This window comes from Litchfieldia alkalitelluris, from assembly GCF_002153425.1.
Taxonomy (GTDB): Bacteria; Bacillota; Bacilli; order Bacillales; family Salisediminibacteriaceae; genus Evansella; species Evansella alkalicola.
Window position 1 is genome coordinate 2053687 of sequence record NZ_KZ119600.1, and the last position, 115343, is coordinate 2169029.

Consider the following 115343-nt stretch of genomic DNA (forward strand, 5'->3'; position numbering starts at 1 on the left):
GCATAGCAATAAGGTTAAAGATCGTTAAATGAAATAACTGTAATGGAATAACCGTCACGAAGGTCGAAGTGTCTTATAGTTGGAATATCATGATAATATGAAATAGGGTGATCCAAATGTCAGTACAATCTCCTCTTGATAATGAGCGAAAAAACATTGAAGAAAATGAAAAAATCTATAGTGGTCAATATGATGATTGGGATGATGAACTAGATGTTTATAGTCTCCCGCCTAGAAGTGAGGTACATCATTCAGGGAAATTAAAAAAAGATACATCAAGTGAAATAAGTCGTTCAAAAGCAAAACAAAAAAAGCAAGAAAAGCAAGAAAAGCAATTTCCACTCGTTAAAGTATTATTAGTACTGTTTATAAGTCTAGTAACAATTATGATCACATACCCAATCTGGAGTGATATGCTATTTTAGACGTATAACTAGTCCACTCTGCATATAATATATAAATTTTATATATATTGATGCGGAGGTTTTGAGGGTGGAGAATAAATATCAAAAAAATGTGAAATCTTACGATACTATTGTACTAGATGCACTAATTGAAGCTAAGATGAAAGAAGTAAAAGCGGAGAAAGATGTAACGAAATGGGGCTATTTCTTCCTTTCTGTCTTATTGGCAGGTGTCGTTTACTTAGTAGTTAAATTAAGCACAGGTGTAGCAGTTGGTTCTTACTTGACCTTTTTATTGTCAGATATCTTCTTATTAATTTGGCTAGGATTACTTTTCATTGGCTTTCACTTTTTTACCATGAAGTCGAAGTACTTCGAGAAGAAAGAAAAAGATTTTGATGAGTTAAAAGAAGATATTATAGATCGGGCCAGTGATATATGGAATTCCCCTGAACTAGAGAGGAAAAAACTGCTTCAATACCAAGAATTAAAAGAAAAGTATGACATCAACCTATATCACAAATAGTAAAAGCCCCAACAGGAGGGCTTTTATTTTTTTTGGCCGATGACCAAGGCGATTGCGCTTTTCTTATTTCTAACTATTTTATGACATATTCTATGATGCGTTGTGAGCGTTTCCACAGTTAGATTATAATTAAGTATAGAATGGGAGAGGGGGTAAGAAATGGAAAGAAAACTCATCATTATTACAGGTCATTTTGGCAGCGGGAAAACTGAATTAGCAATGTTCTATGCAAGTAAAATAGTAAAAACCTCTAAACGGCCTGTTGCTCTTTGTGACCTAGATGTTATAAACCCATATTTTAGGTCAAGGGACTATGGAAAAGAGTTATCTGTTGAAGGTGTACGTCTCATAGCTCCAAAAGGTGAATTGTTAAAAGCGGACTTGCCAATCGTTACTGGGGAGGTAGCTGGAGTAATCGAAAATGATCATTCTCATGTCATTATTGATGTAGGGGGAGATAAGGATGGTGCTTTATCCCTTGGACAATTTTCACATTTGATTAAAAATAGACCGTACGAATTTTGGTTTGTCTTAAATGCTAATCGCCCTTATGTTAGTACAAAGTTAGGGATAATTAATACGATAAATGAAATAGAAAATGCTTCTCGCTTGAAAGTAACAGGAATTATTAATAACACGCATTTGGGAGAAGACGATTATGGTCCTGAAGAGGTAGTGAAAGGGGAATCACTAGCCCTTCAAGCATCAATGGATCTTGGAATCCCATTCCTATTCTCTCTCATTTCCAATGAAGTAAGAAAGAGATGGGGAAGAAATGAATACACCACTAGTTTTAAAGATGTAGAGTATTTTGACCGAAAGCTTTTAGCTCCTTGGAGTAAATAGGAGGGGAGAGGGGATATCATGAGAGTTGTTTTTAACGAAGATTATTGTAAAGGCTGTAACTTATGTGTTGCATTTTGCCCGCAAGCTATTATTCATTTAGCAAATAGACTAAACCAAAAAGGATACCGCCCTGCAGAAGTGATTGAGCAAGAGAAATGTACTAGTTGTGCTGCTTGCGCAAGAATGTGTCCTGACACTGTTATCACAGTTTATCGTCCAGAGAGAAAGAAAGAAAAAGTGTCTTAAAAGGGGAGATGTCAAGTGGGAAAAGTATTAATGAAGGGAAATGAAGTGATTGGGGAATCCGCTATCAAAGCAGGCTGCCATTACTTCTTTGGCTACCCAATTACACCACAGAGTGAGCTTGTAGCATATATGGCTAAACGCTTACCTGAAGTGGGGGGATTATTTTTACAGGCAGAAAGTGAAGTTTCCGCAATAAATATGGTATATGGGGCTGCATCAGCGGGTGTAAGGGTTATGACATCCTCATCAAGCCCAGGCTTTAGTTTGAAGCAGGAAGGGATCTCCTTTTTAGCAGCTGCTAATTTGCCTGCTGTTATCGTAAATATTGCTCGTGGAGGACCAGGACTTGGTAACATTCAACCGGCACAATCAGACTATTTCCAGGTGACCAAGGGAGGGGGACATGGCGATTACTATACTCCTGTACTTGCACCAAGTACATTACAGGAGATCGTTGACTTAACACAGGAAGCATTTAGAATCGCTGATCAGTATCGTACACCAGTAATTCTGTTAGGTGATGGGGTGCTCGGTCAAATGATGGAGCCAGTGGAATTTAAGGAGACTAGTGAAGAGATGCATCTATTTGAAAAAGACTGGGCAACTACTGGAACAGTAGGAGATGGTCCACCTAAGACGATCACCTCATTAGATCTAAATGATGTCTCCCTTGAGGAACGAAACCGTAAGCTTCAGGAAAAGTATGAAACGATCAAGGATCAAGAGGTTAGGGTTGAATCCTATAAAATGGACGATGCTATTTATGGAATCGTAGCTTATGGTACAGTAGCACGTATTGTAAAAAGTGCCGTTGATCGTGCTCGCGAAGCTGGTATGAAGGTTGGACTCATACGCCCTATTAGTCTATGGCCATTCCCTTCTAGTTACATTAGGAAGCTTTCGGAACAGTTACAATTAAATAAACTATTAACAGTGGAAATGAGTGCAGGACAAATGGTAGAGGATGTAAGACTATCAGTGGAAGGTATAGTTCCTGTACATTTTTATGGACGAAATGGTGGCGTCATTCCAACTGTAGATGAGATATATCAGGAAATACTGAAGTTGAAGTATGGGGTGATGGTATGAAGGCTGTATTTGAAAGGACTAGTGGTTTAATAGATAGGGAGACGCACTATTGTCCAGGATGCACCCATGGTATCATTCATCGTCTCGTGGGAGAAGTACTAGAGGAGTTAGATGCATTAGAACAGACTGTTGGGGTAGCCTCAGTAGGGTGCTCTGTTTTATCCTACCATTATTTTAATTGTGACATGACACAGGCCGCCCATGGAAGAGCTCCTGCAGTCGCTACTGGCCTAAAAAGGGTACTACCTAAAGAACGACTTATTTTTACTTATCAAGGTGATGGGGATCTTGCTTCCATTGGGATGGGGGAAATCGTCCATGCGGCAGCAAGGGGAGAAAATATTACTGTTATTTTTGTCAATAATGCGATATATGGGATGACAGGTGGACAAATGGCACCAACGTCCCTCCTTGGACAAAAGACAGCTACAACGCCAGAAGGAAGAGCGGCACAAACACAAGGATTACCAATTCGAGTATCAGAAATGCTTGCTACTCTTGATGGCGCATCATATATAGAACGAGTATCTACACATGATGTACCCCATGTAATCAAAGCTAAAAAAGCAATTAAAAAAGCTTTTCAAAATCAAAAGGACGAGAAAGGGTTTTCTATGGTGGAAATATTATCTACTTGTCCTACGAATTGGGGACTGAATCCGGAAGAGTCAATGCAATGGGTGAAGGACGAAATGGTACCTTACTATCCACTAGGTGTATACAAGGATCATTCCTATAAAGGAGATGGTGTCTGATGAAAGAGGAGATCATCATTGCTGGATTCGGTGGGCAAGGAGTTATGTCCATGGGTCAAATATTGACTTATGCTGGTATGAAAGAAGGGAAAGAAGTCTCCTGGCTTCCGTCCTATGGACCAGAACAGCGTGGAGGAACTGCTAATGTCTCTGTCGTAATTAGCGATAAGACGGTAGGGTCCCCAATCATAGATAGCCCTTCAACTGTAATTGTATTAAACAACCCTTCCTTTGAAAAGTTCGAGCCACTTGTTAAAGCTGGAGGAAAGCTGTTTATTAACAGTGATCTCGTTACTAAGAAGAGTGAAAGAATTGATATTGAAGTTATCGACATTAAAGCCACATCGATAGCAGATAAAGTAGGTAACCCACGCGTAGCTGGATCAGTAATTCTTGGTGCATATATTGAAAAAACTGGTATAATTACTAGGGATAGTTTAATTACTGCATTAATACAAGTATTAGGAGTAGGAAAAAATCATTTGATTTCAGTAAATGAAGCTGCTTTTGATGCAGGTAAAAATATCCTCCTTGAAAACGTATAAGCATAATGAGAATGTACATTCATTGAGTTGAAGGAGCGTGTTGTTATGGGTCATGAAGTAAAATCAGATATTGAAATTGCTCAAAACGCAAAGATGGTTCCAATTAAAGAATTAGTAAATGAATTAAATATAACAGAAAATGAATGGGAGCCATATGGCCATTATAAGGCAAAGCTTTCCCTATCCTTAATGGAACGACTGGAGAAGGAAGAAGACGGAAAAGTTATTCTCGTTACGGCAATTAACCCGACTCCAGCTGGTGAAGGAAAATCCACAGTAACTGTAGGACTAGGGCAGGCACTTAATAAAATTGGCAAAAATGCAATCATCGCACTTAGAGAACCTTCTTTGGGCCCAACGATGGGAATTAAGGGTGGGGCAGCAGGAGGCGGTTTTTCGCAAGTAGTTCCAATGGAAGATATTAATCTTCATTTTACAGGGGACATTCATGCCATTACGACAGCTCACAATGCACTGGCTGCAATGATAGATAATCATATTCATAGGGGCAATGAACTAAAGATTGATGTCCGTAAAATTGTTTGGAAACGTGTTTTAGATATGAATGATCGCTCATTAAGGAACATTGTCATAGGACTAGGTGGTTCTTTACATGGGGTTCCCCGTGAAGATGGGTTTGATATTACTGTAGCATCTGAAGTGATGGCCATATTATGTTTATCAAAAAATCTTGCTGATTTAAAAGAGAGAATTTCTAAAATAGTAGTAGCATATAACCTAGACGGAGAGCCTGTTACTGTGAGGAATCTAGGTGCAGAAGGAGCAATGACGCTACTACTAAAGGAGGCCATAAAGCCTAATTTAGTTCAGACATTAGAGAACACGCCTGCTTTAATCCACGGCGGTCCATTTGCAAATATTGCCCATGGTTGTAATAGTGTTATTGCGACAAAGCTAGCTACGAAGTTAGGTGACTACGTTGTTACTGAAGCTGGATTTGGAGCAGATTTAGGAGCAGAGAAATTTTTAAACATAAAAACAAGAGCTGGAGAAATAAAACCTGACTTAGTAGTAGTAGTTGCAACTATTCGAGCATTAAAAATGCACGGTGGTGTGCCAAAGAATAAGTTAGATGAAGAGAATGTGGAAGCCCTTCAATCTGGTTTAGGAAACCTTGAAAAGCATGTGGAAACGATGAAGGAATTCGGCTTACCACATGTTGTAGCAATTAATCGTTTTATTCATGACACGGATGAGGAAATACAAACTTTAACGTCGTGGTGTGAAGCACAAGGGGTTAAGGTTGAATTAGCAGATGTATGGGCAAAAGGGGGAGAAGGAGGCACCTCCTTGGCAGAGCGGGTAGTTAAAGAAATTGAACAGTCTTCAAATAACTTCAAGCCATTGTATGAATTAAATCAGTCCCTAAAAGAAAAAATTGAAACAATTGCGAAGAAAGTCTATGGGGCAAAGGATGTTGAGTTTTCCGCAAACGCCCTTAAACAAATGGAATCCTTAAAGGAAAATGGTTGGGACAATCTACCCGTTTGTATGGCGAAGTCGCAATATTCCCTTTCAGATGACCCCAAAAAACTAGGGCGTCCAAAAGACTTTGTGATACATGTACGTGAATTGAAGCCATCTATTGGAGCAGGATTTATCGTTGTCCTAACTGGTAATGTCATGACAATGCCAGGACTTCCGAAAGAGCCTGCTGCATTGAAAATGGATGTAGATGGAGATGGCCGTGGAGTTGGGTTGTTTTAAATTGGTTGATTAACGGGGAAAGGTGTGTAAAAGGTTAATACCTTCTACACACCTTTTTTTCATAAAGACTACCATGGATTCAGTCTGAGAAAATGTGAAATATATTAAATCCTAAACATATAATGAAGGACAAAAACTTTTTCTAGATTAAAGGGGTAGACAATATGAGAAGAATAACTATATTAGTTCTTCTTAGCATCATAGGTCTTCATATTTTCTCAACTAAATTCAATGAAATATTTTTCCCGTTTTCAAGTCTTTACATGATGGAATCTTTGGTCTTTGAACCATTTTCCTGGTTTTTCGCACTGATTGGGTTTATGATAAGTTTCCTTAGTTTTGCTAAAATGATTTTCAAATTACAATTTCCCTTATTAAAAAGGACAGATCGTATAGAAAAAATTGTTTATTTAATTGTGATTGTTATTTCTATTCTCTTGTATAGAGTACCTGCATTAGTCGTTTTATTAGTCAGTATCATTTATGCATCTATGGATATGAATGATCACTCCAAGAAGATAAAAAGATACTTAAGTAAGGAAAAAGTATAAGAAAATTTCCATATATCAGTTACATAATTTTACAGACAGGGACTTTTTAACTATACTAAAGCTTAGAGTATGTCGAAGTAGGTGAAAACATGGAAGGTAAGTATAATATAAAAGCGGTCTCCACTATGCTTGGAATACAATCCGGTACACTTCGGGCTTGGGAAAGGCGATATAAGATCATTGAACCAAAAAGGAATCATGTTGGGCATCGCCTCTATACAGAAGAGCAGGTTTCAATTTTAAAATGGCTTTTAAATAAAGTGAATAATGGTTTTACAATTGGACAAGCTGTCGGCCTGTTAGAACAAGAGGGTGTTGAGAATATATCAACGACAGAATCTGGAGATGACCAAGTGGTTAACCTTTGTCAAGATTTGTTAACCTCTCTTTTAAACTTTGATGAAGGACAATGTAATCAAGTATTAGACCGTGCCTTTGGCCTATTTTCAATTGATAAAGTAGTGTCGGATGTTATTGGTAAAGTGTTAGTGCAAATTGGAGACAAATGGTACAATCAAGAAATTACTATCGCAGAAGAACATTTTGCTAGTTCCTATTTACGGTCTAGATTAGGTACGGTCATTCAGTCGATACCGAACATAGGATATATGCCAAAGTGTGTTTGCGTGTGTACGCCTGGTGAATTACACGAACTTGGCCTTTTAATGTTCTCAATACATTTAAAGCAAAAAGGTTATGATGTTATTTTCTTAGGAAGTGGGATTCCGAAAGATGATATTGAAAAAGTACTTCTAAAGGTAAAACCAAAAGTTCTTTTCCTATCTTGTACTCAGCATGAGAAAGTGGCTAGTACATTAGAGCTTGCAAGTGCAGTTAAAGATTCCAATCCAGATATACAAATAGGTTTAGGTGGTAGAGGAATGGATGCTATATCAGTGTTAGAAAAGGTAAACCATAAAGATTTGTATGTTGGAAAAACAACTGAAGAATGGGATTTGTGGTTAAGGAAGCTAACAGAGTAATTTATCTAGGTATCTGGTCGAACCAAAAACATGCTCTGAACATAGTTTAAAAGTATAACATGTTTTGGAATTACTGAGGAGGACCGACCATGCGCCTGGAGCGGTTAACATCTGATAAAATAAAAATATTTTTAACCTTTGATGACCTCCGTGAGAGGGGCATATCAAAAGACGAGATATGGATGGACATTCCAAAGGTTCATGATCTATTTCGTGATATGATTTCAGAAGCCAGTGATGAGTTGGGATTCGATGCAGAAGGTCCAGTCATTGTAGAAGTCTTTTCATTGCCGTCTCAAGGGTTAGTTGTAATAGTTACAATAACAGAGGATGATGAAGATACTTTTGATGATTCTTTTATCGAGCTTCAAATTACAATGGATGTTAATGAATCATTTATCTTTAAGTTTGATTCAATTGAAGCTGTTATCCAATTGGCAAAAGAGTGTGATCGGCTACGTATAGAAAACGGTACACTCTATTATCATGATGATAGTTATTATCTGAAACTTCAGGAGACAGATGCTGCCCCATTGAAGATGGAGAACTTTATTCCCCTTATAGTTGAATTTGGTGAAAGTGCAACGATTACCACCTATAAGTTAGAAGAATACGGAAAAACAATTATTCCATATAAGGCATTAAAAATGCTCAATGTGTATTTTAATTAAGGAAGCTCCTAATATAATTAGGAGTTTTTTATATAGATTGATGGTACAAGAATTAATAAACAATAGTGGAAATATACAATTAGATTATTTATAGTAGTAAGTAGGAATGTATGAATTATAAAAATACGCTTACATTGCACAGAGGTGAAAGTAATGGTTGGAAATGATAAAGTAGGTCGCAATGTTAAAAGAGAAGAACCAAAACAACGGAAGCAGGATGTACTGGAGTCCACCAGATTTATAATAAAAAAGGCTTTGGATAGATTAGGCTATCCGGAAGAAGTTTACGAGCTAATGAAAGAACCATTGAGAATGATGACAGTAAGAATACCTGTCAGAATGGACGATGGATCTATTAAAATTTTTACTGGTTATCGGGCACAGCATAATGATGCAGTTGGCCCAACAAAAGGTGGAGTACGGTTTCACCCAGATGTCAGCGAATTAGAAGTGAAAGCGTTATCGATATGGATGAGTCTAAAGGCAGGAATAGTTGACCTTCCGTATGGTGGGGGAAAAGGTGGAATCGTTTGTGATCCGAGGGAAATGTCTTTTCCAGAACTTGAGCGTCTAAGTCGCGGATACGTTCGTGCAATAAGTCAGATCGTCGGACCGACAAAAGACATTCCAGCCCCTGATGTTTTTACAAACTCACAAATAATGGCTTGGATGATGGATGAATACAGTAGAATGAAAGAGTTTGATTCTCCTGGTTTTATTACTGGAAAACCTATTGTATTAGGGGGATCACATGGTAGAGAGTCTGCGACAGCTAAAGGAGTAACTATTTGTATACGAGAAGCAGCTAAGAAGAAGGGAATTAACCTCGAAGGTGCTCGTATTGTCATTCAAGGTTTCGGAAACGCAGGGAGTTTCTTAGCTAAATTTATGCACGATGCAGGAGCAAAAGTAGTTGGTATTTCAGACGTGTACGGGGGACTCCACGACCCAGAAGGTCTAGATATTGACTATTTATTGGATCGTAGAGATAGCTTTGGAACAGTTACTAAATTATTTAAAAATACGATTCCTAATCATGAATTACTAGAACTTGATTGTGATATTTTAGTACCAGCAGCTATTGAGAACCAAATTACTGAAGAAAATGCAAATAAGATTAAAGCAGAAATTATCGTGGAAGCAGCTAATGGACCAACTACAATTGAAGCAACAGAAGTTCTTAATGAACGGGGCATACTCCTTGTACCTGATGTTCTTGCTTCTTCTGGCGGAGTAACAGTAAGTTATTTTGAATGGGTACAGAATAATCAAGGATTTTATTGGACGGAAGAAGAAGTTGAGGAACGTCTAGAAAAGGTGATGGTATCTGCCTTTGAAAATATATATAAGGTAGCTTCACAACGAGGGGTTGATATGCGTTTAGCTGCCTATATGGTAGGTGTAAGAAAAATGGCCGAAGCAAGCCGCTTCAGAGGCTGGATATAATAGTTAAAAACGATCCTTTCCAATATTGGGAGGGATTTTTTTTGAAAAAAGACATTTCCTGTATCATAATAAAACAGAACTTAATTTATCGAAGAGGTGTAAGTATTGATGAAACAAGAGAAGGTTATCATTATTGGAGCAGGTCCATGCGGTTTAGCTGCGGGGATTGCACTCCAAAACATTGGGATAGATCCCTTAATTATTGAAAAAGGTAATATAGTTAATGCATTATATCATTATCCAACACATCAACAATTTTTTAGTACAAGTGAAAAGCTTTCAATCGGCGATATTCCTTTTTATAGTGCAGAAAGAAAACCAAAACGAAATGAAGCGCTTGTTTATTATCGTCAAGTAGTGAAGGAAAAACAGCTACGTATTCATGCTTATGAACGTGTAAATCGGGTAGAAAAGAACGAAAAAGGTGAGTTTCATGTACATTCAACGTCTACAAGTGAAAATCACTATAAAGCAAGTTATGTCATTGTTGCAACAGGATATTATGACTCCCCAAATCTACTTGGGGTTCAAGGAGAAAATCAACCACATGTTTTACATTATTTCAAAGAAGCCCATCCTTATTTTGATCAAGATGTCGCAGTAATTGGTGGGAAAAACTCTGCTGTAGATGCTGCCCTAGAGCTTGAAAAGGCAGGAGCTAGGGTCTCTGTTTTTTATCGGGGAAATGACTATTCAAGTAGTATAAAGCCATGGATTTTACCAGAGTTTGAATCATTAATTAAACATGGTCATATTAATATGTTCTTCAACTCAAATATTATTAAAGTCAATCCTTCGACTATCCTAGTTTCAAATAATGGAAAGGAAGAGGAGCATAAAGCAGACTTTGTTTTTGCAATGACTGGATACCACCCAGATCATTCCTTCATAGAAAACATGGGGGTGAAGATTGACCCTCATTCAGGTAGACCAAGTTTTAATGATGCATCAATGGAGACGAATGTTGATAACATATTTATTGCAGGGGTTATTGCAGCAGGAAATAATGCAAACGAAATTTTTATTGAGAATGGACGTCATCATGGTGAGAAAATAGCTAATACGATCAAAACGAAAGAACTGAGAAGTTAATTAGTTTAAGTGGAGGAATGGTAAGGAATGAAAAAGGTAGCAGTATTAACTACTGGGGGAACGATAGCAAGTAAGCATAATGAAGAGGGGAGACTTAGCTCTGGCGCTATGACGGGAGAAGAATTGAGTGATGTACTCAACTTACCAGAGGATATTGATATAGATATTTATTCTGTTTTACAAAAACCAAGTATGCATATTAGCTTTTCAGATTTAGATGTGATTAGGCAAAAAATTGAGGAGTTATTTAGCCAAGACTCAGTCAGTGGAGTGGTCGTCACTCATGGTACAGATACACTTGAGGAGACAGCATATTTTCTTGATTTGACTATTGCTGACAAAAGGCCTGTAGTTGTAACAGGATCACAACGTTCTTCGGAGCAATTAGGCAGTGATGCTTTCATTAACTTGCGACATGCCATATATTCTGCGTGTGACGCTCAATTACATCATTGTGGTACTGTTGTTATCTTTAATGAAAGGGTATTTGCAGCTAGATATGTAAAAAAAGAGCATGCTTCAAATATTCAAGGATTTAACTCCTTTGGATTTGGATATTTAGGGATTATTGATAATGATGATCTTTTTTTATACCAAAGGCCGATTAGAACAGACAAGCTGTTACCCATTAAAAAAGAGATCCCTGAAGTAGATATTGTGAAATGTTATCTTGATGCTGACGATAAATTTATTAAGGCTAGTATTAAAGCAGATGTCCAAGGGATGATATTAGAAGGTGTTGGACGGGGCCAAGTATCACCAAAGATGATGGAGGCAATAAAAGAAGCTGTGAATCAAGGTATTCATATTGTAATAACTACTGCAGCTGAAGAAGGCGAGGTATATCCAACTTATGATTATGAAGGCAGCACCTATGATCTAAGTCAAGCGGGGGTTATCCTAGGGAAAGATTATGATAGTAAAAAAGCGAGAATCAAACTAATGTCACTGATAAGGGCGGAAAAGGACATTAAAACAGGATTTTATCGTTGATCTCCTCTCTTTTTGCAAAATATTACAAATAATGGTTGCTAATAGCCTATATTTTTCATACCATTAAATAAATAGTAAAGCGTTAACTGTTGAGAGAGGTGGTGAGTTCCAGATGATACCTTATATAACTGCGGGACTCGCTCCAGCACTAGGACTACTGTGCTTTTTTTATTTAAAGGATGAGTATGAACAGGAACCATTGTCTTCTGTTATACGTTGTTTTTTATTTGGAGCATTGTTAGTTTTTCCAATTATGTTTATACAGTTTGCCTTTCAGGAAGAAGGGTATTTTCAATCCATATATATGCAAGCTTTTATTCAAACAGCATTTATAGAAGAGATTTTAAAGTGGCTAATCGTAATGTTGGCTGTTTTCCACCATGTTCATTTTAATCAAAGGTATGATGGAATTGTTTATGCCACCGCTGTAGCGTTAGGATTTGCTTCAGCTGAGAATATATTATACTTAATATCAAATGGTGTGGAAACTGCATTTTTTCGTGCGATATTTCCAGTGAGTAGCCACGCCCTATTTGGGGTTGTTATGGGGTATTATATAGGGCTCGCTAAGTTTAATCCGAAAAGACGTAATACAATACTTATTTACTCGTTTATATTTCCTTTTTTGTTACACAGTGTATACAATCTGATTTTATTAACACAGCAAAGCTGGCTTTTTTACCTCGTCCCATTTATGATCTTTTTATGGGTGTTGGGACTAAGGAAAGTTAAAAAAGCCAATTTAAAACAAGGTGCATATTTCCAAAAAAATATCGCATCTTAAGCAAGATCAAATTTTATAAGGAGTGATTTCTGTTGTCGAAAGCACGCTATAAAATTACGATCCGATGTGGTAGTTGCGGCGAGAAATATATTCTCCGAGGTCGTCAAAACCAGGAAGGCGGTTACGATACAGGATTTAAAAAATGTGTATGTGGAAACGAAAAGAAGCTAAATGTTGATGTAGTACCAGAATAGCCTGTTTAGTAAAACTGACTGCTTATAAGGAGCTCTTCCTTAAGCAGGCAGTTTTTTTGTGTTAAAAAGCTATGGAAGATTGAAATTGGATTGTTTGTATAAAATGGGCTGTTTAGATAAAACTATCCATATTGACGATAGGAGTGCTAGCAATATACAAGGAGGATGTGTCACATGACAAACAACAAGAATAGGAGAAAAGAGCTGTGCATTATCATCTCATTCATTATTGCATCACTTACGATATTGCCATTTGGAGCAGAGGCTTTTTCTGATCAAGTCATTCAAAAAGGTGCAACAGGTGATGACGTGATTGAACTTCAAGCTAGGCTTCAATATAACGGTTTTTATGATGGAGAGATTAATGGAGTTTTTGGATGGAGCACATACTGGGCAGTCCGAAACTTTCAAGAAGAATTTGAGTTAGAAGTAGCCGATGGATTAGTTGGTGAAAAAACAAAGGAAATGCTAGAAAGAGCAACGGATTATGACAAAGAATGGGTTCACCGCATGATAAGAGAAGGCAGAAAGTTTACTTATTATGGAGGTACTCCAAAGGAAATTCAAAAGGGTCCGAAAGGTAGTAGAGACTCTAAACAAACAGACCAAAAAGAACAGGACCAACAAAGAAACCAAGGTGAAGAACCTGCACAAGAACCGGGTCAACCTACTGAACAACCTGGACAAGGAGAACAACCTGCACCTGAACAAGGCACAGAAGGTGGACAAGGAGAACAACCTACACCTGAACAAGGCACAGAAGGTGGACAGGAGGAACAACCTGCACCTGATCAAGAAGAAGAGGAAGGTGGGGACCCAACTCCAGAAGAGGAACCAGTAGGACAAGAAGATGATGATGTTGATGTAGAAAGTGCGATAAACGTTCCTGAAGGATTTTCTGATAATGATATTCAACTGCTGTCGCAAGCGGTTCACGGTGAAGCTCGTGGTGAACCATATGCAGGGCAAGTAGCCGTTGCAGCAGTAATATTAAGCAGAGTAAATAGTCCAAAATTCCCTAACTCTATTTCGGGAGTAATTTTTGAGCCGAGGGCATTCACAGCAGTCGCAGATGGACAAATTTATTTAGAGCCTAATGAAACATCAAGAAAAGCAGCATTAGATGCAATTAATGGTCAAGACCCAAGTGGTGGAGCCCTCTACTTTTTCAACCCAGATACGGCAACTTCAGCATGGATATGGTCAAGGCCACAAATTAAGCAAATAGGTAAACATATTTTTTGTAAATAAGGGACGGAGGTGTTTTATTTGATACGATCAATTATTATTGGTGTTTTGGCTGTAGCTTTAGTAGGAACTGGCTATTGGGGTTATACGGAGCACCAAGAAAAAAACGCAGTTCTCGTAAGAGCAGAAAATAATTATCAAAGGGCATTTCATGATTTATCTTATCATGTCGATTTATTACATGACGAGATTGGTTCTACATTAGCTATGAATTCAAAAGAAAGACTTTCACCCTCATTAGCAGAGGTATGGAGGATTACTTCACAAGCTCAAGACGATTTAGGACAACTTCCATTAGGATTAATGGAATTTAGTGAAACTGAAGAATATTTATATAAAATTGGTGAATTTTCCTATAGAAATGCAATAAGGGACCTAGAGCAAGAACCATTGTCTGATGAAGAATATGAAACACTACAAGCACTATATGAACAATCAGGAGAAATTCAAGGTGAATTAAGAAACGTCCAATCTAAGGTTTTAAAGGAAAATTTAAGATGGATGGATGTAGAGTTGGCGCTAGCTTCAGAAGAAGAACCACTTGATAATGGTATTATCAATGGTTTTGAAATCATTGATGAGAAGGTAGGAGGATTTTCTGAGGTTGATTTTGGACCTGGTTTAGCAGAATTAACAACATCTAGCGAAGACATAGCAGAAAGAATTGCAAATGAAGAAGATATTAGTGAGCAAGAAGCTATTCAAAAAGCAATTGATTTTATGGAACAGAATAACAACTATGACTTGAATAATGCAAATATCACACTATCTGGTGAAGGGTTAGATTATGAAGCGTATAGTATTACCATACCTGATACTCAACATGGTACGAATATAGTAATGGACATTACGAAAAAGGGCGGCCATACTGTATGGATGCTAAATGAAAGGGATATTGACCAGCAGTCAATCAGCCTAAATGAGGCATCTGAAAATGCTAAAGCATTTTTAGAAAAGAATGGTTTTGGTGACATGCAGCTAGTTGACAGTAAACAATATGATAATATAGGTGTTTTCAACTTTGCTGGATTAATGGATAACGTACGGGTTTATGCCGATTCAGTTGTTCTCGAAGTGGCCTTAGATGAAGGTGACGTTATAGGTTATGAAGGCTTTGCCTATATAGAAAATCATGATGAAAGGGAAGCATTTGAACAGGAAATTACGAGAGAAGAAGCAGAGGAACGTTTAAATCCAAACTTAGAAGTTATGGAGCATCACTTAGCCATTATTCAGAATCAATTAGAAGAAGAGGTTCTGTGCCATGAATTTTATGGGGTGATTAACCAGGATACATTCCGCATTTTCATCAATGCTGAAAATGGTAGGGAAGAGCATGTGGAAAAACTTGCAAATGCAGAGCCTGTTTATAGAGGCGACTAAAAATATTTTGCCCTTGATTCCTTAAGTGGATCAAGGGCTTTTTCACTTAAATTTTTAAAATACAGGATTTCTCCTTTTTTTCCCGAACAATATTCATTAAAATATTAGGGGAGGGAGGAGTAGATTTGATGAAAGTCAGTAACACTATCTATTTAGAAATAATGGATTCAATGGAAAAGAAAAAACGATTTCGTAGTAAAATACATGATTTAATTGGGCAACAAATATTTATTGATTATCCTATCGATGAAGAGACTTTAAAAACACGTAGTTTTATAGAAGGGGACAAATTTAAGGTTTGGTTCCTTGGGAAGGACGAAGCTGTTTATTCCTTTAAAACAGAAGTGATCGGAAAAGTTGAACGAAAGTTCCCAATGCTAATATTAAAGGATCCTGGAAAAGACGAATACAAAAGGATACAAAGAAGACAATATGTCAGGATAGATACATTTATTGATGTGGCAATCCAACCAATAGAACAAATTTTTCAGCCATTTACATCGACATCTATAGATATAAGTGCTGGAGGAATGGCAGTATCCTTACCTGACAATCATCCTATGACTGAAAAAGATGAAGTAGTTCTTTGGTTTCCTTTAAATCTTCAGTCTAGTGATATGATCTATATAAAGGTGAAAGCAAAATTAGTTCGGATTATATTATCTGAAGGAAGATTGAAAGGCTCATTTCAATTTATTGAATTAGATGAAAAAATGAGACAGAAGATTGTTAGATACTGTTTTGAGAAACAGCTTAGCTTACGTAAAAAAGAAAGGGGAGCCATGCTTTAAATAGTTGATGGATAGGAATGATCAGATTCTTCTGAAAGAATAGACCTGAATCGTAAAAATATGATAAGATATACGAAGATATAAGACTTAAATAGAATAGGATGACAGTCAACATGAACATGAATATCGCAATTGACGGACCTGCTGGGGCAGGTAAGAGTACAGTGGCTAAACTTGTTGCTGACCGTTTATCATATGTGTATATTGATACAGGCGCAATGTATAGAGCTCTTACATATATGGCTTTACAAAATGAAGTAAGTGTAGATGACGGTGAAGCATTAAAAAAATTATTAAGTGATTTGAAAATAGAATTAGTCAATAAAAATGGAAAACAACTCATTTATGTAAATGAGAAAGATGTGAGTGAGGAAATTCGCCATTCAGAAGTTACCAATAAAGTATCCTATGTAGCCAAACACTCTGATATTCGTAAAGAGATGGTGTATAAGCAGCAACAGTTAGCTTCTGGTGGAGGTACAGTGATGGATGGAAGAGATATTGGCACAGCAGTTTTACCAGATGCTGAATTAAAGTTGTTTCTAAATGCTTCAGTAGATGAGCGTGCTAGAAGACGTCATGAAGAAATGATTTCAAAAGGTTTTGACTCAAACATAGATGTTTTAAAAGAAGAAATTAGAAAAAGGGATCAAATGGATTCTGAGCGTGAAGTTGCCCCATTAAAAAAAGCTGATGATGCTATTGAAATTGATTCAACGTCTATGAGTATAAATGAAGTGGTAGTTTTAATTTTAAGCTTTGTTGAGGAACGAAAGGGAATGATGAAGTGAATTTATATCGCGTAGGTAGGTTTTTATGTGCAGTATTTCTTCGTATTTTTTATAGAGTAAAAGTGCTAGGTAAGGAAAATATTCCAAAGGACGGAGGGGTTTTATTATGTAGTAATCATATACATCTTCTTGACCCTCCACTAGTAGGATCCTTTATAAAACGGCAAGTATGTTATATGGCGAAGGCGGAGCTTTTTGAAACACCTATATTAAAACATATAATTCGTAGACTTGGAGCTTTCCCTATACGACGTGGAATGAGTGATCGTCAAGCGTTAAGAACAGGCTTAAACTTGTTAAAAGAGGGAAATATGGTCGGTATTTTCCCAGAGGGAACAAGAAGCAAGACACAGGAGCTTGGCAAAGGCTTAGCTGGAGTTGGTTTCTTCGCACTAAGGTCAAATGCTAAAGTTGTTCCATGTGCAATCATTGGTACATACAAAATTTTTTCAAGAGTCACGTTAGTTTATGGAAGCCCTATTGATATGAATCCCCTAAGAGAAAATAAAGCTTCGGCAGAAGAAGCAACAGAAAAAATTATGGAAGGGATTCAAGAGCTTCTTAACGAATATCAATAAATAGTATCGTAACTCCCATATGTTTGTGGGAGAAAACATAAATTTTAAAGCTAAGGAACCCTGTATTAATGGGTTAGGGAGGGTATAGTCAATGGTAGAAGGTATGAACAACGAAATGACTGAATTTAAAGAATTACAAGTTGGTGATGTTGTAACTGGAACGATCACCAAGGTGGAAGAAAAACAAGCATTTGTAAATGTGGGGAATAAAATGGATGGGCTAATTCCAATTAGTGAAATATCCAGTTTACACATTGAAAAAGTTAGTGATGTTCTTGAAGAAGGACAAGAATTAGAGTTAAAAGTTATTAAGACAACGGAAGATGAATTAGTATTATCGAAAAGAGCTGTTGCAGCAGAAAAAGCTTGGGAAGACATGGAAAAGAAAAAAGAGTCTGGAGAAACCTTTGAAGCGGAGGTCGCTGAAGTTGTAAAAGGCGGGCTTGTTGTAGATGTTGGTGTTAGGGGATTCATCCCTGCTTCTTTAGTAGAGCGACATTTTGTAGAGGATTTTTCCGATTATAAAGGGAAAAAATTAAAGTTAAAAGTTGTGGAAATGGATAAGGAAAAAAACAAGTTAATACTATCGCAGCGTGCGGTGCTTGACGAGGAAGCTACGGAGAAAAAGCTTAATACATTACGTTCGATTGAACAAGGGGAAATACTAGAAGGAACCGTTCAACGGTTAACAGACTTCGGTGCTTTTGTTGATATTGGTGGTGTAGATGGCTTAGTACATATTTCTCAAATGGCACACCATCACGTGGACAGCCCATCAGAGGTAGTAAGCGAAGGGGATGTCATAAAAGTAAAAGTGTTATCAGTAGATCCTGATAACGAAAGGATTTCCTTATCCATTAAAGAAACATTACCTGGTCCTTGGCAAGCTCTAGAAGGTAAAGTGAAGCAAGGTGACATTGTGGAAGGGACTGTTAAGCGATTAGTCTCCTTTGGTGCATTTATTGAAATTGCACCTGGAGTGGAGGGATTAGTTCATATCTCTCAAATTGCGAATAGGCATATTGGTACACCAGGGGAGGTTTTAAAAGAAGGTGAATCAGTTGATGTAAAGGTATTAGATGTTAACATAGCTGAGAAACGTGTCTCCCTAAGTATTCGAGCAATTGAAGAAGAACAACAAGCTAAATATGAGAACGAAGTTAAGAAAGAATATCAAAAAGAAGAGGATCAAGCTGGATTCTCCCTTGGTGATGTTATTGGTGATCAGCTTAAGAAATACAAAAATTAAGGATCTGTAGGTGATTTGTGAATGAGTCGTGCGAAACGCAAGCTCGAACATATTGAACATGCTTTAAGTACCGGTCAAACAGGAAACGCCGGTTTTGACGACATTCGCTTTGTTCACCGTAGTCTACCTGATGTTAATGTATCTGATATATCATTATCAACATTTATCGGCGAACTGGAAATCAGTTCGCCGATTTTTATCAATGCAATGACTGGTGGCGGCGGTAAAGCGACAGAAGGAATAAATCAACAACTGGCTGAAATAGCAGCAGAGGTAAAAATACCAATAGCTTCAGGTTCACAAATGTCAGCCATAAAAAATGAATCTGAGAAACCTTCCTATGAAATCATTCGAAAGACTAACCCTAATGGGGTTGTGTTTGCAAACGTAGGAAGTGAAGCAACTGCGGAACAGGCTGAAGCTTGTGTGGATATGCTTGAGGCAGATGCATTGCAAGTTCATTTAAATGTCATTCAAGAGCTAGTTATGCCCGAAGGTGATCGCGAATTTAAGGGGGCCCTAAACCGAATCGAAAAAATAGTCTCGAAAGTCCCAGTCCCAGTTATTGTGAAGGAAGTCGGTTATGGAATGGGGAAGGAAACAGCAGCAAAATTAAATTCCATCGGAGTCCCTATTATTGATGTGGGGGGATTTGGCGGAACAAATTTCTCAAAAATTGAAAATAGTAGGCGTGAACAAAGCTACAGCTTTTTTAACGAATGGGGAATTCCTACTGCAGTGTCCATTGCAGAGGTAAACGCCCAGGTTTCACATGAAAATAGAGGCGTAACTATATTAGGTAGTGGTGGGATAAAAACAGCCTCACACATAGCTAAATCCATCGCCTTAGGGGCTAATGCTGCAGGTATGGCTGGAACTGTCCTTAAATGGCTTCAATTGGAAGGTTTAGAGCGTACAATTGACCGTCTCTATGATGTACTAGAAGAATTGAGAATGATCATGACAGCCGTAGGAGCAAGTAATATTGGCGCTTTACAGAAAGCACCAATAATATTATTAGGTGAAACGAAAGATTGGCTAGATACTAGAAATATTTCTACAAACTATTATTCAAATAGAAACTTATGAGTTCAAGAGGGTGTCCAATAGGGCATCCTTTTTTTCTGCTAACTTAAATGGATCTTTGACCTTTGATGCTAGGGATTTTTCATAATATTTAAGTATTTTTAACTGTTTAAATGTCCATGATGATATAAAGACTTCGTTCAAGATATGAAAGGGGTGAAATAATGGATGGTTTCTGGTTTTACTGGTTTTCCTGGATGGTAGTTATAGCAATCTATTTTTTTGATGACAATAAAAAGCGGAGATTCACTTATGTTGCTATTGTTTTACTATTTATCATTAGTTCTTCTCTAATAGTACCCTTCTTTTCATTTGAAACTAGAGGAACTATTTTTGTCATGGCTCTACTTGCGTTTTTATTCTTAAAACAATCACAAAAATCCCATTTGATTTATTATAATTTTATAAGCACGATTCTAGCAGGTATATATTTAGGGATTCATTATTTCGTTTTTTTTGAACCTGTATGGTTATATGTTTCTCCACTGATTATGATTAGTTTTCTTTCCTTCATTGCTACAATCATTCTTGTAAAAAGAACTATTTTTAGGCTGGGTGTAATTATAAATGGCATTGTTCAAGGGGAGCTTATCCTGATGTTGTTATTATTACACAATGACCATGCATACTTGGATTATCTAATTATAGGTGATTATGGATTTTTAGATATTACATCTATCACACTCCTTTTTACTATTGTTTGGGAGGGAATAGAAAGATCTGCTCTGAACTTAAGCAATAGATGGCAACAAAACAAACATCTCATTCACTCGAAGCAGAAGAAGCTGAATGCGTAATAATAAAAAATTCGTTTTAAAAGAGCATCCGTTTTGATATAATGTTGTAGCAATCCTTCCCTATAAAGTTTAGGGAAGGTTTTCAATTTGTATGGATATAATAGTATAATGTGTAAAATAAGAAAGGTAAGGGAAATTAGTTGCTTAAATAAATACAACTTAAATGTAATATAGAAAATGAAAGGTGAGGAAGTTTCTTGGCAAAACCAGTATTAGCTATCGTAGGAAGGCCAAATGTAGGAAAATCAACAATTTTTAATCGAATAGTAGGTGAAAGAGTCTCAATCGTTGAAGATAAACCAGGAGTTACTCGTGACAGAATTTACAGTTCTGCAGATTGGTTAAATCACGAGTTTCATATTATTGATACAGGTGGTATTGAAATTAACGACGAACCACTAATGGCTCAAATGCGTTACCAGGCAGAACTAGCTATTGACGAAGCGGATGTCATTTGTTTTATTGTAAATGGACGGGAAGGTATTACAGCTGCAGATGAAGAAGTTGCACAAATCTTATTTCGTTCAAAAAAACCTATTGTTTTAGGTGTAAATAAAATGGACGATCCATCTATGCATCACCGTTTATATGAATTTTACAGTCTTGGTATCGGAGAGCCTTTCCCAATTTCAGGCTCACATGGTATTGGCTTAGGTGATTTTCTTGATGAAGCAGCTAAGCATTTTCCTATAGATGAGGGGGACATCTATGATGAGGATACCATCCGTATCAGCTTAATTGGTCGTCCAAATGTAGGGAAATCCTCTCTAGTGAATGCCCTTTTAGGAGAAGAGCGGGTTATCGTTAGTGATATTCCTGGTACTACAAGGGATGCCATTGATACACCGTTTACGAAAGATGATCAAGATTATGTTGTAATTGATACAGCAGGTATGAGGAAAAAAGGGAAGGTTTATGAAAGTACTGAGAAGTATTCCGTTCTTCGTTCATTAAGGGCAATTGAGAGATCAGATGTTGTCTTGATGGTACTGAATGCAGAGGAAGGAATTATAGAACAGGATAAAAAAATTGCAGGATATGCCCATGAAGCAGGACGAGCAGTGGTTATTGTCGTAAATAAGTGGGATGCTATTGAAAAAGACGATAAGACAATGCAAGAATTTGAACAAAAAATAAGAGACCATTTTCTGTTTTTAGACTATGCGCCTATTGTATTTTTGTCAGCTAAAACAAAAAGAAGGATTCAAAACCTACTTCCTGAAGTGAATGAAGTTAGTGAAAATCATAATATGAGAGTCCAAACCCATGTATTAAATGATATTATAGTTGATGCAGTAACAATGAATCCGACCCCAACTGATCATGGTGGAAGACGTCTAAGGATCAGTTATGGAACTCAAGTTGCAGTAGCGCCACCTACTTTTGTTTTATTTGTAAATGACCCAGAGTTGTTACATTTCTCTTATCGTAGGTATCTAGAGAACAAAATTAGAGCAACATTTAACTTTAAAGGTACTCCTATTCGAATTCTAGCAAGGAAGAAAAACGATTAGATTGTAGTAATAAATATGATTGTACAGGAGGTGAAATAATGACTGCGATTATCTCTATTCTGTTGTCTTATTTACTAGGGGCAATTAGCTTTAGTTATGTTATCGGAAAAAAACTGAAACAAGTTGATATTCGTCAACATGGAAGTGGTAATGCAGGTGCTACGAATACGTTGAGGGTATTAGGTGTTGGCCCTGCAGTCGTAGTATTACTCTTAGATTGTGCGAAAGGAATTGCAGCTGTGTTTTTAGGTTTATGGTTGACTGATGGTAACACGACTATAGCTGCTGCAAGCGGACTTGCTGCAATATTAGGTCATAACTGGCCAGTGTACTACGGTTTTAGGGGAGGTAAAGGGGTAGCTACAACAATTGGTGTACTAGCTACACTTATCTTTGCAGCTGCACTAATTTCTGGTGTTATCGCAATTATTGCGATTCTTATTACTAGATATGTATCTTTAGGCTCAATACTGTTTGTATTAGGGTCATCCATTATTACATTCTTTTTTGGTGATTATTTTGGCTACGCGTCCTCATATATTTATTTTGTTTTAATTATTGCTGTTTTAACCATATGGAGACATCGAGCTAACATTGAGAGACTAATGAAGGGGAATGAAAGTAAACTAGGCTCAAAATAAATAAACAAAGAGGGGGATCATTATGGCTAGTGTTGCTGTATTAGGTTCTGGGAGTTGGGGGACTGCCCTTTCCATTGTATTAGCGGATAATGGACACGATGTAAGACTTTGGGGAAGATCGGAAAAACAGGTAGAAGAAATTAATATGGAGCATCAAAATAGTCATTATTTAAAGGATATTACTTTACCTAAATCAATTGTTGCATATACAGATATGGAAAAGGCAATGTCTGATGTTGATGCCGTACTTCTTGTTGTACCTACTAAGGCAATGCGAACGGTACTGAAACAAGTAGTTAAATATATTCAAAAACCAATCCCGTTTATACACGCAAGTAAAGGAATTGAGCCAGAAACATATTTACGTGTATCTGAGATAATTGAGGACGAAGTGTCGGCCGAATTTCGTTCCTCAGTGGTTGTAATTTCTGGACCTAGTCATGCTGAAGAAGTTAGTCTACGTCAACCAACAACAATTACCAGTTCTTCATTAGATGTGACTGCAGCAAAGTATGTGCAGGATCTCTTTATGAACAACCATTTCAGGGTGTATACGAATCCAGATTTAATTGGTGTGGAAATAGGTGGAGCATTAAAAAATATCATTGCTATTGGTGCAGGAATGACTCATGGCTTAGGATATGGGGATAATGCAAAAGCAGCACTAATGACTCGTGGGCTAGCAGAAATTGGGAGACTCGGTGTTAAACTAGGTGCTAACCCACTTACCTTTGCTGGTCTTTCTGGACTTGGAGATTTAATCGTTACATGTACTAGTATACATAGTCGAAATTGGCGTGCTGGAAATATGCTAGGTAAAGGTAAAAGCATGGATACGGTTTTAAGTGAAATGGGGATGGTAGTGGAAGGTATTCGTACGACCAAAGCTGCTTACCAATTAGCTAAAGAGACAAAAGTGGAAATGCCGATCACAAATGCACTTTATGAAGTATTGTTTCATGATAAATCCCCAGAAGAAGCTGTGAAAAAACTAATGGGAAGGGTCAAAAAGCATGAAGTTGAAGAGCTTAAAATAGAAGGCTTTCACTTCAATTAATAAATTATGGACTAATCATTCACATAAGGCCCACCTCGCTCATATGATATGTTGACATCTCGCATGAGGAGGGCTTTTTAGTGGAAGAAAATAAAAATATTTTTGATCAGGTACAGAAAAAAACCAATGTAAAACAGGAAGATTTATTTAAATTAGCTAATTCTGTAAATACTTCTGATTTACAAAATGAAGATAACGTACGCCAGCTTATTCATCAAGTAGCACAGGTCGCTAATGTACCTGTATCAAAAGAAAAAGAAGATGAATTAGTAAAAGCTATCACTGGTAATAATGTACCTATGGATTTTTCAAGCTTGGCAAAAATGTTTAAACAAGATAAGGATAAATAGGCGTTTATTTTATCGAACCCCTTTTCTCAAGCATATACTAAAAATTGAACCTAGCAAAAAATAGGGCTGTTATATAGGTAGTGTTTAGTTCGAAGGCTGAAGTATGGTGCCCCCCTGCTTCAGCTTTTTTTTATTTATCCTGAATTAATTGAAATCGCTACAGGCTACTCCCTTTCACGCAAGGTACAAGTGCGACATCTGCTCAACATTCGCAGTGTCTTCTTTGCCGCGGGCGGCTGGTAAGCCTCCTGATATGAATGCGTTTTTTGAATTCAAAGTGTGTTTAAATATACAGCGTTAGTATTACTGTGCTATAATAATTCGGGATAATTACTATAGGTATGATGTAAAATGAGGTGAGCTTGTGTTTAACGATCCATTAATGAATATGTGGATATCTTTTTTCGCAATGGGATTAATGTTTGTTTCTGTCATTACAACAATCATTACAAAAGAAAAGTTAACTGGTATACTAAGATATTTATTATTAACATTTAGTTTTATTTGTATGATGGTTGCAGGTATCATCATATTCTTGATTGTATTTGCAGGGCCAACAGCTGCGTAACTACATAATGATTTTAGAATTAATTAGGAACAAACGTCTGATGATTATAAAAGAACAATATACTTAAGGTAGGGATTCTTATGCGTTTATTAAAGACAGGCATTATATCATTGTTTACTTTCCTATTATTAACTGGCTGTCTTTATCCTGATGAACGGCGCATAGAAAATAGTGTTCCGTATAGTGACCAATTACAGGCTGTAGAGAATGCTGTTCTTCAATATCGCCAGGATTATGGTGCTGTGCCAGTTAAAACAAGAGAAGAGGATACGCCTATTTTTAGAAGATATCCAATTAATTTTACTCAATTAGTTCCAGGTTATCTTCAGTCTGCCCCAGGTAATTCCTTCGAAAATGGGGGAGTCTTTCAATATGTACTCATTCACCCTGAGAGAATGCCAGAAGTAAAATTAATTGATTTAAGGGTGTCTAGAGAGATACAAAATTTTCATCAACGTATTCTAGAGTATCGTCGTACTAATAACTTTGCACCAGTAAATGAGGCTATAGGAGACGGAATTTTAAGTATAGATTTCAAAGCATTGAACTATGATAATGAACCGGCAGTATCAAGCCCATTTCATTCAGATCATAAACTACCACTTCTTATGCAGACGGACGGAGAAATAATCGTAGACTACTCCATGGATATTATGCATTATATAAACGAATATGGCATGGGGGAGTATGTAGAAGGTGATGATCTAAGATGGTTACTAGTTGATCATTCTCCATTTGTACCAGTTAATTCACTGCCTCAGACAATGAAAGATGGGGAAATTGTATTTATGTCTGGTAGCGAATCTATTGAATAAATAATTGTACGTACTCTATGAAAGTTAAAAAATTGAATATATTTTTACGTTCTAAATGGCTTTCCTTCTCAATATACATACAAGAGAAAGGGAGGCTTTTTTATATTGCGGAGTAATACCCCTTTAAATAAGGAAAAAGGGAATACTTATTTTTTCTATAATGGGGAAGTGGTAATTATATTAATTTATTCTTGCTATGAAGAAAATTTAAATTGCAAAGTAATAGAAAAATAGCTAAACCTTGTCATATTTGGTGGACAACATCATAAATATATATTGTATTTTAATCGAAATGTACAAGGACGTTATGGAGAAAATGTTTATATTTTGAATTTGACCGGGAGGGGATTTTGTGGAAAAAATCGATATTTTCAAAGATATTGCAGAGAGAACAGGCGGTGATATTTATTTAGGTGTTGTTGGCTCTGTAAGAACTGGTAAGTCCACTTTTATCAAAAAATTCATGGAGCTTGCAGTAATTCCGAATATTGAAAATGAAGCAGATCGAGTAAGAGCTCAGGATGAACTTCCTCAAAGCGCGGCTGGAAAGCAAATCATGACTACGGAACCAAAATTTGTTCCTAATCAAGCTATTTCCATCCATGTTGATGAGGGTCTAGACGTAAATGTAAGGGTTGTAGACAGTGTTGGTTACGCTGTACCAGGTGCAAAAGGATATGAGGATGAGAATGGGCCGCGCATGATCAATACACCGTGGTATGAAGATCCAATCCCTTTTCATGAAGCGGCTGAAATTGGAACTAGGAAAGTAATTCAAGAGCATTCTACTTTAGGTGTAGTAATTACAACAGATGGCTCTATTGGTGAAATTCCTCGTGAAGATTATGTAGAATCAGAAGAGAGGGTCATTGAGGAGTTAAAGGAAGTAGGTAAACCTTTTATCGTACTTGTAAATAGCGTTCACCCACAGCACCCTGATACAGAACAATTAAGGGCTGGTCTACAAGAAAAGCACGATGTACCTGCTTTAGCAATGAATATTGAAGGAATGACAGAACACGATATCAATTCTGTACTTCGTGAAGTATTATTTGAATTCCCAGTGCATGAAGTAAATGTAAATTTACCAAGCTGGGTTATGGTGTTAAAAGAAGAGCATTGGCTCCGTGAAAATTATGAAGCAGCTGTTAGGGAAACAGTAAAAGATATTAAGCGTCTTCGTGATGTTGACAGAGTGGTTGGTCACTTCTATGAATATGAGTTTATTGAGCAAGCTAAATTGGCTGGTATCGAAATGGGGCAAGGAGTTGCAGAAATAGACCTGCATGCGCCAGACGACTTGTATGATCAAATTCTGAAGGAGGTTGTGGGAGTTGAGATTCGCGGTAAGGATCACCTGCTAGAATTAATGCAGGACTTCGCCCATGCGAAAGCTGAATTTGATCAAGTGGCTGATGCATTAACGATGGTTAAACAAACTGGTTACGGTATCGCTGCCCCATCTATTACTGATATGAGCCTTGATGAGCCTGAAATCATTCGCCAAGGATCAAGATTCGGTGTTAGACTTAAAGCAGTAGCACCTTCCATCCATATGATCAAGGTAGACGTTGAATCAGAGTTTGCTCCAATTATTGGAACAGAAAAGCAAAGTGAAGAACTTGTTCGCTATTTAATGCAGGACTTTGAAGAAAATCCATTATCAATATGGAACTCTGATATATTTGGACGCTCTTTGAATTCAATCGTTAGGGAGGGTATTTCTGCAAAGCTATCACTCATGCCTGAAAACGCTCGATATAAATTAAAAGAGACTCTCGAAAGAATTATTAACGAAGGATCTGGTGGATTGATTGCAATCATCCTTTAATCCTCCTAAATTTAAAAACAGGCTGACCTGAATAATATATCAGGTCAGTTTTTTCTTTGTCTACCCTGAAAATAGGTTTTGTTGGAATAAACTACGGATTAAAAGGGCAACTCGAGGATTTTGTCGAAAAATATATTGTTTATATTTTTTACATAAAGAGAAAATTATTTTAAAATAAACAAATGGAAAAGTGCATTTAATTATTACTAAGTTGTGTGAGTTTCATCATTATTTTATAAAAATTTCTTCAAGCCACACATGTTTAAAATAACCTTTATTTGGCAATAAATGGTAAAATACACTGCTTTTTCTGGTAAATGAGGTAAAAAAGTCTTAAAAATCCAAGGAAATCCGCAAAAATTGTTGAATTATTTCTCAGTTTCGTATAACATAAGCCTTGTTATCCCATGATTTAAGGATTACAAGTATAAAATGCTTAAAATTGTGAAAGAAAAGGAATAACAGACTTTATTAATGGGAGGAGGTGAATGGTATGAATAAGACAGAACTTATCAATGCAGTTGCAGAGAAAACAGATCTTTCTAAGAAAGATGCAACAAGTGCTGTTGATGCAGTCTTTGATGTCATCACTGGTTCTCTTCAAAAAGGTGAAAAAGTACAATTGATCGGATTCGGTAACTTTGAAGTGCGTGAGCGTGCTGCCCGTAAAGGTCGCAATCCACAAACTGGAGAAGAAATCGAAATTCCAGCAAGTAACGTACCAGCTTTCAAACCTGGTAAAGCCCTTAAAGATGCTGTTAAATAACATACATACAGGGCACTAAAGATAGAGAGAAAAGGACCGCCTTTATAGTGCGGTCCTTTTTTCTACGTATGTTGATTTAAAAATACCATTTGTTTTGAATACTGATAGCGTTTGCTTGTGTTTTAGAGTCTTTCCATGCTAGAATTTTAACGAATTATTGACGATTTTGAATGGAGGACATACCAGTGAATAATGTTGATCACAAAAAAATTGAACAAGCAGTAACCATGATACTAGAAGCAATTGGAGAAGATCCTAATAGAGAAGGCCTTTTAGATACACCAAAGAGAGTTGCGAAAATGTATGGGGAAGTATTTGAAGGATTGAATCAAGATCCTAAGGAACATTTTGCAACTGTTTTTGGAGAAGACCATGAAGAACTTGTGTTAGTAAAGGATATTCCATTTTACTCCATGTGTGAGCATCACCTAGTACCTTTCTTTGGTAAAGCCCATATTGGCTATATTCCAAGGGGAGGCAAAGTCACAGGCCTAAGTAAGCTCGCCCGTGCTGTGGAAGCCGTTACTCGAAGACCACAGCTTCAGGAACGTATTACGTCAACCATTGCTGACTCCATTGTAGAAACATTAGAGCCACTAGGAGTAATTGTGGTTGTAGAGGCAGAACACATGTGCATGACAATGCGTGGTGTGAAGAAACCAGGATCGCAAACTGTTACATCGGCAGTTCGGGGAGCTTTTGAGAAAAATGCAGCAGCTAGATCAGAGGTATTAACTTTAATAAAAGGATAATAGACTGAAGAATAATTAATCAGGTTAGAGGGACTTGGATGTTGGAAGGGGGTTCTCATATGGCACAGTCGAATGAATATATCGTTATAAAAGCAAAAGAAGATGGTGTGAATGTAATTGGGTTAACAAGGGGCTCTGATACTAGGTTTCACCATTCGGAAAAACTAGATAAAGATGAGATTATGATAGCTCAGTTTACTGAACACACTTCTGCAATCAAAATTCGGGGAAAAGTAAAAGTTCAAACTGCACATGGCGAAATGAGTAGTGAAGATTAAAAAGCGGAACACCTCCGCTTTCTTTTTGGTTTTTATAATTTCATTATTTTCATCACATAGGAAGACTTTCCCTATAGTGAATCCAAGCAACAACCTTATCCGAAGGTAGCAATTATGTTATACTTACCATATATTTTATTTCAAAAATGTTATGTTTGTTCAACGAGATTTGAAGTGGGGGACCTTTCTATGACATCAATTTATAATCCAGACAAAGAATTGAATAATATAATCGAGAAGTTTTACGATTACATAAAGCATCCTTTTATTCAAAAGTACATAGATGTTCCTGTAATTGATAAAGATAAAGTCTCTTTACTTTACTATATGCTAAAGGCAAAAGAAGTCTCACCTTCCTATCTTCGTCAATGTATGATCACTACTACACTCGTGCAATCAGCTTTAGATACGCATGAAGGTGTGAGTGTAAAGACAAATCTCTCTGAAACCATGAATAAAAGAAGGCAGCTTACGGTGCTGGCTGGTGATTATTACAGTAGTTTGTATTACTTTTTCCTCGCAAAAGAGAATGATATTTCCCTAATACGTGTATTAGCTCAATCAATTCAGGAAATCAATGAGGCAAAAATGAATGTATATAAGAGTAAAGAAAAATATGGCGCTACTTCATTGGAGGATGTAAGGTCAATAGACTCTTCTTTATTCAAAAATGTTGCTACTTTACTTGAAATGCCTGAATGGGCGAAAGCTCATGTGGAATTACTCTTTTTTAAGCGACTACTTGTAGAACGAAAACATTTTTTTGAAAGAGGGAAAAAAGGGCATGTTGCTCAATTATTACTTGATCAATTAAAGGTAGAAGGGGACTTAAATAGAGACCTAATTGAACAGTTTGATCTGAACATAGAAAAAACGAAAGATAAGCTAATTAAAATAGCACATGAAAGTAATCCATTAAGGACCTACTTGATGTCTCGAATACAAGATTTAATTCAAGAAAACCGCTATGACGAACATTATGTGGTAGAGGAAGGATAAGTAATATGGGTGAATCAAAGGAAGAACGCGTACATCAAGTATTTGAATCAATATATGATAATTACGACAAGATGAATTCTATTATTAGTTTTCAACGTCATATTGCTTGGCGCAAAGATACAATGAAGCGGATGAATGTTGCAAAAGGTTCTGTTGCACTTGATGTTTGCTGCGGGACTGCTGATTGGACCATAGCCCTTTCAGATGGTGTTGGTGATGGTGGACAAGTTATTGGCCTAGATTTTAGCAAAAATATGCTTTCTGTTGGGGAACAAAAAGTAAAGGAAAAGGACATCACCAATGTTAAACTAATTCATGGTAATGCAATGGAACTCCCTTTTGAAGATAATAGTTTTGACTATGTAACGATAGGTTTTGGGCTGAGAAATGTCCCGGACTACATGAAAGCATTGGAAGAAATGAAAAGAGTGATTAAGCCGAGCGGCCTCGTCGTATGTCTAGAAACCTCTCAACCAACGATGTTTGGATTTAAGCAATTATACTGGCTTTATTTTAAATATATCATGCCTTTCTTCGGAAAAGTATTTGCGAAGAGCTATAAAGAATATTCTTGGCTTCAAGAGTCTACACAGCAGTTTCCTGGTAAAAAAGAATTGAAAAACATGTTTTACGAAGCAGGGTTTACAAAAGTGACATATAAGTCCTATTCTGGTGGTGTTGCAGCTGCCCATTTTGCTACAAAAGACTCTTAGACTTTTAAGCTATTTTTATATTGTCAGCACAAGTGAGGATTGAACTATGAAAAAAATAAAAATTATACTAGAAATGATTAAGTTTGAACATACAATTTTTGCACTACCTTTCGCTTTTTTAGGAGCCGTACTTGGGAGTCTGTTAATAAATGATGCTTGGCCAACTATCAGTGATTGGGTATGGATTACCCTAGCAATGGTAGGGGCGCGAAGTGCAGCAATGTCCTTAAATAGGGTGATCGATGCCCAAATTGATAAGGCTAATCCAAGAACTGCTGATAGGGCAATTCCTGCAGGGTTAATTTCAAAATTTGAAACAATAGTTTTTATTATTCTATCTTTTGGACTTTTATTTTTTGCATCATATCAATTAAATATGTTGGCTGTTTACCTTCTACCAGTCGCTGTTTTATTCTTAGTCTTATATTCATATACAAAACGGTTTACGTGGTTATGTCATGTGTTTCTTGGCTTCACAATTGCAATAGCTCCATTAGGAGGTTGGGTTGGTGCTACAGGAACATTAACCTGGGAAGCTTTCTTATTGTTTATCGCAGTGGCGTTTTGGACCGCTGGCTTTGATATTATCTACGCAACACAAGATGCAGACTATGACCGTGACGTAAAACTATACTCCATACCTAGTTATTTTGGTATTGCTAAGGCGTTAATTATTGCTAGAAGCTTTCATATCGTAAGCTTTATCGCATTAATTACGATCTTTTTTATAACTCCTTTAAGTTGGATATACCTTTTAGGTGTTTTAATTGTTGGTGGGATAATGATTTATGAGCATTCTTTAGTCTCCCCGTCTGATCTATCAAAAGTGGATGTAGCATTCTTTAAAATGAATGGCATCATTAGCATCGTTATGTTGGTATTTACTATAGGGGATTTATTAATATGAGTACAAATAAGAAAGTTTTTACAGTGGGAATAACTGGTGCAAGTGGATCAATCTATGGTATTCGGTTTGTACAAGCATTATTAAAGGCAGGGCATCAAGTCCACCTTCTTATGACAGGTGCTGCGTGGCAGGTCTTCTACTATGAACTGAATTTAGATGTGGAAGATAAAGAGAAATGTCTCCGAGAAGTTTTTGGGGATTATGATAAACTTTTTTATCATACACAACAAGATTTCTCCGCACCTATTGCCAGTGGATCTGCAAAAAATGATGGAATGATTATCATTCCATGTTCTATGGGGACTTTAGCAAAAATTTCTCACGGTATTTCAGGAAACCTATTAGAACGAACAGCGGATGTCATGTTGAAGGAAAAGCGTAGGCTGATCATTGTGCCAAGGGAAACCCCGCTACATTCCATACATTTAGAAAATATGAAACGCCTAAGTGATCAAGGGGCACAGATTGTGCCAGCAATGCCTGGATTTTATCATCAACCCACAACAATGGACGACTTAATAAACTTTGTGGTGGGAAAAGTACTAGATCAACTAGACGTGGAACATGACCTTTTTAAGCGCTGGGGGGAGTAGACTTGAGTCTTGTTATTGGAGAAATTTCATATACGAATATTTTACCAATCTTTTATTATATTAATCGAGATAAACTCGTGGAACAAGGTTGCGAATTCGTACCAAAAGTACCAGCAAAGCTTAACGCTGGAATGGCAGATGGAACAGTTCACTTAGGAGGAATTTCCTCATTCGCGTATGGGGAGCATAGCGATGAGTATCTTTTATTACCAGATCTTTCAGTTTCTTCACCAAAAGAGGTTGGCTCCATCTTTTTATTTTCTAAAGTACCTATAACTCAATTAGACGGAAAATCAATTGGATTAACGTCTACCTCGGCTACATCTGTAAACCTTTTAAAAGTTATATTAAATAAATTTTACGAAATTGACGTTAGCTATGAAACGATGGCTCCAGACTTTCAAGAAATGCTATCAAGACATGATGCATGCCTTTTAATTGGAGATGATGCCATTGTGAATAGTTGGCACCTTCCAATGAATATACACCAATATGATTTAGGCGCACTTTGGAACTATTTTACTGGGTTCCCCATGACTTATGCTGTCTTTGCTGTGAGTGAAAATGCTTGGAAAAGAGAAGACGCTTTATTAGGAGATGTGTATGAACAATTTCAAACAAGTAAACAGTTGTGCATTAACAATCAATTTACTGATATGATTAAGTCTATAAAAACTCAAATGGGTGGTACTCAAACATTTTGGGAGCAATACTTTCATGGTTTGAATTATGATTTATCTGATCGTCACTTGGAGGGCTTGTATCATTATTTTGATCATGCTTATGATTTAAATCTCCTATCTAAAAAAGTTGATAAAATTTCATTATGGAATCCTACTGAACACTGTCATTCTGTATAACAAGGTGGAAGAACATGAAACTGACCGATATTTATTTACATTTGAGAAACGATATAAATAAAATTGAAAAAGAAATTGAACGGAATATTGATGCGGATCATCCCGTTCTACAAATGGCTTCCTCCCACTTATTAAAGGCAGGTGGCAAGAGGATTCGCCCAGTGTTTGTACTGTTATCTGCACAGTTTGGAGATTATGATTTAAACGAAGTGAAGAACATTGCGGTTCCATTAGAGATGATTCATATGGCTTCGTTAGTTCATGATGATGTCATCGATGATGCTGAGCTTAGGCGAGGAAAGAAGACAATCAAATCTCAATGGGATAACCGTGTAGCCATGTATACTGGAGATTATATTTTTGCAAGGGCGATAGAAATAGCTACACATTGTAAGGAACCAGCTGTTAATAGTGTACTAGCAGATGCTATGGTAGAGATGGTTCTTGGTGAAGTGGAGCAAATCAAAGATCAATTCGATCCAAATCAAAACTTAAGAATGTACTTAAGAAGAATAAAAAGAAAAACTGCCTTGTTGATTGAAGTAAGTTGCCAGTTAGGAGCACTTGCTGCAAATGCTCGCCTAGAATACCAAAAAGCGTTATCTAAATATGGCTATTACGTTGGAATGGCATTCCAAATTACAGATGATATTCTTGATTTTGTTGGGACAGAAAAAGAGTTAGGGAAACCAGCAGGAAGTGACTTGATTCAAGGAAATGTTACGTTACCTGCTATGTATGCAATGGAAAAGGACCCTGAGTTGAAAAAAATGATAATAGAGCTATTAGAAACAAATAAAGGTGATATATCAATTATTATCGAAAAAATAAAAGAGTCAGGTGCTATAAAATATTCTAAAAAAATGTCAGATCGCTATTTATCTAAAGCAAATCAAGCTTTGACTGATTTGCCAGACGGACATCCAAAAGCAGCCCTGAAGCAGATTGCTAATTATATAGGAGATAGGAAATTTTAATTTTAGAATACAAAAAACTCTCATCATGAATGAGAGTTTTTTTAGGTTCACTCCTGTTCTATGCCACGAATATTATTTCTCTTCTTATTAATTGTGATTGTTGTGAATTTTTGCTATAATCAAAAAGGTTTGATGCTATAATAATTTATTACATAGGGGGCTTATTTATGGAACGAACTTTTTTGATGGTAAAACCTGATGGAGTACAGCGAAATCTTGTAGGGGAAATTGTTTCCCGTTTTGAACAAAAGGGCTACACTTTAGTGGGGGCTAAAATGTTAGCGGTTTCAAAGGAGTTGGCAGAAACGCACTATGGTGAACATAAAGAGCGTCCGTTTTTTGGTGAGTTAGTAGGATTTATCACATCTAGTCCTGTTTTCGCAATGGTATGGGAAGGGGAAAATGTCATCAGTGAAGCAAGAAAGATGATGGGAGCAACTAACCCACAAGAAGCTACTCCTGGAACTATTAGGGGAGATTATGGAATTCAAGTTTCTAAAAATGTCATTCATGGTTCAGACTCAGTAGAAAGTGCAGCAAGAGAAATTGATTTATTCTTTAATGAGGATGAACTTGTGTCATTCAAAAAAACAAATTCTGAATGGGTTTAATTAGACGAAACTGTCGGTAATGCGGCAGTTTTTTTTCATTTTATCGGATTCTTGGTTTTTTTTCTGTTAAAATAGAAACTAGAAAATACATTAATAAGGGGTAGAAGTAGTTGGGAGATTACGAGAATTTTATTCAGCAAATAAAAAGCAAAACTAGTATTGATTTATCTTTATATAAAGAAGGCCAAATGAAACGAAGACTTACTTCGCTCCGTGATAAGCGTGGGTACAAAAGTTTCTCTAATTATTTTAGTGCCATGATTAATGACCAAACATTATTTGATGAATTTTTACAACGGATGACTATTAATGTTTCAGAGTTTTTCCGTAATCCTAAAAGGTGGGAAGTACTAGAGAAGGATATCTTGCCGAGACTACTCGAAAATAAAACTGGGAAACTAAAGGTATGGAGTGCAGCATGCTCTACTGGAGAAGAGCCTTATACCATAACAATGTTATTACGGAAGTATTTGGATTATATTCACATGGATATTCTAGCATCTGATTTGGATCAAGTTATTTTAGAGCGTGCTAAAATTGGATTATATGGGGAGAGGGCATTAAAGGATGTTCCACCTGGATATGTTCAAAAGTATTTTGAGAAAGAAAATGCAGGCTTCAAAGTGCTAGAAGAACTAAAAAGACCCATTCGGTTTAAACAGCATGATTTACTGTCTAGCTCCTTTGAAACAGGGTTTGACCTTATTGTATGTCGTAATGTAATGATTTACTTTACAGAAGAAGCAAAGGAACAATTATATATGAAATTTTGTCAGGCGTTAAAGCCTGGAGGTGTTTTGTTTGTTGGCAGTACTGAACAAATATTTCACCCACATAAATATGGTCTAGAATCAGAAGAAACTTTCTTTTATCGTAAAATGGACTAATATTTTTTTGCTTTACTTAAGAAATGTAGATATTACTTTTGAGGGCTTATGTGTTTAAAATTGCGCGGTGGAGAATAATAAAATGTTGGGTTAATCAATCTATTTAAGTTGATTAGCCCTTTTATATTCATACTCATTTGAATGACAACTGTTAGACGTCTACTATATTATATAATAGAGGCTACCGGAAAATAGACATAATAGAATACAAATGATACAAAATTTTGTTTGCATGGAGGTATACTCTGAAATATACTGTCGAGTAAATGAGCCTAATTGAAAAGAATTAAGAATAAACTCTTGCAAAATATTAGAAAATCATCGACAATGGTTAATAACATTAATTTAGTACATAAAAGCGATAAAGAATAGAGAAAGCTGAGGTAGATACAATGAGGTTTTTAACAGCAGGGGAATCCCACGGTCCAGAACTAACGGCAGTTATTGAAGGAGTACCAAGTCAGTTACCACTTACGGAGGAGGATATTAATATCCATCTTGCTCGTAGACAAAAGGGGTACGGTCGAGGTAGAAGAATGCAGATTGAAAAGGATCGGGTAAGATTTACTAGTGGCGTACGCCATGGGAAAACTACTGGTGCACCTATTACGATGATCGTTGAAAATAAAGATTGGAAGCATTGGGATAAAATTATGGGTGCAGCTCCCCTTGAAGAAGATGAAGAAAAAGAAGTGAAGCGTCAAATAACTAGACCTCGTCCAGGTCATGCTGATTTAAATGGAGCAATAAAGTATCGTCACAGAGATATGAGGAATGTTTTAGAAAGATCATCTGCAAGGGAAACAACTGTACGTGTGGCAGTTGGGGCAGTAGCACAAGTCATTCTTAAACAATTTAATATTGAGCTATGTGGCCATGTTTTAGAAATTGGTAATGTTAAAAGTGTGGAGCACTCTTTTGGCACGATAACGGAATTAAAAGAGAAATCAGAGGCTTCTGAGGTAAGATGTTTAGATGCTGATGCAAGTGAAAAAATGAAGCATGCGATAGATGATGCCAAGAAAAACGGAGATTCGATTGGTGGAATAGTTGAAGTGGTGGCAGTCAATTTACCAGTTGGTCTAGGAAGTCATGTTCACTATGATAAAAAACTTGATGCCAAAATCGCACAATCAGTGATGAGTATCAACGCATTTAAAGGTGTAGAGATAGGTGTTGGTTTTGAAGCAGCGAGAATGCTTGGCAGCCAGGTACATGATGAAATTATTTATGAAGAAGGAAAAGGTTTTCTACGAAGAACGAATCGCCTAGGCGGCTTTGAAGGTGGTATGACAAATGCCATGCCGGTAGTTGTGCGAGGAGCTATGAAGCCGATTCCAACACTGTATAAACCACTTCAAAGCGTAGATATTGATACGAAGGAACCATTTTCTGCAAGTATCGAACGTTCTGACAGCTGTGCAGTTCCTGCTGCAGCAGTAGTATGTGAAGCAGCAGTTGCTTGGGAGCTTGCAAATGCATTTCTTGATAAATTCGGCTCAGATACTCTAGAGGATATAACAGACCACTTTAATTTGTACCAAGAAAAAGTGAGGAATTTCTAATGGACAATAAGGTTCTTTACGTAGAGTCGAGTAAACATACGTATCCGATTATTGTAGAACCTGAGAGTCTGTCGTCGTTATATTCAAAGATAGAAGAGCACTCGGATTCAAAAGCGTCCCGTTTTTTTATCATTACTGATGATACGGTGGCACCATTGTATTTAGATATAGCTGTTTCTTCCTTTCCTATTAAAGATAAAGTGGATACTTATGTCATTCCAACAGGAGAAGCTTCGAAATCCCTAAGCATGTATGAGAAAGTAATGACCGCTGCACTGGAAAATAAACTAGACCGAAAATCATTAATTATCGCCCTTGGTGGTGGCGTTGTTGGTGATCTAGCAGGTTTTATTGCGGCAACTTATATGAGAGGAATACCTTTTGTACAGGTACCTACAACGCTCCTAGCTCATGATAGTAGTGTAGGAGGAAAAGTTGGTATTAATCATCCTTTAGGTAAAAATATGATAGGTGCCTTTCATCCACCTTCATTAGTGATCTATGATCCTAAGGCATTAATGTCCCTTCCTGAAAAAGAATGGCGTTCCGGTTTTGCAGAGGTTATTAAACATGGTTTTATCGCCGATGAGTCATTTTTAACATGGTTACAGGACAAAATAGTATCCTTTCAAAACATTTCTATGGATGTGCTTACTGAGTTATTAATTCGTTCTATTAAAGTGAAGGTAGCTGTAGTAGAGCAAGACGAGGAAGAAAAAGGCATTCGTGCTTACCTAAACTTTGGTCATACATTAGGTCATGCAATAGAAGGGGAAGCGGGTTATGGCCAATTAACACACGGTGAAGCTGTCGCTATTGGGATGGAATTTGCTGTGAGGTTTAGCGAAAAGTACTATGGTCACCAATTAGAAGCTGATAAGTACTTTAATTATATGAAGGATCTTGGCTATTCATTAGATATACCAAGTGATATGGATATAAATCAACTTATCCATCGCATCAAACTTGATAAAAAATCACATAGCAGTAAAATACATTTTGTGCTGTTACAAAAAATAGGTAGTCCTAAACTTGTGGAGGTTAATGAAAACCTACTGAAAGCTGAATTAACAGGGAAAGGCGGGGTGTAATTGGTGAGAGGGGTAAGAGGAGCTACTACAGTAGAGAAAAACGAGAAGAGTGAAATACTAGAAGCAACATATGAACTTTTTGATACTATGCAGAAACAAAATAGTTATAATCCTGAAGATATTTCACATGTAATAATATCTATGACCCAGGATTTAAATGCAGCTTTTCCGGCGGTAGCGATGAGGCAGTTAAAAGATTACGATCTAGTACCTGTTATGTGTACCCAGGAAGTTCCAGTTCCAGGAAGCCTAGAAAAGTGTATTCGAGTGATGGTAACGATTAATACAAGCAAAGGGCAAGGGGAAATCAATCATGTATATTTAAATGAGGCAATACGATTACGCCCAGATTTATCCTTGACAAATAAGGTGGATTCACGGTAGTATTACTACAATACCTTGCGAATATTAAGAATTATTAGATTTTATTTGCTGAGAGTAAAGGAAGAGCTTAGGGAAATTAGTTGAGTACAGTATTACAAAAAAATGAGCAGAGTTTAGTTTAGATGAGTTTGAGTTGAGGAGAGCGGAGTAGAGTTAGGAATCGACGACAGGATACGTCTGCCCTCTACACAGAAGCAGACGTATTTTTTTAATTTTATTAAATCCTTTCAGAAAGAAAAATTTTTAGCTGGTCTATGAAATAAATGGCCTAAATCCAATGAAAATTTTTTTCATACTGAAAGGACTCATTGCAAAACCCCATCCCCTCCTTGATTCAATCACGAACTACCTGCCAAACAGAGGTGAAGAAAGTGATTGAACCATCCGTTCATACATTTTTACAACATGCAAAATCCCATGACACCATTCCCATGTGGGCAACCGTTATTGCGGATACAAAAACACCCATTCAATTATTTCAATTATTTAACGATGAGGCAGCATTCATATTAGAAAGTAAGGACCCATTATCTCCATGGTCCTCCTATTCCTTTATTGGATTATCTCCTAAATATGTTCTCTTGGAACGTAACAGAGAATTTATCTTAGAGGATAATAAAGGACAAAAATTATTAAGTAGAAGTAATTTCAAAGACGCATGGACATCGAGTATGGACTATCAAAATGTGGCAGAACAATTCCCGATGAATATTCCATTTCCTGGTGGGGCAGTTGGTTACTTTAGCTTTGAATCTTATTCCCTATATGAACCTAAGCTTCGTAATGATAATTCTAATGAACCAGAAGTACACCTTGTTTTTTGTGAGACGATCCTTGTTTTTGATCATGTGAAGGAGGAATTGATTGTACTTCAACTGCAAGAAGTAGATCAAGATGATCAGGAATCCAGCTTTGATCAAGGAAAAAGTAAAATACAAACCATTATTAAAAAGTTAGGAGAAGGCAGAACAGAGATACACAAAGTTTTAGCATCAGAAGAGCTCTTCGATAAAGAGGAGGACATCTTTAGAGATGTTGTAAGTAATGTCTCTAAAACAAACTTCATTGAAAATGTGAAGAAAGTAAAAGAATATATTCGTGCTGGAGATACATTCCAGACCGTGATTTCACAGCGATTTGAAGTGCCTGTGAAATCCTCAGGGTTAGATTTGTACCGAGTTTTAAGAAAAGTTAACCCATCTCCATATTTATATTATTTAAGACTTGGAGAACAAGAAATTATTGGTAGTTCACCAGAAAGACTTATCAAAATTGACGAAACAAAGGAATTGGAAATACACCCTATTGCAGGGACGAGGCCGAGGGGAAAGACGAAGGAACAAGATGAAAAACTTGCACATGAACTCCTTCATGATGAAAAGGAGCGAGCAGAGCATTTAATGCTAGTTGATCTTGCTAGAAACGATATAGGAAGAGTCAGTGACTATGGGGCAGTGAAGGCCCTCGACATGATGACTGTGACTTATTTTTCCCACGTGATGCATTTAATTACGAAGGTAACAGGAAGACTTAGGGAAAACGTACACCCATTTGAAGCTTTGTTTTCTGCTCATCCAGCTGGGACAGTATCAGGTGCACCGAAAGTTCGTGCTGTAGAGATCATTCAAGAAATTGAGAATGATAGAAGAGGAGTTTATGCTGGCGCAATCGCTTACTGTGGATATAATCAAGCCATCGATTCATGTATTGCTATAAGAACGATTATTTTAAAAAATGGTGTGGCATCTGTCCAAGCAGGGGCAGGTATCGTTCAAGATTCTGTTCCAGAGCTAGAGTGGGAAGAAACTCGAAACAAAGCAAAAGCGTTATTATATGCAATTAAGCTGTCGGAGCAGCGCTATCATATGGAGGGGGTATTGAAATGAGTAATGTAATAGAAAGACTTCTTACGAATGAAACACTAACGGAAAAAGAAGCGGAAGAGCTTTTGAATTCTCTCTTAAAGGGAGACCTCCATGATGAGCAAGTAGCGGCTATTTTGTCTATCCTTCGATTTCGTGGAGAGACTGTGGAGGAAATTGTAGGGTTTGCAAGGGGTATGAAGAATAATGCCATGAAGGTGGAAACGAAGATCCCTGTCTTAGATACTTGCGGTACTGGAGGAGATGGAATAGGCACCTTCAATATATCTACAGCTGTTGCTATTCTATTAAGCTCATTAAATATACCTATTGCAAAACATGGAAATAGAAGTGTTTCTTCAAAGACAGGAAGTGCCGATGTACTAGAGGCCTTAGGAATTCCAATCCAAACGAATGCGGTGGAGGCAAGAAAATATTTAGAAAACTTTAACCTATGTTTTTTGTTTGCCCCAATTTATCATTCTGCAATGAAGCAAGTTGCAACTGCCAGAAAAAAGCTAGGAATAAAAACTATATTTAATATACTAGGGCCTCTCACTAACCCTGCTGGGGCAAAAAGACAGCTCATAGGTGTTTATAACAAAAACCAGGCATTGAAAATGGCCACAGCTTCTTCAAGTCTAGGTATAGAACGTGCCATGTTTGTTACTGGTGAAGATGGACTTGACGAAATAACTGTAACAGGAAAAACGTATGTATCTGAAGTGAACCAAGGAAAGGTTACGCAATATGAAATTACACCAGAAGAGCTTGGTTTAGAACGTGGGAAAATTGAGCCAATTTTAGTTAAATCATCACTAGAAAGTGCGCATGTAATTGAACGTGCATTCTCTGGTAAAGGACCGAAAGAGGCTGAAAATATTATTCTATTAAATGCAGGTGCTGCAATGTACGTATATGGGAAGACAAAGACTTTAAAGGAGGGTGTCAGTGAAGCAAGGAAAGGGCTCGGGGAGCCTGTGCTGAAACAGTTGGCAATGTTAAGGAATATAAAGGAGGTCCTTGCCCAATGACAATTTTAGATAAGATCGTTGTACAAAAAAAGAGGGAGGTTCAAAGCCTCCCTAACACTTTTCATGAAAAGGAATATAAAAAAAATTCACTATATGATGCAATAGCTGTACCTGTTAATCCATTGGGGATCATTGCTGAGGTGAAAAAGGCGAGCCCTTCGAAAGGGATTTTAGTGGAAGAATTTGATCCATTAAGTATCGCCAAGACGTATGAACAACTTCCAGTAGAAGCAATATCAGTTTTAACTGATCAGCAATTTTTCCAAGGGCATCCAGATTATTTAACAAAAATCAAAGAAAATGTTAATCTACCAATTTTGAGAAAGGATTTTATTATTCATGAGAAGCAAGTGAAGGAATCTAAAGAAATGGGAGCGGATGCAATCTTATTAATCGCTGCTATCTTAGAAGGTTCTCAGCTTAAGGAATATTATGAAATGGCGCACTCAATGGACCTAGACGTATTAATCGAAGTCCATCATGAGCAGGAGCTTGAAAAAGTGCTTAGTGTAGTAAATCCTAGATTAATAGGGGTTAATAATCGCAATTTAAATACATTTGAAACATCTTTGGATACGACAAAAAAGCTTGCACCATACATTCCAAAGGAGACATTATTCATTAGTGAAAGTGGCGTGAAGACAAGTGAAGATGTAAATTTCCTTCGCCATCATACCCACATTAATGGCCTTCTTGTAGGAGAAGCATTTATGGTGGAGAGTGATAAGCGAAGTATGCTAAGAGGATGGTTTGAGACTGGGGTGGAAACAAGTGAATACTCTACTTAAATTTTGTGGCATGACAAATTATGAGGATTACAGTAAAGCTGTAGATTCTGGGGTGGATTACATTGGGTTTATTTTTGCGAAGAGTAAACGAAGAGTTAATCCTCATGATGTGCATAAATGGGTAAAAGGAAAGCCAAAGAAAAGGCATCAAAAGCTAGTGGGGGTTTTCGTTAATGAAACAATAGAAACGATTGTGGAAGTCATTCATGCCTGTCCAATCCAAGTCGTTCAATTGCATGGATTAGAAACGGCAAAATATATAACTGAGTTAAAGTCATCACTGCCAGCAATGAAGATATTTAAAACAGTACATCATAAGCAGAGTGGTCATCGAGAATTAAAGGATTTTAAAGGTTACGTAGATGGATATATTATTGATACAAAAACAGAAGATATGTGGGGAGGAAGCGGCATAGCCTTTAACTGGGAAAGTGTTCCTCTTTATACGGCAGAAGCAATGGAACAAGGCATACCATGTTTCATAGCAGGTGGCGTAAAGGTGAGTAATATTAAAGAATTAATGAACTATGAACCCGCAGGTATTGATGTGTCTTCTGGAATTGAAGAAATGGGAATGAAGGACGAAAGGAAGATGAAACAAATGGTGGAACTTACAAAAGAGAAATATCAAGCACCAGATAGTTTGGGGAGATTTGGAAAATTTGGAGGAAAGTATGTCCCTGAAACGTTAATGCATGCATTGGAGGAGTTGGAGGATGCCTTTGAAGCTGCAATTGCAGATGAAAAGTTTTTCGAGGAACTTCATAGAGAATGGGAACGTTATTCAGGACGTCCTACGCCCCTAACTGAGGCGGGGCGACTATCTAGTTATTTAGGTGGAGCGAACATTTATCTAAAACGTGAGGATCTTAATCATACGGGTGCACATAAAATTAACAATGCAATTGCTCAAGCACTTCTAGCAAAAAGAATGGGGAAAAACCAAATTATCGCAGAAACAGGCGCAGGGCAGCATGGTGTGGCTTCTGCAACAGTAGCTGCTAGATTTGGACTTACTTGTAAAGTCTTTATGGGTGAAGAGGATATGAAGCGTCAGGAGTTAAATGTTTTTAGAATGAGGCTTCTTGGTGCAGAAGTGATTCCAGTTATTAGTGGTGGCAAAACTTTAAAGGATGCTACGAATGAAGCCATTAGGCACTGGGTATCCCACGTAGAGGATACCTTTTATTTAATTGGCTCCGCTGTAGGACCACACCCTTATCCAAAAATGGTTAGGGAATTCCAGTCAGTTATTGGTAGGGAAAGTAAAGAGCAATTTATTAAAGAAGTTGGGAAGCTTCCAGATGAAATCATAGCTTGTGTCGGTGGTGGTAGTAACGCAATTGGCATGTTCTATCCCTTCATAGAGGATGATGTTTCACTTATTGGAGTTGAAGCAGCTGGTAAGGGTGTTGATACGAATGAACATGCTGCGACGTTAACAAAGGGTAGTGTTGGTGTACTCCATGGATCTATGTCTTATTTACTGCAGGATGAATGGGGTAATATTATCGAACCATATTCAATTTCTGCAGGACTAGATTATCCTGGCATTGGCCCAGAGCATTCTTATTTAAGGGATCAAGGAAGAGTGACTTACGAATCAGTAACAGATGCAGAAGCTTTAGAGGCACTTCAAGTTTTGTGTCAATATGAAGGTATTTTACCTGCTATTGAGTCAGCGCATGCTGTAGCCCATGCCATGAAGCGGGCAAGAGAATTGGGCAGTGATGCAAAGATTTTAGTTTGCTTGTCAGGTCGTGGAGATAAGGATGTCCATACCATTCAGGGCGTACTAGGGGGAAATGAATATGAATAGATTACTAGATCCTAAGTTCGTGAATAAAACAAAACGATTTGTACCATATATCATGGCAGGTGATCCAACATTAGAGGCATCCATTGATATAGCTCTAACATTGCAGGAGGCTGGTGTTGATGCAATAGAATGGGGAGTTCCTTTCAGCGATCCATTGGCAGATGGCCCAGTTATTCAGGAAGCAGGAGAAAGGGCAAGGAAACTAGGTATGAATATTGAAAGGGCAGTGGACGGTGTAAAACTCGCTAGGGAAAAAGGACTTACTATTCCTGTCATATTATTTAGTTATATTAATCCTGTATTAGCAATTGGTGAAGGGAGGCTCCTATCCCTCATGTCAGATGCAGATATTGATGGACTTTTAATACCAGATTTACCAGTGGAAGAAAGTGATTCAATACGCGCGGAATGTAGGAATGTTGGAATATCGTTAATCCCTTTGATTACTTTAAGTTCTAGGGATCGAATTGAAAAAATCTGTCAAAATGGTGAGGGATTTATATATTTTGTCTCGTCACACGGTGTTACAGGAACTAGGGAAAGTTTTTCAGAAAAAATTGCTGACTCTATTAACACAATAAAAAAATATACAGATGTACCAGTACTAGTAGGATTTGGTATTTCACAACCACAACATGTAAGCTACTTCAATACGATATCTGATGGCGTTATCGTAGGAAGTGCACTTGTACACTTGATTGGAGAGCAAAAATATGCTTTAATGCATAAAAGGGATAAAGTAGAGGGACTCGATAAAATTAAAGAATTTGTCCTTGAGCTCAATTCGTAATAGGATAAAAGAAGAAAGAAATATGTGAGGAGAGATGAACTTGAGAATAAAGCCATCGATGGAGGGGTTAGTTGCTTATCAGCCAGGAAAACCAATTGAAGAGGTTAAAGAAGAACTTGGATTAAAGGAAGTAATCAAGTTGGCTTCCAATGAGAACCCTTATGGTTGTTCTAATAAGGTAATAAAAACTATTCAGGAGTCACTCTTTGATTTAGCTATTTATCCTGATGGGTATGCTAGAAATCTTAGGCAAAAGGTTGCTGATAACATCGGCGTAAAGGAAACGCAGTTATTATTTGGTAATGGATCTGATGATGTTATTTTAATCTTATGTCGTTCCCTTTTATCTCCTGGGGATAATATAGTGACTGCTACCCCTACATTTTCACAATATAAGCATAATGCAGTAATTGAAGGTGCTGATGTAAAAGAAGTTCCACTTGTGAATGGGGTACATGATTTAAATGCAATGGTGGACGCAATTGATGCAAAAACAAAAATGGTTTTTGTTTGTAATCCAAATAACCCTACAGGAACATATAACCGAGAAAAGGAATTTAAGGACTTTATGAAGCAAGTGCCAGATAATGTATTGGTTATCTCAGACGAAGCTTACCATGAATACGTAGAAGCATCTGACTATCCTGACACTGTGCCAATGCTTGGGAATTATCGTAATTTACTCATCTTAAGGACTTTTTCGAAAGCTTACGGTTTAGCTTCATTAAGGGTTGGATTCGGTATTGGAAGTGAAGATCTGATTCAAGCCGTTGATCCAGGTAGAGAGCCGTTTAATACGAATACTTTAGGGCAGAGAGCAGCCTATGAAGCGCTTGGTGATCAAGTATTTATCAAGGAGTGTTTCATAAAAAATAGGGAGGAAATGAAGCGGTTTGAGGAATTCTGTGAACGAAAAGGTTATGATTATTATCCTTCACAGACCAACTTCATTTTAATAGATTTTAAGAAGCCAGGCTCTGAGGTGTTTCAATACTTATTAGAAAACGGATTTATAACAAGAAATGGGGAAGCGCTAGGTTTTCCTACATCCGTCCGTATTACATTAGGGACAAAAGAGCAAAATACCAAAATCATTGAGCTACTAAATAAGCTTTAATTTTCAGAGGGGGATGTTTTGTGGGGAAGCGCGTGTTAATAATTGGATTAGGACTTATTGGCGGTTCACTAGCCTTAACAATTAAGAAAGAGCACCCAGATTGTGAGATTGTCGGATTTGATTTAGATGAAAAGGCAAGACAACTAGCATTATCCCTCCAAGTAATAGATAGACAAACAGATGATTATAAAAAGGAAGTAGCTTCCGCCCATTTAATTGTTGTTGCAACTCCTGTCCAAAGTGCAGTTTCCATTTTGTCAGAATTCCAGCACTTAACCTTTCAGGAAAATTGTATTGTAACGGATGTGGGGAGTACGAAAAAAACAATTGTGGATCAAGGAAGATTACTAGAGGCTGCTGGAGTTCATTTTATTGGGGGGCATCCAATGGCAGGCTCTCATAAGTCAGGTGTAACTGGTGCAAATGAAAGACTTTTTGAAAATGCCTATTATTTACTAACTCCTTCAAAGGAAACGTCTGCATCAAAAGTGATCCAGCTTCAAAATTGGCTTAGGGGAACAGGGGCAAAATTTATTGAACTAAATCCAGATGAGCATGATCACTTTGTAGGTATGGTAAGCCACCTACCCCACATCATTGCGTCACTTCTCGTACACCAAACAGGGAAACTAGGACAAGAGTTCCCAGTCGTTTCCCAACTGGCAGCAGGAGGTTTTCGAGATATAACTAGAATTGCTTCTGCTTCTCCATCTATGTGGCGAGACATTTTATTAAATAATAAATCCACATTACTGGAGATGCTGGCAGATTGGAACAGTGGGATGAAGCAAGTGGAAGAGATGCTTAAACAAGAAAATGGAGAAGCCATTTATGAATTTTTCCATGAAGCAAAATTATTAAGGGATGATCTACCTGTCGGCAAAAAAGGCGCACTCATGCCATTTAATGACCTGTATGTAGATGTTCCAGACCACCCAGGGGTTATCTCAGATGTTACTGGTATACTTGCCAACGAGAATATCAGCATTACCAATATACAAATCCTTGAAACTAGGGAGGATATAATGGGGGTACTTCGTCTTACATTTAGGTCAAAAGAGGATTTAACTATTGGTAAAGGTGTGTTAGAAGATCATATGTACGATACATACGTAACACCATAGGAGTGAATGTATATTGGATAAACAAATTACACCAAATATGAATGGTCTAAAAGGTAGCATAAAAGTACCAGGTGATAAATCCATTTCTCACCGTGCAGTCATGTTTGGAGCCATCGCAAATGGGACTACAGAAATAACAGGGTTTTTACAAGGTGAAGATTGTCTTAGTACTGTTGCGTGTATGAAGGAGTTGGGTGTATTCATCCGTGAGGAAGGGGAAAAGATGGTTATAGAGTCTAATGGCATAGATGGATTAAAAGAGCCTAGAAGAGTTCTTGATGTTGGAAACTCAGGAACGACTATTCGTCTATTATCTGGTATTCTTGCAAGCTTACCATTTTCATCTGTCTTAGTTGGCGATGATTCTATTGCGAAACGTCCGATGGCTAGAGTAACTGGCCCTTTAAAAATGATGAATGCCTTTATTGATGGAAGGGAAAATGGGCAGTTTACACCACTTTTTATTAGAGGTGGAAACTTAAAGAGAGTTCATTATATTTCCCCAGTTGCCAGTGCTCAAGTGAAATCTTCTATTTTACTTGCTGGGCTAGGAGCCAAAGGGAAAACAAAAGTGACAGAGCCTTATCGCTCTAGGGACCATACGGAAAGAATGCTACAATCATTTGGCGTTAAAGTAACTGTCGATGAGGATTCAGTTACAATAGAAGGTGGACAACAACTGCAAGGAACAAAGGTTCAAGTTCCTGGAGATATATCTTCTGCAGCTTTCCTTCTAGTAGCTGGTGCACTTGTGAACAATAGTGCAATTTCCCTAATTGATGTAGGAATCAATCCGACTAGAACAGGAATTTTAGACGTATTGAAGGAAATGGGCGCAGAGTTAACCATTACTAATGAGAAAAACTTTGGTAAAGAGCCTGTTGGTACTTTAAATATTAAGACAAGCGAATTAAGAGGAATTACTATTGGTGGTGAAATTATTCCAAGACTAATAGATGAGATCCCTGCCATAGCAGTCTTAGCAACACAAGCAAAAGGAACTACTATTATAAAAGACGCAGAAGAACTTAAAGTAAAGGAAACCAATAGAATTGATACAATGGTTAATCAGTTAAAGGAACTTGGTGCCAATATAGAGGCTACTGATGATGGTATGAAAATAATTGGTCCAACGCCTCTAAGGGGTGGGCAGTTAGTAGATAGCTTTGGTGATCATCGCATTGGTATGTCAATGGCATTATGTGGATTAATCGCAGATAAACCTATTACGGTTAAGAATACTGAATCCATCTCTATTTCATATCCAAGTTTCTTTTCAGACTTAAATGACTTAACATAAAAAGTCACCCTCTCTCATATTTTTAAATGAGGGAGGAGGGGTGTCGTTGAAGTATATATTGAACCTTTCACAAGATAATTCAGACAGAGCGCTCTGGGTTGAAGAAGGTAGAATCAGATATTCCGATTTACCAATTGAACGATCTGGGTTGATGCAATTGAATACAGAAAAATTTAAAGTATCGCCAGGGCATATCACTTTAGATGAGAATATTGGTAAGAAGTATAATGAGGGTTATGGAGATTCTTATGTAAAGCAGCTGCTATTATACGGTTTTACATCGTTTATTCATCTTATTGATATTGAATACGAGAGTGAATGTATTGATAAGCTAAATTGGGCACGTGATTCATTAAGAAAATGTCCTTTAGATTATATTCATGCTGTGAGAGTTCCATTAGAGAGATTGACAGATTCTTGGATCAGAACGTTAAAACAGTATTCTGTTCCTGTTTTATTCCTATCAGTTGACTCCATTAAGACCCTTAAGGATACCCCTTGGCAAAGATTATTTGAAGCTATGTTCCCAATGAGAATGCTTTGTATATGTGAACCCTCTCCACATGTCACTGAAAAACAAAAAGTGGCGATTGAAGGGAAATGGGAGAAGATTATCCGTAAATATAGAATTAACTCTTATCTAGGCTTCCCAGAACCAGGTGAACGGCTATCCTTATTTTTAACAATGAGAATTGGGTTATTCCCTAGCAAAGGATCACTAGTTATGGGAAGTGACGCAGATTATTTAATGTATGGTACTTTCCATGAAAATGAATTACCACTTCAAGTTCCAGATATAATTGTGCTTAAATCCCGTGTAGTTAAAATAGCTGGGAAGTGGGATTTAGAAGGAATAAAAGGAGAAGAATTGACCTCCCTTGTTCCAGAAAAATTTTTGCCAATTGAGGATATTCATCGCTATACAGATGAAGCAGGTACACTGTGAGTCAACTTTGGTTGACTCCTTTTTTTGATTCGTTAAAATGATAGAGAGAAGAAAAAAAGGATGGGATAGGATGAATGATCAGTTAAAAGAAGCAATCATCATGATTGAAAATGGTCAACATGAAAAAGCACTAAAAAAAATCGAGCAATTAGCTATATCAGAAGACGATGAAACGAAAAGAACAATTGCTGAACTTTATTACGAACTAGGCCTATTAGATCGTGCTTTACCTATAGTGGAGGAATTAATGTTCCGTTATCCAGACCATGGAGAGCTATTTGCTTTTGCGGCAGAATGCTATAGTGAGCTTGGTAAAGAAGAAGAAGCTATTGATATGTTAACTGAAATTAGTGATTCAGACCCTTCTTATAGTCAAGCACAAATGCTACTTGCAGATATATATCAGAATCAAGGGTTAGATGAAGTCGCAGAGCAAAAACTACTCCAAGCGGTGAAATATAGTCCTGAAGAGCCAATCATTCAATATGGGTTAGGTGAGTTTTATTTAAGCAGAGGGGATTATAGTAAGTCGATACCTTATTTCAAGAAAATCATCCATTCGAACAAGTTTTCTTATGAAGGGTTAAACCCAGAGGTTAGACTAGCTGAGGCATATAGTGCAACGGGACAGTTTGAAGAAGCATTAGAGTACTATGATAGGGGTGTAAAGAAAAACGACGATCCAGAAGCTTTATTCGGTTATGGCTACACTGCTCTTCAATTAGAAGAATATGAAACAGCTATTAAACAGTTTAGCAAGCTAAAGGAGATTGATCCGAACTACACAACCCTTTTTCCGTACTTAGGTAAGGCATTTCGGGCTGAAAATAGATTGGACGAAGCAATAGACATTTTATCTGAGGGTCTTTTAAAAGATGAGTATAACGAAGAACTATATTTAGAGATGGCTAAAGTTCAGTTTCACAAAGGGAATGCAAACGAAGGGAAAGGATATTTAGAGAAAGTAATAGCCATTAACCCATCTAATACATCAGCAGTAAAAGAGCTTCTTTTATACTTTCATGAATCAGAACACTACGACGAGTCACTAGAATTATTGTCATTTTTAGCCGACTATAAAGAGTACGACCCTGTTTTTGAAAGGTTTAAAGGGAAGGCCTTATATGAAACGGATGATCTGAATGGTGCTGTTGAAGCGTATAAAGAAGCGATTAAAGGTGTGGAAGATGATGAAGAACTCCTAGAAGAAGCAGCGTTTGCATTCATAGAATATGGGGAAAAAGAACAAGGAATTCTCTTATTGGAAAAGCTTTTGCAATTACAACCTGACCGATATGACATTGAAGAACGGCTTTATGGATTAAAAGGAGGGAAATAACTCTACGTTTATACTAATAGACTAGGATTAACCTTCACATACTAGGGGAAATGAATGATGTGGGGGTATTTTAATGAATCTAGTTCAAGTATTATTGTCCCAGCCGCAATCAGAGTTAATAAAGCGTGTAAAAAGCTTAGGACTTACGTGTAACGCACATTCAAGGCAAGAGTTAACAGAAGAATTAACAAAGGCCCTCCTTCATAAGGAAACGACCTTAGGGCAGTGGAATGCTTTACATGAAGAAGAGCAAAACTTATTACTTCAAATGAGTTTTTCTATCAACGTATTTTATCCTTTGGACGAGCTTTATGGTCGTCTTAAGAAATCTCAACGAAGTAATTTACCAACACAGCTACAAAAGTTAAAGGAAAAGGGCTGGATATTTGAGGATAATAACAACAATTATATTGTTCCTAAAGAATTGAAGGACTGGGTAGTCCACAATTTTATAGAAAAGTTGCGTCAGTATAGTATTTTTATGCCTGATGACAAAACTAACGATTTTAATTTCATTAATGATCTGTTTGTCTTTATGGATTATGTAGAGGAAACTAAAATCCGTCTAACTAGAAACGGTACTATATATCGAAAACAGCTTATGAATATTTTATCTCAGCTCTCGAGGGTAGAAGAGATTCCAAATGAACAATGGAGATTTGGTTATGGTAGACACTATCATTGTTATCCAGATAATTTTTCATTATTATATGATTTTTGTTTTGGACAGAATTGGTTAAAGGAAGAGACAGAACTCTTAATTACACCTCGTTGGGAAAAGGGGCAAGAGCTTTCAGTAAAAGAAATTTTAGACCGGGTTTTCCGTTCCTATGTTCAATTATATAAACGGGCAATTCCTCAGCTACCTTTCATTATTGAAGTATTGAATTCCGTGTTAACCCGTGAGAATGCTATAGAAGAAGGAGACTTAATTAACAGCTTAAAAGGGTTTGTAGATCCATATTATTACGATGAAGTAGAATCAATTATTAAAAATAGAATATTAAACATGCTTCACTATATCCATTTTCTAACGATTCAAGAGCTTGACGGTTGCAAATTTTATTATTTACATCCTAGGATTTCTAATGAAAAAGAAAATAATAAAAAATTCAAACAAGGATTGTTTTTTTAAAGGATTTTTTTAATAGATGCCGAATATATTAAATAAAAGAGAGCATGAAAGTGTCGTCATAATCGAACAGCTTGGGAAATCTTCCTCATAATTTTTAAAATTTGAATCTAGAGGGAGGGATGTTGATGAATAATCCTGTTCCGGTGTTGGAAAAACGTGACTTTCTAAAATGGTTTTTGGATCAGTATCAGCTGAAACGTAGGGAATGTGCGTGGTTGTTAAATTTTCTAATGAGTGATGATGATTTAATGGAGCGGGTTCACTTTGTGGAACAAGCTGACTATTGTCCGAAGGCGCTGTTAATTTCAGCCAATGATGTAGATAGTGTTCCCTTTGCATTTCACAAAAATCAACATGTTACGATGGATGCAGAGAAGTCCTTTCATGACATTCGCTTAAATCGTCATGAAGAAATATTCATCCAGTTAAACTTTAACAACAAACAGTCTACACCGCAATATATGGCGGTGCTGGAGGAGAATCCATACCTTCCCATTAACGAGGATGAAGCAAATGTTCAAAGCTTGCTTGCAGAAATGGTTTTAGAAGATTCCATTAGAACTTTTCGACTACAGCAGCTAGAGCTTGAGATTGACCAAGCTTTGTCCAGGGGAGACAAAGAGGCCTTTCATGAATTGGTAGAAAAATATAAGGATTTAGAAGCCCTATAAATTAGAGGGCTTTTCTTTTGGGGTAGAATTCCCCTTCCAAGTCATATAGAGTTTTGTTTCAAAATTTTGGATTATATTAAAAAAATAGACAACCATATCTATTAGGTTCAGAATAAAATTAAGTAATTTCCAACCATGAATAAATTGCACCATGAGGCATGAAAAATTTATGTATAAGAATGAGGTATTTATATGAAATGGACAACAGAACAAATGGACATGTATTTAAAAGCAAAGGAATATGTCGATACAGCAATTATACCTCTCATCCCAGTTGACCTGCTAAACGATCCAAAAGGAAAAGTTTCAATGGGAGAGTTCACAACCGTAATAGTCGATGAAATAGAAAGGCAATTTAGAGGGCGAGTTTTTCAAATTCCAGCATTTACATATGTAGTAGGTGAAAAAGAAGAAGAAAAGCTTCAAAGGTTGAAGGATTGGGATAAGCACTTATTTAGTAATGGATTCAAGCACATCTTATACATTACTTCAGATAGTGAATGGAGAAAAGTAGAAAATGAGCTTCCTGATATGTTGATTTGGATACCTTCCCTTTCGTTAGAAAGTATGGAAGATAAGTATGCTAAAGAAATTATTGACCAACAGATGAAACAACTACTTCCTTTAGTTACGAATAAATGGCAAGATGAACCAAAAGAGAGGTTATAATTAAAAGTCATACATAAATGTAAGGTTTCAATTTGTTGACATTAACAGAAATATTGGGCTATCATGAGTATGTCTTAGTATCTAAATATTGTGTGTTGTTAAAGAGTACATAGATGTGAGGAGGGAAGGTCGTGAGCGAAAAAGAACACAAAGTATCAAGGCGTCAATTTTTATCCTATTGCTTAATGGGAGTTGGTGGTTTCATGGCAGCAGCTGCTGTTACTCCTATGGCACGATTTGCATTAGATCCAGCATTGGAAGCAGGTGGGGAGTCTGATTATGTATCAGTTGCTTCTGTGGACGATCTAACTGAAGAACCAAAGCGTTTTGACTTTAAAGTTACAGTTGAGGACGCATGGTACGAATCAGAGCAATCTAGAACTGCATGGATTTATAGAGAAGGGAACGAAATTATTGCACTTTCTCCAGTTTGTACACACTTAGGTTGTACAGTAAACTGGGATGCAAATGAAGATCACCCTAACCAATTCTATTGCCCATGTCACCACGGTCGATTTGAAAAGAGTGGGAAAAATATTGCTAATACGCCGCCGACAAGGCCGTTGGACGTGTATGATATGGAAGTGCGAGATGGAACCGTTTATCTAGGAAGAACGATACAACGTTAAGTCAGAGAAGAAGGGGGCGTAATTGATGTTACAAAAAATTTATGACTGGATTGATGAACGTTTAGATATCACTCCAATGTGGCGTGATATTGCTGATCACGAGGTTCCAGAACACGTGAATCCAGCACATCACTTTTCCGCATTTGTATATTGCTTTGGTGGACTTACGTTCTTTGTAACAGTCATTCAAATACTGTCTGGAATGTTTTTGACAATGTATTATGTGCCAGACATTATTCATGCATATGAATCAGTTTATTTTTTACAAAATGAAGTAACGCACGGTGTCATTGTTCGCGGAATGCATCACTGGGGAGCGAGCTTGGTTATCGTCATGATGTTTTTGCATACATTAAGGGTTTTCTTTACGGGTTCTTACAAAAAACCAAGAGAATTAAACTGGGTCGTTGGGGTACTCATTTTCTTTGTTATGCTTGGTTTAGGATTTACAGGATATTTACTTCCATGGGATATGAAGGCATACTTCGCTACAGTAGTAGGACTAGAAATTGCTGAATCTGCGCCAGTCATAGGTGGATTTGCTAAAGCACTACTAGCAGGTGGGGAAATTATAGGTGCCCAAACATTAACGCGGTTCTTTGCGATTCATGTATTCTTTTTACCAGGTGCACTATTAGGTCTCCTTGGTGCTCACTTCTACATGATACGTAAACAAGGTATTTCTGGACCGTTGTAAAATGGAATGAAAAGGAGGGAAAGCTATGCATCGCGGGAAAGGTATGAAATTTGTCGGGGACTCCCGAATTCCGGCTGAACGTAAGCCTAATATACCAAAAGATTATTCTGAATACCCGGGAAAGACAGAAGCATTCTGGCCTAACTTCCTGCTTAGGGAATGGATGGTTGGAGCTGTCTTCTTAGTAGGGTTTCTATGTTTAACTGTTGCTCACCCAGCACCATTGGAGCGGATGGCCGATCCAACGGATTCAGGGTACATACCACTACCTGACTGGTACTTCTTATTTTTGTATCAGCTATTAAAGTATGAATTCGCGTCTGGTCCTTATACAGTTATTGGAGCAGTTGTCATTCCTGGAATCGCATTCGGTGCCTTACTATTAGCACCTTGGCTAGATCAGGGACCTGAACGACGTCCAATTCGTCGACCAATAGCAAGTAGTATTATGTTGCTTGCTGTTGCATCAGTAATTTTCCTAACATGGGAATCAGTGGACCAACATGACTGGGAAGCGGCGGCTCAGCAGGGAGCAATCGTTGATTTTGAAGTTGATGAGGAGTCTTATGCTTTTGAGATATGGACTACGCAGCAAAACTGTATTAACTGTCACGGTGGTGACATGCTAGGTGGGGCTGCAGCTCCAGCAGTTTTTGAAAGTGACTACTCAAAAGAAGAGGTAATAGACATCATCAAAAACGGAGCACCTGGAATGCCAGCTGATCAATTTGAAGGTACTGATGAGGAATTGGAAATCTTAGCTGCCTTTATTGCTAATGACGGCCAAGATCCAGAAGATGATTAATAATAGTAGATGATGTAAGAGCTGACTGAATCTATTCAGTCAGCTTTTTTTCAAAGAGGATATAGGGAGTCTCAGAGAGTTGTTGTCAATATATTGAAACGAAGTTGAGGTAGATGCACATGCACATGTTAAAAGGGAGTTTAGTACAATTATTGCGTGACCGTACTTTTCTATGGATTCTTTTCATCATCAATGTTTTTGGTACAATTTATGGTTATATTTGGTACGATGCTCAGTTAGCAATAACACCGTCTATATTTTTAATTTTTGTTCCAGATAGTCCTACAGCTAGTTTGTTTTTTTGTATAGTACTTGCAGCGTTTCTGATGAAGAAAAACATACCTATTGTAGAAGCCCTTGCTGCAGTAACATTATTGAAATACGGGATTTGGGCAGTAGTGATGATTGTGGCTGCGGCAGCTGCTGGTGATACATTAAATTGGCAGCAATATATGCTTATTGGGTCCCATTTAGGTATGGCAATTCAAGGCTTATTATACAGCCCGTTTTACAGAATAAAGCCGTGGCATATAGTTGTTGTGGCAGTTTGGACATTACATAATGATGTTATAGATTATATCTATGGTATGCACCCATGGGTGTCGAGCTCCATCCGTATGTACATAAACGAAATTGCATATTTTACGTTTTGGTTAAGTATATTATCTTTACTTACTGTATATTTATTAAACAAAAAATTAGAAAAACAAAACCTTTAGATAATTTACTTTAAAATTAAAATTTGTGTCCTCTTTTTACTATCTTAAAGGTCTACTCTTGTCCATCTAATCATACGATAGAGTATGAAAAGAGGAGGGACAGGCATGGCTGAAAGATTAAAAAAGATTATGATTGTTTTCTGCATTCTAATCGTTTGGCCGTTTCACATAGGGGGAGCCGAAGAGACTGGTGGAGAGAATAGTCTGTGGAGAGAGTTAAATAAGACAAGTGATACTGTATTAAATTATGTAAAAGAAGGACACTATGATGAGGCAAAACAAATTCTTGATAAGTTTTCAAATCAGTTTTTAGCAATAAGAGCATCAGATTATCACTTATCTATGAGTGAATTGAGAGTGATTACAACGACCTTTGATGAAGCTATGGAGGCTACAGTTGCCGTTTCCATGTCACATGAAGATAGAGTGGCGCATGTTTCTAAGTTGAGGCTGTTAGTGGATGTGTACGATACATCTCACCAGCCATTATGGCATGAAACAAAAAACTCATTAGTACAGCCACTTTTATTGATGCAAGAGGCAGTCACTGAAGGGGATGTTGAAGCATATGAAAGGGCGTTACATCGTTTTTTGAAAAATTTCGATACAGTTAGTCCTGCATGGAGTGTAGGGTTGCCAATAGAAACATATCAGCAGATTTCTGCTCAACTTGAGTATTTAAAGTCTATTAAAGAGATAAACGGATCAAACATAAGTGACCATTTAAATTTAATTGAAGATCAACTACACTCCATTTATGATGGTAGTGAGGACAGTTCATCAGACCCTTCACTCATATGGGTGATGTTGACAATTGGTGGTGCCATTCTTTTTTCATTATCTTATACAGGTTGGCAAAAATACCGTGCGGAAAGAGAGAAAGAAAAGAAACTTAAGCGTAAGAGACGTAAAATATAGCCAAGTACAAAATAATTGACATAAAATCACTGTTTCAATAAAATTTAAATTGACACAACTAGAGATATATTAGGAGGAAGGGCTATGTTTGAAACATTCGGTGGGTATCTAGTTTATTTAGCCGCATTAATTCTGATACCAATTTGGGCGCAGATGAAAGTAAAAAGTGCATATAGTAAATATTCGCGAATTGCATCATCTTCTGGGATGAGTGGTGCACAAGTAGCGAGGAAGATTTTGGATAATAATGGATTGTATAATGTGACAGTAGAGCCAGTAAAGGGACAATTAACTGATCATTACGATCCTAGAAAAAAAGCTGTAAGACTTTCAGAAAATAATTATTATGGTAATTCTGTAGCAGGTGCTGCTGTTGCAGCCCATGAAGTAGGACACGCAATGCAGGATGCGGAAGATTATGCATTTCTTAGATTCCGTCATTCCCTTGTACCAATAGCTAATTTTGGTTCTAACACAGCTATTTTTATCATTCTTGGTGGAATTCTCATGGAAGCATCTGGTCTATTATTGTTAGGGATTGCGTTTATGTCCTTTGCCGTATTATTTCAGTTAGTAACGTTACCTGTGGAGTTTAATGCGTCTAGTCGTGCAATGGAACAAGTCGTCTCAGCAGGTGTAATTCGAAATGATGAAGAAAAAAGAACAAAAAAAGTCCTTGATGCTGCCGCATTAACCTATGTAGCTGCTGCCCTAGTTGCAGTATTGGAACTTGTAAGATTTATCATGATGTTTTTAGCAATGAACCGTGATTAATGACTACGATGAGCAAGTAGCTTATAGCAAAAAATCATAATACAGCTTTACTGAGCTGATAACAAAAGAAGAAGCTGGGACATTAATTAAGTGTTTATCTGGAAATGCGAGCATTTGTCAACTAGAGTGAAATACTCCGTTGCGAATGTTCGATACTTCAAATGGTAAAACACTTTTGTCCTCAGCTTCTTATTTTTATTTAAATTATCGTTTTTAATCCTCAAATGGGCGTTTATTTTCATCAAAAGTAAAGCCTTCTCCCATAACGTCTTGAACATCTCCTAAAGTAACAAAAGCATGAGGGTCAACCTTAGCGATTAAACTTTTTAAGCGGACAACTTCATTTTTGCCTACTACACAATATAAAACTTCACGCTCTACCCCAGTGAAAGTACCTTTCCCTTTTAAAATGGTTGCACCACGGTCCATTTGCTTTAATATACTTGCGGCTATCTCTGTTGTGTGGTCAGAGATAATCATGGCAGCTTTTCCAGAATATGCACCTTGTTGGATTAGGTCGATTACTTTTGCTGCAACAAATACAGCAAGTAATGTATACATCGCTTCCCGATAATTTAAATAGACGAGGGAGCTTGTGATAACTATAGCATCAAAAACGAACATCGTTCTTCCCATACTCCAACCAAAATATTTAAATCCTAGCTTAGCTATAATGTCAACACCACCAGTAGTGCCACCTACTCGGAATACAATACCTAAACCAGCACCGATAAATGCACCAGCAAATAAGGCTGCTAACGTAAGGTCATCATATAACGGAACGTAAACAACGGGATAATATTGAAAAATCCATAAGAATAAAGAAACGGATACAGTACCGATAATGGTGTATATGAATGCATTTTTACCAAGAACTTTCCAACCTATTATAAATAGGGGAATGTTGAGAATAAGGTTGGAATATGCAGGGTTAATATTAAACATAAAGTAGAGTATTAACGTAATGCCAGTAAAACCACCATCTGCAAGATTATTTTGCATATTAAAATATACAAGACCGAATGACATAATTGCTGCACCAAGCATAATGACTAGAATATTTCTGACTTTAATGGAACCAAACATGCTTTAGCCCTCCTTACTTCTCTCAATTGCTTCATTATAATGCTTTAGGATTTAGGCTTCAAATTTTTAATAATAATGTATTAAAATTTGTCAAAACTCGATGTTTTCGCTAACATGTTTTTATGTGGTAATATGAAGAGATGAATGAAAGAGGTGGACAACTAATTGAAGGATAAATCTATGCATGAAATTCAAAGAGAAGTAGATACATATATCAGTCAGTTTAAAGAAGGCTATTTTAGCCCACTTGCAATGATGGCTAGGTTAACGGAAGAAATGGGTGAATTAGCTCGAGAGATTAATCACTATTATGGGGAGAAACCTAAGAAAGATTCAGAAGGAGAGAAAACAATTGAACAAGAATTAGGGGATATCTTTTTTGTACTTGTCTGCCTCGCTAATTCCCTCGATATTGATATGGAAGAGGCATTTCACATTGTGATGGAAAAATTTCGTACACGGGATAAAGACCGTTGGACAAGAATTGAGGAAAAAGGAGAGAATGAAAATTGATTAACGTTGTTGTAGCAGGCGCACGAGGTAATATGGGAAGTGAAGCAGTTAAAATGGTAAACAGTGATTCTAACTTTGAATTAGTGGCTGTAGTGGATATAGGTTATGATGGCATGAAAATGAAAGATGTACCTGGTATGATGGATTTAGACGTACCAGTTTATGAAGACATTGCAGAATGCTTTCAAAAAGTGGAATGTGACGTACTCATTGACTTAACGGCTCCTGAAGCTGGGAAAAGGCACATGTTAGCAGCATTTGATTATGGTGTACGCCCTGTCGTAGGTACAACTGGATTTTCGGAAGAAGATGTGAAGGAATTATCAGATATCGCAGCTGAGAAAAAGATCGGTGCAATCATTGCACCAAACTTTGCCATCGGTGCGATTTTAATGATGAAATTTTCACAAATGGCTGCTCGTTATATGCCTAACGTTGAAATTATTGAACAGCATCATGATAGAAAACTTGATGCTCCATCTGGTACGGCAGTAAAAACAGCACAAATGATTGCCGAAGTTCGAGAAGCACAGAAACAAGGTCATCCTGAGGAAGAAGAGCAACTTCCAGGTGCAAGGGGAGCAGACTTCCAAGGAATGAAAATTCACAGCGTGAGACTCCCAGGTTTAGTAGCTCATCAAGAGGTTATTTTTGGTGGGGAAGGACAAACACTTAAAATTCGACACGATTCTTTAAACCGTACAGGATTTATGCCTGGAATTAAGCTTGCGTGTGAAACCGTCTTAAAGCTAGATGTGCTTGTTTATGGATTAGAACATATTATTGAATAGGATAAGGGAGAGAGAAACCAAATGAATATTGCTTTTATCGCACATGACCAAAAGAAAGATAATATTGTTCAATTTGTTACTGCTTATGAGGAAGTTTTAAAGGAGCATACCCTATATTCCACAGGAACAACAGGTACAAGAATTATGGAAAGTACATCGTTAAAAGTCAACCGTTTTCAGTCTGGTCCCCTAGGTGGAGATCAGCAGATTGGAGCAAAAATTGCTGAAAATGAAATGGATTGTGTCATCTTTTTCAAAGATCCGTTAACAGCACAACCACATGAACCAGATATTAGTGCCTTAATTCGATTGTGCGATGTATATAGTATTCCCCTTGCGACGAATATGGCAACAGCTGAAATATTACTCCGTGGTTTAGAGCGTGGAGATTTTCAATGGCGGGAAGTTGTAAAGGAGCAAAGAAAGGAAGAAGGGAAGTAATGGTGGATCAGTTAGATATTCTAGCTATCGGCGCCCATCCAGATGATGTTGAAATCGGGATGGGTGGCACCCTACTTAAGTATGCGCATTTAGGTTATAAAACAGGTATTCTAAACTTAACTAAGGCTGAATTATCCTCTAACGGAACAGTGGAAATACGCCAAGAGGAAGCAGAGCAAGCTGCATCAGTCCTACATGTAAAGACTAGAATACAATATGAGTTTCCTGACAGGGAATTGCTTGAACATCGGCAAGCTTGTATCAGAGCAATTGTTCATGAAATACGTAAATATCGACCTAAAATAGTGTTTGCCCCTAATAAGACTGATCGCCATCCTGATCATGGACATTGTTCCACTATAGTAAAGGAAGCTGTTTTTTCTGCAGGGATCAAGAAATATATGGAGGGTGAAAATAGTCCCTTTAGACCAAGTGAATTATTTTATTATCAGATTAATGGGATCATGAGACCTCAATTCGTAATCGATATTTCAAATTATATCGATAAAAAGATGGAAGCATTAGCTTGCTTTAAGTCACAATTTCAACCTCAAGAGGGTGAAATCGCTACTCCTCTAAATACTGGTTATTTAGAGCAATTGCGTGGAAGAGAAAAGGTGATAGGTAAAGAAGTTGGTGTGGAATATGGGGAAGGTTTCTTATCAGACAAACCAGTTGTCATTCATAATGTATTAGGAGAGTAATAAATAAATGAGATATAAAATAGGCATTACTTGTTATCCAACGGTTGGAGGATCAGGTGTTGTGGCAACAGAATTGGGGAAAGCACTTGCTGAGAAAGGTCATCAAGTGCACTTTATTACATCTAGTATTCCATTTCGTTTAAATGGTTGCAACGAGAATATTTACTTTCATGAGGTAGAAGTAAATCAATATTCAGTTTTTCGATATCCCCCTTACGATATTGCACTAGCTAGTAAGATGGCGGAAATTGCAAAACGAGAAGAATTAGATATACTACATGTCCATTATGCCATACCGCATGCCATCAGTGCATTTTTAGCAAAGGAGATGGTAGGAGACCACTTGAAAGTAGTTACAACGCTACACGGCACAGATATTACAGTACTAGGGTATGATCCGTCTTTATCTGACATGATTCGCTTCGGAATTGAGCGTTCAGACAAAGTCACTGCTGTTTCCAATGATCTAGTAAAACAAACTCAGGACCTGTTATCAACAGAAAAAGATATTTCAACTATTTATAATTTTATTGATGACCGAGAATATAGCCCCAAGAGAGAGAGTAATTTTAGGGAGGCATTGGGTATAAGCTCTACCCAAAAAGTGATTATACATATTTCAAATTTTAGAAAAGTTAAAAGAGCTCCAGATGTCATCCAGTCGTTTTATGAAATTCAAAAGGACATTGATTCTGTTTTACTACTTGTTGGAGAAGGACCTGATCTACCTGTTATACAGGACCAAGCAAAAAGGTTAGGTATACTCCATAAAATCAAGCTTTTAGGAAGTCAAAAACGTATCGCAGAACTCCTTGCTATTTGCGATTTAAAGCTTCTTTTATCTGAAAAGGAAAGTTTTGGCTTAGTTTTATTAGAAGCGATGGCGTGCGGAGTGCCTGTCATTGGAACAAATATAGGCGGAATCCCTGAGGTTATTGAAGATGGTAAAAATGGGTTTATTTGTCCATTAGGTGATATTGAATCGATTACTAAAAGGGCAATTCAAATTTTAACCGATGATAAGCTCCATCAAGAAATGTCCGAATATGCAGTAAATAAAGTAACAGAGGATTTCCATCTGGAAAAAATCGTAAGGCAATACGAGGATATATATCATCAAGCCCTAGAAGGATTGTGAGGACAATGATTAGTTGGGAAGAAGCAGGTTTAGTAGTTGTGGAAGCCCTAAAGAAGGCGGGATTCGAGGCATATGTGGTAGGTGGTGCTGTTCGTGATAAATGGATGGGACGACCTATCCGTGACGTTGATGTTTGTACGAATGCTAGTCCTCAAGATTTAAAGAGCATCTTTCCAAAAACACACGATGTGGGGATAAATCATGGTACTATCATTATTCCTATAAAAGGTAAAGGGATAGAAGTCAGTGAATATAGAACAAAAGCCCCATTACATGAGAAGAGCCTTGAGGAGGATTTGTCCCTGAGAGATTTTACATGCAACGCCATGGCAATGAACAGGGACGGTACTATCGTTGATCCTTTCAATGGAAAAGATAGCATAGATAAAAAAGTGCTGAAAACTGTTGGTAATACTCAAGAAACTTTTTTTAATGATCCATTGAGACTTCTCAGGGCAATTCGATTTTCGATTCAGCTCGATTTTATTTTGGAAGATGAAGTCACGAAATTTATAGAGGGAAATGCGGATATAATCCAGCAACCTGCTATAGAACGTATTGCAGGAGAATTGGATAAAATTGCAACTACTAGACTAACACCCAAATCATTGTCATTCCTCATAACAAATAAAGTAATAAGAAGCCTTGGTGATATTTTTTCTAATAAGGAAAACATTTTATCATCTTTAGAAAAAAATGATACTTTTTTTATTCAAGGAATATTAGAATTTTGGAGTCTTGCAGCCTATTCACAGGATTTACAAAAGTCAATGGGAGTACTAAGAAGATATAAAAGATCTAAAAAGATTGAAAATAGAGTCATCAAAATAATTGAAGCAATAAATAAGGGATTACATGAAGAAATGAAGGACTATGATTTGTACCTACTTGGAGACGAGTGCCTTGATGTAACAGAAAAGCTTATTCTTTTTTTCAACAAAGAAGCTTTCGGAAGTACAAAGACATACCTTAATAGATACAATAGTCTGCCAATTAAAAATAAAAGAGAGTTGGCGATTGATGGGAATATGTTGAAAAAAAAATTCCCTGATATGTCAGGTATATGGATAGGGCAAACTTTAGAATTGATTGAAAAATCAGTAATAAATCGCGATATGGAAAATGATGAAGTGATCATACTTGAATGGGTCAAAATGAGAGAACAAACCAAGAAGTAATCTATGAGGTGATGGCCATGAAAGCGAAAGTACTTAAACTGTTGCGAGAGATTAACGGTCAGTATATCTCTGGTGAAAAAATCAGCTCTGAACTATCTTGTAGTCGTACAATGGTATGGAAATATATTAAGGCACTAAGGGAAGATGGATACGTCATTGAGGCTGTTTCCAATAAGGGATATAAGTTAGTAAGTATATCAAACCACCTAAGTGACCATGAAATTCGTTCAAGACTTGGAAACGACCATCTTTTCAAGGAAATTAGTTACCATGAAGAAGTAGAATCGACGCAAAACATCGCCCAGAAACTTATAAATCAAGGGGCTGGTTCTGGTACTGTCGTCATTGCTAACGAACAGACTAGTGGTAGGGGAAGATTAGGGAGAGACTGGTTTTCACCAAAGGATAAAGGAATATGGATGAGTTTAATATTAAAACCTGAGATAACACTCCGTGAAGCACCCCAATTAACATTATTAGCGGCTGTAGCCGTAACTCGGGCCATCTCAAGTGTATGTAGTATTTCTTCAGAAATTAAATGGCCTAACGACATATTAGTGGATGGAAAAAAAGTTTGTGGCATTTTAACTGAAATGCAAGCTGATCCTGATCGTATTAAATCTGTCATTATAGGAATTGGTATTAATGTGAATCAAACCGATTTTCCAAGCTCAATAGCTAATATAGCAACTTCACTAGCCAAAGCAAGAGGAGAACAGGTTGAGCGTTCAGAACTTATTATCCAAATTCTTAATGAGTTCCAGTGGTTGTATGAAGCTTATTTGGCTAAAGGGTTTTCATTCATTAAGCCCCTTTGGGAAGTGAACGCTATTTCTATTGGAAAAAAAATTGTTGCCACCACAGCTCAAGGAAGATTGACTGGTATAGCAGAGGGTATTAATGATGAAGGCGTTTTAATACTGCGAGATGACAATGGGAAGGTTCATCATATATATTCAGGAGATATAACAATACCAAAGGATTAACAGATCCACATTTTTTTGTTATACTCGGTTTGGGCAGTATCCATAGGAACTGTACCTTTCATTAACAAATGAATATGTATTACTAGTAATTCTGCCTTGATCCACAGGGACTGGGACAGAGGGTATGACAAGGATAAACGGAGTAGTCTATTCCTTTTTCTTTGGAGTGATAAAATCCACCTTCTTCCATCGGGAGAAGGATTTTTTTATACTTTTATCTTAGTTTTAAATTTGGTACTGCTAATACCATTTCAAAATTAATCTACTCGCTTTCCGCGGACGAACCAACAAGCCTCCTCGAGAAAAGCACTCTGCGGGGTCTCGTTTGGCCCGTTTTTCCGCAGGAGTATCGTAGAGTTAATGTTTCATGGCAAATTCGTTAGCAAAAAACTAAAACACAGTATAAAAAATGTAGATTTTATTATCTTATTTTGTCTCCCTTCTTCTCAGCACAATAAGAAAGGAGAGTAAAAATGAAAACAACTGCTGATTTTAGAAAAATGAAACTGGAAAATGAAAAGATTACGATGGTAACAGCTTATGATGCCCCAAGTGCAAAGCTTGTGGAGGAAGCTAATCTTGATGTGATTTTAGTAGGAGATTCATTAGGGATGGTCGTTCTTGGATATGATTCAACAGTTCCAGTAACAGTTGATGATATGGTCCACCATACGAAAGCGGTTAAAAGGGGAGCTAAAGACACCTTTGTTGTAACTGATATGCCTTTTTTATCCTATCACGGAACTATTTCAGAGACGATTGAAAATGTCAAAAAGCTTGTACAAGATGCTGGTGCCGATGCCGTAAAAATGGAAGGCGGGGGAGCGGTACTTGAAACAGCTAAGCTTTTGATTGATGCTGGAGTACCTGTGGTTGCTCACCTTGGGCTTACACCACAAACTGTTGGAGTTCTTGGAGGCTATAAAGTTCAGGGGAAAAATAAAGAGGATGCAGAGAAGTTATTGGCTGATGCTAAAAAAGCGGAAGCATCTGGGGTGTCCATGCTCGTATTAGAATGTGTGCCTGAAGAACTAGCAGGATTGGTTACTGAAACATTATCAATTCCAGTTATTGGGATCGGTGCTGGCCGATATACAGATGGTCAAGTACTCGTTTTTCACGACTTAATTGGATACACACAAGGACATGTCCCTAAATTTGTTAAGCGCTACGGTAATGTCTCTAATACAATCCAAGAAGCATTGAAGGAATACAATGAAACTGTGAAGCATGGGAAGTTTCCAGAAGAGAAGCATGTGTTCCAACCAATAGAATCGGTCCAACAGCTTTACGGAGGAATGAAATGAATACGTTTCATACAATATCAGAAATAAGAAACTGGATTAAAACAAATAAATTAAATGGAAAAACCATTGGTTTTGTACCAACCATGGGATTTTTACATGAAGGTCACCTTTCTTTAATTGACGCTGCAAAAAGGGAAAATGACCTTGTTATTCTCAGTATCTTTGTTAATCCACTGCAATTTGGAGAAGGAGAAGACTTTGAAGATTATCCGAGAAATTATGAAAAAGACTCAAAATTAGCAGAGGAACATGGTGTAGATGCTATTTTTCATCCTTCGATAAATGAAATGTATCCAAAGAAAATGAGTGCTACGATCACTGTGCATGAAGGAACAGACGTACTGTGTGGTGTAAATAGGCCTGGCCATTTCGATGGTGTAGCCACAGTGGTGATGAAGTTATTTTCTATTACTACACCAGATAAGGCGTATTTTGGAATGAAGGACGCACAGCAAGTTGCAGTGATAGAGAGAATGGTTTCAGATTTCCATCTAGATTTGGAAATTGTTAGATGCCCTACTCTTAGGGAAAATGATGGTCTTGCAAAAAGCTCTCGAAACGTTTACTTATCGGAAGTTGAACGAGAAGAAGCGCCGAAAATATATAAAGTATTAATGGAAACAAAAGATGTTATACTCGGAGATATGAGGCCTTCTGTGCAACAAGTAAAACAGTTTTTGACAGAAAAGCTAACGAAAGAATTGTCTGCTAAGGTTGATTACGGGGAAGTACTAAGTTTTCCAACCCTCGAACACCCGCAACAGCTATCAGGAGAACTATTGATAGCAGTAGCAGTAAAGTATTCAAAAGCTAGATTGATAGATAATATCATTATCAATGTAAACGAGGGGAGAGACTAGCATGTATAGAGAAATGATGAGCGGAAAGCTTCATCGAGCAACAGTGACAGAAGCGAATTTAAATTATGTAGGTAGCATTACCATTGATAAAAATTTAATGGACGCAGTAGGAATATTAGAAAATGAAAAGGTCCAAGTTGTTAATAATAATAATGGAGCAAGACTTGAAACATATGTGATTCAAGGAAAAGAAGGTTCTAAAACAATTTGTCTCAATGGTGCAGCTGCAAGACTGGTTCAACCAGGGGATTCAGTCATCATTATTTCATATAAATGGATGACAGAAGAGGAATGCAAGACTCACAAACCTAAAGTAGCCATTCTAAACGAGGATAATGACATTATTGAAATGATGGGTACTGAACCAGCATCAACTTTACGTTAATTGTATAGATACCCCTCCTATTATGGAACACTGTTTATATGTAGGTGTTTTATAGGAGGGATTTTTTTGTACTCAGAAAAAAAATGGGAAGAGTTATGCCAATGGTTGCTCCAAAATCAGCATCAACTTTCAGAAAATGAGAAGGAGTACTGGATAAAGCATTTATCCCATGCCCATGATAAAATGCTGGAAGTTTGGAGTGAGCAGTTAGAACTCCTTGATGAGGTGAAAGAAAAGTTATTGCATAAAGCACCACTTTCTTTTAGCAAAAACGCGGTTGATGATGTACAAGGTATCAGCTATTTCCATTTAGGAGTATACGAAAAAGCAATTGAAGAGTTAAATCATGAGCTTATGATACACCCCCACCCCGCAAGAATATATTTGTATAAAGGGTTTTCACATCTATATATGAATGAAGATAGTAAAGCAAAGGAATGCTTCCTTACAACTGTTCAACAGACCACAGATGCCCTTGAAAAGCATTTTGCTTTCCTTGGCTTAGGTATTGAATCAGGGAGAACAGAGGATATGGAACAAGCAATAACTTATTTTGAAAAAGCGGAAGCACTGCAATTTAACCCAGATGTAGTGTATAATTTAGGCATCTGTTATTTACTACTTGATATGCCGAAACAAGCCCTACCATATTTCAAAAAGGTAGTGGATTCAGGAGAAGGGGATGCAGAAGGGTATTATTGGTTAGGTAAGTGTTATTTTGAGATAGGTGATAGAACGAATGGAATGGAAACGTGGTATAACGCAGTGCAGGAGTTTGATTCGAAGGATTTACTCCTAACTCTCGCAGTTGAATTTGAAGAAAAAGAACTGTTTTCTTGCTCATTGTATTGTTATGAGCGTATGAATGAATTAGGGTATGAAAAACCTGCGATTGAGCATGGTTTAGCCTGGATATATGGGTTAATGGATGAAAGGGGAAAATCGAAGGAGACTTTTACTAAGTTTTTAACAGAAAACCCTTATGAAATTAACGCTTGGATTTCCTTTATATGGTTACTAATAAAATGGGATGACGATATGCTTGTGAGCGTTAAGGATAAAGTACAGTCTTTAGGTTTGTCGCATCCACTCTTAGATAAAATATGTAGTGAATCAACCTTGTAGTGGAGAAGAGATAGATGTTGGAGGAAATAAGATGGAATCGGTACGTTTTGTAGTTATTGATGTGGAGACGACAGGTGTCTCTTATACAAAAGGGGATAGAATAATACAGCTGGCTTACGTTGTTATTGAAAATAAAAAAGTAATCGATAGGTATTCCACATATTTGAATCCGAATAGGGAAATTCCACCTTTTATTCAATCATTAACGAATATTAATGATGAATTAGTGAAGAATGCTCCCACTTTCGGAGAGATTGTGCCAAAGTTATTAAAAGCACTTGATGGTGCTTTTTTTGTGGCTCATAATGTGGACTTTGATTTGAATTTTATTAATGATGAGATTGTTGGTACAGGTTATGATCCATTTAATGGACCAGTGATTGATACTGTAGAGCTTTCTAGAATAGCGTTTCCAACTTCAGATGGATTCAAGTTATCTCAGCTCTCAGAGAGTTTTTCAGTAGATCACAATGAGCCCCATCGCGCTGACAGTGATGCGGAAGCTACGGCTCAATTGTTATTAGAAATCATTAGGAAGCTTTCGAGTTTACCTACTGAACCCTTAATACAACTAAATAAGATGAAGCAATATTTGAAAAGCAATATTAACTCCTTATTACATGTATGGTTAGAGAATAGCGTTACAGACCTTGAACGTTTTGAAAGTTATCGAGGAATTGCATTTATAAGGGATCTAGAAGGTGAGGAAGATTGCTCACAGACGATTTTAGAAAAAGATTATCAGACCTTCCATGACGAATTCCTAACCGATAAAACATGGTTTAGTGAGAAAATGGCAGGGTATGAATTGAGACAAGGTCAATTAGAGATGATGGAATTTGTTAATGAATCATTTCAGGATAGTGAATTTGGTTTGATTGAAGCTGGGACAGGAACTGGTAAAACTCTGGCATATCTCATACCTTCAGCTTTTCGTTCTATTGAAACTGGTAAGCCAGTTGTTATAAGTACTTACACTACTCAACTACAGGAGCAGCTAGCTAAAAAAGAGGTGCCCACACTTAAAATGCTTCTTCCCTTTCCAATTTCCACTGCCGTTTTAAAGGGGAGAAGTCATTACATATGTTTGAAAAAATTTGAAGACCTTTTGTTGTATGATTCTATAGAATCATATGAGCGAACTATTGCGAAAGCTCAAATATTAATATGGTTAACGGAGACAGAAACTGGTGATGTAGAAGAGCTTAATCTGGCAGGGAAATCAAGAAAATTTTGGAGCGAGGTGGCAAGTGATGCATTAACTTGTACCTCCCCAAAATGCCCATGGTTCTTTAAATGTTTTTACCAACGTGCAAGGAAAAAGGCTAAAGGGGCTAACATTCTTATTACAAATCATTCCCTGATCCTTTCTGAAATTATGGCCAATCATCAGGCAATTCCTAACTATAAAGACATCGTTATTGATGAAGCGCATCACCTAGAAGACACTGCAACGGAACAATTTGGGCATTATTTGGATTACTTATCTTTAACCCATCTCTTAAATGAACTCGGTTTGAAGGATAGTGATGGATTACTAGATCACCTTACTAAGTTTTTTACAGATAGTGACGAGAGTCTCGTGAAAGAAGTAGAGGATAATTCAAAGGAGCTAAAACAAGAATGGTCTGATCTTTTTTTACTACTCCACCAATATATTGTGAAGGCAAATGGAAGCCAAAATGAAACTGGCAGAATTACTGCAACAATTGATAGTAATTCTTCTAATTGGCATAATGTAAAGGAGGCCATCGACAGGTGTTCTTATTACATGGAGTTATGGATAACTAGCGTAAGAAATTTAAATACAGTTGTAGATAGCTTCAAGGATAATGCTCGTAGTGATAATCTCAGTAAGTATCTTGACCGTGCCAATGACGTAATCGAGGTTTTTCATTCATTACTAGTAAGGCCAGATGACGAAATGATTTATTGGCTAGAAGCGGAAACAAAAGGACCAAAGCATTCAGTGTTTGTTCAAGGTAAACCGATTCATGTTTCAGATATTTTAGCCGACAAATTCTTTAATAAAAAACATAGTGTTGTATTAACATCAGCAACACTATCAGTTAATAATAAATTTGATTATATTATGCAACGATTTGGGTTAGAGGATTTTCCTGTTAAAACAAAAATAGTGGATTCCCCATTTCAATGGAAGAGTCAAGCGCAGCTAATGATTCCAACGGATATGCCTTTAATTAATGATGTTGGGGAACAAGCATATATAGAATCTGTTGTTTTACAGTTGTATCGTATTGCTGAAGTTACAAAAGGAAAAATGCTTGTACTATTTACCTCATACGATATGTTAAAAAGAAGCTATTACTTATTAAAAGAAATTATTAGTGAAGAGTATGTGTTAATTGCCCAGGGGGTTCAAACAGGAAGCCGTACGAAGCTAACGAAAAACTTTCAGCAATTTGAGAAATCTATTCTATTAGGTACAAGCAGCTTCTGGGAAGGTGTGGACATTCCTGGCAAAGATTTAAGTGCCATTGTTATAGTAAGACTACCTTTTACACCTCCAAATGATCCAATTTATAAAGCAAAGGCGGAAGCTTTAAATCAAGAGGGAAAAAACCCATTTATGAAGCTAGCTTTGCCGCAGGCGATCATTCGTTTTAAACAAGGATTTGGTAGATTAATTCGTACCTCCCATGATAAGGGAGTAGTTATTGTATTAGACCGTAGGATCGTTACGACAAGATACGGCAAAGCTTTTATTAAATCCTTGCCACCTGTTAATGTAGTTGAAGATTCTATGGAAAAATTGGAAATGAATTTGATAAATTGGTTATAATTTTAATGTTGTCCCAGATCGAACAGAAAGGAGTGAATAGGATGCAATTATATCGTCCAGTTTTATGTAGCTTAATTGTCCTTTTCATTTTCTTATCTACAATAAGTTATGTTCATGCTGATAAAGTAGAATTAAACTTAGGCCAAAATGAGGTAGCGTACACTTTTTTTGATCTTTCTCATGGAGAGGCAACATTGCTTCAAGGTGGGATGAACCAATCTGTGTTAATTAATACAGGACATAGTAACAGTCAGGAAGAATTAGAAGATCGTTTGCGTATGTATCACGTTGATACGATAGATACATTAATGATAACAAGTAAACAGGCTGAGTATATTGGGAATATAAGCTGGATACTTAAGAATTATCCAGTGAAGAGGATTGTCATACCAGCATCATTGGAAAAAAAGTTTGCACCACTATTAAAAAAGTATAGTGGAGATGTTTCTTTATATAAAAAAGGTGACACATTTTCTTTATTTGATAATATCCATATCGATATACTGTATGTTGAAGAATTAAAAGGAATTGATGAAGGCGGTTCTGCATTTTTCATTACTCACCGAAGTAATAAACTCCTTTATTTATCAGTAGCAAATTTTAATGTGGAGGAGGAGCTTGTTAAAGAATACGACCTAAAATCAACTGTATTTAAGGTTCCAGATTTCGGCAGTGATCAAGGAACTTCAGAGGATTTACTTAAAGAGGTAGATCCACAAGTTGCCGTTATTTTCAAAAATGGAGAGGACGCACCAAGTAATTTTGTTTTAGAAAGATTAGAGGAAACATGGATTGATGTTTATCAAACTGCTCGAATCGGTTCCGTAACCATAAAATGTATGGAGGAAGACTATGAAGTCATAACAGTTAGGGCAAGTGAAAATAATTCCCTACCAAAAAGCTGGCTCACATTTAATTAGTAGCTTAAATTAACAAAGCAAAGCACCTGAGGTGCATCAGGTGCTTTGTGGGTGAATGTGTAGGTTAGAATTGAATTTTTTTTCAAATGTACACTTAATTCACTTGATCTGGAAATTTTGTCTGTCTAAAATTGACGCTGATTGTGTTAAAATGATTGGGACGATATGGTGACCTTAAGGAGATAAAATGTTTCTCATTTTGATACCATTCAGCTGTGGGATTAGTTGCTACATTATTTATTTCGTTTTCCCTCACGCTCAATCATCCTTTTCTTTGGAGCGGTAATAATAGTATCTGCCGATGAACGAAGAGTATGATTGACAATATTTCACCACGTTGGGAAAGAGTAATGTGTATAGTGTTTTCTGTTCAAAAAGGGGTTGAAGAAATGGAACGAGACGAGGATAAAAAAGGGATATCAAAATTACATTCAATAAAGGTTGAAAAGTGTCATGACCTATATAAAGTTGTAGATGGGTTAAACCGAACATTAAAAGATAGAGATTTAATGTTTGGGCTGGCATTAGATGAAAAGGATCATGAAAAGATGATTGTTACTATTTATGAAACGTAAGTGGGTGTGTTGATGAAGGGATGGATTATAGCAATTTTCATATTATTTTTAAGTATTGGAATAGGTATAAGCTTTAAGGTTTATCAGGTTACTTCTGAACCATTGGTGGACAGGTTGGAAGAAGCAAAAGAATTGGTTTTAAATCACACAGAGCTCCTGGATGTTAATTATGTAAATTACTTCCACGGAAGGAGATCCTTCCAAGTATTTGAAGGAAAAGATCAAGATGGTAACGAGCATTTTGTGTGGGTGGAAGAACTAATTGAGGACGAAGATATAGAACCAGGAAGTATAGAGATTGATGACATTCCCATTTCTGACACAACTGAAAATGAAGTTGACGTTACAGAAGATACTGATGAATCTGAGGACATGGAGGAGCAAGATCATGTTGAGAAGGAGAGGGAACCCCAAATCATCACACGGCTTAAAAACGAAGGTTTAACGAGTTCAGATGTAAGGTCCATTATCCAAGATCGCTTAAATATCAATGAACTAAAAAGTATTAGTTTAGGTATCATTGGAAGCACTCCCGTATATGAAATAATTTATGTAGATAATGATGAGAGACATTCTTTTTATTATATGACTTATCATGATGGGACTTATATCCGTCATTATCAGTTCAGAAAGTAATACTAGTATAACGTTCGTTGACTTCTTTTTTTTAAGAGTTGTATAATATGTAAGTGGATGAAGCGTAAAATAAAAGGATTTATGAAGTTTTGGAGGGAATAATGTTGAAAACAACAATTTCAGAAGTGGGGAAATATGTAGATCAAACAGTAACTATTGGAGCTTGGCTTGCGAATAAGCGTTCCAGCGGGAAAATCGCATTTCTACAACTAAGGGATGGGACAGGCTTCATACAAGGTGTTGTTGTTAAAGCTGAAGTAGATGAAGAGGTCTTTAAGCAAGCTAAAGAATTAACACAAGAGAGCTCCTTGTACGTTACAGGTGTTGTAAGAAAAGATGAACGTTCCCCGTCAGGATATGAGTTAACAGTAACTTCATTAGAAATAATACATGCAGCAACTGATTATCCTATTACACCAAAGGAACATGGCACAGAATTTTTAATGGATCATCGACACCTTTGGTTACGTTCAAGAAGACAGCATGCAGTAATGAAAGTTAGGAATGAGATTATTCGTGCTACATATGAGTTTTTCAATGAGAATGGATTTGCAAAAGTTGATCCTCCAATTTTAACAGGGAATTCAGCAGAAGGAACAACGAATTTATTTCATACAAAGTATTTTGATGAAGAAGCTTTTTTATCACAAAGTGGACAGCTATACATGGAAGCTGCTGCAATGGCATTAGGAAAAGTATTTTCATTTGGTCCAACTTTCCGTGCTGAGAAATCAAAAACACGAAGGCATTTAATTGAATTTTGGATGATAGAACCTGAAATGGCATTTATGGACCATGATGAAAGCTTAGAGGTTCAAGAAAAATACGTATCTCACATTGCCCAGTCAGTACTTAAGAATTGCCAGCAAGAGTTAAAAGCGTTGGAAAGAGATACTTCTAAATTAGAGAAGGTTCAGGCACCTTTCCCAAGAATTTCGTATGATGAAGCTATTGAAATGCTTCAAAAAGATGGTCATGAAATTAAGTGGGGAGAAGATTTTGGTGCTCCTCATGAAACGGCTATAGCAGAAAAATATGATAAGCCTGTATTCATTACTAATTATCCAGCAGAAATCAAAGCATTTTACATGAAGCCTCATCCAGAACGTCCAGAGGTAGTATTATGTGCTGATTTAATTGCACCAGAAGGCTATGGTGAAATAATTGGTGGTAGCCAAAGAATAGATGATGAAGAACTACTTAAACAAAGATATGACGAGCATAACTTATCACTAGACGCTTACCAGTGGTATTTAGATTTACGTAAATATGGTTCAGTACCTCACTCAGGCTTTGGTTTAGGTTTAGAGCGTACTGTAGCTTGGATGTGTGGAGTAGAGCATGTTCGTGAAACCATTCCATTCCCGCGTTTGCTCAACAGACTATATCCATAATAAGAAAGAACTTCGTAAGGGCGAATACTTGTTGTAAAATTGAGCACCAAGTTTAACAGAGCATTGATAAAGACTGTCTCTTAGGATAAGTAGTTCCGTTTAGTGAGAGAATACTTAAGATTATATTGCAAAAACGAGACCTTTTCACAAAGTGAATTTGTCTCGTTTTTTTCGTTATATAACCCATGTGTCCGTATCAGGTATGAAAAATAGAAAAAATGAAATCTCATACCAGATCGACGCTTGATCAGGTATGAAAAATAGAAAAATCAAAATCTCATACCAGATCGACGCTTGATCAGGTATGAAAAATAGAAAAAATGAAATCTCATACCTAATCGACGCTTGATCAGGTATGAAAAACAGAAAAATCAAAATCTCATACCGGATCGGAGCTTGATCAGGTATGAAAAACAGAAAAATCAAAATCTCATACCAGATCTGCCCTTAATCAGGTATGAAAAACAGAAAAACCAAAATCTCATACCAGATCGGAGCCTGATCAGGTATGAAAAATAAAAAAAAGAAATCTCATACCAGATCGACGCTTGATCAGGTATGAAAAACAAAAAAATCAAAATCTCATACCGGATCTGCCCTTGATCAGGTATGAAAAATAGAAAAAATGAAATCTCGTACCAGATCGACGCTTGATCAGGTATGAAAAACAAAAAAATCAAAATCTCATACCGGATCTGCCCTTGATCAGGTATGAAAAATAGAAAAAATGAAATCTCGTACCAGATCGACGCTTGATCAGGTATGAAAAACAAAAAAATCAAAATCTCATACCGGATCTGCCCTTGATCAGGTATGAAAAAAAGAAAAACCAAAATCTCATACCTAATCGCTCATCGGTCGGAGTGGGTCCAGCCTTTATGAGAAGGGGACCTCGAATTATTCAAATATAGTAGCTCGCCGTGAGTTCAATTACATCATGTATATGATGTATTTTCCCGGTAGACATAATAAAGAATGGCATCAAAGTAAAAATTAAAGAACCACCGTATTTTATGTGAGAGACATTAGATCATGATATAATATTGAGGTGAGGTGGTACTAGTGAACTTAAACGAAAAACAATTATTAACACTTTTTATGGACAAGCCATTTTTCATTCCAACGTCCATTTTTACATCTTATACAAAAATAGGTCTTAACGACCAACAATTCTTATTGTTAATGCACATACATCAATTTTCACAGGAAGGTAACTCATTTCCAACACCGAATCAGCTACAAGAGAGAATGGGCGTAGATGAAACGGAATGCACAAACCTTCTAAAAAATCTAATTAAGCGTGGTTTCCTTACTATTGAAGAAGAGCAAGACTCTGATGGACGTCTATCAGAAGCATTTTCAATTAAACCTTTATATGAAAAAATGCTATTATTTCTAGATAATTCAGGTATGGAGCAAGCAAATCAAACAAAACAAATGGTGGAAGGTCAATTATTTCGTCGTTTTGAAGAGGAGTTTTCTAGACCATTGTCTCCAATGGAGATGGAAATGATATCTATGTGGTTAGATGAAGATGGCCATGCAACAGAAATGATAGAGGCTGCATTAAGGGAATCTGTTGTTTCTGGAAAGTTAAGTTTTCGATATATTGACCGAATTTTATTTGATTGGAAAAAGAATGGTATTCGCTCCGTGCAACAAGCAAAATTACATGGTGAAAGAATACGACAAAAATCAAAAGGAACTACAAGCAGAACAGATAATAAAGCAGAATCGTCAAAAGTACGTCATCCACATTATAATTGGTTAAAGCCAGATAAATATTGAAAAATGATAGGGGAAGAAAGGTATGTTAACTAAAAAACAAATTGAGTATGTTTTAGAAACAATGGGAGAGATGTTTCCTAATGCAGAATGTGAACTAACCCATTCCAATCCATTTGAGCTTACCATTGCTGTAGTACTATCAGCTCAATGTACCGATGCATTAGTAAACAAAGTAACACCACATCTTTTTGACAAATATAAGGAACCAGAAGATTACATTCAAGCTCCCCTTGAGGAATTGGAACAGGATATTAGAAAGATTGGATTATTCCGTAGTAAAGCAAAAAACATTAAAAAGCTATGCCAATCATTAATAGAAGACTATGGGGGAGAGATTCCAACGGAGAAGTCAGAACTTGTTAAGCTTGCTGGGGTAGGTCGAAAAACAGCTAACGTTGTTGCTTCAGTTGCTTTTGGTGAACCTGCTATCGCTGTTGATACACACGTTGAGAGAGTAAGTAAGCGACTTGGAATATGTAAGTGGAAGGACTCGGTTTTAGAAGTAGAAAAAACATTAATGCGAAAAATCCCAATGGAAGAATGGTCGGACACCCATCATCGCATGATCTTCTTTGGTAGATATCATTGCAAAGCACAATCACCACAATGTCCTGAATGCCCACTATTGGAGGTATGTCGTGAAGGGAAGAAAAGGATGAAAAAGCGGGGAGTTGTTGTATGACTTTAAGCAATACACTCATTGTACCTGAACCATTTGCAGTACTGCCCTTTTATGAAAATAAACAATTGATAAAAAAACCAGGTACATTGAATGAAACAAAGCTCACTGAGATTTGGGATGGGGAAGCTTACTTCATTCATGATATATTACATTATGAACATAAGTTGAGTGGTTATGAAATAGTAGATTTTATTCCACCATGGCATTTTGAAGGTGAGGAAATAAAAACACAAGCCATAAACTTTTGGCAGCATACTGGACTCCCAAAACTCTCTAATATGTTTCATCAAAGAGACAGAATAGGGGCTAGACCACTGATGTTAAAGCATATTGCTATATACATTCAAACCATTCACTGGATTCAAGGAAAGCCTGTATACAATCTTCAAGATTTTACAGTACAATTTGAAGACTGGAAATATAGTCCTGTAAACTTTGGAGAACGAATCTCCTTTATTCTCAAGTCTCCTGATCACTACCACTCGTTTACGCAACTGAGTCAGTTATATGAGGAGTCAAATAAAAAATGGGCCCTATTTTTAAACAGAAGTCTACCGAAAAAATAAGTATCACATAAAATGAGGTTGCCCAATTGGGGCAACCTCATTTTACTAGATAACTTTTATAAGTTTTTTCACTTTTGATCTAAATTAATGGTTACTCTTCTTCAGCGGGATCTCCATCATCATTATTGTTTTCGCCATTATCTCCACTGTCTTCATCGTTTCCATCATTAGGATCATCCGTATCTTCGTCTCCATTTTCACCTTGATCTCCATCACTAGGAGGGGTGTCACCATCATTATTATTGGTGCCATCATCTTCATCATCACCAATTAGATCATCAACTAAATCATCTATGAAGTCTTCTTCCTCTTCTTCCGGCTCTTCCACCTCTTCTTCAGGAATTCTTACAGACACAGTAGTTGGATCACTTTCTAGCTCAGCATTGTCATCAGAAACAACTGTGACACGAATGGTGTAATTAGTATCATAAGATGGATTACTTAGATTATAGGCCATACTTTTCGTTACATCGATAAGTGTATAATTGTCGTCGTTTCCATCATTTACTTCAAGCCTAAAGCTAAATTGATCTAGAAGTTCTTCTGGATAGCTCCAGCTAATATTAATTTCATGGTTTTCTTCATCATATGTTGCTTCTAAGTTACTAACTGGATCAGCATGTTCAAATTCTTCAGAGACCTCTTTTGGTTCCGTGCCCCTCACGAAATATTCATGAATGATTTCGCTTTGTGGTGTAAATTCACTAGGAAGGAGTCCTGTAGAACGTTCAATACCAACTCGCACGACAGAATCTGGTTGAACAAAATCATTAACTTCCATTCCTTCATGAGCATAGGTCATTACTTGTTTAAATAAAGCTCTTGCAATTTGGCCTTCTCCAGCATTTGTATTAATAAAACCGTCATCATGATTAGCATATCCAGTCCATACAGCTGCTGTAAGGTGAGGGGAGTAACCTGCAAACCAAGAGTCTTTTACTGTTCCAGTACTTGGTATGTCGAAGCGTTCTCGCTCAGCTTGTGTATAGTTAGAAGAACCTGTTTTACCTGCAATTGGTACACCAGGTACACTTGCAGCAGTTCCAGTTCCAGACTGTACTACTGTCTTTAACATGTCTGTGATCATAAATGCTGTATAATCGTTCATTGCTATCACTGGTTCAGGAGTAAGGTCAATGACCGTACCGTCAGGAAACTCCACTCTCGTTACAGTATGCGGTGCATTATATTCTCCATTATTTCCAAATGCCGCATAGGCACCAGCCATTTGGAAGGATGATAAACCTTCACTAAAGCCACCAATAGAATAAGATTCTTGTATGTTTTCTAATTGAGCTCCTAAACCTAATCTCTCACCGAATGCCTTTGCCTTATCAATTCCAACTTCATTAAAAGCTTTCACAGCTGGAACATTTAAAGAGATTCTAAGGGCTTCTCTAATGGAGACAGAGCCACGATGATTTCTATCAAAATTTCGGACTTCAGTCTTTTCTCCAGTTTGATAATAGTACGGTTCATCAACGATTTGATGGTAGGTGGACCATTTAAATTCATCAACTGCTGGGCCATAATCTAAAATTGGCTTAATTGCAGAACCTGGTTGTCTGCGAGGATTCGTTGCCATATTATAAGTTAATGCACCTTCTGCAGGCTTCCTATGTCCACCTATAGCCAATACTTGCCCTGTTTGAGTATCTAGTACAGTAATTCCAGCTTGGTAATTTTCATCAGGGAATTCAAATTCTCCAGACTGCATGAGATGTTCCACATGCTCTTGTAAATCTCGATCTAAAGTAGTATAGATTTTCAAACCGCCAGTATAAATATCTGTTGAATCAATACCCTCGATACTCTCTACTTCTTTAAAGACAGTATCGATAAACGCTTGATAAGGGTTAGCTTCCCTCTCACTACGTTGTAATTGGTCTTCAATTGCTACATTTCTTGCGGCTTCTGCTTCTTCAGGAGTGATTTTTTCATATCGTTCCATTAAGCTAATAACAGTATCTCTTCGGACTTTTGCATCTTCCGGGTTTTTAAAAGGGTTAAACCTTACAGGGCGCTGCGGAATACCAGCTAATAGGGCAGCGTCTTCAATTTCAAGCTCCTCAAGCTCCTTACTAAAATAGTAGTCAGCAGCAGATTGAACTCCGTAATATCCATCGTCAAAATAAATAACATTTAAATACATTTCTAGAATCTGATCTTTTGAAAACTTTTGTTCCAAGCGAATTGCTAAGTATTGTTCTTGTAGCTTACGAGATACTGTCTTTTCAGAGGATAAAAACAAGTTTTTTACAACTTGCTGTGTAATGGTACTAGCACCCTCTGCACCAAAACCTCCAGTGATGTTCGCTACGACTGCACCACCAATTCTTCGCATGTCCAAACCGAAATGATCGTAAAAGCGGATATCCTCTACGGCAATAACGGCATTCTTTAAGACGTCTGGGACATCATTAATATTCACAGACCTCCGATTTTCATGTGCTTGCAGTGTTGTGACAAGTTCCGTATCACGATCATATATTTCTGGGTTATTTGCCAGCGTTAGCTTATCAGGGTCTAGTTCAGGTGCATCGCGAATGATACTGAATACAGTAATTCCCCCAATTAGCATCATTACGAGTGCAATAATTCCAAATGCAATTAAAATCTTTTTGAATCGTTTTTTAAAGGTACTTTTATCTTTTTTATGTGATTTTTGTTTTTGTTTTTGTTGTTTTCGTTCTTGTCTAGTACGATATTCAGACATTTTGCATCTTCCTTTCAGATACAATGTTTTGTAATTGTAATTAAATTATTTTATCAATGATTTTAAGATAGTCAACTCTAGGGTGGAAACCTAACTCAATTTTTGTTCCAAATGATTCAATATCTTTTTTCGGAATAGACTTCCGATTTATGTCTTTATTTTCTACGTATGAAAATAAATCTTTTGAGAATACTAAGTACAATTCATCGACTAAAGTAAAGCGTAACAGGGCAAAGGAGATACCGCCTTGTTGAACTACTTGTTTCATATGTGATATTTGATGATCATGGAAATTTTTAAGTGGAAAACTTGTCTTATTTTTCGTTTCCTTTGCTTCAAAGTCAATATATTTGCCTTTATATACACCATTGTAATCAGTAGTTGACGGTTTTTTAAAGTAGGCTTCCGTAACGACTGCAGCACTTCTGGCTGGATAATGAACATTAACTATTTGTAATGGTGTAGGCTTTTTATGAATGACAGCAATATTGTGGGCTAAATAATATTCATTTGTTTCGTTAATATCCTCCTCTAGGGTCATCCCCCGATTACTGAATCTTTCATCCTTTTTGACGTTTTTAGAAGCGGATGGGCTTCGTTTTTGAACAAACTTTTTTCCGTTTGGATATCGAAACGTCATAATTTCAATTCACTTCCCTTTTAAAAACAATCAATAAATACTATGAATCCATCACTATATCATATCATATTCAGCAAATCTAATCACTTATTCAGATAGGAGGCAGTAAAAATTAGGACAATAAATCTACATAAGTACTTAGAGAAAATAAGAATAGACACAAGAAAGGGAAATTTGGACAATATTTCACGTACCGTATATTATCAGAACTATTATAGAAAGAACAAAGAAGTTAGTTGGGCATATTTAGCTAGTATGGTATCAAGAAATGCTGGGTGGAGCATGACCGACCTCTTTAGTAAACCATTCTGCACACTTTTACCGAAAGAGAAACGTCATCATTTATTTATTACATATGAACGGGCAAATTGGTTTATATTTTCAGATGCTTTTCCTCAATTAAAAATATATGAATTATCAAAAAAAGTAGGTGAACCACTGTTCCATTTAATGGAGGAGTTTGATGTATCGCAATGGATGATACATGAGTGGAGTATATTTTGGGAAACAGGGGATTTAACAAGGTTATTACATGCATTAATTGTAAACGAACAGCACCTCATTCAAGAGCCTGTTATAGAATCTCCATTTTTTTATAAAAAGGTCTTTCATGAATTGGACTATGTTTTGCAAGAGAAGATGCATTTTAGTGCAGTTTTATTACCAACGATCAAAGGAAAATTATATGGCATTTCTATAAAGAATTTTTTAGACGTAAATGGGAGGATTGAACTAGGAAAGAAATTAGGTTGGATTTTGCTTGAGTCTCCTGAAAAAAAACAAATCAATGCATTTTTCGAGAATCAAGCTCACACAGGTTCCAGAAAAGATTATCAGCTATGGCAAAAGGGTTTATTCCCCCATACACCACCATTGAGATTAGTTTATCCATATGTTTATCATGAGGATAATAAAAGGGAGGATTGGTCCCAAATCAAACGCTATAAACCCAATAAATCTTTATCTAAAGCATGGAACCCCCCAAAAAAATATGATCTCTCTTATTGGTATAGAAAAAAACAGCTTCAAATTTCAGTAGCTGCTGGATTAAAGGGTCTTTTAATACCATAATAGTTAATGACATAAATTAAAAATGACGGGAGGAAGGTGAGGCAATTGAGCGAAATCTCAGTTGGCCACACCTTTTCCTTTATTCCCGTAATAAATGATTACCTATTATTCTGCAGGACGGTTTGGTCCACCTAATTTTTTGTCTAAGTTTTCAGGCTTGTTTTCGCGTGATTTTCCCGGTTGCTCTGCTGTTTTACTAGGCTTGTTAAATTTGTTTTTATCCAACAGGTTCACCCCCTTTTAACAACATTAGTTTTTCCTGGCTAGATGGAATTATGTCTAAAACCCATTACATATTTTGAAGATTAAAGCTATCTTTGACGAATCTAAACTAGTTTTGTCAAGGGTAGAGGAGGTTTTCTAGAGCTTGAAGAATGTATTTTTTACAGAACTAAAGAGGGGGAAAAGACGATGGCAATTGGAAATGAGCAATTAAAGGGGAAGATGGTTTCATCTTATCAACTAGATCAAAGGTTTAATGAACTACTTGTTCAAATTGAATCACTAGACAGGAAATTGAAATTAAAAAATGTAAAGATAGAAGAAGTAAATGCTACACATAATCAAATGCTTGCATTCTGTGATTCATTGGATGAATTTGATATGGAGTTAAATAATATGGAGCATAATTTAAAATTAAGAGCAGCTACACTAACGAAATGATTAGGGTTTAATATTATCAACTGAATTTAATTTAATGTTATACTCTTTGCAAGAGGTGTTTATTTTGACAGAATTAGATATGAAGCGATTAAAAGACTTGACTAATTTATTACTTCAGAAAAATCATGATGCATTGGGACATTTTAAAGTTTATCGACTAGATGGGGAAAGTACAGCTGATTTTGAGGGAAAGATACTCCCATTTGCCAATGAGGTGAAAGTTAATGCTGATGAATGGATTGAGTTAGCGATACAATACATTCGTAAGGAGAAGCCTAAATATGTTCATGAGAATCAGATTGAGGATGTACATGAAAATATTTTGATTCAATCTGTCACCTGTTTTCAAAAAGATACAAAAAAGAAACGATTTCTAGAGCAAAATAAATCCATTGAATATACTTTAAATGCCTTGGATCGTGAATTAGAGTAAGAGCTAGCCTATTTGATAAGGATAGAGGAGTAAAAAATGAAAAAGTTGATAATATTGCCTATTCTCTTTTTACTGTTAACGGCATGCAATGATGAGGTTGAATGGAAAATGTTAGACGATGGAGCTCAGCTTGAAAGTATCTCTGAGTTTATGATGGATTACTTTGAAGGGTGGAGTGAAAGTCTTACATCAAGTTTTTCCATAATGGAAAATTACTTTGTACCTAATAGTCACGTTTTTCATATGCAAAGACGTCATCATCAGCAACTTATATCAGAGAGAAAAGTAGAATATTTTGTTGAAGCTATCGATCCAGTCGTTGAGTATAACGATCATGAAGAATTCAGGCTCACTTGGATTGAAACAATTGAAATACATCAAGGTGAGGAGACAATGAAAGAAGAACGTCAAAGAGCCTACTATATATCTGAAGGGCGACAAGGTTATAGAATTACAAAAATTGAACGTCTAGATGATTAGCGGTTATATATAAAGGGGCTGCCCAAAAGTGTGACTTTAGGGCAGCCTCTATTACTTATTCGCGGTAAATATTTATAAGGTATTCGACCCGCTCTAGGCGGAAGCTAACATGGAACAGATCTATTAACAAATGGATTTAAAGGTACATATTCCAGAAAAAATTCTGCTGCTAAATTTTCTCAACGTCAAACACTCTGAAACCTTCTGACTCTAAATGTTTGATGATTTTATCCAATGTCGTTTTATCTATTTTGCTTGGCAATGTAACAATCACACGGCGGAAAAATGTACTCTCGTTATCCAAAGTCAACATACTTTGAATACTAGTGAATTTTTTTAAAGAAGACACAATAGTACTCAATGCACCTTGATACTCATGTGTAGAGATCGTAAGAGTATAACTACCTGTTTTTATTCCCCAGGAGTCTTCAAGAATGGACATCACATTTGCATGAGTAAGTATCCCTGAGAATTCACCATTCTCTGATAAAACTGCTAAGTAAGGGTACTTTTTGATATTTGAAAAAACTCGGAAGAAGGACGCTTGTTCGTCAATATAGACATTTTCATCATCCTTTAATTTCATTACTGAGTCATCCCATGTAAGAGCTTCTTGAACAATAGCACGATAAATATCCTGTGTATATATGTTGCCTAAGAACTTTGTTTTTGTTTCATTAAGAATTGGAATACAACGATAGCCACTTTCTTCTAATTCCTCTAGTGCTTCCCTAACGGTATATGTTTCTAAAACATGTGCGACATTTTCTTTTTGTATGATATTATATTTTATTTTCATACTCCCACTCCCTTCATTTAAACAGGTTAATTTAATTATAAACGAAAATATTCAGAATAAAAGTAAGATTTTAGAAACTTTTACCGATAATTAACTAATTTTTAATAATATGAATCCGTGATAAGAGGTGTTGATATGCCCTCCACCAGCTACCCACTATAGATATGGATGTTTATCCAAAAATTTCGAGTGCGAGTTTGGCATAAATGAATGTAAAAATGCTTAACTTAAGTCTTGAGGTGATGAAATTGACTAATTCCAATTACTTGCAAGGGGCAGTTCAAGAGATAGAACATATTATGTCTAACGCTGAAGAACAGCTCAATGATTCTAAGCGAATTCAACCTGGAGATGCAGAGGCTTTCACTCAAGCTCAAGTTCAGCTAGAACAAGCAAATATGGAATTAGAAAAAATGTTACTGAGTTCAAATGCTGAACAGAGAGATCAGCTCACTCGGTTACAACAACAGGTTCATCAGCTCCAAAATCGTATGATTTTAGGTTTGTAAAAGATTTTTTAATACAAACAGCTCCTCTAATAGGTCTTTTTGGCCATTGGTGGAGCTGTTTTTTAATGATTTGAAATTATATTTGATGCTATAATAGTTTCTAAGAAGAGAGGGGGAATTTTTTATGAAAGCTTTAGTTGTAATAGACTATACGAATGATTTTGTTGCAGATGATGGAAGATTGACTTGTGGAGTTAGGGGACAATCCATCGAAACAAGAATTACTCAAATCACGAAGGAATTTATGGAAAATAGAGATTTCGTAGTTTTTGCAGTAGATGTTCATGACGAAAATGACCTGTACCATCCTGAAACCAAGCTATTTCCACCCCATAATATTAGGGGAACAAAAGGGAGAAAGCTTTATGGTCAGTTAGGAACTTTCTTAGAGGAAGCAGTACAGGAAGACCTATCATTTGAATGGATGGATAAAACAAGATATAGCGCATTCGCTGGAACTGACTTAGAGCTTAAATTAAGAGAGCGTGGAATAAAAGAATTACATCTTGTTGGCGTATGTACGGATATATGTGTTTTACACACAGCTGTAGATGCTTACAATAAAGGATTTTCTATTGTAGTTCATGGGGACGCTGTTGAAAGTTTTAATCCTGCTGGTCACGAATGGGCGCTAGGACACTTTTCAGGTACCCTTGGGGCGACTGTACTTTTGGATGGAAAGTCTTTAGAATTTAAATAAATGATGTCATTAGGTGAAATATAATTATTAAAATTGTATATGTCTTATCCTCTTGTTAAGAATGATTTATAAAGAGGTGAAGACATGTGTCAATTATTATAATCATATCGAGTGTTATAATTCCAATATTAATGGTGTTATTACAAAGGAAATGGGGAAGGTTGTGTCTTATTTATCACATCATTGCCCTCCTATCCATACTTATCTTCGGAAATATAGCTGCAATAGCTATTTATAGTATTTTAAGGGATAACACGGTTTTCATGACTAATATACACGGGATTTTCCTTAATCCATTTTTCCTTATCTCAGGAGTATACATTGGTATATACATCGTTTACTTTGTTATGAAAGCAATTAGTATTAGTTGGAAACAGCAAATATGAATCATTCATTCATATAACAACTTGTAGAGTCGTTTTTAAAAGCTTGGGGGAGTCTTTTCCCTCAGGTTTTTTCTTTTTTATTGGGGTTTCATTAACTTTGTGAAAAAAGTTCATAATGTGTTAATAATATAGATGAGAATTAGGTGGATAAATCACTTATGATAGAGGTAGATAATAACGCTTCTTCAGAAAAGCAACTTTCTTGTGGAATAGGGTTTGGAAGCACTATTTGCTTTTTTATATAACTCTGTAGAAGAAGGTGTGGTAAAAATGAATCTGGAGCTAGTTGTAACCTTTACGATCTTAGTGATAACTATTATCCTCTTTATTTGGGATAAAATAAGATCAGATTTGGTTGCCTTGTTGTCATTGATGGCGTTGCTTTTGTCAGGTGTAATCACAACTGGTGAGGCCCTAAGTGGTTTTTCAAACAGTGTAGTTGTGATGATTGCTGGCCTTTTTGTAGTTGGTGCAGGTATATTCAGAACAGGACTAGCAGAAAGTGCTGGGAAATTAGTTATACAATGGTCTGGTGGTAGTCAATTACGACTTTTAATTTTGTTAATGTTGGTTGTTGCTGTTTTGAGTGCATTTATGAGTAATACAGGAACAGTAGCCATGCTAATGCCCGTTGTCATTAGTGTTGCCATGAAGATGAAAGCGAGTCCTTCAAAGTTCCTAATGCCGTTAGCTTATGCAAGTAGTCTCGGAGGCGTCCTTACATTAATAGGAACTCCACCAAACCTCATTGTAAGTCAGGCATTAGTGGATTATGGATATGAACCCCTTGGATTTTTTGATTTCACCCCTGTCGGAATTGTTGCTCTCGTTACAGGAATACTTTTCTTAGTCCTCTTCGGTAAATACTTGATTCCAAATCATAATATACGAACGAATGGAAACAGTAGTTATAGTCCTTCAAAACTAATGAAGCTTTATGAACTATCGGATAAACTTTGTCGCATTGAGATAGAGAGTAATAGTCCGTTCGTAGGAAAAAAACTTAAAGAATTAAAACTTCCTAGTAAATATGGAATCTATGTTCTTTTTATTGAACGGGCAGAGCAGGACTCCACTCCTTTCCGTCAACGAACTCAAAAACTGTGTTGCAGGGCAAATACTAATATTTGCGCTTCAGACATTTTGTTTGTTGAAGGGGATAAGGATAGATTAGAAGAACTAGCCAAAGAAGTTGACGGAGTTAAACTACTACCTCCAGAGGTAAAAGAACATGATAGTTTAATTACAGAAGATTTAGGAATTGCAGAAGTATTATTTACACCTCATTCTCGATTCTTAAACAGGAAGATTAAAGAACTTCAGCTTACAGAGAAATATGGTTTAAATATAATGGGTATGAATAGAAAAGGGCGTTGTTTCTTTCAAGCTTGGGCTGATGAAAAAATAGAATTTGGTGATGCTATTTTAGTTCAAGGACAATGGAGTAAAATAGAATTACTTGCAGAGGAAAGTCAAGATGTGGTAGTAGTAGGGAAAACAAGTGAGGAAGCTTCTCAGGCAAAAGCAAATGGGAAAGCCCCAATTGCTGCATCTATTATGCTTCTAATGTTAATTTTAATGACTTTTGAAATTGTTCCAGCTGTTACAGCTGTATTAATAGCTGCAATAGGAATGGTCTTAACCGGGTGTCTCCGAAATATGGATGACGCATATTCAAGGGTAAACTGGCAGAGCGTTATATTGTTCGGGGCTATGCTTCCTATGGCGATAGCACTTGAAAATACAGGCGGGGTTTTGTATTTGTCAGATATGTTCGTTTCAACCCTTGGAAGCTTTGGACCAATCGGGGTTATGGGTGGATTTTATCTATGCGTGATGATCTTTAGTCAATTTATTAGCAACACAGCTACTGCTGTTTTATTTGCACCAATTGCCATAACATCTGCTATTCAGCTTGGTGTTAGTCCTTATCCATTCTTAATCGCAGTATCAGTTGCAGCAAGTATGGCTTTTGCAACACCTGTTGCATCACCGCCAAACGCATTAGTTATGACTGCAGGAGGATATTCTTTTATGGATTTCTTCAGGGCAGGAATACCTTTGCAAGTTGTATTATTTATCGTCATGATGTTTGCTATCCCATTTTTCTTTCCTTTGTAAAATAAAAAGAAGAAACCATATTAATTGATACTTTAACCATAGTTTTAATACAATATATGTAGATTTACAATTTAGAAAATATGGAGGATATGATGATTGTATTGGCGTCGAATAACGATGTGAACAAGATAATCAAGGGTACTCAAAAGACCTTTATTTTCTTACACACACCTATGTGTGGAACATGTAAACTTGCAAGGAAATATCTTGAGGTAATTGAGTATATGGAAGATACGCCAAGCTTATATGATATTGATATTAATGTTTTGGGTAATAGTTGTATAGTAGAATGGGGGATTCAAAGCGTCCCTTGCTTAGCTATCGTTAAAGATGGTCAACTTGTAAATAAAATGTTTGCATTTGAATCAGTAACAAAAATATATGAATTTATACGGAATAACTAAGGTGGATTGATCCTGATGGCTCCTGATTTCACTCTTCCTTCCTTAATAAACGGGGAAGAATATTCTTTACATGATTATAAAGGGAAACCTGTTCTCTTAACTTTTTGGGTTTCGTGGTGCCCAGATTCAAAAAAAGATTTGTCTGCGAAGAATCATTTATTCGCATCTATGAATAGTGACCTACTGGCTATACTCACTGTGAATGTTACTGGGAGAGAGCATGGGGAAAATAGTGGGGAAAGCTACTATCGTGAGCAGAAGTATACGATACCTGCACTTAAAGATGATGGAACGAGAGTTTATGATATGTTTCAATGCATGTCAGTTCCTACAACATTTCTGCTTAATGAAAATCACGAAATTGTTGCCCGGTTTAATGATAAAGCAACCTTTCAGGATATTTTGACAGAAGTGAGTAAAATCATATAAATACAAAAAACACGCTATCTACCTAGCGTGTTTTTTTATAGTAATGGTTTTGATGAAAAGAAAGGCTCTAAAATTGCCATTGTGAATATTGGTATAATTCACCCCATTACAAGCAATCGCTTTGAGGTTTTTAGTAAGCTTATGGTACGATATTTAAAGGAAATAAGACCATAGTGGAAAGGGGTCCTAGCAATGAAAATATTATCCGTAGAACCGACACCTAGCCCGAATACGATGAAGTTAACTTTAAGTAAAGAACTTCCTCAGGGAAAGAGTCATAACTATACAAAAACAAATACAGAGGGTGCACCAGATTTTGTGAAGAAAATCTTTGAAGTGGAAGGTGTAAAGGGTGTCTACCATGTGGCAGATTTTATAGCCGTGGAAAGAAACGCTAAATATGATTGGAAAGTAATCTTACCAAAAGTTCGTGCTGTCTTTGGTGAGGTTGAAGAAAGTAATGAAAAATCTGAAACAAAAGCATTAGATGATCATTTTGGAGAAGTGAATGTTCAAGTTCATATGTTTAAAGGTATTCCAATACAGGTTAAGGCCTTTAATAATGATGAAGAAGTACGTGTTGGCCTTCCAGATATGTTTAAAGAGTCTACGGTAAAAGCGACACTTCCAGATGACAATATTGTTATGCAACGGAAATGGGTAGATTATAAGGCACGTTACGGTGAACTAGAGGAAGTAGCTGAAGAAGTGGCAGAAGAGGTAAAGGCTACTTATACTAAAGGTAGATTAGAATCATTAGTGGAAGAAGCTCAAAATCCAAGTGAGAATAAGAGTGAAAAGCTTAAAAAGAAATGGCTTCATGTTACACCTGATATGCTTGATGAGCCAGATTGGAGAAAGAGATTTGCTATATTAGAGCAAATGGACCCTAGCAAGGATGATCTTCCAGTATTAGAAAAGGCTTTGAATGATGAGAAGGCATCTATTAGAAGGCTAGCTGTTGTGTATCTAGGAATGATCGAAGACGAATTGGTTTTACCTTACTTATATAAGGCCCTGAAAGACCCCTCTGTAACGGTAAGGAGAACTGCTGGAGATTCATTATCAGACATTGGTAGTCCTAAAGCTATACCAGCTATGATAGAAGCGTTGGAAGATAAGAGTAAATTAGTTCGTTGGCGAGCAGCGATGTATTTATATGAGGTTGGAGATGAAACGGCTATAGCAGCTTTGGAAAAAGCAGAGGATGATCCGGAATTTGAAGTAAGCATGCAAATTAAATTGGCGATTGAAAGAATTAAAGGTGGAGAAGAAGCAAAGGGCTCTGTATGGAAGCAAATGACAGAAGCCATGGAGAAGAATAAATAAAATACTATGTTTAAATAAAAGAAGGTACAGCTGCCATGATAATGCTGCACCTTCTTTTTAATTTGAGAGCGTGAAAATAGCATAAATGTATTTGAACTGGCTGTAAGGTATTCATTTTTCACGCGCTCTAGTAAGCCTCAGAATCGCCAATGGAAAAATATCCCGCAATGTGATAGAGTACAATTGTGCAACTGAATCGGGTTAGTAGTACTTTCTTCTTCTGTTATGAAGAGTGTCGCTACAAAATTTATATGAATGTAAAACAGAGTTGAATGATAAATGATTGATGGAGGGAAACACAATGAGTAGAGATGAAGTCATGAAAGAATTAGAAGCGAGAAACATGACTGAAATTATAGAGTTGATTGAAGATGCTGAAAGTGGAGATTTAGAAGAATTAGAAGTTGCAAAAGCATTAGGACTGCTCAGGGACGAAAATTTAAATGATCTAGTTATTAAATTACTTGAAGAAAATGGTGTTGAAATAATTTATCTAGAGGAATAGGGGAAGCAATATGAGGATAAAACCTGATCAAAAATTAGATTATAAAACATTAAAAGTGTGGAGGATTGTTGCTGTTTTTGAATGGTTGTTTTACTTAATTGTTCCCATTGGTTATGGCTTCTTGGCCTATTATTTCTTTTTTCCGTTTTGGTTCTTGTATGTTCTTATTATTTTAGTCTTCATCACTGCTTTCTTCAAAATAATCTTCATTCCTAAACTACAGTGGCAAAAGTGGAGATATAAGATTTATGATAATGAAGTGGAACTAATGTATGGGGTGTTTATAGTAAGAAGGGTAATTGTGCCGATGATACGAGTACAGCACGTAGATACTAAGCAAGGACCAATTTTACGTCGCTATGGACTATCAACAGTAACAATTTCAACTGCTGCAACAACTCATGAGATTCCAGGATTAGAAGAAAGTAAGGCTGATGATCTACGTGATCACATTGCACAGCTAGCAAGGGAAGCTGATCCAAATGATTGAAACTAGCTGGAAGCGCCAACACCCTGCAGCCATTTTTATTGGATTTTTAAGTAATTTAAGGGAAATGATTTTTACTATTGTAGCAGTGTTAATATTTGGTCAATCGTCCCAAGCGGGTGGAACAATTTTTTATACTATTTTTTTCTCACTAATACTGGTCTTTTCAATTGCAAGTGGAATTATTAGGTGGGCTACATTCCGATATCAGTTAATAGAAAATGAATTACAAGTGAGGCAGGGACTGATTTTTCGTAAAAGAAGGTATATACGCCAAGAAAGAATACAAAGCATTGATATTAATGCGAAACTTATTCAACGTATTTTCAATCTTGTGGAATTACGAATTGAAACTGCAGGTGGGGGAGCGGAGCCGGAGTTTCGTATTATCGCACTTAAGGAAGAAGAGGCACAACAAATAAAAAAAGAGCTTCTAAGTAAGAGTAAGACTCCTACCAAAGATTCTAAGATGGACAACGTTAATGGGGAAGAAGAGGTAACTAATGAAGCAATTGGAACTTCCAATGAGGAGCAAGAAGTAATTACAGAGGACGAGGAACACAGTCTCCCTCAATTTCATTGGAAGCTCACAAATCAACGATTATTTATAACAGCTATTACGTCGAGCGGGATAGGTATTGCTGCTACATTTGTTGCAGCAATTGCAACTCAAGTACAACAGTTAATACCAGATGAGTATTATGAAAGAGCGATAGGCTGGCTACTACACTCGAGCGTCTTAATCATTGGCTTCTGGATTGTTTCAATTTTAATAATTGGTTGGCTTATCACTTTGGTGAGTACGATGTTAAAATATGGGCTGTTCAACATAACGAAAAATGGTGATGAGATACATATTACAAGGGGCGTCCTGGAAAAGCGGCAGTTAACATTGTCAGCTAAGCGCATTACAGCAGTGCGGTTAGTGGAAAACATGCTTCGTCAGCCATTCGGATATGTTGCAGTTTATGTAGAGAGTGCCGGTGGTGGGACGAAAGAGGAAGACCTTTCTACTGTATTAATTCCACTATGTAAACGAACTGAATTGAACAAAATATTACAGGAGGTACTGCCTGAGTTCGCAGTTGAGCGTAAACTTGAAAAGCTTCCGAAATATAGTGTGAGAAGATACATGATTCGTTTATTAATACCAACTGCAATTTTAGCAAGTGTATTAACTTATCTATACTCTTACGGGTGGTTAGCATTCTCCCTTTTATTTATTGCGGGGGCAATTGGATATTGGCAATATTATGATGCAGGCATAGGGAGAGATCAGAAAATTCTCTGGATAAGATATAGAATTCTTGCCCGCACAGAAGTGATTATTCCAAGACGAAGAGTTCAATCTATGAGTTTTTCACAAACCATTTTTCAAAAGTTTGATGATCTTTATACACTTCAAGCCTCTATTATTACAAGTATCATGGGGAAGACGTTCCAACTAAGACATATTGATAGAGATCAAAAGGAAGAAATGATGGAATGGTTTTCTTATGAGGAGATAAGTCAGTTTCAAGATGATTCTGAGGGTAGTCAGTGAGAACCCCAAAATTAAAAGAAGAGAGGCTCTCCCCTGAACTGTTTACTATACAGTAAGCTTAAGGGAGAGCCTCTTCCATTTCTCAATCATTGGAAAATTGTGTTGTATAGGTTGTTAAAATTCGCTCACCTGAATCAGATGTGAATTCAAATCGGTCGTAGGTAGTATTTTCACCAAGGTCATTAATACCTCTTTCATAATGGTGCTGCACTACGAATTGGTTTTTGTCATTCGAGTATGATATAAAGTTTACACCATTAAGTTCTTCTTCATCAAATGATGATAATAGCTTAATGAGGAGAGAATTATGGCAGTAAACGGAATGCTCATGTCCAATCTGAAGCTGTTTCAACCCTTTTTCGAGGGCATGTAGAGAAGGCTCCTCGAGTTCATTTAATAACATTTGGTAGGGGTCAAACTGTGATTTGTTAAGTCTTACAGTTGAACCATGATTTAGCTCTACCTGTTTTCCATCTTCCGTCTCAAACACTAATCCTTTTACATGTAGTGCAGGAATCCACAGACCATTATCATGAATTTCAAACTCAAAAGGGCAACCGTCAAGGGCAAGGGATTCTCTTTTTAACTCGTCATATATATGCACTGATCTGCCCTTTTTTACAAGTTGGTAATAGACATATGAGGCTTCAAAAATAAGATGCTCTGAATTTAGTCGTCTAAGCTCCTGTTGAATTAAGGAGAGTATAGCTTCTGTATCTTGATTAATCTGATGAACCTCATCCCACTTGTCTTTTAGGGAATAGGCGAGAGATTCATTGTACCCGTCTGAGAATGATTCATTGAACGGATCAATCTTTTGACCTGAACACTCATATCGTTCATTTTCTTTGAAGACTGGTTTTACAAGATCTAATTTTTCTAAAGAAAAATCAGGATATACATAAACGCCTTTAATACGTACAATTGCTCTCCAAGGTTTATTCGGTTCTGTTTTCATTTCTTCTAGAATACCAATATATTGTCCTTGGTTACCTTCATTTATTATGACCCACTTGCCAATATGATTTTTTGCTGTGTTTCGATCCATTTGCATCCCCACTTTGATGTTGTTCTATTCTGGAAAGTTAATTCCATTATAATATATAATCTTCTATACAAACACCATGAAACTTTGAATTATGTAGAGGAAAATATATCTACATTGTATGTTTATAAACTATTTCTGTGTTCTTTGCAAATAATCAATGATGCCCATTGCACTTATTGTGATATCTAATTGGATGGATTCATATATGTTAGAAGTAGATTCTATGCCTAATTGCTGCAAGTAATTCTGTATTCTATGAAATAAATTGTCCTTCAATATTCCCCAATCATCACCATTGTCAAATACTTTTCTGCCTTCACTAACAAATATAGGTACCCAATATCTAATTTGTTCAAATACAGCAGCTGGCTCAGTTGAAACACCATAGTGTCCAAAAGCAATATACTCTGGATGAAGTGACTCGATTAAGTCTACTGATTGAAGCATTTCATCAGGGTCAAATTGATTTGGTGAAGTAGAAGGTAAATAAAAGTTTATTTTGTTTCTATATAGTTCTTGATAACATATTCCAATCGTATCGCCTGTATAACATATGTTGGTCAATGAATCATGTATGGTAAAGTGATGCTTTGCATGTCCAGGTGTGTGTAAAAACAATAATTTCCGATTAGGACCAATCTGAAGTTCTTCAAGATGATTCATTTCTCGCAGTTTATTATTTTCTATAGGAACAATAGGGTTAAACAAGTCATCAAAAGCGTCACCATAGACAGCCTTTGCTCCTTGTATTAAGCGTGATGGATTATGTAAATGCCTCAGACCACGTGGATGAACAAGTACATTTGCATTAGGACATGATTCTAATAGTAGTCCGGCTCCTCCTGCGTGGTCTAAATGAATATGAGTGACTATAATATGTTTAACATCATTAAGAGGTATATTAAGTCTCTCTAAACCTTTTATAATTTGTTGTACAGATATACTTGGTCCAGTTTCAATAATTGTTACTTCGCCACCTGAACCTCTTTCATCTAGTACATATGACCCGGTCCTTTCGTTTGTATTTAAATCAAGTCCATCAATTAGAAATGTATTCTTATTAATCTCTAGAGGGCATTGGGACAACGTTTTCCACTCCTTTGGAAAGCTTGTTTGTCATCATTGTAGTGAAACATTAATAAAATGTAAACCACTTATCATTAAAATGTAATTATTATATAGGAAAAAGGACACCTCCTCATTAGAAAAAATAGCGTTAATATATATAATGGCCCCCATATACAATCTAAAATAATCGAATAAATATAAAGATAGATAGTGAGGTGTTTCTCAACATGTTAAAACGCTTGTTGAGCAGAGAGCAAAAAAACAGTTCCGTTGAAGATGTTGTTGCTCAAATTCAAGCCGGTGATGAGTCAGAAAGGAATAATTTTATTGAACAATATATCCCATTCATCCGGAAAACGACGTCGAAGGTTTGTAAAAAGTACCTGACTACTGATGATGATGAATACAGTATTGCCCTTATGGCTTTTAATGAAGCTATCCATCAGTATTCGCCAGAGAAGGGACATTCTTTTTTAGCGTTTGCAAGTTTAGTAGTAAAGAGAAGAGTAATTGATTACATCCGCTATGAACAAAGAAGGCGGGTGACATTATCAATAGATTATACAGAAGATGATAAAGAAAATATGGAAAATGTAGCAGAGGTACATGCTGCTGTGAGAAAATACGAGGTACAGCTTGAAAGTGAAGCAAGAAGAGAAGAGATTATTTTACTGCAAAAAACATTAAGCCAATATGGAATTAGTTTAGCTGAAGTATCCAAACAATCGCCAAAGCATAAAGATGCAAGGGAAAATATGCTTGATATAGCTAAAACAGTAGTAAACAATGATGAATTCAAATTATATCTTATAGAAAAGAAACGATTGCCTATGAAACAATTAACTACCAACATCACTATGAGTAGAAAAACGATTGAACGAAACAGAAAATATATTATTGCATTATGTATCATTTTACTAGAGGACTTCAAGTATTTGCAGGATTATTTAAGGGGATGGTTAGGGTGAAACAAGGAATCGTAATGGAGAAGCATCGGCGTTTCATGATTGTAATGACAAATGATGGTGAATTTGAGAAAGCTAAACTTCAGTCAAATATACAGGTAGGAGAAGAAGTTACGTACTCTCCCTTTTCAGGTGTACATTTTACAACACGAAATATAAATAAGACATACAGTATTCCCGCAGCTGCAATCTTATTTTTTGCATTTTTCATATCTATGATGCCCTTTCTTAATAGTGATAAAGTTTATGGGACAGTTATGATCGATATGAATCCAAGTATTGAGATATCAGTAGATAAGCATTATGACGTTATAGGAGTAAAGGGATTTAATAGTAAAGGTAAGGATATACTTGCTCATATGGAAGAAGAACTTCAAGGTAAGACTTTAAATCAAGCAACAAGTCTTGTTATTGAAGAAGGAAAGGAATTAGGCTACTTAACAGAAGAAAACTACGTATATATATCATCTCCATTTTCCTATTTTAATAAGGAGTTATGGGGCGAAGATTATGACCAGTGGATTATGAATATGCAAGATCAATTTTCAGTAAACTTTATCTCCCTTACAGTAGATAATGATATTTTTCAACAAGCCAAAGAATTATCATTGTCACCTGCTAAATACATGCTGCTTGAACAGGCCAAAAAGAGTGGTATTGACCTGGATTATTTAGAGTTAAGCTCTACAGCTATTCAAGATATCGAAAAAAATTCTGGTCTGGAATTAGAAAAAATAGTTTCATCAGATAAACTAATCGTGAGTCGTAAAGAAAGTTCTGAAAAAATACAAGCGGATACTCAAAATGAAGAAGTTTCTACAATTGAGGAAGACACTTTCATTACTAGTGAAAAAGACGATGAAGTAAAGGAGGAAGAGGAGCCAACTAGAGTCGTTCCTCCTGCAAAAAATAAAGATGAATTTGTACCTCCTGGGCAGGCAAGAGACGAAAAACACCCTTCAACTAATAACCCAGGCAGAGGTAATTCAAAAGACATCAAAGGTGATAAACATCCTTCTGAATTAAAAGGAGACAATAAAAATCGTAACGGTAGTAAAGGTAATAGTAAACGTAACGAAAATGCAGGCAATAATGGAAAAGGTAATTCAAACAAAGGTAATAAAGAAGGTCCTCCTGGAAAAAAGGGGAATAATTCCAATAGATAATTGTTATATAATCCATTTGGCCCAATTTACATGTTTGACCATATATTTATTTTTTTATCCTCTTAAATAATTTTTTTCACCGAAACTTATGTATGAGAAAAATATTAGAGGTGAAAAAAATGAAAAGCAAATTAAGAAAAGCATTAATATCCATTATTCTAATAGGATTATTGTTCACATTGGTACCAACATGGGGATTGGCGGAAAATGGAGAAGTACCATCAGCTGATCTATCAGAGCTTTTTGAATCGGGTGAACTTACTGAGGAAGAGGTAAAACAAATACAGAATCATCTACCAGGAAACTTTTTTTACTTTGTAAATACAGCACTTGAAGATTTACAAATGAAATTAGCCTTTAGCGATTACAGTAAAGCCTTATTGCTTGCTCAATTTGCGCAAGAACGGTTAAAGGCTGCCCAAACGTTAGTAGAAGCAGGCTACTTTAATGAAGCTGAAGGACTACTTGAGGACGCAATTCATCAATATGTAATGTCTAACAACTTCAATGAGGAAAGGGTAGTTGTTATTGTTGATGATCCAGTATACGAATCTCATGAAGCACTAGATACAGTCAATGATAATTCAGATCTCGTAATAGAAGATAACATGAAAGAGAATCTTGATGACAAAGAACTACACACATTTCCTCAAGCAGTCATCAGTTTATGGGAAAATGCAGAAAAAATTGAAAACCCTAATGCTGTATCTGCATTAAAAAGAAACATTGAGAGAAAACTTTCTAAAAGAAATATAGATCCAGCTTTATTTTTCGGGATAATGGAAGGTACAGAAGATCTTGAAGTTAATTCAGTAGAGAATGGTAATCAAGTTTTTGATAGAAAAGATGAGACTGATATTGATGAATCAGTGGTAGCAAGTACATCAATAGGACAGTCCGAAGAAACTGTCATTAGCCTGCGTTCAGAGAAGAATTCAACGAATAAGGAAGCAGTAATAAATAATAATAAGAATAATGGAAAAGAAAAGGGTAATAAGAATAATATACGTGGCAAAGGTAATGGAAATGGGAATGTTGAAAAAGGCAACTCGAGTAAAGATAGGGGTAACAAAGGTGTAGGGCGAGGAAACAATGGTAAAAACAAGGGTAAAGGTAATAATTAATATAAGAAAAAAGTCAGCAGAATCGCAATGATTCATGCTGGCTTTTTTCTTATTTGGATTCTTCTTCAGAATATCTTACACGGTTTAAACGTAATAGATGCTCCATTCGATCCATTCTGGAAGACTGCACATCTTTCTGGAGACCCTCCATATAAGTGTGCATAGTGCGAAGGCTTTCTAGAACATCTTCATGTTTTTCAAGTTGTTGTTCATGAGACAAACTTTTGTAGGTTTCCATCAAATTAGGTAGGTCATTATTAATCATCCGCTTCACATGATGTTTTTCTTCAAAATTTAATAAATGTATATCTTTTAAACACTCTTGAATAATTGCTTGTATGTTTTGTATTAATAGACTAATTTCCGTATCTATTTTTTTATATTTTTTTAATAGCTCATTTGATTGGTGAATTATTTTTTGCTTTTCTTCCTCATGAGTATTGTTCTGTTCAATATCTGGACCTGGTCCTAGCGCCTGGTCTACAGTAATTTCATCCAAATTACCACCAGATAGTGAAACATCAAGTTTATGAAGTTGAAAAAATAATGTTAGGAATAAATGATGTTTTTTAATACTTCTTACCACAGTTTTATTATTAACTTGATAATAAATCGTTGAATCGATGCACTTTCCCATACCCTGTTCCATTTTATACTGCTTTCGATAAGTAGTAATATAGACGCGCTTCTTAATTGGATCAGAGGATTTTTTTGTATCCAATAATTCAAGATGTAGTTTTTTTGGTTTTATTTTCACCTTGAACAAATGACCCTTTATATTACGCTTAAAAGTTTTGTTAAGTCTAGGCAGTTCTGATAAAGAAGAGAGATCTGATAAAAACTCTACTGCCTCATTAATCATTTCTTTCGTGTATGTTGTTTCTATTTGAGGATCTCTTAATGGCTTTAAATAATTTGGAAGAAAAGCTTCATACCACTTTCTTTCTGTTTCTTGCTCACGCCAGCTCATGACGTCACCTCTTATCCGTTAATTCAATAGCTTCCGCTCCATTTGTTCGTTTAACTGGTCCATCTCAGTGATGAACTGCTTACTAGACTCGATAATTCGAGAATTTGATTGCTCAGTCATTTCAATGGCTGCATATACATCTTCATATGCTTTTTTAAATGTTTCCATTGCAATTGCTGGTTCTTCAAGAGTTTTTAAAGTCTCCTCAGTATTAGATTTTAGAAGCTGTGCATTTGAAAGAAGCATAGCTTCCGTCGATTCATTAACGTTTTTAACAGCGTCAATAACTTTTTTCTGATTGCCAAGGGCTAATTGAATTGATGCAGTGACTGTAATAATATTTTTAGTCATTGTAATTGCATTAAAGATAGCTTCTTCTAATTTATCATTATTTTCAACGATTATATCAACAGAAGCTAGTGATTGTTGTAGTACTAATACTGCCTGTTGCATATTTTTTACTCTGGATAAAACTTTTTGCTGACCCTTTTGTATTGGTGAAGGATCACCCTTCCACTCATCCTTCTGGAGTTCTTCTTCTAACATAATATTTAGCTGTTTTCCTATCTCAATCTGTTCATTTAGTCCAATAATACGCTCTCTAGCCACGTCTTTTAATTGATGAAGCATTACATTATCTTCTTGTAGTCTGTCCTTTCCATTAAGAAGGGCACCGATAATGGTTTCTACTTCTGTTTCAATGGTCTGATATTTTTTTGCATATTTTTCAATAGGGCTTTTACGAACGAGTTTACTTAAAAATTGTTTAAATTTTCCTTCATTTAAATAATTCGGTTCTAACTCAGCTACAATATCCTTCAACTTAGTAAGTTGGTCAGGTAGATCTTGATTTGGGTCATTCATCATCTCACTTACTGGACGCTTTAGGGCTTCCAGTGATTCTCCAGCCTTCAGTTGTTCTTCTGAACCAATACGTCCTAAAGATTCTAATATTTTATTTAGATCTTTGTCCGAACGAATTTGCTCGACAAACTCACGAGCTTTTTCTTGTTTTTCAATACCCTGATTATGATTGGTTAGTTGTGAAGAATGTTCGTTTGTCAATATAAAAACCTCCCTGTGTGAGGATCGTTGTACGTTCTATGCTTGTATATACGTGATATCCCCTAAATAAGTTTCATATCATTTCATTAACTAAATTATACAATTCCTGTTTTACCGAAACAACAAAAGGTTTTAAAACTAAGGGGAATAAGGAGTTATTTAATGTAAATCACCTAATCATATAATAAAAATACACAATTTATGTATTGTGTCCATTATCATCATGTAATATATTCATGTTAAGACACATCTTTTGAAGGAGTGATTATTAGTGTGCATTCTTGGTGTTGCTATAAATATTCACCCTAAATACCCTTTTATCTTAGTTGCAAATAGGGATGAATTTTACGACCGTGATACTGCAACCGCTCATTTTTGGCCAGAAAGCCCGTCCTTACTTGCAGGAAGAGATCTCGTCCGAGGAGGGACATGGTTGGGAATAACGAAGGAGGGAAGGTTTGCTGCATTAACGAATGTACGTGATGGGAGTTATGATAGCAGTAATTATTCAAGGGGTATGCTAGTGAAAAACTATTTGCTTCATTCGACAGATGATAGAAAACTTGATAAAGACTTAAATCTATATGATGGATTCAACCTAATTTATGGGAACTTTAAATCTCTTCATTACTTATCAAATTATCATTCCAATACACAAGAACTGAATAATGGAATACATGTTTTGAGCAATGCACCTGCGCTGAGTCCAACTTGGCCTAAGACAGAGAAGTTAAAAAAAGGATTAATGGGGGCAATGAATACTACTAATCCTGCTTCTTTGGAGGATGAACTATTTAAGTTATTAACAGATGAAGTTATTTATTCAGACGATACACTTCCAAATACGGGGGTTGGATTGAGCATGGAACGGACTTTATCATCTATATTTATTAAAAGTCAGAACTACGGTACGCGGTCTAGTACTGTGATTTTAGTAGATAAAAATAAAATATGTACATTTATCGAGAGAAGTTTTGTCCCAAAGAGAGAAAGTAGATTTACATTTAAACTAGAAAAGGCTGGGACAGAATAGTCCAGCCTCGTTTTGTTCGCCCAGCATGGGCGAACTCTAATGGGTGAAAGTCCCAAGTACGACCTTGTAGCGGTAAGTACACAGCTAAAAGCAAGGGTGTCCACGGTGACGTGGAATCTGAAGGAAGCTCGAGGCAAACCTCCGGTCTGACGAACAGAAATCATATAGGAGGCAACGTATGAGGACAAGACTGCAAAAGAAGTTAAAATCCAATAGCTACAATTATCATACGGTGTATATATGGCAGATAGGTGGAGGGAAAGAGTTCGCACCTTAGCTGGGGAGATCTCACTTGTCTACACCAAAACCTTGTAGTGATACAAGGCTGGATAGTGAGAAGTCAGCAGAAGCCGTAGTAGTGAAGATAGCTAACGAAAGTTAGAAGGAGCGAAGGGCTGAACAATTTTATCGTTATAGAACTCTCGATTGGAAGAGGAAATAGACCACTGGCATAAAAGCGGAAAAGTGGATACCGACTTTACGAGACAGAAAGGAAATAACAAAGCATGTATGAAAGAAAGCTACTCGACAGAATTTTGGACAGAGACAATCTCAATAGGGCATTCAAACAGGTGAAAAAGAACAAAGGTGCAGCTGGTGTAGATGGAATGACTGTTGAAGAATTAGGGGGTTATATGGCGTTAAATAAAGAGGAACTCATTTCTCAAATTCGCCAAAGAAAATATCAACCTTCCCCCGTATTAAGAGTGGAAATCCCTAAACCGAATGGAGGGGTTAGACTCTTAGGTATACCGACGGTCAAGGATAGGGTAATCCAACAAGCGCTAGCACAAATTCTCACACCTATATTTGATAAGAAGTTTAGTGAATATAGCTACGGATTTAGGCCTAAGCGATATGCCGAGATGGCTATTTTACAAACTTTAGAATATTTAAATGATGGTCATGACTGGATTGTGGATATAGACTTAGAACGTTTCTTTGACACGGTGAATCATGATAGGCTGATAAATCTTGTATCAAGAACAGTCGATGATGGTGATGTCATTTCACTCATTCGCAAATTCTTAGTAAGTGGTGTGCAAATCGAGGAAGATTACAAAGAAACAGTTATAGGAACTCCGCAAGGAGGAAACTTATCTCCACTACTTAGTAACATCATGCTTAACGAATTGGATATGGAACTTGAAAATCGCGGACTCCGCTTTGTTAGATATGCCGATGATTGCATTATCATGGTGAAAAGCGAGATGGCAGCGAAACGAGTAATGAGGTCAGTAACGAAGTTCATTAATGAAAAGTTAGGCTTGATCGTCAATACTACAAAGACCAAAGTCACAAGACCAAATGATCCTTCAATGAAGTTCTTAGGATTTGGCTTCTTCAAAGATTATCAAATGGGCATATACAAAGCGAAACCACACCAAAAGTCGGTAGAAAACTTCAAGTATAAACTAAAACAATTAACAAGAAAGAATTGGAGTATCGATACGAAGTATCAGGTTGAACGCATCAACCAAGTGATAAGAGGGTGGATTAATTACTTCAAGATTGGATATATGAAAAAGTTGTTAGGTGGAATAGACTCTCATACAAGAGTCAGACTGCGAATGTGCATCTGGAAGAAGTGGAAAACAGCTAAAAATCGCAGGAAAAACTTAATTAAATTGGGAATGAACAAATATAATGCCTACAAATATAGCCATACAAGTAAAGGGGTAACCCGTACAGCCTACTCTTGGATACTTACTACAACGATAACGAATAAGAGATTAGCCAAATTCGGACTAATCTCTTGTGTAGAACATTACAACAAAATACATGCTTAGTATAAAATTGAACCGCCGTATACGGATCCGTACGTACGGTGGTGTGAGAGGTCGGATAATCAACTAATGATTATCCTCCTACTCGATATGTGTTCTTATTCATTTTAATAAATTCGAATAGCTTTCGGTAAAATTTTAATATGTGCAGGTGTTTTTCCTATTTTTTCTCCGTCACCTTGAACTGCTGTATGATGATTGATCGCAGTTATTTTAAATTCTGTTCCACTTAATGTTGACACACAGGAGGTAACAGAAGGATGCATTTTTACAAGTACAGCTGGTAATGCTTTGATTAGTGTCTGATAGAGAGGCAGTCGATGAATGACTACGTATTCAATAACACCATCCTGAGGATTTGCATTAGGACAAATTGGAATTCCGCCCCCATAGAAAGTGGTATTTCCACCAGCCATGAGCCATACTCTCTGAAATTTGTGAATGTTATTTTTATCATCAATAACCTCTAAATCTACTGGTTTATAATAACGTAAACATTGAAAGAGTACTATTAAATAAGTAAGTCTGCCAATAAATGCACGATTTAAAACTTTTTTTAGCTTTGAGGTCTGACATTGAATGGCTGTTTCAGCATCGACACCAACGCCTACAACAGAAAGTACTTTTTTACCATTCACTTCCAACAAATCATATTTTTGTGCTTTGTTATCATTGATTCTCTGAATAGCTTTAGAGATCCCTTTAGGAATTTTTAGGGCCCTACCGAAATCGTTTCCTGAACCTGATGCAATAAGCCCAAATGTCAGATGATATGTATAAAAGCGATTAACTACCTGATGGAGAGTACCATCTCCACCCACAACGATAATTCCATTGATTTGTTTTTCATATTTATCGAGCTTTTTTGTCACTTCTATCCAAAGCTCTTCACCTTGATACTGATCTGAGAAATAAGGAAAAAAGGGAGCACTGAGCTTTTTTTCTAGTTGTTTAATCACTTTCTTATAACGTCTTTGCCCAGAGTAAGAATTTACAATAACTATAAACATGAGCTTCTCCTTTAATTCGGCTATCATTTTTATCATTATATCACCGATATTTATGTTTTGGTTGATAAACATATAAGAATCGACAATAATTTTTTCAGGAGAGTTTCATATTATATATGTATAATGGTATAATGCTATTGTCCAACATGTGAATGGTGGAAGAATTGTTGATAAGTTGACGATGGCGCATGTATCTAGCAAAACATTTCTCATCGATTTATAATGAAAGAGTAAGAAATAAACGATACTATTAGATAGGTCGTTTAAGGGGGGAAAAGACATGGGCATAGGAGTTCCAGGATTAATACTAATTTTAGTCATCGCCCTTATTATATTTGGACCGAAAAAACTTCCTGAGATTGGGAAGGCAATGGGCCAGACTTTAAGGGAATTTAAGAATTCTACAAAAGATTTAACTGATGATGACGATAAAGGGAAAAATCAAAAGGATTAATAATATATCGTTGGAATAGGTGTGAGATCAGCAAGGGTTGTTTGATCAGTGAAGCTGTTGCTCTAGTCTCACATCTTTTTCATTTTTAAGGGGCGTCTCTTCATGTCAGAACAAAGCATGAATCTTCTTGATCATCTAGATGAATTACGCAAACGTATTATGATAACACTCGCATCATTTATTTTTTTCTTTATTATTTCTTTTATTTTTGTTCGTGATATATATGAATGGTTTGTAAAAGACCTTGATATGACACTTACGATTTTAGGTCCATTAGATATTATATGGGTATTCTTTTCCATAGCAGGAGTTGCTGCATTAGCATTAACTGTTCCAGTACTGATTTTTCAAATATGGCTCTTTGTAAAACCAGCTTTATCTCAAAAAGAACAAAAAGTAACATTAATGTACATACCAGCTTCTTTTGTCTTATTTATAGGTGGTCTTTTATTTGGATATTTTGTTGTTATTCCTATCGTATTCCAGTTTCTCATGGGATTAGGGGAGGATTTATTTAACCCAATGTTTACCCCTAATAACTACTTTCAATTTGTTATAAGGATGACAGTGCCGTTCAGTATCCTTTTTGAAATGCCGCTAGTAGTTATGTTTCTAACGAGCTTGGGGATATTATCACCTGAATGGATGCGAAAAAACAGAAAATATGCTTATTTTGCATTAGTAGTTTTAAGCGTATTAATATCGCCTCCAGACTTTTTATCAGATGTGTTGGTAATTATTCCATTATTGTTGTTATATGAGGTTAGTATCAGTTTATCCTCTGTGGTATTCCGCCGAAAAATTAAGCGAGAAAAAGAAAATTAGATATAATTAAAATGCCGTTACCAAATTGAAATTTTGGACGGCATTTTTTTGTTTTTTGGGTTGCGAGATTGCTCAGAACTCATCAACCATTTAAGAAAACTTTATTTTCGTGAAGGTAATTTTTGTCTAGCTTTAAATAACGAAGATCTTTATTAGCCTGTATCTCTTCAATTGCCCGAACAATCCTTTCAATTGATGCATGATTAGAACAATCATAAGCATCAATATCTAAGTGAAGAATAGGGCATTCCTTAAAAGTAAGTATCCACTCGTGATAACGGTTATACAAATCTAGCCAGTATTGTTTGGAAGTAGTCAGTTCCATTTCCCTCCCGCGATCATGAATTCTTTTCATAATAGAAGAGAATTCACCATCAATAAAGATCAAAACATCTGGTTTTGGAAAATATGGTGAGATAATCATTGCCTCGAATAAAGATCGATACGTATCATAGTCTCTTTCAGTCATATTTCCTTTCTCGTATTGCATCTTAGCAAAAATACCAACATCTTCATAAATACTTCGATCTTGGACATAACCTAGATTACTTTCGAACATTTGCTTTTGCTGTTTAAATCTCTCAGCTAAAAAATAAATTTGTAGATGAAAAGACCATGCTTTAAAATCATGATAATAATCCTCCAGGTAAGGATTACCTTCAACTTTTTCAAAAGAAGGCGCAAAACCTAACGCATTACTTAAGGCTTTAGTCAGGGAGGACTTCCCTACACCAACAGTACCAGCAAGAGTAATTAATGAATTTTTATGTAGTTTATGAGCGACGGGCTTCATTTTATATTCCACTCCAATATGATTAGAAAAGTAATTCTTGTTTTTTTATTGCTGCTCTAACTTGATCTAATATAATTTGATAATGGTGATCGTTATTAACAAAATCCAACTCATCACCATTAAATGAGAGAATTGGAATATCAGGATATACTCGCTGGTGGTCCTTAATAAACTGTTGATAATCCTCCGCAAGTTGTTTTAAATAATATGGTTGAATGGATTGCTCCATTTGTCTGCCCCTGAGTTCAATTCTGTCTAATAAAGTAGGGAGACTTGCATGTAAATAAATAATAATATTAGGCCGTGGTAAATCATTTGTTAATATCCGATAGATACGATCATATTTATGGAAATGATCTTCTTTTAATGTTTGCTTAGCAAATAAAAGGTTTTTAAAAATATGATAATCACTAACTATAGGCTTCCCCTTTGATAGGAATTTTTCATACGTATCTTCTAATTGTTTGTATCGATTACACAAAAAGAACATTTCCGTTTGAAAACTCCATTCTTGTATGTCTTCATAAAACTTAGTTAAAAATGGATTTTCATCTACGATTTCTTTAAGAATAGGATAGTTAAAATGTTCACCTAATCGGGTAGCAAGGGAAGTTTTACCCACACCAATGGGACCCTCTACGGCGATAAATGGGGCATCATATTGTTGACTCAAAACTCTCCCTCCTTTCTATGTATAACTCGTGATGTGTGTAGTTCATTTATTTATGTGTTTTAGAAGTATGCTATTGGATTGTAACGAATACCAAATGTAATATTAGATTTATATTTTCAAGGTAGTAGAAATTTGTAGACAGTAAAACTAATTTTATCATATTTTGTCGAGAAAGAAACGGGTTTTAAATGAAAAAGATTTGGGTAAATAAATTTTATAAGTGGATAATCAAATACTGAAGTGGAAAGAATTCTTAACAAGTACAAGCTATTATAGTATGATGGTAACGGAGCACGATTTATTAAAGGGGTGTTTACGTGAATAATAAAGTTAAAATAGTAACAGATTCCACTGTTGATCTTCCTAAAGAAGAGATGCAAGCATTAGGGGTTACAGTAGTTCCTCTCTCCGTAACTGTAAATGGTAAGTCATACCTTGATGGAGTTGATATTACTTCTTCTGAATATGTAGGTATGCTAGTTAATTCAGACGAGATTCCACAAAGTTCTCAGCCTTCAGTAGGATCATTTGTGGAAAAGTATGATGAGTTAGGTAAAGATGGTAGTTCAATTATTTCCATACATATGACAAGTGGAATGAGTGGGACATATGCATCCGCAAAAACTGCTGCTGATATGACAGATAGTAATGTGACAGTTGTTGATTCCACATTCATTTCATTGGCCCTTAGCTTTCAAGTGAAGGAAGCAGCTAAAATGGCGAATGAAGGAGCCTCTGTTGAGGAGATTCTCGCAAAGGTGGAAAAAATTAAAAAACATACATCATTATATATTATGGTAGACACATTAGAATATTTGGTTAAGGGTGGAAGAATCGGTAGAGGACGTGCTCTTGTTGGCTCATTGTTAAAGATAAAGCCAATAGCTTCTTTAGATGACGGTGTCTATACCCCTGTAACAAAAGTACGCACATACGTTCAAATGATTAATTTCTTTAAAAAGAAGCTAGAAGAAGAAGCGTCAGGAAAAATTATTAAGGGTATTGGTATCGCGCAAGTGGAAGCTAAAGGCCTTGCTAATCAAGTAAGGGACGCTTTAAAAGAAGTAAAAGATTTCAATGAATTCACTATAGTAGATACAACTCCTATTATTAGTACTCACACAGGACCAGGTGCATTAGCGTTAATGTATTATACAGACCAAGAATGATTGATAAGGACCTCAGTATAACCAATACTGAGGTCCTTTTTAAATTTATAATAAAGGATAATGTTGTACTTAGCTCTGTTGATGTTTATGCTCGTTCCGACGGGGATAAAAGGCAGGGGTAAGACCCCACAGATGCAGGAGGCAGGTTGCCGACATTACACCGTTGCCCACAGGACGTGGGGGAGTTAAATATAAAAATTGTTGAAAGTGAACTTATTCGTTACAATAATAGAATAGGTAATAAGGAGGAATGGTCTGTGAAAGATGTTGGCTTAGTACTTGAAGGCGGTGGAATGAGAGGCGTTTATACAGGAGGCATACTAGAGTTTTTTCTAGAAAAGGGTCTTCATTTTCCCTATGTTATTGCTGTGTCTGCTGGTGCTTGTAATGCAGCTTCTTATATATCAAAACAAAATGGAAGAAACAAAGCAGTAACAGTTGATTATGCAGGCCACCCTAATTATTTATCTTTCAAGCGCTTTTTTACAAATGGAGAGCTTTTTAATATGGATTTTATTTTTGATGAAATACCAAATAAAAATAATGTATTTGACTACAAAACTTTCTTTGATTCAAATCAGACATTCTATATAGGAACAACGGATTGTAAAACTGGTGAAACAATCTACTATGAAAAGAATGAAGTTAATGATGAGATAAACAAAGTGTTAAGGGCTTCTTCTTCTTTACCAATGATTGCTCCAATTATCGAGTACGAAGGACGCTCACTTTTGGATGGTGGAATAAGTGACCCAATTCCAATTAATAAATCAATTAAAGATGGTAATGAAAAGCATGTTGTGATATTAACACAGTGTGAAGGTTACGTAAAAAAACCTTTAAAACGTGGGAAGTGGGTTTATCGGCGAAGATATGCCGAGTATGGTGGCCTTCTTGATATTATTGAAAAACGTTCAAACATTTATAATGCCCAAATTCAAAGGGTCCTTGAATTAGAAAAAGAAGGAAAGGCACTAGTCTTCCGTCCTGATAATCTCATGAAAGTAACTAGAATGGAAAAAAAAAGAGACCGACTAAATAACCTTTATCTACATGGATATAATCAGGCGAAAAGTAGATTTGATGAAATAAAAGATTTTTTAGAAGTGGAGATGGAGAAAAGTTCATTGACTAATGGATAACTGATTAGAACTACTTAAAAGTGTTTATTCCTTTTTCTATTGAACGTAGTGAGGTGTTTTTGTGAATCGTAGTAAAAGTTACCGTATATTAATCTTGTTATTGTTTTTCGCATTTATAAGTCTTGTGTCAAGATCTATTATCTATTTAGTATTCTCACTGGCAGTAGCGTTTCTCATCATACTATTACTAAGTAGAGACAAGAAAGTTCAGCATAGGAGACAGGAAGAGAATATTAGGACGGAATCAGAAGATAATGTAGGCGGTGAAAAAAAACATCAAAGCAACAAACATATTATCATTCCAATTATCATTGCTTTTATCGGGTTTTTAATTGTTTATTACGGATACTCTGGATATCACGATATGGAAAGTATATACCATAAGGTAGGATGGGTTACAGGAGATGAGTCAACGTCCCTTCTCTTATTCTCAATCGTATTAGGTGTTTTTTTGTTGATATATGGCCTGTATCAGTTCCTATATGTATGGCTAAAAAAATAGTATAAGGGCACAACCAAAAGCAATTGAGAATTTCAATTGTTTTTCTTAATGTAAAAAAAGTGGTATCATCTATTTAGAAAAACGAAATACATTTCGGAGAAGGTGTTAACAATTTCTATAGAAAAACGTAATTTGCAGATAATGTGTCTTGCAAATTTTTTTGTTGCTGCTAGTGCAACGATGGTACTTCCCTTTTTGTCTCTTTATATAGAAACGTTCGGTGACTTTTCTGATGCTTATGTACAACGTTGGGCTGGTTTCGTATTTGGAATTACATTTCTTGTGGCTTTTCTTGTTTCTCCATTTTGGGGTAGATTTGGAGATAAGTTTGGACGGAAAAAAATATTATTAATCACTGGCTATGGAATTGCCATTTCCATTTTTATGATGGGATTTGTAAATTCAGTCGGTGGTTTATTCCTCCTTAGGTTATTTATGGGTCTTGTTACAGGATTTATACCAGTTTCTATGGCACTCATTTCCTCTCAGACAAAAAAAGAAATTGCTGGACGTGTACTCGGTACATTGCAAATGGGTACAGTTAGTGGTGGGTTATTTGGACCATTAATAGGTGGTGCATTAGCTGACTCTGTTGGTTTTGCCTATACATTCATTATTACGGCTATCGTAATTAGCCTTGCAACAACTATCGTTCTATTCGGAATAAAAGAGAAAAGGATCAGTGATAACACTAAAGAAAATGTCGAAAAGAAAAGTATGCTTGAGGTGTTAAAGCTTATCTTACAAAACAGGGTATTAGTAATGGTAATTATTATATCTTTTATCATTCAAACAGCAAACTTCAGTGTCCAGCCTCAACTAGCGCTGTATGTAGATCAACTTCTCACTGTAGAAAACATCGCCTTTTTAGCAGGCGTCGCATTTTCTGTAACAGGTTTAGGAAATCTCACTGCAACAAGGGCATGGGGAATTTTAGGAGATCGAATCGGTCACGATAAGGTGCTTTTGATATGTCTAGTCTTTGCGGGCTTATTCTTTTTACCGCAAGCATTCGTTACAAATATTTGGCAATTAATTATCCTGAGGTTCTTATTTGGTATTCAAATAGGTGGGATTATCCCGTGTGTTACTGCGTACATCCGAAGGGCAGTTCCCTTATCTGTCCAGGGGGAAGTTTTAGGCTATAACCAGAGTTTTCGATTTTTAGGAAATGTTGTGGGGCCTGTTCTAGGGGGCCTCATATCAAGCTATTGGGCTATTTCGTCTGTATTTTATTTCTCCGCAGGCTTATTCTTTTTGGCCGCCCTTTGTTTATGGGTTATATTAAAAAGTAGAAAAAGGTCTTTAGTGAAGGAAGCTCATCTTTCTGAGTCATAGTATTTTAGGGACACGATATTCCATGCTAGAATAATAGATATACTTTCCTTAGTGAAGGGGTGTGGAGATGCTTTTAACTAAAAAGGATAAACAAATACTAATAAGAATATTGAAACGTGAAAAAAGACGCAAATTTGGCTTAAAGGAAAATAAAGATGACATCCAGCAATTATTAGATAAATTTGAGCAAAGCTATAGAAATGAGAAGGTAAATAAAGTGAAGTATACAAAATTATAATTGATTGTTTATCAAAGAGCGTCGTTGATTTTATGATGTAACATACATAAATTCAACGATGTTTTCTTACTTAAAAATAGACGGAGAAGGTACAATTGTTTTAAAATGAAACTATCGTAAAAAAATAATGGTTAGTGGAATTGGAGTGTTAGTATTGAAGTCATTATGGAATACAATATTAAAACATGATAAATGGACTGTAATTATTATTACAATTGTAGTTAATCTTCTCATTGTTGTGTTATCTTTTCTCCCTGGATATGAAGGGGAATTACCCACTGTAATTAAACAATTGCCGATGTTGAATGCAATATTAAACAGTTTTACATTTGTGTTTCTTTTATCTGCACTAATAGCAATTAAGAAGGGGAATGTTAATTTACACCAGCGATTTATTTATGGGGCTTTTACTACAACTTCCATCTTCTTAATTTCATACGTTACGTATCACTTCGCTGCAGAATCAACGACATTTGGTGGGGATGGTACCATTGCATTTATTTATTATTTTATTTTAATTACCCACATTATTTTAGCCGCTGTTATCGTCCCATTAGCTTTAATGGCCTTTTTCACAGGTTATAAACGAGAGAAAGAAAGACATCGCAAATGGGTGCGCTGGACGATGCCATTATGGCTATATGTAAGCCTTACTGGTGTTCTAGTATACTTATTAATCTCACCATACTATACGTAGCATGAAGGAGTACAAGAGACTGGTTTCCAAGTAGTTGGAGGCCAGTTTTTATTTATGTTCTTATCTCATATGGAACGTATAAATGGGTAACCTATCTCTTATAGAATGAAAAGGGAAGAAGGGTTGATATGAATTCACTGATACGTCTTACTATTGGGTTTAGCGTCGTTTTATTGGCCGTATTAGGAATGTGGTTCTTCTCAGATCATCAGAATGAAGGTAATCTAATAGCTGATGAATCAGAACGACAGACTGACTCTACATTCCGTGCGTCTATGGATGAACTCATGGCCGAAGATCTCTCTTATACCATTGAAATGTTTTTACATCATATCGAAGAAGATCTTAACACTTGGAAAAGCAATGATTATTCATCAGAGAAAGTAAAAGGAAAGATGGTAAAAGAAGTAGATGAACATCCACATATTAGAGGGTTTGTTTTCATTAACGAAGAGAATGATGAACTTACTATTGGTGACGTCTCTAGAGAAGCTTCTGATAAGTTAACGAGGCAAAAGCAAAATGGAACTCTATTGTCAGATCCATTTGTAGCACAGGGGACTAAACGTGTGCTAATGGGGTTAGTAGATAAGAATAAAAAGGGCGATTCAATGGCAAATACGTTTATTGCAGAAATTGATCTTTCTTTTATAGAGAATTTTGTAAAAGAAATAGGAACTGTATCTGATGCGAACGGCCAGTTTTTTATTGGAGATGGACATGATATCTCATTCTCACGAGTTGAAGCTGATCCTTCCTATGCGGTAGAACAGGTCGAAGATATTGGATGGAATATCTATGTAAATAGTGATGAAGAGGGTGTAGATGAAGAAGAACACTTCCGTGAAGGAGAAGTGATTGTAGAGCTAGCTCAAGATGTAAATGTTGATAATTGGGTTATGGAACAAAATGTTGATATCATCGATGAGTTTAATCATCACCTTATTGTAAGGAGTAATGATAGAACGACAGAGGATTTGGTCCAAACATTGTCTCGTAATTCTTCTGTCATAGATGTGGAACCAAATTATTTATTTTCAAAACAAGTTGTTCATAAACGTGTCACTGACGGTGGCGCTAGATCGAGAATTTCACCTTACCAAAGAACTCCTTCGCCAAATGATGAATTTTATGATCCTTATCAATGGAATTTCTCTCAAATCAAAGCGGATCAAGGTTGGAACATTAGTGTTGGCCAAGAAGCTGTTCCTATCGCCATTATAGATAGTGGAATTGACCCTGATCATCTGGATCTTTCAGAAAGGATAACGGACGGTTATAACACTTTTGAGGATAATCATGCTTATGACGATGATAATGGACATGGAACCCATGTTGCTGGGGTAGCTGGTGCTATAACCAATAACGTTGATGGTGTAGCTGGCGTTTCATGGGATAACCCTTTACTTGCTGTAAAAGTTTTAGATCATAATGCAGAGGGGAATTCTTTTGGTATTGCTAAGGGGATAGCATGGGCAGTTGATAATGGGGCAAAGGTTATCAATCTAAGTCTTGGCGACAGCCACCATTCAGATATAATGTATGAGGCTATTAAGTATGCTTATGAAAATGATGTTGTCATCATTGCCGCGTCTGGGAATGACAATGTGGATACACCAATGTATCCAGCAGCATATCCAGAAGTATTAGCTGTTGCAGCTGTAGATCCCCATATGGAACGAGCCTTCTTTTCTAATTATGGAGATCATATAGATGTTAGTGCTCCTGGAGAGCATATACCTAGCACTTATCCAGGAAATCAATACGTGATGATGAGTGGAACTTCTATGGCAGCGCCACATGTGGCAGGTATGGCTGGCTTAATTCGCTCTGTTGATCCGTCTTTAACAAATGAAGATGTGTACGACTTGATTCGATCTACTAGTGACGATCTAGGTTCTCCTGGGTATGATCCGTTTTATGGATATGGAAATATTAATATTAAAAGAGCGTTGGAAGAACTCGTCTCATAAAACAAATAAATGGGAGCTTCTCATTGAGTGAGAGCTCCCATTACTGTTTATTTATTTAAATGATTGTTTCTGTACCATTAACTATTTTGTTATATTTAATTCCTTCTGCTGATAAGTAAGAATGAGCTTGTCCAGTTCTTCTGAACATCGTAAGGTAATCTTTGATGATAGGCCGTATTCGTTTGCAATAAATAAAAGTTCTTTTCTTTTTAGCTCTATTTCGTTTTGAATAGACATAGGAACACTCCATCGCTGTAAAGATATTACTATTATCATATATTCTTCGTAATTGTGGAAGACATTCCCATAAATTAGTCATTATTTTTCAATAAAAAACAAATTTCGACTCTTAGTACTCAATCTCTTCTTCTTCCTTTGGTTGTGGCGGGCGGTCTTCCTGTAAGTAAACTTGATAATGTATTCTTCCCCTATGGTCTTGGTTTTTCTTGAAATTGTTTTCTTGTTTTCGCGATACTTTATATTTAGGCATTTACTATCCACTCCTTTTATTATTTCTTTTTAGTTTTTCATTATTTAGCTTGTTTATTAATGAAGTTCATTTAATTGAAATACTTATATGAATTTGTTTTAATGATATTTAGTAATATACTTTAAAAAAGATAGTGAGTTTACATTTAAATGAGGTGAAATTTATGGGGCAATTTAATAGAGAAGTAAAAGAGTCATGGTATGTTGAATATAAAGAAGAGTCTTTTCCATTTATTCAAAAAGGTTGGATTCTGCCAATTGGAAGATGGACTGATTTTGATCCCTTTATTTTAATGGCTGAAGATTGGTTTAAGAGAGGTGCATTCGCAGATCACCCCCATAGAGGTTTTCAAACCATCACCTATGTTGTAGATGGCAGGCTTGAACATGTGGATAATGGTGGTGGGCGTGATGTACTTGAGCCAGGTGATGTACAATATATGAATGCAGGTGCAGGCGCACGACATGCAGAACAGGCGGTTGAAAATGATATTGCCCATACGCTACAACTATGGTTGAACCTACCAAAGAATAAGAAAAATACGAAGACATCTTACCAAAACATTTATAAGGAAGATGCACCAGTAGTGAATTTTGATGGAGGGAAAGTAAGAGTTTTTTCTGGTGCTATAGATAATGTTATAGGTCCT

The 115343-nt window shown here is 36.4% G+C and carries 127 protein-coding genes and 1 pseudogene (2 of these 128 only partly in view); 114 read left to right on the forward strand and 14 right to left on the reverse strand.

The window, feature by feature from the left end; genetic code table 11:
* The 66 genes and pseudogenes from BW724_RS09790 to BW724_RS10105 all read left to right on the forward strand — a co-directional run.
* Positions 1 to 32: the end of a CPBP family intramembrane glutamic endopeptidase gene (locus BW724_RS09790; RefSeq protein WP_176371362.1), read on the forward strand. The gene continues 541 nt to the left of window position 1, outside the view; only the last 32 of its 573 coding nucleotides appear in the window; the start codon falls outside the window, past its left edge; its stop codon occupies positions 30 to 32.
* An 84-nt stretch (positions 33 to 116) separates the two neighbouring features.
* The gene (locus tag BW724_RS09795; protein ID WP_088075049.1) at positions 117 to 425 is read left to right on the forward strand and encodes a hypothetical protein; all 309 of its coding nucleotides are present in this window, start codon (positions 117 to 119) and stop codon (positions 423 to 425) included.
* Positions 426 to 492: 67 nt separating this feature from the next.
* Entirely contained in the window at positions 493 to 930 is a 438-nt protein-coding gene (locus BW724_RS09800) for a DUF2663 family protein (protein ID WP_088075050.1), read from the forward strand.
* A gap of 159 nt (positions 931 to 1089) precedes the next feature.
* Entirely contained in the window at positions 1090 to 1776 is a 687-nt protein-coding gene (locus BW724_RS09805; RefSeq protein ID WP_088075051.1) for an ATP-binding protein, read from the forward strand.
* Between the two features lie 18 nt (positions 1777 to 1794).
* A complete protein-coding gene (locus BW724_RS09810; protein WP_235848937.1) occupies positions 1795 to 2022 on the forward strand; it encodes a 4Fe-4S dicluster domain-containing protein in 228 nt (75 codons plus the stop codon).
* A 15-nt stretch (positions 2023 to 2037) separates the two neighbouring features.
* Positions 2038 to 3111: a 3-methyl-2-oxobutanoate dehydrogenase subunit VorB gene (locus tag BW724_RS09815; protein ID WP_088075053.1), complete on the forward strand. Its 1074-nt coding sequence runs from the start codon at positions 2038 to 2040 to the stop codon at positions 3109 to 3111.
* Positions 3108 to 3866, forward strand: coding sequence for a thiamine pyrophosphate-dependent enzyme (locus tag BW724_RS09820; protein WP_088075054.1), 759 nt, complete (start codon positions 3108 to 3110; stop codon positions 3864 to 3866). Before BW724_RS09815 ends, BW724_RS09820 begins: the two co-directional genes overlap by 4 nt.
* Complete coding sequence (locus tag BW724_RS09825) at positions 3866 to 4411, forward strand: 2-oxoacid:acceptor oxidoreductase family protein (protein WP_088075055.1); 546 nt, start codon at positions 3866 to 3868, stop codon at positions 4409 to 4411. The genes BW724_RS09820 and BW724_RS09825 overlap by 1 nt, the downstream gene beginning before the upstream one ends.
* A gap of 45 nt (positions 4412 to 4456) precedes the next feature.
* Complete coding sequence (locus BW724_RS09830) at positions 4457 to 6139, forward strand: formate--tetrahydrofolate ligase (protein ID WP_088075056.1); 1683 nt, start codon at positions 4457 to 4459, stop codon at positions 6137 to 6139.
* A 164-nt stretch (positions 6140 to 6303) separates the two neighbouring features.
* Positions 6304 to 6690, forward strand: coding sequence for a hypothetical protein (locus BW724_RS09835; RefSeq protein ID WP_088075057.1), 387 nt, complete (start codon positions 6304 to 6306; stop codon positions 6688 to 6690).
* 89 nt (positions 6691 to 6779) lie between these two features.
* A complete protein-coding gene (locus BW724_RS09840) occupies positions 6780 to 7673 on the forward strand; it encodes a MerR family transcriptional regulator (RefSeq protein WP_088075058.1) in 894 nt (297 codons plus the stop codon).
* Between the two features lie 89 nt (positions 7674 to 7762).
* Positions 7763 to 8344: a genetic competence negative regulator gene (locus BW724_RS09845; RefSeq protein WP_088075059.1), complete on the forward strand. Its 582-nt coding sequence runs from the start codon at positions 7763 to 7765 to the stop codon at positions 8342 to 8344.
* Between the two features lie 153 nt (positions 8345 to 8497).
* Positions 8498 to 9790, forward strand: coding sequence for a Glu/Leu/Phe/Val family dehydrogenase (locus BW724_RS09850; protein ID WP_088075060.1), 1293 nt, complete (start codon positions 8498 to 8500; stop codon positions 9788 to 9790).
* A gap of 108 nt (positions 9791 to 9898) precedes the next feature.
* Positions 9899 to 10882 (forward strand): YpdA family putative bacillithiol disulfide reductase, encoded by a 984-nt coding sequence (locus BW724_RS09855; RefSeq protein ID WP_088075061.1) that lies wholly within the window; start codon positions 9899 to 9901, stop codon positions 10880 to 10882.
* Positions 10883 to 10909: 27 nt separating this feature from the next.
* Entirely contained in the window at positions 10910 to 11875 is a 966-nt protein-coding gene (locus tag BW724_RS09860; protein ID WP_088075062.1) for an asparaginase, read from the forward strand.
* Positions 11876 to 11987: 112 nt separating this feature from the next.
* On the forward strand, positions 11988 to 12659 hold the full coding sequence (gene prsW / locus BW724_RS09865; protein ID WP_088075063.1) for a glutamic-type intramembrane protease PrsW: 672 nt from the start codon (positions 11988 to 11990) through the stop codon (positions 12657 to 12659).
* A gap of 32 nt (positions 12660 to 12691) precedes the next feature.
* A complete protein-coding gene (locus BW724_RS23585) occupies positions 12692 to 12853 on the forward strand; it encodes a hypothetical protein (protein WP_176371363.1) in 162 nt (53 codons plus the stop codon).
* 174 nt (positions 12854 to 13027) lie between these two features.
* A complete protein-coding gene (locus BW724_RS09870; RefSeq protein WP_088075064.1) occupies positions 13028 to 14104 on the forward strand; it encodes a cell wall hydrolase in 1077 nt (358 codons plus the stop codon).
* A 9-nt stretch (positions 14105 to 14113) separates the two neighbouring features.
* Positions 14114 to 15484, forward strand: a complete 1371-nt coding sequence (gene ypeB / locus BW724_RS09875) for a germination protein YpeB (protein WP_328588706.1) — start codon at positions 14114 to 14116, stop codon at positions 15482 to 15484.
* Between the two features lie 128 nt (positions 15485 to 15612).
* Positions 15613 to 16275 carry a flagellar brake protein gene (locus BW724_RS09880; RefSeq protein WP_235849072.1) on the forward strand — a complete coding sequence of 221 codons (663 nt, stop codon included), beginning with the start codon at positions 15613 to 15615 and terminating at the stop codon, positions 16273 to 16275.
* 113 nt (positions 16276 to 16388) lie between these two features.
* Complete coding sequence (gene cmk / locus BW724_RS09885) at positions 16389 to 17066, forward strand: (d)CMP kinase (protein ID WP_417891465.1); 678 nt, start codon at positions 16389 to 16391, stop codon at positions 17064 to 17066.
* On the forward strand, positions 17063 to 17644 hold the full coding sequence (locus BW724_RS09890) for a lysophospholipid acyltransferase family protein (RefSeq protein WP_088075068.1): 582 nt from the start codon (positions 17063 to 17065) through the stop codon (positions 17642 to 17644). The genes cmk and BW724_RS09890 overlap by 4 nt, the downstream gene beginning before the upstream one ends.
* Positions 17645 to 17735: 91 nt before the next feature.
* On the forward strand, positions 17736 to 18893 hold the full coding sequence (gene rpsA / locus BW724_RS09895; protein WP_088075069.1) for a 30S ribosomal protein S1: 1158 nt from the start codon (positions 17736 to 17738) through the stop codon (positions 18891 to 18893).
* 21 nt (positions 18894 to 18914) lie between these two features.
* Positions 18915 to 19982 carry a type 2 isopentenyl-diphosphate Delta-isomerase gene (gene fni, locus BW724_RS09900; protein ID WP_088075070.1) on the forward strand — a complete coding sequence of 356 codons (1068 nt, stop codon included), beginning with the start codon at positions 18915 to 18917 and terminating at the stop codon, positions 19980 to 19982.
* Positions 19983 to 20143: 161 nt separating this feature from the next.
* Positions 20144 to 20776, forward strand: coding sequence for a YphA family membrane protein (locus tag BW724_RS09905; protein WP_088075071.1), 633 nt, complete (start codon positions 20144 to 20146; stop codon positions 20774 to 20776).
* A gap of 197 nt (positions 20777 to 20973) precedes the next feature.
* On the forward strand, positions 20974 to 22290 hold the full coding sequence (gene der / locus BW724_RS09910) for a ribosome biogenesis GTPase Der (protein WP_088075072.1): 1317 nt from the start codon (positions 20974 to 20976) through the stop codon (positions 22288 to 22290).
* A gap of 38 nt (positions 22291 to 22328) precedes the next feature.
* Positions 22329 to 22931 (forward strand): glycerol-3-phosphate 1-O-acyltransferase PlsY, encoded by a 603-nt coding sequence (gene plsY / locus BW724_RS09915; RefSeq protein ID WP_088075073.1) that lies wholly within the window; start codon positions 22329 to 22331, stop codon positions 22929 to 22931.
* 22 nt (positions 22932 to 22953) lie between these two features.
* The gene (locus BW724_RS09920) at positions 22954 to 23988 is read left to right on the forward strand and encodes an NAD(P)H-dependent glycerol-3-phosphate dehydrogenase (protein ID WP_088075074.1); all 1035 of its coding nucleotides are present in this window, start codon (positions 22954 to 22956) and stop codon (positions 23986 to 23988) included.
* A gap of 80 nt (positions 23989 to 24068) precedes the next feature.
* Positions 24069 to 24338: a stage VI sporulation protein F gene (locus BW724_RS09925; RefSeq protein WP_088075075.1), complete on the forward strand. Its 270-nt coding sequence runs from the start codon at positions 24069 to 24071 to the stop codon at positions 24336 to 24338.
* Between the two features lie 364 nt (positions 24339 to 24702).
* Positions 24703 to 24906, forward strand: a complete 204-nt coding sequence (locus BW724_RS09930; RefSeq protein ID WP_235848938.1) for a DUF2768 domain-containing protein — start codon at positions 24703 to 24705, stop codon at positions 24904 to 24906.
* Positions 24907 to 24986: 80 nt separating this feature from the next.
* Entirely contained in the window at positions 24987 to 25721 is a 735-nt protein-coding gene (locus BW724_RS09935) for a hypothetical protein (protein ID WP_088075076.1), read from the forward strand.
* A 352-nt stretch (positions 25722 to 26073) separates the two neighbouring features.
* A complete protein-coding gene (gene spoIVA / locus BW724_RS09940; protein WP_088075077.1) occupies positions 26074 to 27552 on the forward strand; it encodes a stage IV sporulation protein A in 1479 nt (492 codons plus the stop codon).
* Positions 27553 to 28045: 493 nt separating this feature from the next.
* Positions 28046 to 28318 (forward strand): HU family DNA-binding protein, encoded by a 273-nt coding sequence (locus BW724_RS09945; RefSeq protein WP_088075078.1) that lies wholly within the window; start codon positions 28046 to 28048, stop codon positions 28316 to 28318.
* 170 nt (positions 28319 to 28488) lie between these two features.
* A complete protein-coding gene (gene folE / locus BW724_RS09950) occupies positions 28489 to 29070 on the forward strand; it encodes a GTP cyclohydrolase I FolE (protein WP_419178073.1) in 582 nt (193 codons plus the stop codon).
* 59 nt (positions 29071 to 29129) lie between these two features.
* The gene (gene mtrB / locus BW724_RS09955) at positions 29130 to 29348 is read left to right on the forward strand and encodes a trp RNA-binding attenuation protein MtrB (RefSeq protein ID WP_088075080.1); all 219 of its coding nucleotides are present in this window, start codon (positions 29130 to 29132) and stop codon (positions 29346 to 29348) included.
* 189 nt (positions 29349 to 29537) lie between these two features.
* A complete protein-coding gene (locus BW724_RS09960; protein WP_176371364.1) occupies positions 29538 to 30347 on the forward strand; it encodes a heptaprenyl diphosphate synthase component 1 in 810 nt (269 codons plus the stop codon).
* A gap of 5 nt (positions 30348 to 30352) precedes the next feature.
* Positions 30353 to 31060, forward strand: a complete 708-nt coding sequence (locus BW724_RS09965) for a demethylmenaquinone methyltransferase (protein WP_088075082.1) — start codon at positions 30353 to 30355, stop codon at positions 31058 to 31060.
* Positions 31061 to 31106: 46 nt separating this feature from the next.
* Positions 31107 to 31967 (forward strand): UbiA-like polyprenyltransferase, encoded by an 861-nt coding sequence (locus BW724_RS09970; protein ID WP_088075083.1) that lies wholly within the window; start codon positions 31107 to 31109, stop codon positions 31965 to 31967.
* Positions 31964 to 32560, forward strand: a complete 597-nt coding sequence (locus tag BW724_RS09975; protein WP_088075084.1) for a UbiX family flavin prenyltransferase — start codon at positions 31964 to 31966, stop codon at positions 32558 to 32560. The genes BW724_RS09970 and BW724_RS09975 overlap by 4 nt, the downstream gene beginning before the upstream one ends.
* 2 nt (positions 32561 to 32562) lie before the next feature.
* Positions 32563 to 33420, forward strand: a complete 858-nt coding sequence (locus BW724_RS09980; protein WP_088075085.1) for a menaquinone biosynthesis protein — start codon at positions 32563 to 32565, stop codon at positions 33418 to 33420.
* A 14-nt stretch (positions 33421 to 33434) separates the two neighbouring features.
* Positions 33435 to 34397: a heptaprenyl diphosphate synthase component II gene (gene hepT, locus BW724_RS09985; RefSeq protein WP_088075086.1), complete on the forward strand. Its 963-nt coding sequence runs from the start codon at positions 33435 to 33437 to the stop codon at positions 34395 to 34397.
* Positions 34398 to 34564: 167 nt separating this feature from the next.
* The gene (ndk, locus tag BW724_RS09990) at positions 34565 to 35008 is read left to right on the forward strand and encodes a nucleoside-diphosphate kinase (RefSeq protein ID WP_088075087.1); all 444 of its coding nucleotides are present in this window, start codon (positions 34565 to 34567) and stop codon (positions 35006 to 35008) included.
* Between the two features lie 110 nt (positions 35009 to 35118).
* Positions 35119 to 35895: a CheR family methyltransferase gene (locus BW724_RS09995; protein WP_088075088.1), complete on the forward strand. Its 777-nt coding sequence runs from the start codon at positions 35119 to 35121 to the stop codon at positions 35893 to 35895.
* Between the two features lie 392 nt (positions 35896 to 36287).
* On the forward strand, positions 36288 to 37460 hold the full coding sequence (gene aroC / locus BW724_RS10000) for a chorismate synthase (protein WP_088075089.1): 1173 nt from the start codon (positions 36288 to 36290) through the stop codon (positions 37458 to 37460).
* Complete coding sequence (gene aroB / locus BW724_RS10005; RefSeq protein ID WP_088075090.1) at positions 37460 to 38551, forward strand: 3-dehydroquinate synthase; 1092 nt, start codon at positions 37460 to 37462, stop codon at positions 38549 to 38551. Before aroC ends, aroB begins: the two co-directional genes overlap by 1 nt.
* Entirely contained in the window at positions 38552 to 38935 is a 384-nt protein-coding gene (aroH, locus tag BW724_RS10010; protein WP_088075091.1) for a chorismate mutase, read from the forward strand.
* A 371-nt stretch (positions 38936 to 39306) separates the two neighbouring features.
* The gene (gene trpE / locus BW724_RS10015) at positions 39307 to 40821 is read left to right on the forward strand and encodes an anthranilate synthase component I (protein ID WP_328588707.1); all 1515 of its coding nucleotides are present in this window, start codon (positions 39307 to 39309) and stop codon (positions 40819 to 40821) included.
* Positions 40818 to 41831, forward strand: a complete 1014-nt coding sequence (gene trpD / locus BW724_RS10020) for an anthranilate phosphoribosyltransferase (RefSeq protein WP_088075092.1) — start codon at positions 40818 to 40820, stop codon at positions 41829 to 41831. Before trpE ends, trpD begins: the two co-directional genes overlap by 4 nt.
* Positions 41828 to 42619, forward strand: coding sequence for an indole-3-glycerol phosphate synthase TrpC (gene trpC / locus BW724_RS10025; protein WP_235848939.1), 792 nt, complete (start codon positions 41828 to 41830; stop codon positions 42617 to 42619). Before trpD ends, trpC begins: the two co-directional genes overlap by 4 nt.
* Positions 42620 to 42629: 10 nt before the next feature.
* Positions 42630 to 43217 (forward strand): annotated as a pseudogene (locus BW724_RS24070) (phosphoribosylanthranilate isomerase); the annotation flags it as partial.
* 3 nt (positions 43218 to 43220) lie between these two features.
* The gene (gene trpB / locus BW724_RS10030; RefSeq protein WP_235849073.1) at positions 43221 to 44438 is read left to right on the forward strand and encodes a tryptophan synthase subunit beta; all 1218 of its coding nucleotides are present in this window, start codon (positions 43221 to 43223) and stop codon (positions 44436 to 44438) included.
* The gene (gene trpA, locus BW724_RS10035) at positions 44431 to 45228 is read left to right on the forward strand and encodes a tryptophan synthase subunit alpha (RefSeq protein WP_088075094.1); all 798 of its coding nucleotides are present in this window, start codon (positions 44431 to 44433) and stop codon (positions 45226 to 45228) included. Before trpB ends, trpA begins: the two co-directional genes overlap by 8 nt.
* Before the next feature lie 40 nt (positions 45229 to 45268).
* The gene (gene hisC / locus BW724_RS10040; protein ID WP_088075095.1) at positions 45269 to 46345 is read left to right on the forward strand and encodes a histidinol-phosphate transaminase; all 1077 of its coding nucleotides are present in this window, start codon (positions 45269 to 45271) and stop codon (positions 46343 to 46345) included.
* Between the two features lie 20 nt (positions 46346 to 46365).
* Positions 46366 to 47469: a prephenate dehydrogenase gene (locus BW724_RS10045; RefSeq protein WP_088075096.1), complete on the forward strand. Its 1104-nt coding sequence runs from the start codon at positions 46366 to 46368 to the stop codon at positions 47467 to 47469.
* Between the two features lie 10 nt (positions 47470 to 47479).
* Positions 47480 to 48769: a 3-phosphoshikimate 1-carboxyvinyltransferase gene (aroA, locus tag BW724_RS10050; protein ID WP_088075097.1), complete on the forward strand. Its 1290-nt coding sequence runs from the start codon at positions 47480 to 47482 to the stop codon at positions 48767 to 48769.
* 46 nt (positions 48770 to 48815) lie between these two features.
* Positions 48816 to 49715, forward strand: a complete 900-nt coding sequence (locus tag BW724_RS10055; protein ID WP_088075098.1) for a hypothetical protein — start codon at positions 48816 to 48818, stop codon at positions 49713 to 49715.
* Between the two features lie 70 nt (positions 49716 to 49785).
* On the forward strand, positions 49786 to 51054 hold the full coding sequence (locus BW724_RS10060) for a tetratricopeptide repeat protein (RefSeq protein ID WP_088075099.1): 1269 nt from the start codon (positions 49786 to 49788) through the stop codon (positions 51052 to 51054).
* 73 nt (positions 51055 to 51127) lie between these two features.
* Positions 51128 to 52189: a hypothetical protein gene (locus BW724_RS10065; RefSeq protein ID WP_088075100.1), complete on the forward strand. Its 1062-nt coding sequence runs from the start codon at positions 51128 to 51130 to the stop codon at positions 52187 to 52189.
* Between the two features lie 125 nt (positions 52190 to 52314).
* A complete protein-coding gene (locus tag BW724_RS10070; RefSeq protein ID WP_088075101.1) occupies positions 52315 to 52860 on the forward strand; it encodes a ReoY family proteolytic degradation factor in 546 nt (181 codons plus the stop codon).
* A 192-nt stretch (positions 52861 to 53052) separates the two neighbouring features.
* The gene (locus tag BW724_RS10075; protein WP_088075102.1) at positions 53053 to 53529 is read left to right on the forward strand and encodes a YpiF family protein; all 477 of its coding nucleotides are present in this window, start codon (positions 53053 to 53055) and stop codon (positions 53527 to 53529) included.
* 131 nt (positions 53530 to 53660) lie between these two features.
* Positions 53661 to 54158, forward strand: coding sequence for a QcrA and Rieske domain-containing protein (locus tag BW724_RS10080; RefSeq protein WP_088075103.1), 498 nt, complete (start codon positions 53661 to 53663; stop codon positions 54156 to 54158).
* 25 nt (positions 54159 to 54183) lie between these two features.
* On the forward strand, positions 54184 to 54855 hold the full coding sequence (qcrB, locus tag BW724_RS10085) for a menaquinol-cytochrome c reductase cytochrome b subunit (protein WP_088075104.1): 672 nt from the start codon (positions 54184 to 54186) through the stop codon (positions 54853 to 54855).
* Between the two features lie 25 nt (positions 54856 to 54880).
* Positions 54881 to 55660 carry a menaquinol-cytochrome c reductase cytochrome b/c subunit gene (locus tag BW724_RS10090; protein WP_088075105.1) on the forward strand — a complete coding sequence of 260 codons (780 nt, stop codon included), beginning with the start codon at positions 54881 to 54883 and terminating at the stop codon, positions 55658 to 55660.
* Between the two features lie 125 nt (positions 55661 to 55785).
* Positions 55786 to 56379 (forward strand): lipoprotein heptaprenylglyceryl N-acetyltransferase LhaT, encoded by a 594-nt coding sequence (locus tag BW724_RS10095; protein WP_088077824.1) that lies wholly within the window; start codon positions 55786 to 55788, stop codon positions 56377 to 56379.
* Between the two features lie 105 nt (positions 56380 to 56484).
* Positions 56485 to 57297 (forward strand): sporulation protein YpjB, encoded by an 813-nt coding sequence (locus BW724_RS10100; RefSeq protein ID WP_176371365.1) that lies wholly within the window; start codon positions 56485 to 56487, stop codon positions 57295 to 57297.
* Between the two features lie 84 nt (positions 57298 to 57381).
* Entirely contained in the window at positions 57382 to 58071 is a 690-nt protein-coding gene (locus tag BW724_RS10105; RefSeq protein ID WP_088075107.1) for a zinc metallopeptidase, read from the forward strand.
* A gap of 213 nt (positions 58072 to 58284) precedes the next feature.
* Here the strand turns inward: BW724_RS10105 and BW724_RS10110 are convergent, their stop codons facing one another.
* Positions 58285 to 59157 (reverse strand): YitT family protein, encoded by an 873-nt coding sequence (locus BW724_RS10110; RefSeq protein WP_088075108.1) that lies wholly within the window; start codon positions 59155 to 59157, stop codon positions 58285 to 58287.
* Positions 59158 to 59337: 180 nt separating this feature from the next.
* Between BW724_RS10110 and BW724_RS10115 the strand changes: the two genes are divergently transcribed.
* The 19 genes from BW724_RS10115 to BW724_RS10210 all read left to right on the forward strand — a co-directional run bounded on the left by BW724_RS10115 (position 59338) and on the right by BW724_RS10210 (position 77949).
* A complete protein-coding gene (locus BW724_RS10115) occupies positions 59338 to 59670 on the forward strand; it encodes a nucleotide pyrophosphohydrolase (RefSeq protein ID WP_088077826.1) in 333 nt (110 codons plus the stop codon).
* Complete coding sequence (gene dapB, locus BW724_RS10120; protein ID WP_088075109.1) at positions 59667 to 60461, forward strand: 4-hydroxy-tetrahydrodipicolinate reductase; 795 nt, start codon at positions 59667 to 59669, stop codon at positions 60459 to 60461. Before BW724_RS10115 ends, dapB begins: the two co-directional genes overlap by 4 nt.
* Positions 60462 to 60482: 21 nt before the next feature.
* Entirely contained in the window at positions 60483 to 60902 is a 420-nt protein-coding gene (gene mgsA / locus BW724_RS10125; RefSeq protein WP_088075110.1) for a methylglyoxal synthase, read from the forward strand.
* Complete coding sequence (gene bshB1 / locus BW724_RS10130) at positions 60857 to 61606, forward strand: bacillithiol biosynthesis deacetylase BshB1 (protein WP_235848940.1); 750 nt, start codon at positions 60857 to 60859, stop codon at positions 61604 to 61606. The genes mgsA and bshB1 overlap by 46 nt, the downstream gene beginning before the upstream one ends.
* A gap of 7 nt (positions 61607 to 61613) precedes the next feature.
* Positions 61614 to 62744 (forward strand): N-acetyl-alpha-D-glucosaminyl L-malate synthase BshA, encoded by a 1131-nt coding sequence (gene bshA, locus BW724_RS10135; protein WP_088075112.1) that lies wholly within the window; start codon positions 61614 to 61616, stop codon positions 62742 to 62744.
* Between the two features lie 5 nt (positions 62745 to 62749).
* Positions 62750 to 63922: a CCA tRNA nucleotidyltransferase gene (locus BW724_RS10140; protein WP_088075113.1), complete on the forward strand. Its 1173-nt coding sequence runs from the start codon at positions 62750 to 62752 to the stop codon at positions 63920 to 63922.
* A gap of 17 nt (positions 63923 to 63939) precedes the next feature.
* Complete coding sequence (locus BW724_RS10145) at positions 63940 to 64908, forward strand: biotin--[acetyl-CoA-carboxylase] ligase (protein WP_088077827.1); 969 nt, start codon at positions 63940 to 63942, stop codon at positions 64906 to 64908.
* A gap of 473 nt (positions 64909 to 65381) precedes the next feature.
* Positions 65382 to 66215 (forward strand): 3-methyl-2-oxobutanoate hydroxymethyltransferase, encoded by an 834-nt coding sequence (gene panB, locus BW724_RS10150; RefSeq protein WP_088075114.1) that lies wholly within the window; start codon positions 65382 to 65384, stop codon positions 66213 to 66215.
* Positions 66212 to 67075 (forward strand): pantoate--beta-alanine ligase, encoded by an 864-nt coding sequence (gene panC / locus BW724_RS10155; RefSeq protein WP_088075115.1) that lies wholly within the window; start codon positions 66212 to 66214, stop codon positions 67073 to 67075. The genes panB and panC overlap by 4 nt, the downstream gene beginning before the upstream one ends.
* A gap of 1 nt (position 67076) precedes the next feature.
* Positions 67077 to 67460: an aspartate 1-decarboxylase gene (panD, locus tag BW724_RS10160; protein WP_088075116.1), complete on the forward strand. Its 384-nt coding sequence runs from the start codon at positions 67077 to 67079 to the stop codon at positions 67458 to 67460.
* A 66-nt stretch (positions 67461 to 67526) separates the two neighbouring features.
* Entirely contained in the window at positions 67527 to 68585 is a 1059-nt protein-coding gene (locus tag BW724_RS10165; protein WP_088075117.1) for a tetratricopeptide repeat protein, read from the forward strand.
* 31 nt (positions 68586 to 68616) lie between these two features.
* Positions 68617 to 71388, forward strand: coding sequence for an ATP-dependent DNA helicase DinG (gene dinG / locus BW724_RS10170; RefSeq protein WP_088075118.1), 2772 nt, complete (start codon positions 68617 to 68619; stop codon positions 71386 to 71388).
* 41 nt (positions 71389 to 71429) lie between these two features.
* Positions 71430 to 72308, forward strand: coding sequence for a ComEC/Rec2 family competence protein (locus BW724_RS10175; RefSeq protein WP_088075119.1), 879 nt, complete (start codon positions 71430 to 71432; stop codon positions 72306 to 72308).
* 389 nt (positions 72309 to 72697) lie between these two features.
* Positions 72698 to 72883, forward strand: coding sequence for a YpmA family protein (locus BW724_RS10180; protein WP_088077829.1), 186 nt, complete (start codon positions 72698 to 72700; stop codon positions 72881 to 72883).
* Between the two features lie 12 nt (positions 72884 to 72895).
* The gene (locus tag BW724_RS10185; RefSeq protein WP_088075120.1) at positions 72896 to 73519 is read left to right on the forward strand and encodes a cell wall elongation regulator TseB-like domain-containing protein; all 624 of its coding nucleotides are present in this window, start codon (positions 72896 to 72898) and stop codon (positions 73517 to 73519) included.
* A gap of 104 nt (positions 73520 to 73623) precedes the next feature.
* Entirely contained in the window at positions 73624 to 74913 is a 1290-nt protein-coding gene (gene asnS / locus BW724_RS10190) for an asparagine--tRNA ligase (protein WP_088077831.1), read from the forward strand.
* Positions 74914 to 75975: 1062 nt separating this feature from the next.
* Complete coding sequence (locus tag BW724_RS10200) at positions 75976 to 76701, forward strand: DnaD domain-containing protein (protein WP_088075122.1); 726 nt, start codon at positions 75976 to 75978, stop codon at positions 76699 to 76701.
* Positions 76702 to 76723: 22 nt separating this feature from the next.
* Positions 76724 to 77383: an endonuclease III gene (nth, locus tag BW724_RS10205; RefSeq protein ID WP_088075123.1), complete on the forward strand. Its 660-nt coding sequence runs from the start codon at positions 76724 to 76726 to the stop codon at positions 77381 to 77383.
* A complete protein-coding gene (locus BW724_RS10210) occupies positions 77380 to 77949 on the forward strand; it encodes a YpoC family protein (protein WP_088075124.1) in 570 nt (189 codons plus the stop codon). The genes nth and BW724_RS10210 overlap by 4 nt, the downstream gene beginning before the upstream one ends.
* Positions 77950 to 78040: 91 nt before the next feature.
* On the opposite strand, the gene BW724_RS10215 is transcribed toward BW724_RS10210, so the two are convergent.
* Complete coding sequence (locus tag BW724_RS10215) at positions 78041 to 80665, reverse strand: penicillin-binding protein 1A (protein ID WP_088075125.1); 2625 nt, start codon at positions 80663 to 80665, stop codon at positions 78041 to 78043.
* A 40-nt stretch (positions 80666 to 80705) separates the two neighbouring features.
* Positions 80706 to 81305 carry a Holliday junction resolvase RecU gene (recU, locus tag BW724_RS10220; protein ID WP_088075126.1) on the reverse strand — a complete coding sequence of 200 codons (600 nt, stop codon included), beginning with the start codon at positions 81303 to 81305 and terminating at the stop codon, positions 80706 to 80708.
* Between the two features lie 174 nt (positions 81306 to 81479).
* On the opposite strand from recU, the gene BW724_RS10225 reads away from it, so the two are divergent.
* On the forward strand, positions 81480 to 82376 hold the full coding sequence (locus BW724_RS10225) for a DUF2515 family protein (RefSeq protein ID WP_235848941.1): 897 nt from the start codon (positions 81480 to 81482) through the stop codon (positions 82374 to 82376).
* A 105-nt stretch (positions 82377 to 82481) separates the two neighbouring features.
* Here the strand turns inward: BW724_RS10225 and BW724_RS10230 are convergent, their stop codons facing one another.
* A complete protein-coding gene (locus BW724_RS10230) occupies positions 82482 to 82601 on the reverse strand; it encodes a spore protein (RefSeq protein ID WP_088075128.1) in 120 nt (39 codons plus the stop codon).
* Positions 82602 to 82787: 186 nt separating this feature from the next.
* On the opposite strand from BW724_RS10230, the gene BW724_RS10235 reads away from it, so the two are divergent.
* The 3 genes from BW724_RS10235 to BW724_RS10245 all read left to right on the forward strand — a co-directional run bounded on the left by BW724_RS10235 (position 82788) and on the right by BW724_RS10245 (position 83952).
* On the forward strand, positions 82788 to 83039 hold the full coding sequence (locus tag BW724_RS10235; RefSeq protein ID WP_088075129.1) for a hypothetical protein: 252 nt from the start codon (positions 82788 to 82790) through the stop codon (positions 83037 to 83039).
* A gap of 64 nt (positions 83040 to 83103) precedes the next feature.
* Positions 83104 to 83472 (forward strand): DUF1798 family protein, encoded by a 369-nt coding sequence (locus BW724_RS10240; RefSeq protein WP_176371366.1) that lies wholly within the window; start codon positions 83104 to 83106, stop codon positions 83470 to 83472.
* Between the two features lie 36 nt (positions 83473 to 83508).
* The gene (locus BW724_RS10245; protein ID WP_088075131.1) at positions 83509 to 83952 is read left to right on the forward strand and encodes a TcaA NTF2-like domain-containing protein; all 444 of its coding nucleotides are present in this window, start codon (positions 83509 to 83511) and stop codon (positions 83950 to 83952) included.
* Positions 83953 to 84121: 169 nt separating this feature from the next.
* Here the strand turns inward: BW724_RS10245 and cbpA are convergent, their stop codons facing one another.
* Positions 84122 to 84751, reverse strand: a complete 630-nt coding sequence (gene cbpA / locus BW724_RS10250; protein WP_088075132.1) for a cyclic di-AMP binding protein CbpA — start codon at positions 84749 to 84751, stop codon at positions 84122 to 84124.
* Between the two features lie 248 nt (positions 84752 to 84999).
* On the opposite strand from cbpA, the gene BW724_RS10255 reads away from it, so the two are divergent.
* From BW724_RS10255 to BW724_RS10300, 10 genes are all read left to right on the forward strand, one after another.
* On the forward strand, positions 85000 to 85260 hold the full coding sequence (locus BW724_RS10255) for a DUF2524 family protein (RefSeq protein ID WP_176371367.1): 261 nt from the start codon (positions 85000 to 85002) through the stop codon (positions 85258 to 85260).
* 124 nt (positions 85261 to 85384) lie between these two features.
* On the forward strand, positions 85385 to 85960 hold the full coding sequence (locus tag BW724_RS10260; RefSeq protein ID WP_088075134.1) for a cysteine hydrolase family protein: 576 nt from the start codon (positions 85385 to 85387) through the stop codon (positions 85958 to 85960).
* Positions 85961 to 86046: 86 nt separating this feature from the next.
* Positions 86047 to 86346: a transposase gene (locus tag BW724_RS10265; protein ID WP_088075135.1), complete on the forward strand. Its 300-nt coding sequence runs from the start codon at positions 86047 to 86049 to the stop codon at positions 86344 to 86346.
* 270 nt (positions 86347 to 86616) lie between these two features.
* Positions 86617 to 88467, forward strand: coding sequence for an SLC13 family permease (locus BW724_RS10270; RefSeq protein WP_088077833.1), 1851 nt, complete (start codon positions 86617 to 86619; stop codon positions 88465 to 88467).
* Positions 88468 to 88559: 92 nt separating this feature from the next.
* The gene (locus tag BW724_RS10275) at positions 88560 to 88871 is read left to right on the forward strand and encodes a thioredoxin family protein (protein WP_176371368.1); all 312 of its coding nucleotides are present in this window, start codon (positions 88560 to 88562) and stop codon (positions 88869 to 88871) included.
* A 15-nt stretch (positions 88872 to 88886) separates the two neighbouring features.
* On the forward strand, positions 88887 to 89300 hold the full coding sequence (locus BW724_RS10280) for a TlpA family protein disulfide reductase (RefSeq protein ID WP_088075137.1): 414 nt from the start codon (positions 88887 to 88889) through the stop codon (positions 89298 to 89300).
* A 192-nt stretch (positions 89301 to 89492) separates the two neighbouring features.
* Positions 89493 to 90629, forward strand: a complete 1137-nt coding sequence (locus BW724_RS10285) for a conserved virulence factor C family protein (RefSeq protein ID WP_088075138.1) — start codon at positions 89493 to 89495, stop codon at positions 90627 to 90629.
* Between the two features lie 301 nt (positions 90630 to 90930).
* Positions 90931 to 91134: a hypothetical protein gene (locus BW724_RS10290; RefSeq protein ID WP_088075139.1), complete on the forward strand. Its 204-nt coding sequence runs from the start codon at positions 90931 to 90933 to the stop codon at positions 91132 to 91134.
* Positions 91135 to 91144: 10 nt separating this feature from the next.
* Positions 91145 to 91624, forward strand: coding sequence for a PH domain-containing protein (locus tag BW724_RS10295; RefSeq protein WP_088075140.1), 480 nt, complete (start codon positions 91145 to 91147; stop codon positions 91622 to 91624).
* Positions 91617 to 93164 carry a PH domain-containing protein gene (locus tag BW724_RS10300; RefSeq protein ID WP_088075141.1) on the forward strand — a complete coding sequence of 516 codons (1548 nt, stop codon included), beginning with the start codon at positions 91617 to 91619 and terminating at the stop codon, positions 93162 to 93164. The genes BW724_RS10295 and BW724_RS10300 overlap by 8 nt, the downstream gene beginning before the upstream one ends.
* Positions 93165 to 93246: 82 nt before the next feature.
* Here the strand turns inward: BW724_RS10300 and BW724_RS10305 are convergent, their stop codons facing one another.
* Together BW724_RS10305 and BW724_RS10310 are read right to left on the reverse strand one after the other, a co-directional pair.
* Positions 93247 to 94212, reverse strand: a complete 966-nt coding sequence (locus tag BW724_RS10305; RefSeq protein ID WP_176371369.1) for a DUF2777 family protein — start codon at positions 94210 to 94212, stop codon at positions 93247 to 93249.
* Between the two features lie 129 nt (positions 94213 to 94341).
* The gene (locus BW724_RS10310; protein ID WP_088075143.1) at positions 94342 to 95298 is read right to left on the reverse strand and encodes an MBL fold metallo-hydrolase; all 957 of its coding nucleotides are present in this window, start codon (positions 95296 to 95298) and stop codon (positions 94342 to 94344) included.
* Positions 95299 to 95507: 209 nt separating this feature from the next.
* On the opposite strand from BW724_RS10310, the gene sigI reads away from it, so the two are divergent.
* The 3 genes from sigI to BW724_RS10325 all read left to right on the forward strand — a co-directional run bounded on the left by sigI (position 95508) and on the right by BW724_RS10325 (position 98535).
* Complete coding sequence (sigI, locus tag BW724_RS10315) at positions 95508 to 96248, forward strand: RNA polymerase sigma-I factor (RefSeq protein ID WP_088075144.1); 741 nt, start codon at positions 95508 to 95510, stop codon at positions 96246 to 96248.
* Positions 96245 to 97411, forward strand: coding sequence for an anti-sigma factor domain-containing protein (locus tag BW724_RS10320; RefSeq protein ID WP_176371370.1), 1167 nt, complete (start codon positions 96245 to 96247; stop codon positions 97409 to 97411). Before sigI ends, BW724_RS10320 begins: the two co-directional genes overlap by 4 nt.
* Before the next feature lie 119 nt (positions 97412 to 97530).
* Positions 97531 to 98535 carry a DUF5667 domain-containing protein gene (locus BW724_RS10325; protein ID WP_088075146.1) on the forward strand — a complete coding sequence of 335 codons (1005 nt, stop codon included), beginning with the start codon at positions 97531 to 97533 and terminating at the stop codon, positions 98533 to 98535.
* 49 nt (positions 98536 to 98584) lie between these two features.
* Here BW724_RS10325 and BW724_RS10330 read toward each other — a convergent pair whose 3' ends face one another.
* Both BW724_RS10330 and BW724_RS10335 read right to left on the reverse strand, forming a co-directional pair.
* Positions 98585 to 99505, reverse strand: coding sequence for a hypothetical protein (locus BW724_RS10330; RefSeq protein WP_088075147.1), 921 nt, complete (start codon positions 99503 to 99505; stop codon positions 98585 to 98587).
* A gap of 18 nt (positions 99506 to 99523) precedes the next feature.
* Entirely contained in the window at positions 99524 to 100525 is a 1002-nt protein-coding gene (locus BW724_RS10335) for a toxic anion resistance protein (protein ID WP_088077835.1), read from the reverse strand.
* 316 nt (positions 100526 to 100841) lie between these two features.
* On the opposite strand from BW724_RS10335, the gene BW724_RS10340 reads away from it, so the two are divergent.
* Entirely contained in the window at positions 100842 to 101603 is a 762-nt protein-coding gene (locus BW724_RS10340; protein WP_088075148.1) for an NRDE family protein, read from the forward strand.
* 506 nt (positions 101604 to 102109) lie between these two features.
* Positions 102110 to 103393 carry a group II intron reverse transcriptase/maturase gene (gene ltrA / locus BW724_RS10345; RefSeq protein WP_088075149.1) on the forward strand — a complete coding sequence of 428 codons (1284 nt, stop codon included), beginning with the start codon at positions 102110 to 102112 and terminating at the stop codon, positions 103391 to 103393.
* 104 nt (positions 103394 to 103497) lie between these two features.
* Here ltrA and BW724_RS10350 read toward each other — a convergent pair whose 3' ends face one another.
* A complete protein-coding gene (locus BW724_RS10350; RefSeq protein WP_176371371.1) occupies positions 103498 to 104400 on the reverse strand; it encodes a diacylglycerol/lipid kinase family protein in 903 nt (300 codons plus the stop codon).
* Between the two features lie 280 nt (positions 104401 to 104680).
* Here BW724_RS10350 and tatA point away from each other — a divergent pair, with 280 nt between their 5' ends.
* Together tatA and tatC are read left to right on the forward strand one after the other, a co-directional pair.
* Positions 104681 to 104854, forward strand: a complete 174-nt coding sequence (gene tatA, locus BW724_RS10355) for a twin-arginine translocase TatA/TatE family subunit (protein ID WP_088075151.1) — start codon at positions 104681 to 104683, stop codon at positions 104852 to 104854.
* A 102-nt stretch (positions 104855 to 104956) separates the two neighbouring features.
* Positions 104957 to 105679, forward strand: a complete 723-nt coding sequence (gene tatC, locus BW724_RS10360; protein ID WP_088075152.1) for a twin-arginine translocase subunit TatC — start codon at positions 104957 to 104959, stop codon at positions 105677 to 105679.
* An 82-nt stretch (positions 105680 to 105761) separates the two neighbouring features.
* On the opposite strand, the gene BW724_RS10365 is transcribed toward tatC, so the two are convergent.
* Entirely contained in the window at positions 105762 to 106472 is a 711-nt protein-coding gene (locus BW724_RS10365) for a deoxynucleoside kinase (RefSeq protein ID WP_088075153.1), read from the reverse strand.
* A 22-nt stretch (positions 106473 to 106494) separates the two neighbouring features.
* Complete coding sequence (locus BW724_RS10370) at positions 106495 to 107145, reverse strand: deoxynucleoside kinase (RefSeq protein WP_088075154.1); 651 nt, start codon at positions 107143 to 107145, stop codon at positions 106495 to 106497.
* A gap of 317 nt (positions 107146 to 107462) precedes the next feature.
* On the opposite strand from BW724_RS10370, the gene BW724_RS10375 reads away from it, so the two are divergent.
* The 7 genes from BW724_RS10375 to BW724_RS10400 all read left to right on the forward strand — a co-directional run bounded on the left by BW724_RS10375 (position 107463) and on the right by BW724_RS10400 (position 114204).
* A complete protein-coding gene (locus tag BW724_RS10375) occupies positions 107463 to 108314 on the forward strand; it encodes a DegV family protein (protein ID WP_088075155.1) in 852 nt (283 codons plus the stop codon).
* Between the two features lie 257 nt (positions 108315 to 108571).
* The gene (locus BW724_RS10380) at positions 108572 to 109456 is read left to right on the forward strand and encodes a patatin-like phospholipase family protein (protein WP_088077837.1); all 885 of its coding nucleotides are present in this window, start codon (positions 108572 to 108574) and stop codon (positions 109454 to 109456) included.
* 61 nt (positions 109457 to 109517) lie between these two features.
* On the forward strand, positions 109518 to 109958 hold the full coding sequence (locus BW724_RS10385; RefSeq protein WP_088075156.1) for a hypothetical protein: 441 nt from the start codon (positions 109518 to 109520) through the stop codon (positions 109956 to 109958).
* A 111-nt stretch (positions 109959 to 110069) separates the two neighbouring features.
* Positions 110070 to 111296, forward strand: a complete 1227-nt coding sequence (locus tag BW724_RS10390) for an MFS transporter (protein WP_088077839.1) — start codon at positions 110070 to 110072, stop codon at positions 111294 to 111296.
* A 67-nt stretch (positions 111297 to 111363) separates the two neighbouring features.
* Positions 111364 to 111534, forward strand: coding sequence for a hypothetical protein (locus tag BW724_RS23590; protein WP_176371372.1), 171 nt, complete (start codon positions 111364 to 111366; stop codon positions 111532 to 111534).
* Between the two features lie 154 nt (positions 111535 to 111688).
* Complete coding sequence (locus tag BW724_RS10395; RefSeq protein WP_235848942.1) at positions 111689 to 112231, forward strand: DUF420 domain-containing protein; 543 nt, start codon at positions 111689 to 111691, stop codon at positions 112229 to 112231.
* 128 nt (positions 112232 to 112359) lie between these two features.
* Positions 112360 to 114204, forward strand: a complete 1845-nt coding sequence (locus BW724_RS10400) for a S8 family peptidase (RefSeq protein ID WP_088075158.1) — start codon at positions 112360 to 112362, stop codon at positions 114202 to 114204.
* Between the two features lie 81 nt (positions 114205 to 114285).
* Here BW724_RS10400 and BW724_RS10405 read toward each other — a convergent pair whose 3' ends face one another.
* Together BW724_RS10405 and BW724_RS23595 are read right to left on the reverse strand one after the other, a co-directional pair.
* On the reverse strand, positions 114286 to 114441 hold the full coding sequence (locus tag BW724_RS10405; protein WP_088075159.1) for an aspartyl-phosphate phosphatase Spo0E family protein: 156 nt from the start codon (positions 114439 to 114441) through the stop codon (positions 114286 to 114288).
* A 112-nt stretch (positions 114442 to 114553) separates the two neighbouring features.
* Complete coding sequence (locus BW724_RS23595) at positions 114554 to 114694, reverse strand: hypothetical protein (protein ID WP_176371373.1); 141 nt, start codon at positions 114692 to 114694, stop codon at positions 114554 to 114556.
* Between the two features lie 163 nt (positions 114695 to 114857).
* Here BW724_RS23595 and BW724_RS10410 point away from each other — a divergent pair, with 163 nt between their 5' ends.
* Positions 114858 to 115343 carry the 5' portion of a pirin family protein gene (locus BW724_RS10410; RefSeq protein ID WP_328588709.1) on the forward strand. 168 nt of this gene lie beyond the right edge of the window, so 486 of the gene's 654 nt are visible here — the first part of the coding sequence; the start codon lies at positions 114858 to 114860; the stop codon falls past the right edge of the window.

Excerpts from the sequence above, each read along its gene's own strand:
- sigI (WP_088075144.1), top strand. The coding sequence starts at position 95,508 with ATGTTAAAACGCTTGTTGAGCAGAGAGCAAAAAAACAGTTCCGTTGAA.
- BW724_RS10060 (WP_088075099.1), top strand. The coding sequence starts at position 49,786 with ATGAATGATCAGTTAAAAGAAGCAATCATCATGATTGAAAATGGTCAA.
- BW724_RS10090 (WP_088075105.1), top strand. The coding sequence starts at position 54,881 with ATGCATCGCGGGAAAGGTATGAAATTTGTCGGGGACTCCCGAATTCCG.
- BW724_RS10235 (WP_088075129.1), top strand. The coding sequence starts at position 82,788 with ATGGCAATTGGAAATGAGCAATTAAAGGGGAAGATGGTTTCATCTTAT.
- BW724_RS09835 (WP_088075057.1), top strand. The coding sequence starts at position 6,304 with ATGAGAAGAATAACTATATTAGTTCTTCTTAGCATCATAGGTCTTCAT.
- BW724_RS10325 (WP_088075146.1), top strand. The coding sequence starts at position 97,531 with ATGAAAAGCAAATTAAGAAAAGCATTAATATCCATTATTCTAATAGGA.
- BW724_RS09870 (WP_088075064.1), top strand. The coding sequence starts at position 13,028 with ATGACAAACAACAAGAATAGGAGAAAAGAGCTGTGCATTATCATCTCA.
- BW724_RS09845 (WP_088075059.1), top strand. The coding sequence starts at position 7,763 with ATGCGCCTGGAGCGGTTAACATCTGATAAAATAAAAATATTTTTAACC.
- BW724_RS09840 (WP_088075058.1), top strand. The coding sequence starts at position 6,780 with ATGGAAGGTAAGTATAATATAAAAGCGGTCTCCACTATGCTTGGAATA.
- BW724_RS10295 (WP_088075140.1), top strand. The coding sequence starts at position 91,145 with ATGAGGATAAAACCTGATCAAAAATTAGATTATAAAACATTAAAAGTG.
- BW724_RS10260 (WP_088075134.1), top strand. The coding sequence starts at position 85,385 with ATGAAAGCTTTAGTTGTAATAGACTATACGAATGATTTTGTTGCAGAT.
- BW724_RS10095 (WP_088077824.1), top strand. The coding sequence starts at position 55,786 with ATGTTAAAAGGGAGTTTAGTACAATTATTGCGTGACCGTACTTTTCTA.
- hepT (WP_088075086.1), top strand. The coding sequence starts at position 33,435 with ATGAAACTGACCGATATTTATTTACATTTGAGAAACGATATAAATAAA.
- BW724_RS09960 (WP_176371364.1), top strand. The coding sequence starts at position 29,538 with ATGACATCAATTTATAATCCAGACAAAGAATTGAATAATATAATCGAG.
- BW724_RS10210 (WP_088075124.1), top strand. The coding sequence starts at position 77,380 with ATGACTTTAAGCAATACACTCATTGTACCTGAACCATTTGCAGTACTG.
- plsY (WP_088075073.1), top strand. The coding sequence starts at position 22,329 with ATGACTGCGATTATCTCTATTCTGTTGTCTTATTTACTAGGGGCAATT.
- BW724_RS10185 (WP_088075120.1), top strand. The coding sequence starts at position 72,896 with ATGAAGGGATGGATTATAGCAATTTTCATATTATTTTTAAGTATTGGA.
- BW724_RS10280 (WP_088075137.1), top strand. The coding sequence starts at position 88,887 with ATGGCTCCTGATTTCACTCTTCCTTCCTTAATAAACGGGGAAGAATAT.
- panD (WP_088075116.1), top strand. The coding sequence starts at position 67,077 with ATGTATAGAGAAATGATGAGCGGAAAGCTTCATCGAGCAACAGTGACA.
- BW724_RS09905 (WP_088075071.1), top strand. The coding sequence starts at position 20,144 with ATGGATGGTTTCTGGTTTTACTGGTTTTCCTGGATGGTAGTTATAGCA.
- BW724_RS10215 (WP_088075125.1), bottom strand. The coding sequence starts at position 80,665 with ATGTCTGAATATCGTACTAGACAAGAACGAAAACAACAAAAACAAAAA.
- aroB (WP_088075090.1), top strand. The coding sequence starts at position 37,460 with ATGGACAATAAGGTTCTTTACGTAGAGTCGAGTAAACATACGTATCCG.
- BW724_RS09935 (WP_088075076.1), top strand. The coding sequence starts at position 24,987 with ATGCGTTTATTAAAGACAGGCATTATATCATTGTTTACTTTCCTATTA.
- trpD (WP_088075092.1), top strand. The coding sequence starts at position 40,818 with ATGAGTAATGTAATAGAAAGACTTCTTACGAATGAAACACTAACGGAA.
- trpC (WP_235848939.1), top strand. The coding sequence starts at position 41,828 with ATGACAATTTTAGATAAGATCGTTGTACAAAAAAAGAGGGAGGTTCAA.
- BW724_RS10285 (WP_088075138.1), top strand. The coding sequence starts at position 89,493 with ATGAAAATATTATCCGTAGAACCGACACCTAGCCCGAATACGATGAAG.
- BW724_RS09945 (WP_088075078.1), top strand. The coding sequence starts at position 28,046 with ATGAATAAGACAGAACTTATCAATGCAGTTGCAGAGAAAACAGATCTT.
- recU (WP_088075126.1), bottom strand. The coding sequence starts at position 81,305 with ATGACGTTTCGATATCCAAACGGAAAAAAGTTTGTTCAAAAACGAAGC.
- BW724_RS10115 (WP_088077826.1), top strand. The coding sequence starts at position 59,338 with ATGCATGAAATTCAAAGAGAAGTAGATACATATATCAGTCAGTTTAAA.
- BW724_RS10075 (WP_088075102.1), top strand. The coding sequence starts at position 53,053 with ATGAAATGGACAACAGAACAAATGGACATGTATTTAAAAGCAAAGGAA.
- dinG (WP_088075118.1), top strand. The coding sequence starts at position 68,617 with ATGGAATCGGTACGTTTTGTAGTTATTGATGTGGAGACGACAGGTGTC.
- BW724_RS09855 (WP_088075061.1), top strand. The coding sequence starts at position 9,899 with ATGAAACAAGAGAAGGTTATCATTATTGGAGCAGGTCCATGCGGTTTA.
- BW724_RS10405 (WP_088075159.1), bottom strand. The coding sequence starts at position 114,441 with ATGTCTATTCAAAACGAAATAGAGCTAAAAAGAAAAGAACTTTTATTT.
- panC (WP_088075115.1), top strand. The coding sequence starts at position 66,212 with ATGAATACGTTTCATACAATATCAGAAATAAGAAACTGGATTAAAACA.
- BW724_RS10365 (WP_088075153.1), bottom strand. The coding sequence starts at position 106,472 with ATGAAGCCCGTCGCTCATAAACTACATAAAAATTCATTAATTACTCTT.
- BW724_RS23595 (WP_176371373.1), bottom strand. The coding sequence starts at position 114,694 with ATGCCTAAATATAAAGTATCGCGAAAACAAGAAAACAATTTCAAGAAA.
- BW724_RS10065 (WP_088075100.1), top strand. The coding sequence starts at position 51,128 with ATGAATCTAGTTCAAGTATTATTGTCCCAGCCGCAATCAGAGTTAATA.
- tatC (WP_088075152.1), top strand. The coding sequence starts at position 104,957 with ATGTCAGAACAAAGCATGAATCTTCTTGATCATCTAGATGAATTACGC.
- BW724_RS09820 (WP_088075054.1), top strand. The coding sequence starts at position 3,108 with ATGAAGGCTGTATTTGAAAGGACTAGTGGTTTAATAGATAGGGAGACG.
- BW724_RS09970 (WP_088075083.1), top strand. The coding sequence starts at position 31,107 with ATGAAAAAAATAAAAATTATACTAGAAATGATTAAGTTTGAACATACA.
- ltrA (WP_088075149.1), top strand. The coding sequence starts at position 102,110 with ATGTATGAAAGAAAGCTACTCGACAGAATTTTGGACAGAGACAATCTC.
- BW724_RS10070 (WP_088075101.1), top strand. The coding sequence starts at position 52,315 with ATGAATAATCCTGTTCCGGTGTTGGAAAAACGTGACTTTCTAAAATGG.
- rpsA (WP_088075069.1), top strand. The coding sequence starts at position 17,736 with ATGGTAGAAGGTATGAACAACGAAATGACTGAATTTAAAGAATTACAA.
- bshA (WP_088075112.1), top strand. The coding sequence starts at position 61,614 with ATGAGATATAAAATAGGCATTACTTGTTATCCAACGGTTGGAGGATCA.
- panB (WP_088075114.1), top strand. The coding sequence starts at position 65,382 with ATGAAAACAACTGCTGATTTTAGAAAAATGAAACTGGAAAATGAAAAG.
- BW724_RS10290 (WP_088075139.1), top strand. The coding sequence starts at position 90,931 with ATGAGTAGAGATGAAGTCATGAAAGAATTAGAAGCGAGAAACATGACT.
- tatA (WP_088075151.1), top strand. The coding sequence starts at position 104,681 with ATGGGCATAGGAGTTCCAGGATTAATACTAATTTTAGTCATCGCCCTT.
- mgsA (WP_088075110.1), top strand. The coding sequence starts at position 60,483 with ATGAATATTGCTTTTATCGCACATGACCAAAAGAAAGATAATATTGTT.
- BW724_RS10105 (WP_088075107.1), top strand. The coding sequence starts at position 57,382 with ATGTTTGAAACATTCGGTGGGTATCTAGTTTATTTAGCCGCATTAATT.
- BW724_RS09860 (WP_088075062.1), top strand. The coding sequence starts at position 10,910 with ATGAAAAAGGTAGCAGTATTAACTACTGGGGGAACGATAGCAAGTAAG.
- ndk (WP_088075087.1), top strand. The coding sequence starts at position 34,565 with ATGGAACGAACTTTTTTGATGGTAAAACCTGATGGAGTACAGCGAAAT.
- BW724_RS10305 (WP_176371369.1), bottom strand. The coding sequence starts at position 94,212 with ATGGATCGAAACACAGCAAAAAATCATATTGGCAAGTGGGTCATAATA.
- BW724_RS09810 (WP_235848937.1), top strand. The coding sequence starts at position 1,795 with ATGAGAGTTGTTTTTAACGAAGATTATTGTAAAGGCTGTAACTTATGT.
- bshB1 (WP_235848940.1), top strand. The coding sequence starts at position 60,857 with ATGGCGGGAAGTTGTAAAGGAGCAAAGAAAGGAAGAAGGGAAGTAATG.
- BW724_RS10100 (WP_176371365.1), top strand. The coding sequence starts at position 56,485 with ATGGCTGAAAGATTAAAAAAGATTATGATTGTTTTCTGCATTCTAATC.
- BW724_RS10300 (WP_088075141.1), top strand. The coding sequence starts at position 91,617 with ATGATTGAAACTAGCTGGAAGCGCCAACACCCTGCAGCCATTTTTATT.
- nth (WP_088075123.1), top strand. The coding sequence starts at position 76,724 with ATGTTAACTAAAAAACAAATTGAGTATGTTTTAGAAACAATGGGAGAG.
- trpA (WP_088075094.1), top strand. The coding sequence starts at position 44,431 with ATGAATAGATTACTAGATCCTAAGTTCGTGAATAAAACAAAACGATTT.
- BW724_RS10140 (WP_088075113.1), top strand. The coding sequence starts at position 62,750 with ATGATTAGTTGGGAAGAAGCAGGTTTAGTAGTTGTGGAAGCCCTAAAG.
- BW724_RS09850 (WP_088075060.1), top strand. The coding sequence starts at position 8,498 with ATGGTTGGAAATGATAAAGTAGGTCGCAATGTTAAAAGAGAAGAACCA.
- BW724_RS10245 (WP_088075131.1), top strand. The coding sequence starts at position 83,509 with ATGAAAAAGTTGATAATATTGCCTATTCTCTTTTTACTGTTAACGGCA.
- trpB (WP_235849073.1), top strand. The coding sequence starts at position 43,221 with ATGGTGGAACTTACAAAAGAGAAATATCAAGCACCAGATAGTTTGGGG.
- BW724_RS23590 (WP_176371372.1), top strand. The coding sequence starts at position 111,364 with ATGCTTTTAACTAAAAAGGATAAACAAATACTAATAAGAATATTGAAA.
- BW724_RS10275 (WP_176371368.1), top strand. The coding sequence starts at position 88,560 with ATGATTGTATTGGCGTCGAATAACGATGTGAACAAGATAATCAAGGGT.
- BW724_RS10270 (WP_088077833.1), top strand. The coding sequence starts at position 86,617 with ATGAATCTGGAGCTAGTTGTAACCTTTACGATCTTAGTGATAACTATT.
- BW724_RS09825 (WP_088075055.1), top strand. The coding sequence starts at position 3,866 with ATGAAAGAGGAGATCATCATTGCTGGATTCGGTGGGCAAGGAGTTATG.
- BW724_RS09805 (WP_088075051.1), top strand. The coding sequence starts at position 1,090 with ATGGAAAGAAAACTCATCATTATTACAGGTCATTTTGGCAGCGGGAAA.
- folE (WP_419178073.1), top strand. The coding sequence starts at position 28,489 with ATGGAGGACATACCAGTGAATAATGTTGATCACAAAAAAATTGAACAA.
- cbpA (WP_088075132.1), bottom strand. The coding sequence starts at position 84,751 with ATGAAAATAAAATATAATATCATACAAAAAGAAAATGTCGCACATGTT.
- mtrB (WP_088075080.1), top strand. The coding sequence starts at position 29,130 with ATGGCACAGTCGAATGAATATATCGTTATAAAAGCAAAAGAAGATGGT.
- BW724_RS10400 (WP_088075158.1), top strand. The coding sequence starts at position 112,360 with ATGAATTCACTGATACGTCTTACTATTGGGTTTAGCGTCGTTTTATTG.
- BW724_RS09920 (WP_088075074.1), top strand. The coding sequence starts at position 22,954 with ATGGCTAGTGTTGCTGTATTAGGTTCTGGGAGTTGGGGGACTGCCCTT.
- fni (WP_088075070.1), top strand. The coding sequence starts at position 18,915 with ATGAGTCGTGCGAAACGCAAGCTCGAACATATTGAACATGCTTTAAGT.
- aroC (WP_088075089.1), top strand. The coding sequence starts at position 36,288 with ATGAGGTTTTTAACAGCAGGGGAATCCCACGGTCCAGAACTAACGGCA.
- BW724_RS09830 (WP_088075056.1), top strand. The coding sequence starts at position 4,457 with ATGGGTCATGAAGTAAAATCAGATATTGAAATTGCTCAAAACGCAAAG.
- BW724_RS09795 (WP_088075049.1), top strand. The coding sequence starts at position 117 with ATGTCAGTACAATCTCCTCTTGATAATGAGCGAAAAAACATTGAAGAA.
- BW724_RS09975 (WP_088075084.1), top strand. The coding sequence starts at position 31,964 with ATGAGTACAAATAAGAAAGTTTTTACAGTGGGAATAACTGGTGCAAGT.
- qcrB (WP_088075104.1), top strand. The coding sequence starts at position 54,184 with ATGTTACAAAAAATTTATGACTGGATTGATGAACGTTTAGATATCACT.
- prsW (WP_088075063.1), top strand. The coding sequence starts at position 11,988 with ATGATACCTTATATAACTGCGGGACTCGCTCCAGCACTAGGACTACTG.
- BW724_RS09965 (WP_088075082.1), top strand. The coding sequence starts at position 30,353 with ATGGGTGAATCAAAGGAAGAACGCGTACATCAAGTATTTGAATCAATA.
- BW724_RS10330 (WP_088075147.1), bottom strand. The coding sequence starts at position 99,505 with ATGAGCTGGCGTGAGCAAGAAACAGAAAGAAAGTGGTATGAAGCTTTT.
- cmk (WP_417891465.1), top strand. The coding sequence starts at position 16,389 with ATGAACATGAATATCGCAATTGACGGACCTGCTGGGGCAGGTAAGAGT.
- BW724_RS10145 (WP_088077827.1), top strand. The coding sequence starts at position 63,940 with ATGAAAGCGAAAGTACTTAAACTGTTGCGAGAGATTAACGGTCAGTAT.
- BW724_RS10175 (WP_088075119.1), top strand. The coding sequence starts at position 71,430 with ATGCAATTATATCGTCCAGTTTTATGTAGCTTAATTGTCCTTTTCATT.
- BW724_RS10350 (WP_176371371.1), bottom strand. The coding sequence starts at position 104,400 with ATGTTTATAGTTATTGTAAATTCTTACTCTGGGCAAAGACGTTATAAG.
- BW724_RS10180 (WP_088077829.1), top strand. The coding sequence starts at position 72,698 with ATGGAACGAGACGAGGATAAAAAAGGGATATCAAAATTACATTCAATA.
- BW724_RS09880 (WP_235849072.1), top strand. The coding sequence starts at position 15,613 with ATGAAAGTCAGTAACACTATCTATTTAGAAATAATGGATTCAATGGAA.
- BW724_RS10110 (WP_088075108.1), bottom strand. The coding sequence starts at position 59,157 with ATGTTTGGTTCCATTAAAGTCAGAAATATTCTAGTCATTATGCTTGGT.